This is a genomic window from Plantactinospora sp. CNZ320 (assembly GCF_002846275.1).
In genome coordinates this window covers 7,415,410-7,525,667 of sequence record NZ_PJMP01000001.1, presented here as the reverse complement: position 1 = coordinate 7,525,667, position 110,258 = coordinate 7,415,410, and the positions used below count along the sequence as shown (strand labels likewise).

Sequence of the window (110,258 nt, the reverse complement as noted above, 5' to 3'; positions counted from 1 at the left end):
CGAGATTTGGGACCTGCCGGCTCGGAGCTTCCGTCGGCTAACGACCGGCGACATTTCCAAAATCGCCTGGTCGCCGGATCGACGGCAGGCCGCCGTCGGCCGTCTGGGGATGCCATTGGAGATCATCGAGGCGTCGGGGGATGCGCCGCAGCGCCTCGGTGGGACCGGAACACATGCCCTGACCTGGTCGCCACAGGGCGGACTGATTGCCGGCAGCTTCCAGGAACAGGTCAGTGTGTGGGATGCCGCCACGGGTAGTCTGCGCGCACGTTGGGGTCGGCCACCTCGGCGCGTACCCAAGCGGATCCAGCCATGGATGACCTTTCCGTGGGCCTACTCGCTCGCCTGGTCCGGCGATGGCCGCCGGCTGTTGGTCTGGAACCGGGACTTCTACGAGCGGACCGACCGGTCGCTGACCGTCTGGGACGCTGCAAAGGCATGCCAACTCGCGACCTTGACCGGCGGGGAGCGTAGCAGCGGTCTCCTCGCTTGGTCCCCGGACAGCCGGCTCATCGCGGCGACCATGGTCGAGCACGACATCGCCTTCTGGCGTGGCGACGACTACTCGTCGGCTGGCCGGTGGCAGACCGACAGGTCCGAGCGGATTTCCGCGCTGGCGTGGTCACGAGACTCGGAGCGGTTGGCTGCGGCATTCGGATCGCAGGTCGAGATTTGGGATGCCATTGAGCAGCGGTCCCAACTGCGGTGGATTGGCCACGACGACACGGTGCAACACTTGTGCTGGTCGCCGGACGCGCTGTACCTGGCTGGCGTCGGCCTCCACGGCGTTCTGTCCATCTGGCGCGCCCTCGACGGCCGCCCCCTCGCCGTCGTCGACTGCCCGCGCGCCAGCATCGTCGACCTCCACTGGGATACCCGACTCACCGTCACCACCACCGACGGCACGATCCTCGCTTGGGATGCCCCCGCCGGTTTCGCGACGCCCCCAGCCGCCGCTGACGCGGCGCGGACGTTGAGCGCCGAGGATCGCGAGCGCTACGGCCTCAACGGCCTCAGACGATCACAAACGGAGCGGGTTGTGGCGGACGAAGTGCGGCCGTAGCCGATACTCAACTGGCTCGACCGGTTCATAGCCTCGGGACGGCGAGCGGGATTCGACATCGGCAACGACGACGCCGAGATGCGCGCGGACAAAATGCTGCTCGCCACGACGATCGCCGCCCACGAGCAGATCGTCGGATAAGTTTGTAAGCACCTACTTTTTCGATGCAACTTCGATACCCACGCCACGGGCTGACCCTCGTGCAGGCCCAGAACCCCAGCGGGAAGGTGGCCTGTCCGGGCTGCGCGGCCTTGTCGGCCGCACGGGTACCACCAACGAACTCTCGCGAACGTTCCGTTGACGCCCCACCCCTGGTCATCCGGGTACACATGCGCCGCCTTCTACAACCAACTGCCGCGGGGCTCCGTCCCACCGGGCCACGACGACAACCCCCACCCGGATCCGGCGCAAATCACGTGCTCCCAGTCTGCTCCCAAAGTAAGGAGCACAAGCAAAACGGCCCGTTACCGATGATCCGGTGACGAGCCGTTTGACCTGCGCATATAGCTGGTGGGCGATACTGGGTTTGAACCAGTGACCTCTTCCGTGTCAAGGAACTTCGGGCACTTGTCGTGGGCTGCGGAGATCGGCGGCTCGCCGGTCAGACCTGCGAGAACAGCGGACAGTAAGGGTCACTAAGGGACAGCAAGAGTCAAGATCATAACTCATGAGGAACTCACAAGATCACAACCCGCGTGCGCGCTTCAACGCCGCCCTCGCCGCGTCGAACCGGGTCTCCCCCGAGTGCGTGTACCGCATCGCCGACCGGACGTCCCTGTGCCCCATCAACGCCATCCGGTCGTGCTGCGCCACCCCCGCGTCCGCGAGCCGAGTGCCGTAGGTGTGCCGACAGTCGTGCGGCGTCGGCAGCGGCTCGTTGATCAGCGGCTCCCACTCCCCCGTCGGCCTCCCCGCGTCGTCGACGACCGGCACCCGCAGCGCCACCTTCCACACCCGCCGCAGCCACGTCGGATACAGCAGCGCCCCACCCAGCGGCGCCGTGTAGATCAACCCGCCGGGTTTCGTCGCCAGCACCACCGGCTTCAACCGGGCAAGGTACCCGTCACCGATCGGCGCCGACCGGAACGCCGCATCATGACGGGTTCGGGCGCCCTTCGGATAGTCCCGGACCGTGCCGTCTCGCTCCATCACCGGGCCGATCTCGATCAGCCCATGCCGCAGATCGACCGCTTCCCGCTTCACGGCGGCAACCTCTTCCCACCGGGCGCCGGTTTCGAGCATCGCTTCGACGAACAACCGCGCATCTCGCCGGCCGGGGAACAGCTCGTCGAGCCGATCCAGAATCGTCGTTTCCTCGTGCGGCAGGATCACCCGGTCGTCGTGCTTCGGCGGCATCGGTGGACGTACCCGCCGGGACGGGTTGGCGCGGATCCATCCCGCGTCGACGGCGAGCTCGAGCGCCGCCTTGACGACGTTCAGGGCGGCGATGATCGTCCAGCCCCCAACCTCATCCTCTTCGAGTTCGTTGACCCACGTCTGCACGTCCGGCTTCAGGATCGCCCCGACCGGGACTCTTCCCCATCGAGGTTCGACCCAGACCCGCCAGTGTGACTGGTCGCGTTTCCGGGTGGCTTTCTCGATCCGACGGCTCGGCTCGAACTGCTCCCAGGCCTGACCCAGGGTTCGCTTCGCCAGCTTCGGGTCCAGAAACTCGCCTCGGCGCACGTTCGCTTCGAGGTCGCCGGCCCACTTCTCGACGATGCCCCGGATCGGATCCGACCAGGTGCGCCGGCCGGCGGGGGTGTAGACGGTGCCGGCCCAGACTCCGGACGGCAGTTGCCGGATCCAGGCCATCACGCGTCCTGTTCGAGCAGAAGCTTGATCGTCTCCATTCGCCGCTGCTTGTTCGTCTCTCGTAGCTCTTCGATCCGGCGCTCGTCTTCCTGGCGGAACTCCTCCAGCCGCGCCAGCATCCGGGCCTTCATCGCCGGGGTGGCCGCCGACGCGAGGATGAGCTCTCGTTCCTCGTCGTGCTCGCCGGCCTTGGGTCGGCCGATGAGGTTCCCGGCGGCGAGCAGCGCCGTCTCGAGGTCGACGTCGAGCGCGTCGGCGATCGCCCGGACGCTCTGCAACGTGAGCCCGCCGTCGCCCTTCATCCACCGGAAGATCGTTGAGCGGTGGATGTGTGCTTCGCGGGCGAGTCGGGCAACGGACCATCCGGGGCGTGCGGTCATCTGGGTCAGGAAGGTCGCCCAGGTTCCGCGTCCGGCGTCGCTCACATGCACACGGTACGTGCCCTGTGACGTGCGACGATAGGCGACGGTGCGATGCATCTTTGCGTCGCTCACGGGTCGCTGTCGGCGGTCGGTGCGGCGCTTCTGGCGGCGTCCATCGATCGTCATCATGCGTTGCATACCTGCGACGGTAGGTAGTCCGTAGGCACCACGTCACTCATCCGTTCGGCCAGAAACCGACGCATCCACCCGACGCCCTTGCGTCGCAATAATCCGACGCCTACTGTTGCTCGCATGACAGCGACGCAAAAATCCGACGCAGCGACGGACGGAACCGACGTTCGCCTCCGAGTCGCCGTCTTCGACGCCCTGATGTCCGCCCGTGGCTACGGCAGCGTGGTCGACCAGGCGAAGGCACTCGACGTCCACCGGTCGACGCTCTTCCGGATGCGGGCCGGCGAGACGGCACCGAACCTCGAACTCGCCATGCGGATGGCAGCACTCGCCGGAACCACCATCGAGGTCATCTTCGAGCGGGCCAGTGGGGCCGCGTGATGCCCGACCGACTGCTCCACCCCGCCGAAGCCGGCCGGCGCATGGGCTGCTCCGAGAAGACCATCCGCCGCCTCGTCTACGCCCGCAAGCTCCCGGCCCGCCCACGCGGCACTGGCACGAAGCGCCCCGGCATCGGGATCCCGGAGTCGGCGCTCGACACGTACATCGCCAGCAACCGGTGAGCAAGCCCGTGCCGAAGCCGGCCCACCCACCGGGCCAGCCGAACCGGCCACCCGTCCGCCCCGCCGGACCCCTAACCCCTCCCCCGCCGCCCGGGCCGAAGACAACGGAGGCAGCGACATGACCGGACAGACCCCCACCCAGCCGTCCGCCAAGGTGCGTGCCCTCGCCGACGACATGCGCGACGTCGACAACAAGTTCGCGTACGCGATCGGCTACATCCGGGCCGGCGTCGACAGCGAGTACGTGTCGGACGCGGAGTTCCGGGACGCCGTCCGGACCGTGCTGGCCGCGCTCGACCTGGCGCGGGACGGTGCGTGATGCCGCGCATCCACGGCCAGATCAGCTCGCGGCTGACCGCCGAGTTCGGACCGGCCTCGGACGGCTGGGCTCCGCCCCGCGACGCCGCTCTCCGCACGAACCCGCCCTCGGCAGTGGTCGGCTACCGCATCGGCCCGAAGCGGCGCAGCGGACGGCGCCGGTTCTGGCTCAACTTCGCCACGTCGCTGCTCAACATCTGCGGCCCGACGTGGGCGCTGATGCTGCTGCTCGGTGTCACGCAGGCAGCCGAACTCGGGTACCTGCGATGAGCGCCGCCGACGTCGAGATGTGGTCTGCCCTGACCGGCGTCGCCGTGCTGGTGCTCGGGGTGGTGGCCGTCGGGGTTCTGCACTGGCGGGCCGGACGGAAGCGGGCGCCGGCCCTGCCGATCCAGCCGAAGCGGAACGGCTTCTGCGCCGACTGCTGCACCCCGCCCGGCATGCCCCACGAACTGTCCTGCCCTGAGGTGTCTGCGGAGTTGGCGCTGGCCTACATCGAGGCGGTGCAGCGGTGAGCAGCTTCGAGACGGCCGTCGGCTCTGACCTTGGGCCGGCGGATGCGACAGGCCAGGGATCGGCTTGGGTCCCCGGCGCTGACGCAGCCGGGTCCGCGTCCAGACCAGAGACGGACGCGGACCCGGTAACCCCCACCAACGAAACGGGAAGTGCTTCGGTGAGTGAGATTGCGTGCGCGGATCTGACTGTCGATCAAGCGCGCGAATCGGTAAGCCGGGCCAAGCGGAGTCTGGCTGCGGCCGGCGATGAGATCGTTCGACAGATCAGTGGTCGGGCGTGGCTCGCACTCGGATACGAGTCGTGGGACGAGATGCGGGAAGCTGAGTACAGCGGCGCTGCCGTCATCGTTCCGCGTGCCGACCGTCCCCAACTGACCGCACGGCTGGCCAGTGAAGGGCTGAGCCAGAAGCAGATTGGCCAGACGCTCGGCGTATCGCAGCAGACCGTCTCCAATGATCTGGCTGACGCTACCAAAATTGGTAGCGTCCCTGTTCCGCAGACGCGGACGGACAGCCTCGGCCGAGAGCAGCCACGCGCGCAGTCCCGCCCCAAGTCCGGAGGGAGTGCCGCACAGTCAACGGCACTCCCGGCTCGACAAGCCGAAGGCGACGCGGTCGTTGCCGGTATCGACCGCCGGTCGCGGCCCGTTCCTTCGTCCGCTGACCCTGACGCTGACGACCGGCGAGACGCCGAACTCGAGGCCCTGATCGCCGACTCGGACGTGCGGTTTCGCAAGAACTTCTTCGCCGCAATGTCCCGAGCAGATGACGTGTGGCAATTCGACGCTGAGCGGATCGCCGAGGTGTACGCCGCGACGTACGACGGCGAGCTTCGCCCCTGGCTAGAGCAGATGTCTCGCTGGTGCGAGCAGGTATCGACGGCGTGCCGCCGACAGCGGTCCGGATTGCGATTGGTTTCAGGGGGCGGGAAATGAGCGAGAGCACCTACCGGCAGATGGTCTACGAGTTGGCGTCAAACGGCCACACGAACAACCGGCCGAAGAGCGATATCCGTGAGGAGATCGTGCATCTGGTCCAGACTGCCGAGGCTGACGGCGAACCGTGGGCCGGCGACGTGCTGGCCCGGTGGCACCGCGAGGGCGCTGAGCGGGATTACGAGAAGGCTCACGGTCAGCTCAACACGACGACGTACATCACCCGCGACGGGCGCCGGAAGCGGAAGACGACTTCGTACTCCCTGCCCACCCGTTCCGCCGAGTCCGGCGAGGTGGCCTTCGAACAACGGTCGTTCTGGGACTACGAGCGTGCCCCGTTCACCGACAAGCACGTCGAGCTGCTGGCGCAGCGTGGACGAATCGACGAGGCCGTCGCCGCGTTCGCGCTGATTCTCGCCGCGTGGGACCGCAACCCGACCGCTAAGACGGCGCGGGAGGCGTGGGAGATGGACGGCCACGACATCGGAGAGATCGATCTCGGCGAGGAAGACGGCCGCGCCGCGTAAGCCATCGGGTTCCGGCAGGGGCGAGGGGGTCAGCCGGAACCCATCCCCGGGGGTCGTCCCGTCTGGCGGGGCGGGACGACCCCCACCCCGAAACGACAGAACCGGCCCAGGTGATTCGAGCACCCGGGCCGGCCAGACCAACGAAGGAAATGGAGTCCCTCATGGTCACCACGACACTATCCGAAGCCCGGTGGCGGATCGAAGAGCGCGCCCGTAACGGGGCGGTGCTGGCGTCCGCGTCGCACGACGACCGGGATCGGGCGTTGGAGTCGTACGAGGCGTGGCGCCGCTACCTCGCCGCCCGGGCCGCCGCGTACGGGAACCGGCCGCCGACGGAACCGTTCGGGTCGATCCGCCTGGTGCTGATCGACCGGGAGACGCACGTCATCGGGACCCGGGTCACGGACGGGCCGGCGCTGTGAACGCCATCCCGTCGACGGTGCAGGTGAAGTCCTGCTGCGGGCTGATCATCAACGAGCCCTGCGACTGCGGCACCAGCCAGATCTACGTGTACGTGATCTGTGCCGGTGAGAAGGACGAGGGCGCCGACCCGGTCGCGGTCATCTCGACCCTGCCCCGTGCGCTCGCGTGGGTCATCGAGCAGTACGAGGTGACGCCCCGGCAGCAGCGTCCGGGCGTGTGGATGGCGCCGCTCGCCGACCCGGACGAGGTGTGGATCTACCGGATGGCGGTCCGCTGATGTCCCTCGCCGACATGCTCCGCCACGCCCCGGCCGCCGCAGTGCTGGCCGAGATCTGGCGTCGAGTCTCCCCACCCCAAGACCCGTGGTTCTGGACCGCCAACACCACCCTGCTGCCCGTGATCGTCCCCGGAAGGACGCACCGATGACCGCGAGGACCGAATACCGAAAGCTCACCCAAGCCGAGCTGTACGCCGAAGCGACGCAGCGGTTCGGGAACGATCCGCTGAAGTTCGCCTTCCGCTGCCCGCGCTGCGGCGACGTGGCCACCATCCAAGAGTTTGTCGACGCCGGCGACGGCGCACGGGCCGGCCAGGAGTGCATCGGCCGTGTGCTCGGCGGACTGACGCGCCGCACCGACGGAACCAAGGGCGGCAAGAAGCGGGGCGAGCGCGGCTGTGACTGGGCTGCGTACGGACTGTTCCGTGGGCCGTGGGAGATCGTGCTGCCGGCAGAGGGTGACAAGCCGGAGCGGTCCGCGTGGGGCTTTCCGCTGGCCGAGGTGTCGTCGTGAGCCTGACTACTGACGTCATCGACCTACTCGACGCCCTCGGAGACACCGCCGACCAGGTCGCCGCCGAACTGGAACGGCTCGGCATCAAGGGTGTGAAGGAAGACGGCTGCGCCTGCCCGATCTTCAACTACCTCGCCAGCAAGGGCGTTCCGGTGGCTGACGTCGGCGACGAGAAGATCACGTTCTTCGACGGGACGGCGATCGACACCCCGCCGCAGATCACCGAGTTCATTTACGGCTTCGACCAGGGCGAGTTCCCGACGCTGGAAGAGCCGGCGGAGGTGGAGTCGTGATCGCTCGTCTGGTGGAGACCGCCCCGATCTGGGGGTCGACGATCGCCCCCGCCGCCGTCCTGCTGGCGCTCGGGATCCTGCTGCAACCCGGGTCCGTGCATCCGCCGCGGCATCGGCACGGCGTCCGGTGCACGCGGATTGTGCGCCGGCTCGAAGCCGAGCGCGCCCGTTACCGCCGGCCCACCGGCTTCCAGTCGCCGCTGTTCACCGTTCCCCGAGAGGCCACCCGATGACCGTCCGTGGAGTTCTTGCCCCGGTCTACGCGATCGAGTGCGACGCAGACGGGTGCGTTGCGGAGCTGCGCGAGCAGAGCTGGTTGGGCGAGTGGCACATCGGCCAGATCGCCGAGCGTGCCGGCTGGCAGACCCGCCCGGCCCGTGGCAAGGGCTCGCGCTCGGCGCCGGACCTGTGCCCCGAGCATCGCACCGTTCCCCGAGAGGCCGTGACCCGATGAGCAAATTCGACCTGGATGCGATCAAGCAGCGGTGGGCGTGGGTTCAGGACAACGCCGACCAGTGCCAGCGCGACCCGGGACAGGTGTCGCTGTCCGGCTACATGGCCGCGTCGATCGAGTCGAGCCGGGACGTACCGGCGCTGATCGCCGAGGTGGAACGGCTCCGCGCCGAACTGGATGACCGAGACGCAGAAGCCATCGACGCCGCCGACGAAGCCGACGAGTTCGCTGCGGAGGGGTTCCAGGCCGTGCTGTCCGGCATCGCACCCGCATACCACGTCACCCGGGGCACCGGCCCGAGTGCCCTGGAAGCGAACTGCCCGTGCCCGAAGGAGCCGTGCGGCGCCGTCGACACGGCCCGGGCGCATCCGGACTGCGACCAGCATCCGGCCCGGCACTCGAAGACGATGCGGAACATCCACCGCGCCGACCGTTGCCCCGGGGGTGCGTGATGGGTGTCGGTGAAGCCGTCTTCTACGCGTCGCTGCTGCTCTTCGTCGTCGCCGGTCTGACCGTCGGTGTCGCGGCGCTGGTGAAGGTGTGGCGGTCCCGGCCCCGGGACCTGTCCGACACCATCGCCGATCGGCTCGCCGCAGCGCGGGAGGTGAACGGCGCGCCCGTCGTCGGGGTGCCGCTGCACGTGTGGAACCTCGACGGCCGGCACGCCACCTCGGGTGACAGCTGGCCGGAGCATGACGAAGACGCCGACGAAGACGGCTGCTGGTGCCGGGGCTGCTTCGAGGTCGAGCTGGAGCTGATGCAGGACGTCGAGATCCGGGCCCTGTTCGACGGTCTGGTGGACACGCCGGAGCTGCGGGACCTGGCCGACCGGGCCCGGAGGTACATCCGGTGAGCGGCGTCCTGCGTTGGGAAGACCCGCCGGAGCGGCACGGCAACGCCAGGCCGAAGGAGTCGAAGTTCCAGGTCCTGGCCGACGCGCTGCGCGGCCGGCCGGGTGAGTGGGCGGTGGTCGCGGAGAACAAGACTCCGGGATCGGCCGGCAGCCTGGCGTACCGGATCCGGCAGGGCGTCGGGCCGTTCGCCCCGGAGCGGCACTTCCAGGCCAAGGTGGTCGGTCCGGCCGGCGGCTCGTCATCGAAGGTGTACGCCCGCTACGTCGGGGAGCGTGCGCAGTGATCTCCGGTCGTCGTGCTGCTCTCGCTGCCGCCGCTCCGGTGCTGGTGCCGCCCGCTGTGGTGGCGCTGGCCCGCGCCGGCCGGCTCCCCGGCGCGCTGGTGCTGGCCGGACTGTTCGCCGCGTACGTCGCGGTGGAGGTGGTGTCGTGGCTGCGGCGGGAGCGTGCCCGCCGCGCCACCGTCCGGGCGTTGCTCCGGTCGCGGGGTCGGGTCCTCGCTGATGTGACCGAATCCCGTGAGGGGTGGGTCGCGTGATCGGCCGTCTGCTCCGCCGCTTCGCCGACCCGATCGTCCGCCGCCAACTCGTACGGGCCATCGCCGCGAGGGATGCCGCCCGGGCCGAAGCCCGCCGGCTGGACAAGCGGCTACGAGCCGAACAGCGCGCAGTCGCCGCGCTGCGGCAGATCACCGAACGGTGGCAGTCCATCGCCCGGAACGCGCTCGAAGCACAGCAAGGAGAACCGAAGTGAGCACCGAGAAGCCGACGATCTACGCCGCGCTGTCGTCCGTGATGGCCGCGGTCCAGTCGGTGCGGAAGGCCGACCGGAACACCGAACAGAACTACGTCTTCCGTGGCATCGACGCCGTCGTCAACGCCGTCGGGCCGGAGCTGCGGAATCACGGGGTTCTTGTCATCCCGGAGTTGCTCGACGTCGGCTATCGGGATGTCTTGACCTCCCGCGGGAAGCCGTCGCGGGAGTGCACGGTCCGGGTCAGGTACCGGTTCTACGGCCCGGCGGGGGACTTCATCGACTGCGTGTCTCCTGGTGAGGCGATGGACTTCGGTGACAAGGGCACGGCGAAGGCGATGAGCGTCGCGTTCCGGGTGGCTCTGCTCCAGGCCTTGTGCATTCCGACCGACGAGCCGGACGCGGACTCGCACACGTACGAGCGTGCCCGGGACGACGAGTGGAAGGCCGCGGCACCGCCGACGGAAGCGCAGACGGCGGCGTATGACGCGCTGCTGGCCGAGCTCGTCGCGGTGACGGAGCGGGCCGGTATCGGGGCGGTGGGGAAGAAGTGCAAGGCCGCGGTCACCGCCGGGGATATCACTCAGGCGCAGTACGACGCGCTCGACCAGCGTGCCGGTGACCGGATCGCGGACCTTCGGCGGGCCGAGCAAGAGCAGCCGGCCGAAGCCGCACCGGTGGAAGCGGGCCAGGGATGAGCGTGCTGTCGATGCCGGTGCTTCCGGACTGTGACGCCTGCGGCTGGCCCGTCGTGGCGCAGGTCGACGGCGACGGCGCCCGCGAAGTGTGCGAGGGCTGCGCCCTGGAGTGGCGTCCGTTCCCGATCTTCGACGGGATCCGCCGCGCCATCGCCGCGGTGCGGATCCTCGGTGCGGATGTGCAGCCGGTCCTGTGCCGGGCGTGTACCGAGGGGCGGCACGTCAGGTGTTGGCGGGTGCGGTGCACCTGCGACCACCCGGAGGTGCCGGGTGCTGCGTAGGAACCTCACTCCGAGCCGTAAGAAGGCCATCAAGCGGACGATGCTCGCCCGGCGGTGGAATGCCACCGGCCCGTCCTCGGAGGTCGTTGACGCGGTGTACGAGCGGGCCGGCTGGTCCTGCGAAGTGTGCACCGAGGGAGTCGGGGACCGGCGGGGGATCGACCACCACATCCACCACCGGCGGCCGCGCGGCGCCGGTGGCAGCAAACGGCCGGACACGAACCTGCCCAGCAACCTGCTGCTGCTGTGCCCGCCCTGCCATGCGCAGATCGAGTCGCATCGGGCGATCGCGCAGTCGATGGGCTGGCTTGTCGTCCAGTCCGCCGACCCGGCGACTGTGGCTGTGCTGGTGCAGCGGGACCGGTGGGTGTACCTGACCGTCGATGGCCGGTACGCCGACGAACCGCCGGCAGGTGCGTGATGGGCGAGATCGAGAAGGGCTGCCAGAAGGTCGCCTACGCGTCCCGGAAGACCGCCCGCCGAGCCATCCGCAGCAAGCACCCCGGCGAGCAGCTCCGCGCCTACCGCTGCCACCGGTGCGGCTGGTTCCACGGCGGGCACAACCCGCCAGCAGTCAAGCAAGGACTGATGACCGCCGTCGAGTACTACGCCCGCTGGTTCCAGCCCACTACCCGAGAGGAAACCCACCATGGCTGACGAGATGCCCGACCCGCCGACCGGGGAGTGTGCGCACTGCGCGAAGCCGGCAACGAAGTGGTGGCGGCTACTCGGTGGCGACGGACCGGCCGGGTTCGGTTACCGGCCCGTCTGCGACGACCACTACGAAGCCGAGCGCGAAGACCGCAACGACGCGATCCGCCAGGCGTTGGCGGTGATGCGCAATGCCCGCTGACCTGTCCCCGGTAGAGACCCTACGAGCAGCCGCCGAGAAGCTGCGGACGCTGGCCGGGAACGCAACCCCGGGCGAGTGGTACCCGGACTGGGACTCCGGCGTCTACGCGATGCCGGACACGTCGGCGAAGTACGTGATCTCTGGTGGCAGCGTGACGTACGACAACACGCAGTGGATCGCGTTGGTGCATCCGGGGATAGCTGGACCCCTCGCTGGCTGGCTGGAGCGAGAAGCGTTCATCGCCGAGTCCGTCGGCACCGAGATGGCCGAGTCTCCCGATGGGTACCTGTCGTGGCCGCTGGCGGTCGCCCGGGTACTGCTGGGGGTGCCCGATGGGCGTTGAGAAGCCGAAGCGCGGCGAGTGCTCTGTGTGCGGCGAGTTCCGCAACCTGACCAAGGCGGGCGTACTCCGGCACCACGCCGGGGACCGCTGGTACGCCGGCCAACGGCAGTACCGGTGCGATGGTGCCGGGCTGCCGCCGAAGGAGTCGACCGATGGCCGTTGAGGAGACCACCGACGACAGCAGCCGCTACCGGTGCGACAACTGCCAGCGGGCCGCCGACTACTGGCCGAGCCCGTACCCGGGCGTGTCGATCGAGGAGACGGTACGGGCCGCCGGGTGGCGGATCGGCCGCCCGTACGGGAGTCCGGCGTGTTACTGCCCGGAGTGCGTCGACGTGGACCGGGGCTACTGGTCCCGGCGGGCGCTTGCCCAGGCGGCTCAGGCGGGGCTGTCGTGAGCCGGCAAGATCCCGGAGCCGCTGAAGGTCGGGGCGTGTACCCGCCGATCCGGCGCTGCGTGTGCGGTGAGACGGAGACGGTACACACCCTCACCGACGGCCGGCGGGGTGGCTGCCCGCAGTCGGGTTGCCGGCGGTTCGAGCCGGTCCCGGACCCGGCCCCGTCCCGCTGCCCGACCTGCGGAGCCGGCTGGTCCGCGATCGAAGCAGCCCGGAGAACGCCATGACCGATCCGATCCTCGCCGAACTGCGGCTCATCCGGCTCGCATCCGGCCGCCGGTCGGTCGACGTCGCCCGGGCTGCGGGCATCGACCCGGCGTCCCTGTCGTACTGGGAGTGCGGCCGGAAGAGTCCGCACCTGTCGAAGCTCCGGCACGTGCTCGATGAGTTGGGGTTGGACCTGGCGATCGTCGAGAAGGAGCAGCCGTGACCGGGTGGTCGTTCCGATGCGTGTGGCCCGTCAACGACGACGAACTCGGCTACAAGACCGCGGTCCGGATCGCGGAAGCGGAGCTTGAGGAACGGGCGGCCGAGGTTGGGGCGAAGATCGTCGGTCCGGCCGATTTCCGGATGGTCGAGCACGACGACCCCGACGAGTGGCCGCACACCCCACTCACGTTGGTTGCGGTCGCGGACGCGGTGCCGTTGCGGCCGACCCGGGAGCAGATGCCGCAGGTCATTTCCTTCTACGCCGATCAGGGGCTCAGCGATCGGCAGATCGGCCGGGAGTTGGGGATCCCTCGGGATTCGGTGATCTACGTGCGTCGGAAGCACGGGATTGCGGCTGGGGTGCCGTCGACGCATCAGCGGGACGTGGCATGACTCCGCAGCGTCCTCGCTGGCGGTGCACCGTACCCGGCTGTCCGGCGAACCGGTGGCAGGTGTTGCGGACGTGGGTTGGGGATCCGCTCGACGCCGCCGTGCAAGTCCTACAACGGCACAACCAGCAAGAGCACAAGGAGTCGAAGTGAGCCGGCTACTCGCTGTAGATCTTCGCCACGTACTCGCGGGTGTACCCGGTGCGGCGTGCGGCTTCGCTCTTCGACATGCCGCCGTTGATGGCGTCGACGATGGCGGCGTGCAGCTCGGTGCGGCGCTTGGCCAACTGTTGCTCGGCGCGACGGAACGCCCGCGTCGCTTCTTCGAGGGTGTCGGCCACGTCGCCGAGTGTGACACGCGGCAGGGGGTGAAGCAATAGCGCGAACCGGGTTCGCGACGGCGTGTCGCATTGCGGATGAGAAGTCATTCCGCGAACATAGTTCACAGCACAGACGTACGAATGGAGCCCCAACCCGTGCCACGTATTCGATCCATCAAGCCGGAGTTCTGGAAGAGCGAGGCGATCGCCGCGCACCCGTTCCGGACCCGGCTGACGTTCATCGGGCTCTGGACGTACGTCGACGACAACGGGGTCGGGATCGACAACCCGAAGCTGATCGCGGCCGAGCTGTTCGCGTTGGAGGATGACCCTCGCGAGGCTCTCGCGAACGTTCGCGAGGATCTCGCGAGGCTTTCCGAAGCCGGCCGAATCGTTCGCTACACCGTCGACGGGAAGTCGTTCCTGGCCATCGTCAACTGGCGCGAGCATCAGAAGATCGACAAGCCGGGCAAGCCCCGCTATCCGCAGCCCGATGACCCGCGAGCTGTGCCGACACCTGCCGTGAACAGGGATTCTCCACCGGTTCTCGAAGTCGTCGCGGAACCCTCGCGAGAGTCTCGCGAGACCGTCGCGAGATCCCCGCGCCTGGAACAGGGGATCAGGGATCAGGGAACAGGGGATCAGGGAGTTCCGCCTACGGCGGGCGCGCTGACGCTCGCCGCGCCCGACACGACCCAAGCTCTCATCGGCGAATGGATCGAGCACTGCCCGAACCGGCCACCCGGGAACGTCATCGGCCAAGTCTCGAAGCTGATCAAGAACATGCTCGGCGAAGGGATCGCCGCCCCGCACGTCCGGCGCGGACTCGCCGAGTGGGCGCGCAAGGGCTTGCACCCGTCGACCCTTCCGTCCGTCGTCAACGAGGTCATGAACGCCGGAGCCGGATCACAGGCCCGGAAGCCGTCGACGGCCGATCAGCGGTTCGGCGACGCGATGCAACTCGCCGCCCGGTTCGCTCAGGAGGAAGCGTCATGAACCTGTCCCAAGTCGCCACCATCCTTGCGCTCGCCGCCACCCGCGACCGTCGCACCGTCGGAGAGACCGACGTACGCGCCTGGCATCAGGACATCGGGGATCTCGACTTCGAAGACGCCCGTGACGCGGTCAGCGCGCACTTCCGGGAGTCGACGGAGTACCTGATGCCGGTCCACGTCCGCCGGCTCGCCGCCGACATACGACGTGAGCGGCACCGGATCGAGCGGGAACTCGAACAGCGCCGCGAGTTGGAGGCGTACGCCGCGACAGCCGGCCCGCTCACCGACCGGTCTGCGGACATCCGCGCACTCGTCGGCCAGGTCCGCGACGTCCTCCCGGAGGGCGACCGGGAGGCGTTGAAGCCCCGCATGGTGGCGTGGGAGCGGGAACACCGGGCGTTCACGCGGCAGGAGACCGCCGAACCGAACCCGGACTACGACCCGTCGATGCGCCCGGTGCCGGAGTGGAACCGCAGCAAGAACCCGCCGGCCGGCGAGTGGTGGGAAGACGAAGCAGCTCGGGAGCGGCACGCGAAGCAGCTGCTGGCCGAGGCCGGCCGGCTCGCGGGACGGGATCCGTCGTGATCGAGATCGTGGAGCCGCCGAACATCACCGGCTGCGCCCCCTGCGGCTCCCCACTCATCTGGCTGTACTCGGCCCGGCGTGGGGTGTGGGTCGCGTTCGTTGACGCACCGGACGCGGGACCGCATGCGATCCGGCCGCACCCGTGCCGGCACGCGCAGGATCCGGCGACGTGGCGGGAGCTTCGCTCCGGTGATCCGCCGTCGGCCGCGTATCTCGAAGCCCGGAAAGCCCTGAAGAGCATCACCGAGAAGGAGTGAGCACCTTGACCACCGAACCAACCGAGCGGCCGGTGAGTACTTCCAACCCCCACCCCAACCCGCGCGACTTGATCGCCGAGTGCGCGGACGCGCTCTACATGTCGCCGCCGGAACGCACCGACGAGTGGGACGGCGTCGCAGCCGTCGTCGCTCCGGTCGTCCTGCGGTGGGCCGCCGACGAGATGAAGGCGTACCCGCTTGGGGTGGCGATGTTCGGCCGGCTGCGAGAGATGGCCGACGCCATCGAGCGGAACGGGACTGGAAAGGGCTTCCCTTCGTCCGTGGGCGCGTCTGTGGTGTCCGCCGAGGGTTCCGGACACCCCCAACCCGTCACGACGCCCTACGACGGTCCGACGTACACGGTCGGCGGTCCCGGGTGGGTGCAGCCGGCCGGCTGGGTGTCGGCGGAGGAGATGGAGCGGATGGAAGGTGCGGACGATGTCTGACCAGACCCCGAGCGCCGGTTGGCCGCACGCTGGCCCGGACGAGTTCACCCCGTACCTCGCCGAGCAGTTGAAGAACCCCGAGGTGCGCGCCGCATACGAGGCTGAGAGAGCCGAGCAGACCCCGATCCCCGCCGAAGTCCGAGAGGTCGCGGACCGGATCGAGCACTCGTACCCCGTCAACGACTGGGCGGCACACGGATTCGTCGAAGGGCTGGCTGCTGGTCGTACCGCATCGGGATGTTGCCAGGACGCCGTCGATTCAGACGGGCACACCCATGCCGAGACCTGCGTCTACCTACTCGGCTTGCGAACAGGGCGGGTCGAGGGTCGTACCGCAGCAGCCGCAGACATCCGGGCGTACGCCGACGATCAGGAGCGGGCGGCGAAGGAGCGACCATCGGCCGGCGAGGTCCGTCGACAGGTCGGCGCCGTGGTGAATGCGTACCGGACGGCTGCTCGTGTTGCAGAGAACGGAGCAGACCGACCGTCGGTCCAGAGAACTGCCCAGGTGGCGATCGACTGCGGCGGTTGCGGAGACACCATCTGGCCGACGGAGACCGTGTACGAGGTCGGCGACGGCCGGGTGCGCTGCGTGATCTGTCAGGTCAAGGCCCCGAGCCGGGCGGGAGCCGACCAGTGACCGCCCCGACTCCCGAACCTGTAACCAATGCTGATGAGTTCGCCCCGGACCCCGCCGACGTTGAACTCGTCGCCGACGCGCTCGCCCGCACTCACTGCTGGGACGGTATCTGCGAGGTGGCCGACGCGGCTCCGGCCACCGCCGAGTCCTTCCGCCACGACGCCAGAGCCATCGCCGCAGCGTTGACCGAGGCGGGTCGACTGCTTCCCTCAGGCACCCGACCGTCCGTGTTGCCGATGCACTACCTGGATGACGTCGTGGATGTGCAGGTTCGTGCGACCGCGTACGAGTACGGCGCGGGGCAGCCCGGCGTTGGTGTGCAGCTGACGCTGGACGATGGCCGAATCACTCTGGCCGCGCGGCTGCCGGTTTTTCCGGCGAGGGATCTGGCAGTAGCCGTCCTGGCGGCGGTTGGCCCGTGGGTGCCCGTCCCCACCACCCCGCCGGTTCCTTCTTCTCCTGAGGAGACACCCCATGCATGATCCTTCGTTCCTGCTCTTCGACGTCCGCCCGATCCGGCTCGACGTGTGGCACGACGAGCCTGACGGCCACGACGCGTTCGAGGTCTGCGGCCACGCCCCGCACGGCACCCGCCGGATCATGTGGGCGCTCCGGCACCGCCGGCACCTGCACTACCGCTGGTGGCCGTACCTGAACGTCCGACGCTGGATCGTCGACCGGTGCGACGGCTGCGGCCAGCGGTTTCGCTGGAAGGAAGCCCGCCACTCCTACCAGTCCACCAATCGGGTGTGGCACGACGCGTGCATGAGCCTGCGGCACGTCCGGTCGCAGCTCGACGACATCACCGCGTACGTCCGGGCCGAGGCCGACTCCAACGCCCGCTGGCGGGTCGAGCACCGGCTGAAGAACCTGGACAAGGCCGGGGATCCGTCGTGAGTACGCGGGTTCGTCCGGTGGTCTCGCTGCCGGGCCGCCGGGCGAACACGGCGGATCCGAACAACCGCGTCTCGACGTGTAAGCGGTGCCGGCTCGGGATCTTCAAGTCCCAGCCGTATCGGTGGCAGACGGGCCGGATGACCGGCCTGGTCCACGACAACTGCGAAGGAGACACCCGGTGAAGCACGTGATCGAGACGATCGAGGGTTGGGTGCCGTCGACGTTTTCGAAGACGGCGATGCGGTGGATGCCGCCGGAGCTGGCCGAGGCGGCGCGGGTTCGGGTGGGTGAGGAGTTGCTGGCGGCCGCGGTCGAGGCGGGCGAGGTCGCTCCGGAGCCGACCCGGTGAGCCGCCGGATCGTCCCGAAGCCGGACATAGCCCGGATCGTGGCCGAGGTCTTCGACGCGCAGACTCCCACGCCGACCAAGCCCGCAGTGACCCTCCCGGCCCGACTCCGTGCGTGCGTCGGCCGCACCGGCGGCATGCAGTGCTGGGCTCCGGTGCACGTCCAGCTGGAGAGCATCCCGCTCTGCGCGGAACACCTGCGGCTGATTGAGGAAGCAATCACCGCGCTCAAGGGTCCGATCGCGGATCCCGCCGAGGGATTCCACGTCGTGGCTCAGGCTGTCGTCTACTACATCGGCGACCGGGAGTCGCGCGAGGTGAAGATCGGCACCACGACTCGACTTCGGCACCGCTTTATGACCTTCGCCAGCTTCCGCCGACAGGTCGTCTTGCTGGCGACAGAGCCAGGATCTCGCACGCTGGAGCGAAAACGGCACCGTCAGTTTCGGACGCTGCGGGTGCACGGCGAGTGGTTCCGCAAGGCGCCCGTACTGATGGAGCACATCGGCCGCGTTCGACTGGAGCACGGGATTCTCCTCACCGGCGACGGACAGTTGCCGCCGTGGGCCGTCGCTCCCATCCGGGGTTCGGGCCCGAACACCGGCGATGTCTCACCGCAAGCCGGGGCAACCCGGGACGAAAGGATGCCCGTATGAACCGCGGATCAGTGCTGTGTGTGGTGTGCCCCGTCTACCGCCCCGCCGGCCGGCCCCGACTCCCCGACTTCGCCCCGGTCTGCACCCCGTGCCGGGACCGGGTCCAGTCGGAGCTGACCGAGATCCCGGACGCGTACGCGCTCATCCCCGCCAGCTTGGAGCCAGGCACCGGTACCGGGGTGAAGGTGTCCGGCACCCGCACGGCGCCGATCCCGGTCCGGCTCGACGCACTCAACCTGCTTGTCGGCGCGCCCGGGCACGTCGCGGACCCGCACGGCGACCAGCACGGCCCGATCCCACCAGTCGTCGTACTCGACCAGTGGGTGGCGGACTGGATCTCCACCCGCGACCAGGCCGAACACCGACCCGTGCCGACGATCTCGACCCTGACAGGCTGGCTGCTGGCCCGACTCGACTGGGCATTCGACCACCATCCGGCCGTCGACGACTTCGCCCGCGAGATCCGCGACACCCTCCGTGCGATCCGGGGCGTGACCGAGTCGAACCGTTCGGGTGAGTACATCGGTAGGTGTCCAGCGAAGCTGCGCGACGAGTCGCGCTGTCAAACGGGGTTGTACGCAGACCCGTACCTGGACTTGATCACCTGCCCTCGCTGCTCGACTGGCTGGCCGCGCCGTAGCTGGCTTGCTCTCGCCGCCGCACAGGATGATGTACGAGACGGCGAAGGAGCAGCAGCGTGAAGGCTCGGGAAGCGTGGTGCGTCGGCTGCCCTCGGCGGATCTACCGTCGCCGTTGGCTCTGGCGGGACCGGTACGGCGACGTCACGTGCGCGTACCGGTGGGCCGGACTGTGGCTGCACAAGCCCAGCCGCGAAGAGCGCAAGGACGTGGCGCCGTGAAGCGCACCACCTTCACCACCACCGAAGCCGCCTTCCTGGCCGGCGTCGACGCGCGCTCGTTCGTCCGCTGGGCTCGGGAGCGTGGGATCGAACCGGTCCGTCGGATGCGGATCGGCCGCTCCACCGTCACCCTGTGGGCGCGGGCGGATCTACTCGCGGCGAGTCAACTTGACGTTGACGCGTGTGCGTGCTGAACTGACCATCATCGCCGCACTGTCTGATCGTCGGCGTTCCCAAGCATCCCGCCCCGGACCTTCACGGCCGGGGCGTTCTGCTACCCGGAGGTGCGCATGCTCCGGTCCTACGTCTGCCCCAACGCCGGCACCCGAGACGACGGCGACGTCCCGATCCGGATGCGGGTCGGAGACAACGACGAGTGCGAGATCGGCACGATCACCGAACCTGCCGGGCTACCCGCTCTGCTGCGCGCTGCTGCCGAGTACTTCGAGAGCGAAGCCGCACAGGACTGATGCCCACCCGAACCTCCCGCGTCTGCCCCGGCTGCCGACAGTCGATCCCACCCGGCCGCTGCCCCACCTGCGATCAAAGCTGGGTACGTAAGCCGCAATCGTGGGCGGGGGGTAGCACCCGGCGTTGGCGCCGGCTCCGGCAGGCCAAGCTCGATCACAACATCGAGCACAACGACGGCTTGTGTGAACGGTCCTGCGGCCGACTCGCCGTCGAGGTTCACCACGAGGGCGGCATGCCCACCCCCGCCGACCGGTACCGGTGGGACATCTTGCGCGCACTCTGCTCGCCGTGCCACGCAGAAGCGACTCAAGCCGAGTCCCAAGCGGCACGCAGCGGGTAGGGGAGTCGAAATCGCTAGGAATCGGACATAGGGACACCGCGCCGGTGGTGAAGCGCGTGGCGTCTCACAATCGATCAATGGGGGGTGACTGTGCGTGGCTGCTAACGCGGGTCGTACCCCTGCCGCTCCGGCTCTCCGGCTGGTGACCGGCCGTTCCCCGGGGACGGATTCGGGCGGCCGGCCGGTCAAGACCCCGCCGGCGTTCAAGCGGCTTCCGCCGTCTCCGCCGACCTGGTTGGGCGAGCTGGCCCGGGCCGAATGGGATCGCGTCGTTCCGGAGCTGTCCCGGCTTGATCTCGTCAAGGAGGTCGACGCTGCGGCGCTCGCGTCGTACTGCGAGATGTACGAGACGTTCGTGAAGGCCACCGAGGATGTCCACGAGCGCGGACTGGTGGTCGAGAACAAGTCGGTGAAGAAGGACGGGACCGAGTCGACCTGGTACACCGCCAACCCCGCCGTCGCGGTGCAGCGGAATGCGCAGGCCGCGATCCGGGCGTGGTGTTCGGAGTTCGGGCTGACTCCGGCGGCGGAGAACAAGGTCGCGAAGGGGTCGAGCGATGACGGGGACGACTCGAACCCGTACGCGTAAGCCCGCCGGGCCGACGCTTCCCCCGAAGGCGGATCTCGACCGGCTCAAGCTCAGCCCTGAGGTGGCGTGGTATCTGCTGTCGCGGGGGATCCCGCTGCCGGACTGTCCGCCGAGGTGGAAGACGCCGGAGCCGCGGGCGTTGAAGGGCGCCCGGTTCGATCCGGAGCGGGTCGACCGGGTCATCGGGGCGATGCGGCACCTGAAGCACACGAAGGGTTCGCAGTTCGCCGGGCGGCCGCTGGTGCCGGATCCGTGGCAGGTCGCGTACGTGATCGCCCCGGTGTTCGGGTGGGTGCGGGAGTCGTCGGGGCATTGGGCGCGGATCATCTCGAACCTGTACGTCGACATTCCTCGACGGAACGGGAAGACGACCCTTGCCGGCGGGTTGGCGATGTACCTGACCTGCGCGGACGGGGAAGACGGCGCTGAGGTGTACGCGCTCGCCGCAGGCAAGGATCAGGCGCGGAAGACGTTCGACCCGGTGAAGGCGATCGCGGAGAAGTCCCCGGCGGTGGGCCCGAACGTGAAGTGTCTCGCGGACAAGATCGTGCACAAGCGGTCCGGTTCGTTCTTCCAGGTCGTGTCGTCGGTTGCGGACTTGATGCACGGCGCGAACGTGCACGGGGCGGTCATCGACGAGCTGCACGTACACAAGAAGCCGGACCTGGTGGAGACGGTGGAGACGGGCACCGGGTCGCGGCTGCAACCACTGGTTGCCATCATCACCACCGCCGACGACGGCCGGATGGACACCATCTACGCCCGGAAGCGGAAGTACGTCGAGCAGCTCGCCCGGAAGGTCATCAAGGACTCGTCGACGTACGGCGTCGTCTGGTGCGCCGAGAAGGACGACGACCGGTTTGCAGAGTCGACGTGGCGGAAAGCGAACCCGGGCTACGGGATCTCGCCGACGAAGGAGTACATCGAGCGGGCTTCCCGCCGGGCGCAGAACAGCCCGGCCGAGCTGGCGTCGTTCGAACGGCTGCATCTCGGGATCCGAACGAAGCAGGCCGAGAAGTACATCGAAATGCCGGTGTGGGACCGGCCGAAGAACGCCACCGTGATCGACCCGGCCGCGTTCCACGGCAAGCCGGCGTACGGCGGGCTCGACCTGGCCGCCACCTCCGACCTGCTGGCGATGGCGTGGACGTTCCCCGCCGATGACGGCTCGTACGACACGATCTGGCGGTACTGGACGCCGGAGGACAACATCCGCCGGCTCGACGAACGCACCGCGGGCATGGCAACCGTCTGGGTGCGGCAGGGCTGGCTACAGACCACCCCTGGTGACGTCGCCGACTACGACTTCGTCCGGGCGGACATCAACACCGACCGGGAACGGTTCGACGTGCGGGAGATCGCGTACGACCCGTGGAACTCGACCCAGCTGGTGAACAACCTGACCGACGACGGCGCGACGATGACGCAGATGCGGCAGGGCTACGTGTCGATGTCCCCGCCGACGAAGGAAATCCTGCGGCTGCTGCGTTCGGGGATGTACCGGCATGGCGGTAACCCCATCACCCGCTGGTGTGTCGACAACCTGGCCGTGTCGATGGATCCGGCCGGGAACCTGAAGCCGGACAAGTCGAAAGCCGGCGACAAGATCGACGGGTTCGTGGCTGCCGTGATGGCCCTGGATCGGGCGATCAACCGTCCCAAGGTCCGTGTGTCCGCGTACGAGTCCGGCGCCGGCCTGATGGTCGTCTGAGGCGTGGAGGTGCCAGTGCTCACCGTGCGCCGCAGGAAGGTCGTTGTGAACCTGATCGACGGGCGGGCGATCGTCGGCGACCGGCACTGGTCGTGGCCGTGGCAGGTCGTCGTCTCGGCTGCCCACCTGGCCCGCCCGGGTGGGGACTCGGTGCCGATCGACGGCAAAGCGATCGTCCCCCGGCACCGGATCGACTTCGTACAGGTGGTGGGCTGAGTGGCGTTCATCGTCAGCAACGGCTCGCTACAGGCGTTGGAGCCGAACCGGCAGTTGGTGTCGTCGTGGCCCGGCTACGCCGCCACGATCTCCCGCTACCACACCCTGACGTACGGGGAGATCTACCGAGCGCAGCCGGCGGTCCGGACTGTCGTCGAGTTCCTGGCCCGCAACCTTGCCCAGCTCGGGTTGCACTCGTACCGGCGGATCTCCGACACCGACCGGGAACGGCTCACCGACCACCCGCTGTCGCGTCTGCTCGGCGCACCGAACCCGACCACGACCACGTTCCGGCTCATCCGGGCGCTCGTCTCCGACAAGGCCGTGTACGACGACGCGTACTGGGTGAAGCTCCGCGCCGCGTCCGGTGAGCCGATCGGGTTGCGGCGTATCGCCCCGTGGCGGGTCGAAGCACTCGGCCCGGACTGGACCGACCCGGAGACGTACCGGATCCACGGCTCCCGTGGGCATCTGGACGTCGATCGGACGTCGGTGGTGCACTTCCGTGGCTACAACCCGACCGACTCACGGCACGGCTCTTCGCCGATCGAAGCCCTCCGCCAAACCCTGGCGGAGGAGTACGCGGCGGCGCAGTGGCGGGAGCAGATGTGGTCCAACGGTGCCCGTGTCTCCGGCTACCTGCAACGTCCGGTCGACGCCCCGCCGTGGTCCGATCCGGCGAAGAAGGGCTTCAAAGCCGACTGGCAGGCGCAGTACACCGGCGACGGGCCGCAGGCCGGTGGGACGCCGATCCTCGAAGACGGCATGACGTTCGTCCCCGCCAGCATCAACCCGAAGGAAGCGCAGTACGTCGAGTCGCGGAAGCTGACCCGGGAAGAAGCGGCGTCGGCGTACCACATCGCCCCGCCGCTGGTCGGGATCCTGGATCACGCCACTTTCTCCAACATCAAAGAGCAGCACAAAGCCCTGTACCAGGACACGCTTGGGCCGTGGTGTGCCGAGATCGAACAGGAGATCGGGCTTCAGCTCATCCCCGACCTGCCCGACTCCGGCCGGGTGTACGTCGAGTTCAACATGCGGGAGAAGCTGCAAGGCTCGTTCGAGGAACAGGCCCAGCAGTTGCAGGCCGCCGTCGGGGCGCCGTACATGACCCGCAACGAGGCCCGGGCCACCCAGAACCTTCCGAGCATCGACGGCGGCGACGAACTGATTGTGCCGCTGAACGTCCTCGAGGGCGGGCTGGCGTCACCGCAGGACACCGCCCCGAAGGCGTTGCCCCGACGGGTGAAGGCGTACCGGGCCCGGGTGAAGGGTCGCGCCCCGGCGATGCTGGACGCGTCCGGCGAGCAGACGATGAAGTCGTTCTTCGCTCGACAGTCCGCCGCCGTGGCGAGCCGGCTCGGCGCCGGCAAGGCCCGCGGTAAGGCCTCGCTCGGGGAAGCGTGGGACGCCGACCGCTGGGATCGGGAGCTCGCCGACGACCTCCTGGCGCTGGCGCTGTCGGCCGCGAAGGCGGTAGCGCAGGCGATCCTCGCCGCGCTTGGCTTCGACCCGGAACGGTACGACGAGCCGCGGACGCTGGCGTTCCAGCGCGCCGTCGCCGAACGTGCCGCGCGCAGCATCAACGAGGTCACCCGCACCCAGCTGGAGACGGCGCTGGACTCCGACGACCCCGGCCCCGCCGTGGCGAAGGTGTTCGAACGAGCGCAGTCCCAGCGGGCCGGAGAGATCGCCCGCACCTCCGTTACTGCCGCCAGCGGGTTCGGGACACAGGAAGCGGTGAAGCAGACCGGCCGCCGGGCGACGAAGACATGGCTCGTCACGAGCAACAACCCGCGACCGACGCACCTGGTCATGAACGGCCAGACGGTCGACATCGAAGCCCGATTCAGCAACGGCGCGGAATGGCCCGCTGACGCCGCCCTACCCGTCGATGAGGTTGCCGGGTGCCAGTGCGAACTGGAGATCAGCGTGGAGGACGACGATGAGGACTAAGGCATTCCGGGCCCACGTCAAGGCGGACGGCCAGGATGGGCTCGCGGACGGCCAGTTCGACGCCGTTGTCTCGGTGTTCGGCAACGTGGATCACGGCGGTGACGTCGTGCTTCCCGGCGCGTTCTCTCGCACGCTCAACGAGTGGAAGTCCAGCGGCGACCCCATCCCGGTCATCTGGTCGCACCAGATCGGCGACCCGGAGTCCCACGTCGGGTACGTGCTCGACGCCGCCGAGCTGCTTCCCGGCGACGAGCGGCTTCCTGACAAGCTCAAGAACAACGGCGGGCTGTGGGTCCGAGGGCAACTCGACCTCGACGCGCCCCGCGCCGCGACGGTTCACCGGCTCCTCAAGGGGCGCCGCGTGAAGCAGTTCTCGTTCAGCTACGACATCCGCGACGGCGCGCTCGGTGAGCGCGACGGGCGCGACGTGTACGAGCTTCGCGACCTCGACCTGTTCGAGGTTGGCCCCACCCTGATTGGGATGAACGCCGCGACCGAACTGGTCGGAGCGAAGTCCGCGCACCACTGCCGTACCTGCACCTGCGGGGACGGTTCCGACAGTAAGCAGGCCAAGCCAGCACCGGCCAACGGAGACGAGGAGCAACCGGGCGACGGTCCGGAAGCCAAGTCCACCGCGCCCTTCCTGAGCCCCGCCGATGTCCTGCTGTCGCTCCAGGTCGACGCACTCGCGTACGACCTCGACATCTGACACCGGAGGAAACACCTCATGAGTACCGCAACCCTGGAACGGCTCCGCAAGGAGCTGACCGACGCGCTCACCCCGGCCCGGGACCTGGCCGCGAAGGCGGAAGCCGAAGGCCGGGACCTGACCGGCGAGGAGCGTGGCCAGATCGAGGCCGCAGTGAAGGCCGCGACCGCCGTCAAGGCCCGGATGGACGCCGCCAAGGCGGACTCCGACCTGACCAAGCAGCTCGGCGAACTCGGCGACGGCATCGGGCTCCTGCCCGAAGCGGCGAAGGGCCGCGACGACGTTGGCTCCGACGGCGCCGCACTGTGGACGCCGCGCAAGGGCGAGACGATCGGTGCCGCGTTCGCGAAGTCCCGCCAGCTCGGGGAACTGCTGAAGCGGTACCCGAACGGGCGGATCCCGGAGCGGGCCGTCATCTCGTCGGAGCCGTTCGCCGCGAAGGCGCTCGTCACCGGATCCAGCGACACCTCCGCCGGGGCGTTCGTCGAGAACGACTACCGCGGTCTTCAGGTCGGGCTGGACGTGTTCCAGCGTCCGCTGACGATCCGGTCGCTGGTCACGAACGGCACCACCAGTTCGGACACCGTCGAGTACGTGCGGGTCACCGGCATCACGAACAACGCGTCGCCGGTAGCCGAGTCGACCACGACCGCGGACCCGGGCTCGATGAACGCGGCGAACGGCGTCAAGCCGGAGTCGGCGCTGGCGCTCCAGAAGGTCACCGAGACGGTCAAGACGATCGCGCACTGGCTCCCGGCGACGACCCGGGCCCTGTCCGACGCCGGGCAGATCCGGACCCTGATCGACACCTTCCTCCGCTACGGCCTGGAGGAGGAACTGGAAGACCAGATGATCAACGGGTCGGGTTCGGGTGAGAACTTCACCGGCATCGGCACCGTCTCCGGTACCCAGTCGCAGGCGTGGGACACGAACGTCCTCACCACGACCCGGAAGGCCCGGACCCTGGTCCGGACCGTCGGCCGGTCGATCCCGACCGCGTACGTGATGAACCCCGCCGACTGGGAGACCATCGACCTGTTGCAGGACAACGAGAACCGCTACTACTTCGGCGGTCCGATGCGGCTCGGCCAGCCGACCCTGTGGGGTCTGCCGGTCATCGAGTCCGAGGCGGTCGCCGCCGGCACCGCGTACGTCGGCGACTGGCGCAAGGCCGTCCTGTGGGACCGGGAGCAGGCCAGCATCACCGTGTCGAACTCGCACGCCAACTTCTTCATCCGGAACATGGTGGCGATCCTCGCCGAGATGCGGGCCGCGTTCGGTGTGATCCAGCCGTCCGCGTTCGTCGAGATCGACATGTCGGCGAGCTGATCGACATGGCTTACCTGAACCCCGCCGCCGGTGCCCGCAGGTCCGACTACGCCGAGGTCGCCGTGACTGCCGTGGCCACTGCGAACGCGGACGCGACCTACGGGCAGCCCGAAGCCGATCTGATCAACGAGTTGAAGACCAAGCTCAACGCCGTCCTGGTCGAGCTGCGCAAGGCCGGGATCCTTCTCCCGTGACCCGGTCGGACGGCTGCCCGCTGTGCGGCGCCAACCACGCCACCTGCGGGCAGCCGTCCGAGTCCCAACCCGTCGACATCTTGAAGGAGCGGACAGTGGGCACCTACACCCAGAAGTACCGGGTGACCGTGAACGGGCACCCGACGACGATGAAGCTGTCGGCGGAGGACGCGGAGAACTACCCGGACGCCGAACTCCTCGACGACGCCGAGCCGGCGGCCAGGCCGGCGGCGAAGCAGCGTCGGGCGCCGAACAAGGCGCGTACTGCCGAGAACAAGTCGGCGGAGTAGTCCGATGGCGCTGGTGACCCCGGAGCAGTTCGCGACCTGGTACCAGCGCCCGATGTCCGCTGCCCAGACTGCCGCAGCGGCGATGCTGCTCGACGCCGTCTCCGGCGAGGTGCAGGACTACTGCGGCTGGCACATCGCACCCGTCGTCACCGAAGAGGTCACCGTCGACGGCTCCGGCGGGCATGTGCAACTCCTGCCGACACTGAAGCTGCTCGACCTGATCGCGGTGACCGAGTCCGGTACCGCGCTGGACGTCGCGGACGTGCAGTGGTCGGAGGGCGGTTGGATGCGCCGGTCCGGGCGGTGGACGTGCGACCTGCGCGGGGTCGTCGCCGAAATCGAGCACGGTTACACGGACACGCCGCCGGCACTCGTGGCGCTGATCTGCGGTGCGGTCGCCCGGGGACTGTCAAACCCGACTGGTGTGGTGCAGGAACGGGCCGGCGGCGAGTCCGTCACCTACTCGCACGTCGACCGCGGCACCCGCTCGGTGCTCGCCGACGCCGAACTGCGGATCCTCGACCGCAAGTACCGGATTCCACTACCGGCATGATCAGCTTCCACACGGACACCGTGACGGTGCTGCGGGCGCCGATCGTGCAGGACGACTACAACAACGACGTCCCCGACTGGGCCAACGCCGTACCGACCGAGGTGACCGGTTGTCGTGTGCAGCCCGAACGCGGCTCCGAGTACACCATCGACCGCGACGCCGTGGTGACCCGCTGGCGGCTGTTCGGGCCCGACGGGATGGACATCCAAGACTCCGACCGGATCGTGCACCAGGGCGTCACCTACGACATTGAGGGCTCAGTCGAACGGTGGCCGTCCCCGACCGGCGCCCTCGCGCACATCGAAGCCCGACTGATGCGCGTGGAGGGCTGACATGTCGATGCGGATCCGGTTCAAGCACTCCCGCGAGGGCATCCGCGAGATCCTGACCCGCGCCGAAACACAGGAGACCCTGCACGCCAAAGGGCTCGCGGTGGCGGACGCGATCAAGTCGGCGGGTATCCGGGTCGAAGGCGACCCCGGCGAGATCCCGCTACCGGTGGAGGTTCGCACCACCGGGCGCGGCATCCGCGCCCGGACCGTTGTCGTGCTCGACCACCCGTCCGGGCTGGCCGTGGAAGCGAAACACAAGCTGCTTGCGACCAACATCGACGCAGCACGGAACGTGCCGTGATCGAACTGCCGCCGGACGCCGAAGACGTCGTGGTCACCTACCTCACCTCGGCGCTCGCCGGCCGCAGCGAACCGCACGCGGCCGGCGTCGTCGTGTCGACGAAGCTGCGGCCGAAGACATCCCCCACCCGGCACGTCCGGATCCGGCGGGTCGGCGGGGTGCCGTACTCCCGGGTCCAGGACTCGGCGCGGATCGACGCGCAGGTCTGGTACGGCACCGGCGCCGTCGGTGACGAGAAGAACCGCAACGATCTAGCGCTGCTCATCTGGGCACTGCTGAAGGACATCCGCGGCCGCGTCGTTGTCACCGACACCGCCGCCGTGACCTGCTACCGGGTGCTGGACTTCGCCGGCCCGCACGCCGAACCGGACCCGGCCGACGACACCAAGACGATCACCGCTCTGACCGTTGAGATCGGCATGCGCATCCGCGCGGCCTGACCACCTGGAGTACGCCATGCCGCGTGTAGCTGTGCCCATCACGAACATCGTCCGCACCGGTACCGGTGTCGCCCCGGCGGCGGAGACGAACGGGGACGCCGTCAACCATCACACGGTCGCGAACGACGGTCAGACGTTCCTGCTGGTGCGTAACGCCAACGGGTCCGCGACCGCCCGCACCCTGACCGTGCGACTGGCCGGCGGCCGGGACGGGCAGAGCATCACCCCGCGCACCTACTCGATCCCGGCGGCGGCGAGCCGGTACATCGGCCCGTTTCCGCCGTCGGACTACGGCAGCAGCATGCAGGTCGACGTGGAGCACGCCGACCTGAAGCTGTCCGCGTACCGCATCTCCTGACGCCCGCACTCTGCCACCCGGCGACCGCCGGGCCATCACCATGCCCAAGGAGGCTGACCCATGGCGGTCGACATCGACCTGATCAGGGCGTACGAGGACGGCGCGGTCTACACCCACGCCCCGGGCGCCACCGTCACCCCGCCGACCGACGCGTCCACGCCGCTCGACGTCGACTTCTTCGAGGTCGGCGCAGTCGGCCCGGACGGGCTCACCGAAGCGACGTCGCAGAGCATCAACAACTACTACATCTGGCAGCGTGGCGCCCTCGGCCGGCAGACCCGGACCGAGAGCGTGAAGACGTTCACGTTCGCGGCGGCGGAGACGTCGCTGGCGAACCTCGGCCTTCAGTACGCCGGCAGCACCGTGACCTCCACCAGCGAGGGCGCGGCCGTCCAGGAGAAGCCGCCGACCGGCGACCGGCGGGCGTGGGTCCTTCACGGCATCGACGGCAACCGGGAACAGCGGGTCTACCTCCCGATCGCCGAGATCGGGGAGCGTGGTGACGTCGTCTGGTCCGGAGCCGGCCCGACCGTCTACGAGTGGACGCTGAACGCGTACGTCGACTCCAACGGGGTGTGGGCGTACCGGTACTACATCGACGACGACATGGCGACGCCGTAGTCAGCTGACCGGATAGAACGCTGCTCCGAGGATCAGCCAGAAGACGCCGAGGATCATCGGCACCACGAACAGGTAGCCGATGATCAGACCGGTGATCGCCCAGCCGTGGCCGCCCCGCACTCCGGTGCGGGTTTCGCGGGTTGCCAGGTGGCCGAGTACGACGGCGGCGATCGGCGGTAGTACGAGGAAGCAGCCGCCGAGGGCGCTGAGGATCCCCATCACTCCGGATGCGACTGCCAGCCCCGAGGTGGGCGGCGACGCGAAGATCACAGGCCGGTACGGGTCCGGGTGCATTCGGTCATCGTGGCAGCGCACTGCAACCCGTTCATCGTCCGACTGGGCCAGATGGTCCACCTGATCGCACCGGTGGGCCGCACGCGGGCGCGTGCCCACCGGTGCTCAAGCCCGCAAATGCCCGCAAGGAGAGTCATGTCCGAGCTGTTCGACTTCGACGCCGCTGTCGCAGAAGCGGCCCGCGAGCCGTTCCGGTTCACCGCGTACGGCCGGGAATGGCAGCTGGCGCACATCTTCGAGATGGACATGCGCACTGCGTCAGCCGCCGAACAAGGCCAGCATCAGGCCGTCTTCGACCTGTTCCGGGACGGGTTCGGCGACCAGTGGAAGGAATGGCAGCAGAACCCGCAGCCAATGATCGGAATGATCAAACTGCTGTCGGCGTGGATGGAGCACGGCGGCGTGAACCCGGGGGAACTACTGGCCTCGTCCGGCTCGTCGACGAGCACGGCGGGGCCGTCGACGCGTCGCTCCGCCGCTACTACGGGTTCTCGCTCCGAGCGGCGCTCTCAGGCGAAGTCGGCGCCCGGGAACTCCTGAACTACATCCGACACCTTCCGCCAAATTCGCCGCTCGGGATCGCGATCAACGGCGAAGCAGCCCGGTGGGGTATCGCCGAGCACCTGGCCGCGACGCAGATCGACGTGTTGGCGGCGGCGAACTGGCAGCGCGGCGGCGGCAAGGGCGCGAAGCCGAAGCCGCTGAAGCGACCCGATCCGCGCGCCGAGAAGCGCCGCCGGGAGTACGTCGCCCGACTGACTCGACTGGGCCTGATGAAGACCGGGGGGTGAGCCGTGGCGAACACCGAGGTCGGCACCGCGTGGGTCACGATCATCCCCTCGGCGAAGGGCTTCGCGAAGGAACTTCAGAAGGCGATCGCCAAGGAGTTCCGGGGCTCCAACCTGGATCGGATGATCTCCGACGCGCTCGCTGGTGCGCGGGTGACGATCCCGGCCCGGGCTGAACTCGACACGTCGGATGTCCCCGACCAGCTCCGCGGCCGCGAGCCGGAGCTACCGGTCCGGCTTGACCCGCTGATGGCGGCGTTCGAGGACGAACTTCGGCGGGAGTTGGTGGCGAACCAGGTCACCGTCGAAGTGCCGGTCGGCGCCGACACCAGTTCGCTGCGGAACGAGATCACCACCGCGATTGCGGCAGTGGAATCGTCGGAGTCGGCGGACATCGACACCGAACCAGCCGGCGAAGCCGGGTATGAGCATGGCCTGCGGGGGATGGTCGCCCGGGTTGCCCGCCGGGTACGGGCCACCATTCACGCCGACGTCGAGGTGAACAAGCCATCGCTCGACCGGCTCCACACCACCATTGACGCGGAGGTCGGTCGGCGAGCCGGCGGGAAGATCGGCGACGACGCCGGCAAAGGGTTTCTGAAGGCGTTCGCCGACTCGATCAAGTCGGCTACCGGCGTTTCCCCGTGGATCTGGGCGGCCGGTCTTGCGATCGGTACCGCGATCCTGCCCGCGATCACCGCGGCGATCACCGGCGGTCTGCTCGGCGGCGCCGGTATCGGGCTGATCGGGATCGGTGCGCTGATCCTGCGCGAACAGCCGGACGTTGCCGCTGCGGCGGAGCGGTTGGCGTTCACCGTCCGGACGCAGCTTCGGGGTGTCGCGACGCCGCTGATCGAACCGCTCGTCAAGGCGATGGACACGATCCGCTTCGCTGTCGTGGAGTGGGGCCCGCAGTTCAAGCAGATGTTCGAGTTGATCGCCCCGGCGATTCAGCCGCTGACGGAAGGGCTCATCGGCTTCGTCTCGAACATGCTGCCGGGCATTGTCGAGCTGATCCGGGAGGCGACGCCGTTCCTGATCCGGCTCGCCGATGACCTGCCCAAGCTGGGCGAGTACATCGGCGGATTCTTCCGCCTGATCGACGGCGGCGGCCCGGAAGCGTCGATGTTCTTCACCGACCTGATCAACTTCGTGGGGCTGCTGCTACTCGGGCTCGGTGTCCTGATCCGCGTCTTCACCGAGCTGTACCCGGTCTTCCGGACTGTGGTGATGCTGTCGCCGATCGGGGCGTTCATCGCGCTGACGATGGCGATCTGGCGTACCCGGGACGCGGTGGGTGGGCTGGCGTCGCAGGGCGCGGCCGCGTTCCGCCGCTTCTCCGAGATCGTCGCGGCGGTGTTCCGCTCGATGCGGAACGAGCCCGAGGCGTGGGTTCGGTGGGTGATGGACATCCCGCGCCGGATCCTCCGCGCCCTCGGCGGGCTCGGCGACCTGCTACGCGGCGCCGGCCGGGCACTGATCAACGGGCTCGTCTCCGGGATCCGGGCGGCGATCCCGAACCTGCAAGGTGTCCTCGGCTGGGTGACGAACATGATCCCGTCGTGGAAGGGCCCGGAGGATCGTGACCGGGTGCTGCTGGAGCCGGCCGGGCAGCAGATCATGGGCGGGCTCATCCGCGGCATCCACGGCGAGCGCCGCGCCCTTGAGGCGGAGCTGGGCTCGGTGACGTCGCTGATCGCCGGTACGCCGCTGACCACCCCGCCGGCCGGGTTTGGTACACCGGCCGCGGCGGTGCAGCCGGCGGTACCGACGCTGCGGTTCGCCGGCGATGCCCCCGGCAGCTTCATGGCGTGGGTGAAGGAGAACATCCGCACCGACTACGGCGGGAACCCTGACGAGGCGTTCGCGACGGTGAGCCGCTGATGTGGCCAGACGACAACACCGACCTGCCCGTCGAGGCGTGGGCCGCGTTCGGCGCCAACCCGGACGGCGACCAGGGCGACTGGACGTGGACCGACCTGACCGGCCGGCTGCTGACGAACCCGATCCCGCTGCGGAAGGGGTCGGCGTCCGGCGACGGACTCGTGTCCCCGTCGAGCGCCACCATCCATTTGCTCAACGACGACGGGGCGTTGACGCCACTGCGGTCGCAGTCCCAGTACTGGCCGCACGTCGTCCTGGGTACCCCGATCTGGCTCACCCTCCGCCGGCTCGACGACGCTTTCGGGCGCGCCGTGTCGAACGGGTGGGGCGTCGCCGACTCGGGCCAGTCGTGGACGACAGCGGGGGGAACCTCGGCCAACTACAGCGTGTCGGCCGGACAGGCCCGGATCGCGAACCCGACCGTCAATGCGCTCCGGCAGGTGACGGCACCGGTGTATCTGCTCGACACCCATCACCTCATCGACACCGCCACCTCCGCCGTCGCTACCGGCGCGGCGGCGGTGACTGGGGTGATGGCCCGATACAACGGCTTCGACTACTACTGGTGCCGGACCGAGTTCAACTCCGGCTCGACCACCGTCATGGCGAAGATCTCCCGCGTAGTCGGTGGCGTACACACCGACCTCGGCGACGTCATCGTCCCCGGACTGTCGTACGCGGCGGGCGTACCGCTGCGCACCCGGGTCGCTGTCATCGGGCACCGCATCAGCATGAAGGTGTGGACCGCGTCCGGGTCGGAGCCGGCCGGATGGCAGCTCGACGTCACCGACCCGGACCCGCTCACCGAACCCGGCGGAGTCGGGGTACAGACGTGGCTGGTGCCCGGCAACACGAACGCCGGTGGGCTCACCATCGCCTTCGACAACTATCGGGTGTCGGCGAACCTGTTCAACGGCTTCGCCGACCAGTGGCAGCCGCAGTTCATCCCCTCCACCGACGGCATGGCCAGCATCGTCCGGCTCACCGCGTCCGGGATTCTGCGCCGCCTCAGCCAGGGATCAACGCCCCGGTCCCCGCTGACCCGCTACCTCGCCAACAGCGGCCCGGTCTTCTACCACCCGCTGGAGGACGGCGCCGACTCGACGGTTGCCGCGTCCGGGATCCCCGGCGGTGCGGCGATGACCGTCCGCAACGGGACGATGGATTTCGACTCCGACGCTCCGCCCGGCGCGTCGGGATCCGCACGCCCGCTGCCGACGGCGGCGAACATGATGGTCGGCCTCATCGACGGCGCCAGCAGCAACGGCTTCCAGGTCGGCGTGTGGACCAAGGGCGAGGTCATCGACGACACCGCCGGCTCCGCCTACTACATCCCGTGGGAGGTCCGGACCAGTACGGGCGGGATCTTCCGGATGGCGATGCAGTGGGAAGAAGACCGCGCCATCGGCGTCTCCTACTTCTCCAGCGAGTCGCAGACGTCGCCGACGTTCACGGTCTGGCTCGACGACGCGGTGACCCCACACACCAACCCGGGCATCACCGGCGAGTGGATCCACGTGCACTTCATGGCCCGCCCGGCCGGCGGGCAGCTCGACGTGTTCCTGTGGGTCAACGGCAGGCTCGTCGACTCGGCGATCTGGGTCGGCGTGAACCTCGGCGCCCCGATCCGGGTCAACGCCATCGGCGCGTTCGCCGGAGTCATCGGCCAGGTGTCCCTGAACGTCCGCAACATCTGGCTGTCCCAGCTGGTGTTACACGACTTCGCCACCAGCCAGGTCACCCAGTACAACCAGGGGTTGGGCTTTCCTGGCGAAACCGCATCCGACCGGATCGAGCGGGTGTGCGCCGAGCGCGGCATCCCCGTCTACATCCGGGCCGGCGACTCCGAACCCCTCGGGGTGCAGCCAACCGGCAGCGACCTCGACGTACTCCGCGACGCCGAACAGGCGGACATGGGGATCCTGTACGAGCACGGGTGGGGACTCGCATACCGGCCCCGCTCCGCCCGCTACAACCAGGTCCCGGCGTTGACGGTCGATCTCGAAACGTACATGCACTCGCAGGAGATTCGGCCGGAGTCGGTTCTTGCTCCGACGTACGACGACCAGGGCACCCGCAACGACGTCACCGTGTCCCGGGCCGACGGATCGTCGGCCCGGGTGATAGACCACGACCACGCCGACCGGCACGGCACCTACGACGACTCCGTGACTCTCGGCCTCGCCGCCGACGCGCAAGCCGCGCACCACGCCGGCTGGCGGGTGCACCTCGGCACGTGGGAAGAGATGCGGTACCCGGGGATCCCCGTCGACCTCGCCGGCCAGCCGGAACTGATCGAGCCGTGGCTGAACCTCATCCCCGGCGACCGGGTGATGCAGACAAACGTCCCGGCACCGCATCCGCCGGAGGATGTGGACCAGATCGCCGGGGGGATCTCGCAAACCCTGAACCGTCTCGGCACCTGGTCGGGGTCGATCGTCGGCACCCCGGCCCGGCCGTGGGACGTGGGTGTCGTCGAAGACTCGACGTACGGCCGCGCTGACACCGACGGCTCCCGCTGGGTCGGCCCGGTCGCCGCCGGCACCGACACGTCCGCGCTGGTGCTGGTGACGGCCGGCCCGCCGTGGATCACAACCGCCAGCCACGCCAGTCAGTTCCCGTTCAACATCCGCTCCGGCGGCGTCGTACTGACCGTGACCGGGATCGCCACCCTCGCCCGCGACACCTACACACGCAGCGTTGCCGCCGGCAGTTGGGGCAACGCCACCACCGGGCAGACGTGGGCGCTCAACTCCGGCGCCGCCGGGAACTGGTCGGTGACCGGCTCGGTGGGGCGAATCGCGACCGCGACCATCAACCAGCTGGAGTTGCGCACGATCGACGTCGGCAGCACCGATGCCGATCCCCGGTTCGAGGTTGTGCTGCCGGTGGTGCCCACCGGTGCCGGGTTCTCGTTCTGGGCGATCACCCGGTTCACCGACACGAACAACTACTACTACGCCACCCTGTCGATCACCTCCAGCGCGGCGGCCGAACTGCGGCTACTCAAGCGCGTCGCCGGCACCGCGACCCAGCTCGGCAGCACGGTGACGCTCGGCCAGACCCACGCGGCCGGTAACCGGTGGCTGGTGCAGTGCTCGGCGATCGGGTCGACGATCCGGGCCCGGGCGTGGCGATCCGACCAGCCGGCCGAACGGGGCTGGCACCTCACCGCGACCGACACGTCTCTGACCTCGGGTACCCGGGTCGGGGTCGGTACCCGCCGCGAGACCGGGAACACCAACGGCAGCACGAACGTGGACGTCGACAACTTCGAGGTGCCGGGCATCCAGACCTTCACGGTCGACGCCGCGCCGGTGAACGGCGTCGCCAGGACGATCCCGGCCGGCACCGCCCTGTCCCTCGCCACCCCGTGGCGACTGGCCCTGTGAGGTAGGTATGGCAATCCTGGCGGGCGAGATCGTGTCGGCGGGCCGGCTCGGGCTGCTGCAGCCGACGCCGTATTACGCGATCGGCACCGGCAGCGTGGCCGCATCGCAGACCAACGCGGACGTGCCCAGCGCGGTGGTGACGCCGACGACTGTCGGCGCGAACGCCGTCTACGTGGCGACGTGCACGTGGGACTTCTCCCGCTCCGGGGCGAGCACGGCGCTGACGGTAGGCCGGCTGTCGGTCGACGGGGTGGCGCAGAACCCGCTGTCCACGTACGCAGCCGAGGTGACGTCGGACCGGTCGACGATCACCCAGACCTATCAGGGCACGCTCGCGTCGGCCGGCGCGCACACCCTCAAGCTCATCGTCACCACGCAGGCGAACCAGACGGTTCAGGGCGTGAACAGCTCGATCCAGGTCACGATCTACGAGGTGGTGTGACGGTGACCTACGCACCCGAGAACCTGAAGCAACTCCGCCGGCTGCTGCTCGATCACCTTGACATCCACGAGAACTCGCGCGCGTACCCGACCGACCTGGACCCCGATGAGGTCGGGATCGTCGGTGACCCGGCTCACCGGGGTGGTTATCACTGCGGCCGGGATCGGGTCGATGACGACGACTACTCGGTGCGGGAGTCGAGCCGGGACCGGAACGGGCTGACCGAGGCCGCGTCGGCGTTGGACATCGGCGACTGGTCGACCACAGTACGGGGCAAGCGGCACGACCTGCGCAGCATGTCGATCTGGCTGGTCGCGCAGTGCCGGGCGGGTACGGCCGACAGCCGGGACATCCGCGAGGTCATCTACAGCCCGGACGGGTCGACGGTGCGCCGCTGGGACCGGCTCGGCCGGCGGTCGTCCGGCGACAGCTCGCACCGCTGGCACACCCACATCTCGTACCACCGGGACGCCACGCGGGCCGGCCGCGACCTGACGCCGCTCTTCGTGCGGTACCTGACCAGCATCGGACTGATCGACACCGAGGGAGACGATATGACCCCGTCAGAGGCGTACGTGCAGCACGTCATGAACTACCGGGTAGAGGCGCTGCGGGCCGGCCGGCGGGAGTACACGGTGCCGGCGTTCCCGGCCGCCGGCAAGCCCGCAACGACGGAGACGAACGCGCTGGCGGTGGCGCTGAGCCAGATCCAGCAGCGGCTCGACGCGCTGGCCGCGACCCCGCCCGGCACGGTAGCCGTCACCGACGAGCAGCTCGAGCGGGTGCTGCGCAAGGTAATCGGCTCCGTCGACGGCGTCACCCCGGCGGGCGGCTGATGCCGGAGATCCCCCCGGCGCTCATCGGCACAGGCGGACCCGTAGGGATCCTGCTCTTCGTCGTGCTGCTCATCATCACGAGCCGGCTGATACCGCGACCCACCCACGAAGACCGGATCCGCGACAAGGACGCACAGATCACATACCTCCAGCAAACCTTGCAGGTGCGAGACGAAGAGCTGAAGGTGCGCGGGCAGCAGGTCGAGAAGCTTCTGACACAGTCGGATCTGACGGTGCAACTGTTGCAGTCGTTGGCCAGGGAGGCGGGGGCCCGTGGGGATCTGGCGTCGTAGAGGTACCTCCTCCCCGGAGACCGCCGAGGCGCGGAGACGGCTGGAGCGGGCACGGAAGCAGTTGGCGAGAGCCCGCGCCGATGACGTACCCGTGGATCAGGTCGCCCGGTCGTTGCAGGAGCTCGGGAACCGTAACCACTTCGGCCCCATGATCACCGAAGCGTTGAGGGGTTCGAAATGAGAGACGCCACCACCATCCTGGCCGGGATCGGCGCGGCTGGCTGCTGGTACTTCGTCGCCGTCTTCTGGTGGCTGACCCGCGGCGACTGGTGGCACAACCGCAGCGGCCGCCACCTTATGCAGTTCACCGCCAACCTGGGCCTGCTGCTCACGTTGATCGTCGTCGCCCGGATCTGGCCCGACTACACCGGCAGGGCAGTGGTCACGCTGGTGGCGTTCGCCGCTCTGGTGGCGCAGATCTGGCATCGGGTGTTCCTGATGCACTGGGCGCAGCGCACGCGTGTTCCGGATCGAACTCGGTCCGTCCGCAGGTAGAGCACTTCCACCGCCGGCCCATCACCCGGCAGCGTGGGCAGGCTCCCCAGTTCGGCATCCACCGGCCGCAGCACCGGTCCGGGGTCTCTTCCACCCACTCTTGCCGGCCGCCGCGGTCTGTCCAGTAGCCGCGCACCACGCCGGCCACCCTACGCCGGCCCCGGGGCCCCGGGGTCGGTCCCCAAGACTCCTGAGGAGGGGTCACCCATGTTCCAGAAGTACGGCAAGTCCCTGGTAGCCGTCATCGGCGCCGCGCTCACCGTCGCGTACGGCGCCCTGTCCGGCGACCAGCGCATCGAGCCCGACGAGGCCGTGCAGATCGCGATCGCCGGAGCGACCGCCGTCGGCGTCTACCTCGTCCCGCTCGCCCCGCAGTACCGGTGGGGTAAGACCGCCGTCGCCGCTGTCCTCGCCGTGCTCCAGGTCCTCGCGACGGTGATCCTGGGCGGGCTGGACTCGGCGGAGTGGATCGCGCTCGCGATCGCCGCCGCGACGGTCCTCGGCGTCGGCACCGCCCCGGCGGTGTCGGACAACGGCATCGGCAGCAAGAACCCGCAGGTACGTAGCGCGTGACCCGGGCACCAGGTCCGGCAGAGCAGCGGACCGGGCTGGATCCGGCCGCCGTCGACATGCTGGCGGATCAACTACACCTTCTGCTCTGCCGTCGGGAAGGCCAATCCGAGCCGCGTCACCGCGACTTTGATCAGAGCCGCGCTCGGTTTCTGCTGCTCCAACTCCGGGATCGTGGCTGGCGGCTCACCGTGTAGCCGGTACCAGCACGGCCAGAGTGCCGCGCAGGCCCGGCAGCGTCGGGGATCCTGGTCGCTGCGGCCGTGCCGCTCAGCGATCACCGTCCAGTCCACCAGCACGTAGTACCCACGGCGGCCCGGTCCGTCCCCTCGCGGGGATTGGCCGGGCCGCTTTCGCGTCACTGCGCCGGGTCGTACCCGAGGTCCTCGACGATCTCCTCGTACTCCTTGAGCATCGCCTGTGCCTCCGGGCTGTCGAGGTTGGCCTGGGCGTAGGCGGTGGCGATGGCGCGGGCCCGGCGGGTCATCTGGCCGGTGGTCTTGGTCTGCATCTCGGTTCCCCTCTCGCTCTCCCTCACATCAATAACGATACCCTAGGGTCCCATATAATGCAAGACCCTAGGGTATCGAGTTCAGGAGGTCCGGGCGTTGTGCTCCTTGATCGCCTTCCGCACCGCCGGTTCCCCGGTGCCGAGCAGCTCGGCCACCCGCACTGCGCCACCCCGCTCCCGCGTTGCCTCGTAGATCGCCTCCGCCCGCACCCGGCCGGCCATAGCCCGCATCCCCGCGTCAACCAGCAGCCCGGCCACCCGGGCCCGGTGCACCGGGGACTCGATCGCCCGCAGCGCCGCCTCTAGATCCCCCACCGTCGCCGGCAACTCCCCGAAGAGCCGCCGCTCGATCTGCTCGTACCGGTCCTCGACGGCCGACCATGCGGCGGCGAAGATCGCGCCGACCTCCTCCGCGTCGGGCATCTCGACGTCGACCGGGTGCAGGAACTCGGACAGGGCCGGCTGCCAGGTCGCATCCTCGGGCAGCCGCTTGTCGACCTCGGCCCGCAGTTCGGCGAGCAACGCCTCGACCAGCTTGTCCTGCTGGTCGGCGGTGTATCCGCCATCGCGGATGTAGGCGCGGATGCCATCGGTCTGGGCGTCGACGCCGTACTCGGCGCCGTACGTCGTCGTGGTGGTCGTCATGTCTCAGTCCTCGTCATCGAAGTCGGGCCCGTCGTCGCAGCAGCCGTGCAGGCAGGGCAGGGCATCGCCTCCGACGCTGTGGGCGAACCGGTCACCCTCGGGGGTGCGGTGCGCCTCGGGGGCGTGGTAGATGGTGATCTCGCTGGCGGCCTGGCGGTAGAGCGCGCTGGCGTAGCCGTTGCCCTGGTGCTCGGCGGGGGTCTCGACCTGCATAATCTCGCCGGTCTCGATCGCGACCCACAGTTCGGAGACAGTTTCGCCATTGATCACCAGGGACCACCGGTGGGCCGGCTCGTCCTGGTTGGCGTACCGGGTGATGTCTCGGATGATCTGGCGCGTCTCCGTCATGTCCAAAACGATACCCTAGGGTCCTGCGCTGCGCAAGACCCTAGGGTATCGCTCTCTGCGTGTCGGTGCCTTCCGAACCGGCCTGCCCCACCTGCCGTAGCCGTGGCCGGCGGCCGGAGGGTGGCCGCGCCGACACCAGCAGCCTGCCCGCTCCGGTTGCCGCCAGTCGACGGCAGGCTGCCGCACTGTGGATAAGTCCGCGTCCTGTGGACGGACGCCTGATCAAGCCTCCGGTGTGGTAGGCGGCCCGCCCATGCCGGTGAGCCGCCGCAGATCATCCGCTGTCGGCGTCGCTGACGGGCGCAGGATCAGCACGCTGTCCGGCACCGCGTCCTCACCCACCACGGCCAGCCACGTCCCCGCCAGCTCGGCCCGGCCGCACGACGGCAGCCCACACGGCCGGCACCCGTCCACAGTCCGGGGCCAGTGCGCCGTCAGCACCTGCCGGGCCACCGTGGTCACGATCCGCCGCCGGTCCGGGTCCGGGCCGACGAGCCGGTCGGTGATGACGACCCACAGAGACCATTCGGCGGTTGGGCACCAGTTGCCCCTGCAGCCGCCGCAGTGCCGTCCCTCGGCGTGGGTGGTGATGGTGGCCCACGCCCAGTCCACGGCGAGTCCGGGCGGCCCTTCCGGCACGCTCACCGCGTCGGTCCCGGCACTCGGCGCCAGCGGCGTCCGTCCCAACGGTAGTCGCGGACCTTGCTCGCCTGGCGCCAGATCCAGCCTCGGGTACGCCACATCAGCACGGGTCACCTCCAGTACGCCACGGCGCTCCGGAGCACAGGTCACGGAGCGCCGCTCATGTGGGCGAATCGGGAACCGGTCCGGGGCAACCGGGGGACGGGACCCCGGACCGGCCGGGCGCCGGGGCAGGTACGGGCTCCCGACCGGCGACCCGACTTCAGGGTGCGCCGGCCATTACCGTGAGTGAATGTGCGGGGCGTCCGACGTTCACTGACGGACCGGGAAACCGGTACGGCGCGTACCGGTCAGCAGCCGACCAGCGCCGCCAGCTCCGCCAACTCCGCGCCCATCGCGCGTCGGCGTGCCGCCGCCAGGTCGGCCACAATGTCCCGCGCGTATCGCTGGTGCCGCAGCCACGCCGGCGCCTGCCGGCTCAGCCGCGTCAACACCTGGGTGGCGTCCGCGTACTGCCCGGTCTGCACGTGCGCCCAGGCCACGTCCAGCTGATGCCGCCGCTGGCTGGTCGGCACCGTCGCGGTCACCGGCATCCGTTCCGACAGCCGCAGTACCGCCGCCGGGTCGCCGGTCACCGCCGCCGCCTCGACGCGCGCCATCTCGGCCCGCGCGGAGCGGAACCCGCCGACGATCGCCAGCCGGCCGGGGATCGGCCGGTCGCCGAGCCGGGCGCCGGCAGCCGCCGCTGAGTCCAGCATCTCGGTGGCGTCATCCGGCCGCTGGTCCCGGGCGGCAGCCGCGGCCCCGAACAACAGCAGCCACCCCCAGACGGCGAGTTCCTCCGGCCGCGCCCGGGACATCCGGGGCTCGATCCGGTCGGCCGTCGACACGGCGAGCTGCTCGGCCTCGGCCAGCCTGCCTTGCCGCAGCAGCAGCCAGCTGGAGCCCTTGACGGTGAGCGCCCCGAGGATCGGATCGCCGGCCGCCTCGGCGGCGTCGAGCGCGCTGCTGATGGCGGTGTACGCGAGGTCGCCGGCCCGCAGCTGGATCAGCAGTTCTCCGGTGAGGTAGCAGACGTCCGCCAGCGCGGCGTGCGCCTGCGGCCGGGCGCTCGCGGATGAGGTCTCGACGGCGAGCCGGCCAGCGGACACCAGCTGGGGCAGGATGCCGAGCACCGTGGCGTAGTCGCCTCGGTGGTACGCCTGGTCGGCGGTCCGGAGCCGGGTGCGGATCGTCGACAGGGTCGGCGGCGGCCCGTCAGGGAGCCGGACTGTGCCGCCGGGCCCGCGTGCCGGGGTGAGCGCCTGGCGGATGTCGATCAGGCTGAGCGGCAGGTGGTCCGGCTCCCGGCGGGCCGCAGCGCTGGTCGCGTCGCCGAGTAGATCGGTGGTGCGTACGCCGAGCGCCCTGGCCAGCCGGCCGATGGTGGGCAGTCTGCTGCTGGTGCGGCTGTTCGTCTCCAGCTTGCGGATCGTCTCGACGCTCAGGCCGGCGCGCTCGGCGAGCTGCTCTTGGGTGAGCCGCTGCCGGCGGCGGTGTCGGGCGATGTTGTCGCCAAGTGTCGGTTCCATCGGGCCTCCCAGGTAGGGCTGGGGTGGTGGCGGCCCGGGCCCTACCCCGGGCCACCACTTCGGACGGTACACCGGGCAGGCTCGGAAACGCGGAAACGGCGGCTCCCCGCGCTCCCGGGGGTCCGCCGTCCTGGCCCTGATCACAGGCCGTGTAATCGAACTAACTACCGATCGGGGGGGGGGGCATCGATGAGAATTTTGAAGCCCCAGCGATCCCCAGCCTTTCCCGCCCTCCACCACCTCCGAATGGATCAGCCGCGCGGGAGCTGCATGTCGTCCATTCCCGGGAACGGCCGGTGCGCCAAACCTTCTACCCAGGCAATGGCGCAGCAGTCGCCGGGCTTGCGCATGGCGAGGATCTCCCGGTGCCGGGCGACCTGCCGGCGGTCGATCCACACCGTGGCGCCGACGACGGCGGCGGAGACCATGACGACCAGGACGAGCCCGCGCATCTGCGGCGAGACGAACGACTGCGCGGCGAGCATGTCAGCGACCAGCAGGACCAGGGCGGACACGCCGCAGGCAGCGACGGCCGGAATCGTGCTGGGCTGACGGTGGAACGGCTCGGTCGTCGGGGCTTCGTGGTATTCGGCGAAAGGGGTGTGCAGCACCTTTGCTCCTTTGGCGGGGAGGGCCGGCTACCTCGTTGTAACCGTGCTGTCCCGCCACGGTAATCACGGCATTGGTGGATGCGCCTCAGATCTTCAGTCCGCTCTTCACGCGCCAGACCGACCCGGGCTCGCGTGGAAGTTCTAGGCGGTTATCGTCCCCTGCCTATCCGGTTGACCCATGACACTTGGACAGGTTGGCCGATCCCCGAATAGGGGTCATCTTCAAGGTCATAACTCACCGGCAACTCATGAGATCAACAAAGCCCGCTATCAAGATCTGATAGCGGGCTTTTGACCTGCTTATATACCTGGTGGGCGATACTGGGTTTGAACCAGTGACCTCTTCCGTGTCAAGGAAGCGCGCTCCCACTGCGCCAATCGCCCTCGCTTGTAGCCGAGGTGGAGACGGGATTTGAACCCGTGTACACGGCTTTGCAGGCCGTTGCCTCGCCTCTCGGCCACTCCACCGAGGTAGCCCCCGACATGTGGCGGCATCTCCGAGCGGACGACGGGACTCGAACCCGCGACCCTCACCTTGGCAAGGTGATGCGCTACCAACTGCGCTACGTCCGCTTGTCATCCGGTGTTTCCTGGTGACGGATGAGAACTTTAGCCGAGGCCGCGAACAGATGCCAACTCGGGGGTCCGGTCGGCGGGTCAGTGCCCGCCAGCTGTACGTACCCGCCATCGCCCTCCGCTGCTCGCCCCGTCCTGCTCACTCAGTGCGCTCCGGCGTCCCACCTCACACCCCTAAACCATCCTAGGAACCTGGGAGGTAGGGAGTGGTGGGGTGGGAGCCGGTGGGGGACGGCTTGGGGTGAACGGGTTACTTTGCGGCTTTCAGGTCGTCGAGGGCCTTGGCGGCGCCGCGGTGCAGGGGCACCGGGTCCGTCTTGCGGGCGGTCTCCAGGCTGATCTCCTTGGCCGCTGCGTTGGCCTGTTCGAGCTGCGGTTTCCGGTCGAAGAGCGCCTTGGTCAGTACGCAGACCAGGTTGGCGTCGAGATCGTCCTTCACCAGCAGGAAGTTGGGTACCACGATCGTCTTGACGTCCGCCGGAGTGCCATAGGTGGCGGCCGGGATGGAGCTCTCCTCGTACACCTGGTTGATTTTCTTCATCTCGGACAGCAGCGGGGTGATGTCGAGGAAGCTGACCTGGCCCTTGGCGGTCGTCAGCAGGTCGGTGATGCCCGGTGTCGGCAGGCCTCCCGACCAGAACAGCGCGTCGATGGAGCCCTCCTTCATCCCGTCGACGGTCTTGCCCAGGTCCAGCCGCTGCGCCTGTACGTCCTTCGCCGGATCGAGCCCGGCGGCCTGGAGCAGCCGGTTCGCGATGACCTCGGTACCCGACTTCGGTGAGCCGGTGGAGACCCGCTTGCCCCGCATGTCGGCCACCGAGTTGATCCCGGCACCGTTACGGACGATCACCTGGGTGAAGTTCGTGTGGATCCGGGCCAGTGCCTGCACCGGCTGCCGCTGCCCCTCGAAGCTGCCGGTGCCCTGCACCGCGTCGGCGGCGGTGTCGGCCAGCGAGAACGCCACCGCGTAGGTACCGGCGACGAGCTGCTGGATGTTCTGCACCGAGGCCCCGGTCTCGGCCGCGGTGGCCTTGACCTTGCTGCCCGGTGCGTTGGAGACCTGCTCGGCGTAGGCGTTGCCGAGCGCGAAGTAGACGCCTGTCGCGTTGCCGGTGGCGATCCCGATCCGGGTCTCCGTACCCACCTCACAGGTGACCTCGCCGCCCGCGTCGGTACTGGCGGTGTCCTGCCGGCCGCCACAGCCGACCAGACCGGTCAGGCCCAGACCGGCGGCGGTGACCACCGCCAGGATTCTCGTGCTACGTCTCATCTCGCATCCTCTCCCACGCCCGTCCGCGTATCGGGGTCGGGCGAGTCCGGCGTACTTCCCGGTGTGCCATCCGGCATCGGCGCTGGTGTCGATCGCGACTGCGAAGTCGAGGGCGATTGCGAGGGCGAGGGCGGGGTGGGCCGCTGCGGGTCATTCCCGTCCGGCACGGCCGCCACGTCTCCAGCAACGCCATCCCGAGGACTCGGCACGGTCGGGTCCGGTCCCTCGATCACCACACCCGCCCGGGAGGTACGGCGACGTCGGGCGAGCGCCGTCAGCACGGCGACGACCACCAGTCCGCCGCCGATCGCGATCGACACCGGGTGCAGGTAGAGCAAAAGCAGGCCGGCGACGGCGCTCAGGGTCCGTTCGACCACGCCGGCCGGCCCGACGCCGAGCAGCCAGCCACCGGTCGCCACGGCGAGCGCGGCCACCCCGAGACAGCCGACCAGCCCCGCCCAGAGCACCTCGACCGGGGAGCCCCGGCCGAGCAGGTACTCCCCCGGCCCGGTCAGCACGAAGGCGATCGGGGCGAGGAACGCCGGCAGGGCGTACTTCAGCGCCTGCCACATGGTCGGGACGGTCCGGCCGCCGGTGATCGCCGCCGCGCCCACCGCCGCCAGCGCGGTCGGCGGGGTGACCTCGGAGAGTACCGAGTAGTAGAAGACGAACATCGCGGCCGCCGGAGCCGGTACGCCGAGCGCGAGCAGCGCCGGCCCGATGATCACCCAGCCGATGATGAACGACGCGGTGACCGGTACGGCCAGGCCGAGCAGCGAGAGTGCCACCGCCGCGAAGACCACGGTCAGCGCCAGTACTGCGGTCGGGTTGTCGGTAAGCGCCTCGGCGCCCCGGACCAGCAGCGAAGCGAACTGCGCGCCGAGTCCGGTCTTGGTGGTGGTGGCGGTGATGATGCCGGCCGCGCCACAGACGGCGGCGACCGGAAGCACCCCGCGGACCCCGGCGGAGAGCGCGGTGAAGAGCCGTCTCGGGGTCAGCCAGCTGCGCCGGTCGAGGAAGCTGAGCAGCACCGCCAGCCCGGTGGCGTAGACGACCGCACGGGTGGCGCTCATCCCGAGCGCCAGCAGGACGACGATGACGACGAGCGACGAGAAGTGGTAGCCGAACCGGCCCAGCAGCCGCCACACGGAGGCCGCGGCGATCTCGACCGGGCGTACCTTGAACCGCCGGGCGTCGATCTCGACGGCGAGCAGGATGCCGAGGTAGTAGAGCAGGGTCGGGATCACCGCCCAGCCGAGTACGGTCAGGTAGGAGACCTCGAGGTACTCGGCGACGATGAAGGCCGCCGCGCCCAGCGTCGGCGGTGAGAGGATCGCCCCGACCCCGGCCGCCGCCAGCATGCCCCCGGCGTGCTCGGCCGGGTAGCCGGCGCGGCGCAGGATCGGCCAGGTGACCGCGCCGACGCTGACCGCCGTCGCGGTGCCGGAGCCGGAGACGGTGCCGAGCAGGAAGCCGGAGGCGACGGCGGTGCGGCCGGCGGCGCTGCGGGAGCGCCGGAACGCCGCCACCGACAGGTCGACGAAGAATCGTCCGGCGCCGGAGAGGTCGAGTACCGCACCGTAGATCGTGAACAGCACGATGTAGGTGGCGGCGACGTCGAGTGGGGTGCCGTAGAAGCCACTGCCGGAGTTGTAGAGCGCGTCGACGATCTGTCCGAAGTCGAGCCCGGCGTGCGCGATCGCCCAGCTCTGCGGCAGCAGCCCGCCGTAGTAGCCGTAGCCGAGGAAGAGCAGGCAGACCACCGGCAGGATCCAGCCGGTGGTGCGCCGGCACGCCTCGACCAGGAGTACCAGCAGCAGCGCACCCATCAGCACGTCGACCGGGGCCAGCAGCCCCTGCCGGTCGAGGAAGGCGTCGTAACCGCCGCCGGCGTCGCCGATCGCGAGCGGCAGCACCGGGTAGAGGCAGACGACCAGGGCCAACCCGGCCAGCAGCCAGTCCGGCACCGTCGGCAGGTCACGGCGCGCCCCGCCGGGAGCATCCTCGGGTACCCGCCGCCGCGCGCCCGCCGGCAGCCGCTCCGCCAGCCCGTTCCGCAGTCGGCTCGCCAGCCCGTTCGGCAGTCGCTCCGCCAGCCGGTTCGGCAGTCGCAGGCCCGAGCGGTATCCGAGGAAGACCAGTGGCAGTACGCCGGCCAGGAAGACGATCAGATAGAACTGGCTGCCCTGGGGCAGTGGCCGGAACACCTGCCAGAGCACCAGCAGCGCGACGACGAAGGCGACCACCGCCACCCCGACCTCGACCGGGCCGGTGAGTTGCCGGGCCGGCCGCTCCTCGTCGTCGTAGTTCACCACAGCGGTGGCGACGTCCGGGGCGGCGAGGGCGGAGGTTTCCTCCCGCCCGACCCGGGCGGACGGAGGGATCCTGGCCACACCGTCTGGCATGTGCGGACACTACTACGGGGTACCGATGGTTGCCGATCTTTGCCGGCCCGGTGGTCGCTTTGCCGGGCCGGGCGGTTGACCGGTTGCGACGGCCGGTCGACACGCCCGCCGGAACACCGCTCGGCGGCGTGCGGCGGAGCCGGTGTTGGCCCGGTGGCGAGGGCGGGAGCTGCGGCTTCTGATGCGCTAGTGGACAGTCTGACCCGCTAGTAACTTATCCGACGTGTTGATAGCTTATTGTCTCCGCCGGAATGGGCTAACGTAACCGCGTGACGAGACGTGCGGCAGAGGTGCGCCTGGATGCGCTACTACGCACCGCCTGCGACGTGATCGCGACGCGGGGCCTGGCGAACACGCGTACCGCCGACGTGGCCCAGGCCGCCGGGGTGAGCCAGGCGCTGGTCTTCTACCACTTTGCCACCAAGGAGCGACTTGTCGCGCAGGCGTTCGCGTACGCCGCCGAGCAGGATCTGTCCCGACTCGACGCGGTACTCCGCTCGCCGGCCACCCCGCTGGTCAAGTTGAAGAAACTGCTCCGTCTCTACGCTCCGCCGGGCCGGTCCCGCTCCTGGGCGATGTGGATCGACGGCTGGTCGGAGTCCCTGCGCACGCCGGAGCTGGAGAAGGTGTCGCGCCGGCTGGACCTGCGCCGGCGGGAGGGGCTCGGTGAGGTGATCGCGGCCGGGGTCGCGGACGGGGTCTTCAGCTGCGACGATCCGGCCGGGGCCGCATGGCGGATCAACGGCCTGATCGACGGGCTCGCCGTGCAGTTGGCGGTGCACGACCGGGTGATCCCACGCCGCCAGCTCACCGAGTGGGTGCGGCTCTCGGTCGCCCGCGAGCTGGGGCTACACCCAGACCAACTCGACTGACCACAACAGGCCCGCCGGCTCGGGCACAACAGGTTTGCCGGCTCGCGGCGACTTCCCCGGCGGTCGGTGCTCTGCCCGGGGCAGAATCGGGTCGTGGATCTAGTGATGACGTACCAGCGCACGGTGGCCAACTTCGCTGACCTGGTCGCTCAGGTCGATGCCGACCGCTGGGCGGCTCCGACGCCCTGCACCGACTGGGACGTGCGGACCCTGGCGAACCATGTCGTCTGGGAGGAGCGCTGGTCGGTGCCGCTCTTCGCCGGAGCGTCGCTGGCCGAGATCGGGGACCGGTTCGCCGGTGACCTGCTGGGCGCCGATGCTGCCGCCTCGGCCCGGGACGCGGCCGAGCAGGCGTGCCGCGCCGTCGCCGAGCCGGGCGTACTGGACCGGGTGGTGGATTTGTCGGCCGGCCCCACACCAGGTGGGGAGTACCTGCACCAACTGCTCGCCGAGCACCTGGTGCACGGTTGGGACCTGGCGGTCGCGATCGGCGTCGAGCCCCGGCTCGATCCGGACGGCGTACGGGAGTGTGCCCGCTGGTTCACCGAACGTACCTCGATGTACCGGGACAGCGGGCTGGCCGCGCCGGAGGTACCGGTGTCGCCGGAGGCGAGTGAGCAGGATCGGCTGATCGCGGGGTTCGGCCGGGATCCGGGTTGGCGTCCGTACTGAGTACTGCCAATTTCAGCGCCTGAATCGATTCATCAACTGCCTGTCATCCGCCCTGACGGTGCCGCCCCGGCCCGGTCGGCATGTCCTCCATTGACAGGCCCCGCCCGGCGGCGGTACCTTCGGGCGGTTTGTTGAATGGTTTCATCACCGCCCGCCACCGGGGCGCGTGCACACACCCCGGCGAGGGTGTGGCCGCCAGAAGCCGATGGGAAAGCTGAGCATGACAACTGGGACCCTGCGTAGGCCGCCGCCCCGGCCCGCCACACCGGGCGGTACCGCCGCCGGAGCCCGGCCCCGATACCGACGCCACCGACCCGGGATCGCGTACCTCTTCCTCTCCCCCTGGGTCGTCGGGGCGCTGCTGCTGACCGTCGGCCCGATGCTCGCGTCGCTCTACCTCTCGTTCACCGACTACGACCTTTTCACCTCTCCGGAGTGGGTCGGGCTGGAGAACTACCAGCGGCTCTTCGCCGACGACGCGCGGTTCCTCGCCTCGGCCAAGGTCACCGCGATGTACGTGCTGGTCTCCGTACCCCTGAAACTGGCCGCCGCCCTCGCGGTGGCCCTGCTGCTCAACCGCAACCGGCGCGGGCAGGGTTTCTACCGGTCGGCCTTCTACGCGCCCTCGCTGCTCGGCACGGGCGTGGCGATCGCGTTGGTCTGGCGGGCGATGTTCACCGACGCCGGGGTGGTCGACTCGGTCACCGGCAACTTCGGCTGGGACACCGGCGGTTGGATCAACGAGCCGGACTACGCCATCTACGTGCTGATCATCCTGGCCGTCTGGCAGTTCGGCGCGCCGATGGTGATCTTCCTGGCCGGTCTGAAGCAGATTCCGACCGAGCTCTACGACGCCGCCGCGGTGGACGGCTCCGGCACCTGGCGCACGTTCCGGTCGGTGACGCTGCCGATGCTCTCCCCGATCATCCTGTTCAACCTGGTGCTGGAGACGATCCACGCGTTCCAGGCGTTCACCCCCGCGTTCATCGTCAGTGGTGGCCGGGGCGGGCCGAGCAACTCGACCCTGTTCTACACGCTCTATCTCTACGAGCGCGGGTTCTCGCAGTTCCGGATGGGCTACGCCTCGGCGATGGCCTGGATTCTGCTGCTCGTCATCGCGATCATCACGGCGCTGTTCTTCGGCACCTCGCGCCGCTGGGTGTTCTACTCCGGGGAGGACCGGTGAGCACGCTCTCCGACGGCCTGTCGACCCGCACTCCGGCTACCCGCACTCCGGGGACTCGCCGGCCGGGCGCGACCGGGGCCCGGCTGCGTACGGTCGGCTGGCACGTGCTGATCATCGGCGTACTGGCTCTGCTGCTGTATCCGGTGCTGTGGCTGCTGGCCACCTCGATCAAGCCGACCGACGAGATCCTCTCCAGCCTGAGCCTGCTGCCGACCCGACTGGCGCCGGAGAACTACTCGGCCGCGCTGGACGGGATCGCCGGGATCAGCATCTGGCAGTTCTTCACCAACTCGGTGATCGTGGCGGTCGGTGCGGTGATCGGCAACCTGATCTCCTGCGCACTGGCCGCGTACGCCTTCGCACGGCTGCGCTTCCGGCTGCGCGGGCCACTCTTCGCGTTCACCCTGCTGACCATCATGCTGCCGTACCACGTGGTGCTGATCCCGCAGTACACGATCTTCCAGAAGCTGGACCTGGTCGGCACCTTCGTACCGCTGATCCTGCCCAAGCTGCTCGCCACGGACGCGTTCTTCGTCTTCCTGATGGTGCAGTTCATCCGGGGCCTGCCCCGGGAGTTGGACGACGCCGCCGAGATCGACGGCTGCGGCCCGGTGCTCACCTTCCGGTACGTGATCCTGCCGCTGCTCAAGCCGGCCCTGGTCACCACCGCGATCTTCACCTTCATCTGGACCTGGAACGACTTCTTCAGCCAGCTCGTCTACCTCAACGACCCGGACACCTACACGCTGCCGCTGGCGCTGCGGCTCTTCATCGACCAGACCAGTGAGTCGGCCTACGGCCCGATGTTCGCGATGTCGGTGCTGAGCATCGTCCCGGTGATGCTCTTCTTCCTGGCCTTCCAGCGCTATCTGGTGGAGGGAATCGCCACCTCCGGCCTGAAGGGCTGACCGTCCGGGAATCGCAGTCGCAGCGGAATCGCGGTCACAGTCGGGATCGGAGTCGGGATCGAGGATCGGAGTCGGGATCGTTCGGGGCGCTGGGGCCGGTCAGGGTGTCAGGACCGGGGCCAGCGCCCCGACCTCGTCGCGGGTCAGTTCGCCGTCCGCCACCACGATCCGGTGCCGGCGCCGCACCGAGCCGCCGGCCGGCACGGGCAGGGTCCGCTCGAAGGCGAGCGCGACGCAGACCCCGGGATAGATTCCGGTCCGCACGAACCAGTGGTCGCCGTCGGCCAGACCGGCGAAGACCAGCGTGTACGGCCGACCGTCGTCGGCCGCGCCGACAATCGCCAGCCACGGTTCGGTACTGCCGTTGACCCGCTCCTCCCCTTCGGCGCCCGCCGTGAACGCCCGGTTGGGGCCGGGGGCGACCCGCCAGAAGAAGCCGCCGTAACCGGCGCCGTCCGGACGCCCGTTGGTGGCCGGGCTGCCGAGCACGATCTCCCGGTCAGCCGGTGCGGTCAGGGTGTAGCCGAAGTCGAGCAGCCAGGCGTCGGTCCGGCCGGCGAGGTCGATGGCGGCGACCCGCCGCTCCTCGGTCAGCAGGGTCGCGCCGGCCGGGTCGAGCCAGCGCAACCGCTCGGCGAACCCACCGTCGCCGGGACCGGCAACGGGGGCGGGCGGGTCGGGCAGCCAGCCGTCGTGCACGATCCGGCCGTGGTCGTCGAGCCAGGTGTAGCCGGCGTCCCGGACGTAGGTCCGGCCGCCCCAGAGGTTGGTACCCGAGACGTCCTGCATGGCGACCGACACCCCGAGGTGCCAGCGGTGGTCCTCGGGCAGCGTGTCGGTCACCACGACTCCGCCGAGGGTACGCACTGGATGCAGGTACGGCCGGCGCCCCCAGCGGAGGTCGACGTGCGGGTCGTCGAGGACGTACCGCGCCACGGTCTCGCCGCGCACCCGCAGCCGTACGCCGTGCAGGTCCTCGCCCATGTTCGCCGTCCTCTCGCCGTCGCTTCCGGGGTGTGTCGATCGGCGACACTGGAAAGCGCTTCCCACAACGGGACAGGGTAGCGAGGGCGGCGCTGCCGGAAAACCGCCGGCGGGCCCGTACGACGGGCCGGAACCCGGCGTCATGGGCGAACCGCCACGCGAACCCTTGACGCGGACCCCCGGCGTCGTGGGCGGACCGGAACGCGACTGGGCGGCGGATCAGCTCAGGCCCGGCCCCCGGCGAGGTGCACCCGGTGCGGTGCGCCGGGAGGCTACTGTCGATCTCATGCGGTAGCCGGGCCGCCGCGTGCGGTGCGGGCGGGCGCACGGTGGTGCGCGACCGGATAACCTTGACACGTTTCAGCCCGACCGTGGTCCGGGCTGCGGGAGGAGACGGTGGTGCCGGGACCAGCGGTGAGCATCCGCGACGTGGCCAGCCAGGCGGGCGTGTCGGTGGGCACTGTCTCCAACGTGCTCAACCGCCCCGACATCGTCGCGGCGTCGACCCGTAACCGGGTACTCGCCGCGATCAGCGAGCTGGGTTTCGTCCCCAACGACGCCGCCCGGCAGTTGCGCCGGGGCCGGGGGCGCACCCTCGGTCTGGTGGTGCTGGACGTGGCCAACCCGTTCTTCACCGACGTCGCCAAGGGCGTCGAGGACGCCACCGGCGCCGCCGGCATGGCGGTGATCTTCTGTAACAGCGACGGTGATCCGGCCAAGGAGAGCAGGTATCTGGACCTGCTGGAGGAGCAGCGGGTCCAGGGGGTACTGATCACCCCGGTCGACGACGCCAACGAGCGGCTGGTCCGGCTCCGGGAGCGGGGCGTACTCGTGGTCCTGCTGGACCGACGCTCCACCCGGCCGGACGTCTGCTCGGTTGCCGTCGACGACCGGCTCGGTGGGGAGCTGGCGATGCGGCACCTGGTGGAGGCGGGGCACCGGCGGATCGCCTTCGTCGGCGGCCCGTGGCGGTTGGCGCAGGTGCGGGACCGCTACCACGGCGCCGTGCACGCGCTGCGCGAGGCCGGACTCGCCGAGGAGACGCTGCGCCGGTTCGAGACGCCGAGCCCGACAGTGGCGGCCGGCCGGGACGCCGCCTCGCGGATCCTCGGGCTGCCCCGCTCCGCCCGGGCCACCGCGGTCTTCTGTGCCAACGACCTGCTCGCACTCGGCGTACTCCAGGAACTGACCCGACAGCAGGTGCGGGTGCCGGAGGACATCGCGCTGGTCGGCTACGACGACATCGACTTCGCCGCCGCGGCTGCGGTGCCGCTCTCCTCGGTACGCCAGCCACGGCAGCGGCTTGGCCAGACCGCGGCACAGTTGATGCTGGACGAGGCGAACGACCCGGAGAACCACCAGCACAAGCAGGTGATCTTCGAACCGGAGCTGGTGGTCCGGGAGTCCAGCCAGTACGCCCGTACCCCGGGCTGACCCTACGGATCGCCCCGGTTTCTTGACAGTTGCGTGACGGCGCTCGTATGTTGAGTGCGGTTTGTTGAAACGGTTCATTTGTTGGGAGGCCCGCCGATGCGGCGAGTGTGCTTCGTCCTGCGGGTCCGGCCCGACCGGCTGGCCGAATACCGGCAACGCCACGCGGCCGTCTGGCCCGAGATGCTCCGGGCGCTGCACGCGGCCGGCTGGCACGACTACTCCCTCTTCCTGCACGACGACGGGCTGCTGGTCGGGCACTTCCGCACCGAGGACCTGGCCGCCTCGCTCGCCGCGATGGAGGCCACCGACGTCAACGCCCGGTGGCAGGCCGAGATGGCCCCCTTCTTCGTCGGGCTCGACGGCCGCCGCCCCGACGAGGGTTTCGTCGTCCTCGACGAGATCTTCAACCTGGACGCCCAACTCACCGCGCTCGACGACACCGCACTCGGCGAGACCGCACTCGACGACACCGCGCCCACCGACACCGGACCGGAAGTCACCGGACCGGACGACAGCCGGCCCGACGACACCGCGCCCGCGGACACCGCGCCCACCGACACCGGACCCGACGACACCCGCGCTGGACAACACCACGCTCGACACCACGGAGGCCTGCAATGACCGAGACCGACGTCCGGGCCGCGCTGCGCGCGCAACGGATCGAGGTGCCCTCCTGGGCGTACGGCAACTCGGGCACCCGGTTCAAGGTGTTCAGCCAGCCCGGCGTGCCACGCAACCCGGAGGAGAAGATCGCCGACGCGGCACAGGTGCACGCGTTCACCGGAGTCGCCCCGGTGGTCTCGCTGCACATCCCCTGGGACCGGGTCGACGACTTCGGCAAGCTCGCCTCCTACGCGGCCGAGCGCGGGGTGCGGATCGGCACCATCAACACCAACGTCTTCCAGGACGACGACTACCGGCTGGGCAGTGTCACCAATCCCGACCCCCGGATCCGGCGCAAGGCCCTCGGCCACCTGCTGGAGTGCGTCGACATCATGGACGTCACCGGCTCGCGGGACCTGAAGCTGTGGTTCTCCGACGGCACCAACTATCCCGGCCAGGACGACATCCGGGCCCGGCAGGACCGGCTGGCCGAGGCGCTCGCCGCCACCTACGAGCGGCTCGGGCCCCAGCAGCGGATGCTGCTGGAGTACAAGCTCTTCGAGCCGGCCTTCTATCTGACCGACGTACCCGACTGGGGCACCGCGTACGCGCACTGCCTCAAGCTCGGTGAGCGGGCCCAGGTGGTGATCGACACCGGCCACCACGCGCCCGGCACCAACATCGAGTTCATCGTCGCCTTCCTGCTCCGGGAGGGGAAGCTCGGCGCCTTCGACTTCAACTCCCGGTTCTACGCCGACGACGACCTGATGGTCGGTGCCGCCGACCCGTTCCAGCTGTTCCGGATCATGCACGAGATCGTCCGGGCCGACGCGCTGCGGGCCGACTCCGGCGTCAACTTCATGCTCGACCAGTGCCACAACATCGAGCCGAAGATCCCGGCACAGATCCGTTCGGTGATGAACGTCCAGGAGGCGACCGCCAAGGCGCTGCTTGTCGACGCCGAGGCGCTGGCCGCCGCACAGGCCGCCGGGGACGTGCTCGGCGCCAACGGGGTGCTGATGGACGCCTACAACACCGACGTACGGCCGTTGCTGGCGAGCGTACGCGAGGAGATGGGTCTCGATCCGGACCCGATGGCCGCGTACGCCCGCTCGGGTTACGCGCAGCGGATCGCCGCCGAGCGGGTCGGCGGGCAGCAGGCTGGCTGGGGGGCGTGAAGATGGGTACCGCACCGACCAATCCGGAGGTCGCCGCGCTGCTGGGCCGGGGTCACCGGCTCGGTGCCGACCGGCGCAACACCAACTACGGCGGCGGCAACACCTCGGCCAAGGCGACCGGGGCGGACCCGGTCACCGGCGGTCCCGTCGAACTGCTCTGGGTAAAGGGCTCCGGCGGGGACATCGGCACCCTGACCGAGGCGGGGCTGGCCGTACTCCGGCTGGACCGGCTGCGCTCCCTGGTCGACGTCTATCCCGGGGTGCACCGCGAGGACGAGATGGTCGCCGCCTTCGACTACTGCCTGCACGGCCGGGGCGGCGCGGCACCGTCGATCGACACCGCTATGCACGGCCTGGTCGACGCCGCGCACGTCGACCACCTGCACCCGGACGCCGGGATCGCGCTGGCCACCGCCGCCGACGGTCCCGAACTGACCCGCCGCTGCTTCGGCGACCGGGTGCTCTGGGTGCCGTGGCGCCGGCCCGGCTTCCAGCTCGGCCTGGACATCGCCGCGATCGCCCGGGACAACCCGCAGGCGATCGGCGTGATCCTCGGCGGGCACGGGATCACCGCCTGGGGCGCCACCAGCGACGAGTGCGAGGCCCGGTCGCTGGAGATCATCGAAACCGCCACCCGGTTCCTGGCCGAACACGGCCGGGCGGAGCCGTTCGGCGCGGTGCTGCCCGGGTACGAGGCACTGCCGGCCGAGCAGCGACGGGAGCGGGCCGCCGCGCTCGCCCCGACGCTGCGCGGGCTGGCCAGCACCGACAGTCGGCAGCAGGGGCAGTTCCAGGTCGGACACTTCACCGACGACGAGGCGGTGCTGGACTTCCTCTCCCGCGCCGAGCACCCGAGGCTGGCCGCGCTCGGCACCTCCTGCCCGGACCACTTCCTGCGGACCAAGGTCCGGCCGCTGGTACTGGACCTGCCGCCGGACGCGCCGCTGCCGGACGTACTGGCCCGGCTGCGGGAGCTCCACGAGGAGTACCGGAAGGACTACCGGGCCTACTACGAGCGGTACGCCGAGCCGGACTCGCCGCCGATCCGGGGCGCCGACCCGGCGATCGTGCTGGTGCCCGGGGTCGGGATGTTCAGCTTCGGCCGGGACAAGCAGACCGCCCGGGTGGCCGCCGAGTACTACCTCAACGCGATAAACGTGATGCGCGGTGCCGAGGCGGTCTCCAGGTACGCCCCGATCGACGAGGCGGAGAAGTTCCGGATCGAGTACTGGCAGCTCGAAGAGGCGAAGCTGCGCCGGATGCCGAAGCCGAAGGCACTGGCCGGCCGGATCGCGCTGGTCACCGGCGGCGGCTCCGGGATCGGCGCGGCGATCGCCCGGCGGCTGGCCGCCGAGGGTGCCTGTGTGGTGGTGGCCGACCGCAACCTGGAGGGCGCGGCGTCGGTGGCGGCGGAGATCGGCGGTGCCGACCGGGCGGTCGCGGTGTCGGTTGACGTCACCGAGGCGGCCGGGATCGAGGCGGCCTTCGCCGAGGCCGCGCTCGCCTTCGGCGGGGTCGACCTGGTGGTCAACAACGCCGGGCTCTCCATCTCGAAGCCCTTGCTGGAGACGACCGAGGCGGACTGGGACATCCAGCACGACGTGATGGCGAAGGGTTCCTTCCTGGTCTCCCGGGCCGCCGCCCGGCTCATGCTCGACCAGGGGCTCGGCGGGGACATCGTCTACGTCTCCAGCAAGAACTCGGTCTTCGCCGGGCCGAACAACATCGCCTACAGCGCGGCAAAGGCGGATCAGGCCCACCAGGTACGCCTGCTCGCCGCCGAGCTGGGCGAGCACGGCATCCGGGTCAACGGGGTCAACCCGGACGGCGTGGTACGCGGCTCGGGCATCTTCGCCAGCGGCTGGGGCGCCCAGCGCGCCGCCGTGTACGGGGTACCGGAGGAGGAACTGGGCGCCTACTACGCCCGGCGTACCCTGCTGAAGCGGGAGGTACTGCCGGAGCACGTCGCGAACGCGGTCTTCGCGCTCACCGGCGGCGAGCTGTCCCAGACCACCGGACTGCACGTACCTGTCGACTCCGGCGTGGCCGCGGCGTTCCTCCGATGAGTACGGCGTTCCCGCGACGACCGGCTCGACTGCGCACGGCGTTCCTGCGACGACCGGCTCGACCGAGCACGGCGTTCCCGCGATGACCGGCTCGACTGCCGTCGCCGCCGTCGACCTCGGCGCGGCCAGTGGCCGGGTGATGCTCGCCGAGGTCGCCGCCGACGGGGTGACGCTGACCGAGGTGCACCGGTTCGACAACGGGCCGGTGCGGCTCCTCGACACCCTGCACTGGGACGTGCCCCGGCTCTACGCCGAGATGCTTACCGGGCTGCGGGCGGCGCTGCACCGCCGGCCCGACCTGGCCAGCATCGGCATTGACTCCTGGGCGGTGGACTACGGGCTGCTGGACGCCACCGGCGCGCTGGTCGGCAACCCGGTGCACTACCGGGACCGGCGTACCGACGGGGTGCCGGAGAAGGTGGTGGCGACGCTCGGTGCCGACCACCTCTACCGGACCACCGGGCTGCAACTGTTGCCGTTCAACACGCTGTTCCAGCTCACCGCCGAACTCGGCACCCCGGCCCTGGACCGGGCGCAGACGATGCTGCTCATCCCGGACCTGCTCGGCTACTGGCTGACCGGGGTCGCCGGGAGCGAGGTGACCAACGCCTCGACGACGCAGCTGTTGGACGTGCGTACCCGGGAATGGTCGACCGACCTGATCGCCCGGGCCGGGTTGCCGGCCCGGCTCTTCGGCCCGCTGCGCCAGCCCGGTGACCGGGTCGGCGAGCTGCGGCCGGAGGTACGCGAGGCGATCGGGACCGACCGGCCGGTACCGGTGACCGCGGTCGGCTCGCACGACACCGCGTCGGCGGTGGCGGCGGTACCCGCCGAGCACGACCGGTTCGGCTACATCTCCTGCGGTACCTGGTCGCTTGTCGGTGTCGAACTGCCGACGCCGGTGCTGACCGAGGCGAGCCGGGCGGCCAACTTCACGAACGAGGCCGGGGTGGACGGGACGGTCCGCTACCTGCGCAACGTGATGGGGCTCTGGCTGCTCCAGGAGTGCTTGCGGGTGTGGCGGTCCCAGGGGCTCGCCGACGACCTCACCGAACTGCTCGCCGCCGCCGCCCAGGCGCCCTCGCTGGCCGCCGTGGTGGACCCGGACGACCCGATCTTCCTGCCCCCGGGTGACATGCCGGCCCGGATCGCCCAGGCGTGCGAACGGCGCGGCGAGCCGGTACCACAGGGCCCGGCGGCGCTGACCCGGTGCATCCTGGACAGTCTCGCCCTCGCCCACCGGGTCGCGCTGCGCCAGGCGCGGCAGCTCTCCGGCCGGGACGTGGAGGTGGTGCACGTGGTCGGTGGCGGTGCCCGCAACGAGCTGCTCTGCCAGCTCACCGCCGACGCCTGCGGACTGCCCGTGGTGGCGGGGCCGGTGGAGGCGACCGCGCTGGGCAACGCGCTCGTGCAGGCCCGCGCGCTCGGCGTACTCGACGGCGGGCTGGCGGAGCTGCGGGCGCTGCTGCGGCGTACCGGATCGACCCGGACCTACCGGCCGCGAGCCGGCGGCGAGGCCGCCTGGCGGGCGGCGGCGGAGCGGGCCGGCCTGGCCGACGGGTAGCCACCGCCCACTCCCCCGGCCAGGCGGTCTCCGGCGGGCTGCGCCGGACTGCCGGCACCACTGGCGACTGTCAGCACCGCTCGCCGCCGTCGGCACCGCTCACCACCGTCAGCGCCGCTCGCCGCTGTCGACGGCACTCGTGAATGCTGCTCGTGAATGCCGCTCGTGAGCGGCAAAACACGCCTATAAAAGTCTTTATCTGTTAAGAAGGGGCTAACTGGACAGACGGCGGCCGGACCGGAGGTTGGCAGATGGCGACGCAGGCGCGGCCACGGTCCCGGACGGAAGTCGCCGAGCGACCCGGTCACCGGGCGGACCTCACCGGCCTGCGCGCCCTCGCGGTCGGGTCGCTGCTGCTCGGCACCGTCGGGGTCAGCGCCGTCCCGGGCGGCTTCGTCGGCGTCGACATCCTCCTGGTCGTCTCCGGCTTCCTGGTCACCGCTGCCCTGCTCGACACCTGGCGGCGTACCGGAAGGATCGACCTTGCCGGATTTCTCGCCCAGCGGGTCCGGCGGGCGCTGCCGGCCGGCGCGCTGGTGCTCGCCGCGTCGCTGCCGCTGGCCCTGGCTCTGCTGCCCCGGGACCGCTGGTCGGCGACCGGCTGGGACCTGCTCGCCGGCGCCGGGCAACTGCTGAACTGGCGGCTCGCGGCAGAGCACGCCCAGGCGATCGTCCCGGACGCCGGTGCCAGCCTGCTCGCCCACCTCTGGCTGGTCGGGGTCACCGCGCAGTTCCTGCTGTTCTGGTCGCTGCTGGTGGCCGGTGTGGCGGCCTGGACCGCACGCCGGAGACGCTGGCCCGGCATCCGCCCGCTGCTGCTCGCCGCCAGCCTGCTCGGGCTCGGCTCGTTCGCCTGGTCGGTCTGGTACACCGCCGCCGAACCGGGGTCGGCGTTCCTCGTCAGCACGACCCGAGCGTGGGAGCCGGGCCTCGGCGCCGCACTCGCGCTGCTCGGGACGACCCGGCTGGCCGAGCTGCCCCGACGCCTTGGCACCCTGTTCGGCTGGGCCGGAGCGGCGGCCGTCGCGGTCGCCGTACTCGCCCTGCGACCGGATTCGGGCTTTCCCGGGCTACCGGCCCTGCTGCCCGCGCTGGGCACGGCCGCGATCATCGCCGGCGGCATGATCGGCCAGCCAGCCGGCGTCACGGGTACGGGCAGCACGACTGCTGCCGGCAGCACGACGGCCGGCGGTGCCACGGGACCCGGTGGAGCGGGTATCGCCGGGGCGGGACCCGGTGGGGTGAACCGGGTACTCGGTGTGCGGCCGTTGCGGGCGCTGGGCCGGATCAGCTATCCGCTCTACCTCTGGCACTGGCCACTGCTGGTCGCCGCGCACACCCGGTTCGGCGACCTCGGGCCGGCGGTCGACCTCGGCGTGCTCGGCGGGGGCGTCCTGCTCGCCGCCCTCACCCACCGGTATGTCGAGCTTCCCGCCCGGACCGGCGCTCTGGACGCCTGGTCACCGGGCCAGGTACTCCGGGTCGGCGCGATGCTCCCCGCCGCCGGAGTACTCGCCGGGCTGCTCTTCCAGCTCGCCGCCTGGCCACCCGAGCAGCCGGCCCCGCCACCGGCCGCCACACCGGTGTCGGTGCTGCCCAGCCCGCCCGCACCAGCGGCGCCGGGTGCCGTCGCGCTGGGCCGGTCACCCCGGACCAGCCGGGCCGGCGTTCCGGTCGACCGGGTCCGGTCGATCAGCCCGGTCCCCGCCGACGCCCGCGACGACCTGCCCGACGTCTACCGGCACAACTGCTTCTCCCCGGTCTCCAGCAGCCTCGCCCGGTCCTGCCTGTACGGCGACCGGGACGCCGCGTTCACCGTCGCGCTGGCCGGCGACAGCCACGCCGCGAGCTGGGTACCCGCGCTCCAGGCGGTCGCGGTGGCGAAGGGCTGGCGGCTGGTCACGTACCTCAAGCCGAACTGCCCGTTCCTGCGACTGGAGTTGATGACCGGGGAGCCGCCACATCGGGAGGCCTGCGCCGAGTGGTACCGCAACGTCCGGGCCGCCCTCACCGGCCCCGAGCGGCCCGGACTGCTGCTGACCACGAGTTCCCGGTACCAGCCGATGGCCGGCGGCCGGGGCCTGAACGGCAGGCCGGCGCACGACGCTCTGGTGGCCGGCATGCGGCGGACCTGGTCGGACCTGGTCTCGGCCCGGGTGCCCACCGTGGTGCTCCGGGGCACCCCGATCCTTCCCGGCGACAGCGCGAAGTGCGTCTCGGCGAACCCGCGCCGGCTGACCCGGTGCGCGGCGGACCGGGAGGTCGCGTTGGCGAGCGGAGCCGGAGCGGCGCAGCTCGCGGCGCTGGACGACCTGCCGCAGGTCGGCCTGATCGACCTGACCGCGGCGATCTGCCCCGGGCGACGCTGCGCTCCGGTCATCGGCGGAGTGCTCGTCTACCGGGACAACCAGCACCTCACCGCCACCTACGCCGCCACGCTCGCACCTCGGCTGCGCAGCGCGCTCGACCGGATCCTCGCGCCACCCGCCTCCTGACCCGGCGGTCATCCGCCCGGCCGATTCCGGTGCCGCAGACCCGGTCCCGATGGTGCTCGACGACTCCATACCGCTGATCCGTCGGCTCGCCAGCTCCAGGACCTGGCCGGGGAACTGGTAGGGGTGCCTGCCGATTTTCATCGACCGGCACCCCTACTGTTTTCGGACAACAATGCTAGTAGTCGAGTGTCGTGTTTGTCGTCAGCTGATTTTGCTGCTCGCCCAGGCCCAGTTGCCCGGAATCGAGTTCCACCAGGGATCTGGTGCGGTGAATTGGCTTCCGGTGGAGCGGAGCACGAACAGTTTGCTGGTCGCGTCGCCGTAGTCGTACATGATGGCGATGTCGGAAATCGTGTCGCCGGTGTTGTAGTTACCGACGGTGATCTTGCTGTTCGACCAGGCCCAGTTGCTGGGGTTGAACGTGAACCAGGGTTCGGGTGCGCTGAATGCGTCGCCGAGGGAGCGGAGTACGAACAGTTTGCTGGTCGCGCCGCCGTAGTCGTACATGATGCCGATGTCGGTCAGTTTGTTGTCGTCGGCGGCGAAGTCGCCGGCGACGAGTTTGCTGTTCGACCAGGCCCAGTTGCCGGGGTTGAACGTGAACCAGGATTCGGGTGGCGTGAACTTGTTGCCGAGGGAGCGGAGCACGAACAGTTTGCTGGTCGCGCCGCCGTAGTCGTACATGATGCCGATGTCGGCCAGTTTCTTGTCGTCGGCGGCGAAGTCACCGACGACGAGTTTGCTGTTCGACCAGGCCCAGTTGCCGGGGTTGAACGTGTGCCAGGGTTCGGGCGTGGTGAACTTGTTGCCGAGGGAGCGGAGCACGAACAATTTCGTGTTCGCGTTGCCGTAGTCGTACAGGATGGCGACATCATCCATGGAGTCGTCGTTGAAGTTGCCGACGGCGAGCTTGCTGCTCGACCAGGCCCAGTTGCCCGCGCCGGACTCCCACCACGCTATGGGGCCGGCAAAAGTTTTCTCGAGGGCGAGGAACACGAACAGTTTGGTGTTCGCGTTGCCAAAGTCGTACAGGATGCCGACGTCGGCCTGCTTGTCGTCGTTGAAGTTGCCGACGACGAGTTTGCTGCTCGACCAGGCCCAGTTGCCGGGCTCGGACCCCCACCAGCGTACGGGTGGGTCGTAGCCCGACCCGTTGGCCCGAAACACCATCAACGCGCTGGTCGACCGACCGTAGTCGTACAGGACCACCAGGTCGGTCAGACCATCACCCGTCACATCGGCCCGCACCCGCGCAGGATCGTCCTCGTCCACTCCGGGTCCATTCAGCCACTCCTCGACAGTTTCGCCTCGAAGAACGCTGAGCAGGGCCTTCTTGTTATTGAGACTCGTGACCTTGTTCCGGTCCTCGCTCAGGTGAATATGCCACAAGTGGGACTTGTCTTTATCCCCTGGCGTAGCCGGGTGGTCGTCCCGGAAGTCGTAGCCTTCCTCCACGTTGTCGTTGTCGATCTGCCCGAAGAACTCCTTCCACCCGTTCAGTCGAGGATCTCCCGGATCCCTGCCAGAGGCGAGGAGTCGATTGGAGTACCTGATTATGTTGCTGTAGTCCGGGTTCGACGTTGATTGAGCCTCGGGAAAGGTCCAGTCGTACGCCGCGGCCTTGTCGGACGGGCCACCCTTGTCTTCCTCGTCCCGGACGGAGTAGTTGTCCGGGCTGTTTCCCGCCCGGGTGTTGTGGTATCCGGGCTTGTTGTCGTACATTCCCCCGTTCCTCGATCCGGGTTGCAGCTTCAGGAGTTCCCCCATCAGCCACGTGGACTCCTCGGTCACGAGGGCCGCAAACGGCTCGACGTCACCAGTGGGATCCGTCGGAGCCGCCGTGGCGGCACCGCCAAAAAGCGCGCCGGAAGCGGCGACCGTAACCACGGTAAGAGCTGACAGGGTCAGCAGCCGTGCGGTTACGGACAGGCGCGTCAACAGGTACATCTAGCTCCTCTCTGGCAACGACCGGCATCCGGTAGGCACCGAGAAGGCACCGTTCCGGAACGCCGGTCGTCACTCGCTTGGATAAAACAATCTCGGCCAGGTGGTCGGACCAACCTCGTCGAGCGCGCACTGAGCCAGGTCAGGTCGACCAGTGGACCAACATTCGAAGGTCTCATTCCTTCACCTCGATCCGCCTCAATACTTGGTGCGCCAGTCATAGGCACGGTGGAGTCGAAGGATGGATGGACGGCCCTCACCTGCCACCGTGTGTCGACCTTCGATTGGCGCGCCACAGCGAGGAAAGTTACTGAAGCGATCGATATGAGGTAGATATCTTTCCGATAGGTGTTTCGATACGCCTACCTGGCATGGACTGGCCCGAGTCGTCGCCGGGGAGGCTCGGCGGTCGGGTAGCAGGGCCGTCGTACCCCGGCAGGCCGCGGCCAGCGTGTTCAGCGGGACACTGGAGCGGAGGCTGTTCCGGGCGGCTGCGCCAGGAGGCTGGTCTCTCTACATCGCGACGGGCGACTACGAGCCACGCGGGGACGGCTTCGCCGTGATCACCGCGCTCGCCGACACGCTGCCGGAGAAGCAGGACGCGGTGCTCGGCGGTTCGTCGACGTACTGGCGGAGCTGCGGGTGGGACGGATCAACGAGCCGAGGTGACCGCCGTGGTACGCGTCGAGCCCACCCTCCACCGCAACGCCACCCAGGTACGCGTCAACCACCTGGTGCCACCGCAGGCCCGGATCCCGCTGCCGGCCCAGGACGCGGACGAGACTCCCGGCCCGTGCCACGGCGCCGCAGGCTGACCCGCCGGCACCTGCGAGTCGGGGTGTTCGGCTTGGCCGCCCTCGGCATGCGACCCTGCCCCTGACCTTGTCGATCGGGATCGTCATCGGCGAGGTGGACAGCAGCAGCCCGTTGGTCACGATCGGCGGATGGCTGGTCGCCGGCCGCGTCGGCTGGGGTCTGTGAAAGACCTGGCGCGAGCAGGAGTAGGAACCTCTCGGCGCGGTGACAGGTGGGAACGGGACCGGCCACCGGCCGAACTGCAGGGGTCCCGGGGGATCAGGCCGGCCGGCTGTGGGGGCATCCGGGCCGCCCCTCCCCGAAGGGGCAGGCGGGATGAACTGGGCGGACCCGCCGGCCCGGCCCCCGCCCCGGGCCGAATCCGGACCGACGGTCCCGGCGGGCGGTGGGCCGAACCCCTATGTCCCTAACCCGGATCGCGTTCTCGGACCCGACCGGTGAGGGCGAGAACCGGGGATCGTCCCTGAGGTCCGGTACGTTGGCAACGCCGTATGGTCGGCGCCAGGTCTGGGCGCCGCCGACCTCGGTGGCACCAACCTGCTCACCGACGGCGTCCGCTGAGCCCCGGTGCGGGAGAAATCGGGGCGCCTAGCGGGAGACGCAGAACTCGTTGCCCTCCGGATCGGCCAGGGTGACCCAGCTGAAGGGGCCCTGCCGTCCCTCGTGCAGGAACTTCGCGCCCCGCGCCACAAGCGCCTCGACCACCGGCGCCAGGTCCTCGGCACCGGTACGGACGTCGAGGTGCATCCGGTTCTTCACCGTCTTCGGCTCCGAAACGAGCTGGAACAGCACCCGGGGCGCCCGCTGCACCCCCTCGGGGTGTCGGATCGCCGCCCCCGCCTTCCAGACCAGTACCCCACGGTGGATCCGGGTGTCGTCCTCGGTGGCGTGCCCCTGCTCGACCATCTGGCGGATGAACGCCTCATCGGAGGGCTCCGCCTGCCAGCCCAGCGTCTCGGCCCACCAGTCGGCGAGCACGTGCGGGTCGGTGCTGTCCTGGGTCACCTGGAACTCGTACGCCACCGCGGTCACCTCCGAGCCCGGTAGAGGTCACGGAGCAGACTGATCTCGGCGCCGTGGTGGATGGTCTCCCGGTTGATGTGCAGCACCAGGGTGGCGAGCGGGAACTCCGCGTACGGGCCCTCGGCCGGGCCGCACGGCCGGGCCAGTCCCGCCGCGTCGAGCCCGCGCACCCCGTCCCGCCAGGTGGCGTACGCCGTGTCGAGCTGGTCCAGTGCCCGGGCGGCGGTGCCGGCGTAGTCGAAACTGTCGTAGTCGACGGGCGGACCGCCGAAGTGTGCCGCGTTACGGGTCCCGAAGACTCCGACGATGAGGTGCGCCAGCCGCCACGCGATCGTGGTGACCGGTGGCGGCGTCGGCTCCGGCATCGCGTACTCGATGACGTGGCTACCGGCGCCGTGCCCCAGGCCGGGGTCGACCTCGTCGCGGAGGCGTACGCCCCAGGTGCCGTCGACCGGCTCCCAGTGGTACTCGTCGTCGGTGAGCCCGTCGAGCCGGGGTCGCAACTGGTACTGCCAGTGCCACTGCAACTGTTCGACCAGTTGTCCGGTCCAGTCGACGTCGGTGTCGTTGTGCGTCTTCATCTCTGGCACGCTAGCCCCAATTGCGGACAGGATCGTTCCTGGTTTGCTGACAGACTCGGGAAATGCTCGACACCTCGGCACGGCTGCTGCGCCTGCTCGCCATCCTGCAGACCCGGCCGGAGTGGACCGGTCCGGAACTGGCGGAGCGGCTGGGCGTGACGGTGCGTACCCTGCGCCGGGACATGGCTCGACTCCGCGACCTCGGCTATCCGGTCCGGGCCACCCCGGGGGTCGCCGGTGGCTACCGGCTCGGCGCCGGGTCGACGCTGCCGCCGCTGCTGCTCGACGACGAGGAGGCGGTGGCGGTCGTGCTGAGCCTGCGTACCGCGGCCAGCCAGAGCGTGACCGGCATCGCCGAGACCTCGCTGCGCGCCCTGACCAAACTGGAGCGGATCCTGCCGCCCCGGCTCCGCCAGCGGGCCGCCGCGCTGCGGTTGACCACCGTCCCGCTGACCGGCGGCGCGCCCACAGTCGACCCTGACCTGTTGACCGTGATCGCGCAGGCGTGCCAGAACCTGCACCGGCTCACCTTCGACTACCGCGACCGCGACGGGGTGACCAGCATCCGCCGGGTGGAGCCGTACCGGCTGGTGCACACCGGCCGGCGGTGGTATCTGGTGGCCCGGGACACCGACCGGGACGCCTGGCGTACGTTCCGGGCCGACCGGGTCGGTGAACTCCACTCGACGGGTCCCCGGTTCACCCCGCACGATCCGCCCGATCCGGCGGCCTTCGTCGCGGACTCGGTCGGTGCGGCACCGTACCGGTACCGTGCCCGGATACTCGTGCACGCGCCGGCCACCGAGGTCGCCGAACGGATCCCGCCGACCGCCGGGCTGGTGGAGGCGGTCGACCGGCACAGTTGCCTACTGCGCACCGGAGCGGACTCGCTCGGCCTGCTGGCGCTGCACCTGGCCCTGCTCGGCCCCGAGTTCACCGTGCTCGAACCCGCCGAACTGGCCGACGAACTCGGCCGCCTGGCCGGGCGGCTGGACCGGGCGCGGGACAGGTCCCGGTCGGCGCGGCCCGAGTAGCACCCCGGGGTGCCCCGATCCACCCGGGACGATCGAGTGAACTGGGCGGACCCGTCGCCCTGGACCGTTTCGCCGGCTCTGCGACCCGGACGCGGTCGGGGTGGTCGGCCGAGCCAGCCCCTATTCCCCTAACCCTGGGCGGGGTCTCGGACCCGACCGGTGGGGGCGAGAACCGGGGCTCGTCCCCGATGTCCGGTACGTCGGCAACGCCGTACGGTCGGCGCCAGGTCTGGAACGACATGTCCAGATCATCCCGCCCAACCTCCTGAGGAGATCGTCACCGTGGAATCGGCACCGACCGTGCAGACCCCCGCTCCGGCTCCGGCCCCCGCTCCGGCGCCCGCCCCCGAGGCGACTCCCGCCGTGGAGACCACCCAGACCCTGCACGAGTTCGTGGTCAACCTGCTCACCGACGTGGACCTGCGGACGGCGTACGAGCTGGACCCGACCGGCACGCTGGAGAGCGTCGGGCTCTGCGACGTGGTTCCGGGCGACGTCGCGGACGTCGTTCCGCTGGTCGTCGACACCGTACCGCTGCAGGGCCTGACCGACCTCGGCGCGGTGGAGAGCCTGGGTCTCGGCTCGCTCAGCCTCAGCCCCACCAGCGTCGTCGGCCAGGTGCAGACGGTCGCCAACCAGTTCACCGCCGGGGTCTACAGCACCGACGTCGACGCCGACCTGGCCGGCCTGGGCTCCGTCAGCGTGGACCCGAACGGCCTGGAGGTCGGTGTCGGCTCCGCCCTGCCGGTGCTGGGTCTGGACAGCGGCCTCAACGTGGACCTCTCCGGCGTGCACGACCTGGCCGACACCCTCGACTCGGCGGTGCTGGGCGCCACGGGTGGGGTCGACACCGTCGACGGCGTGCTCGGCACCGCCGACTTCGCCGCGACCACCGTGACCTCGACCGTCACCGGCACCACCGGCCTGGTCGGCTCCGGCGACCTGGGCAGCGTGACGGACCTGACCAACCTCACCGACCTGGGGAACGTGGCCGACCTCGGCACCATCACCGACCTGGGCACCATCACCGACCTGGGCAACGTCACCGACCTCGGCAACGTCACCGACCTGGGCAACGTGGCTGACCTGGACGGCACCCTGGATGGCGTCACCGGCACGGTCGGCGGGGTGACCGACACCGTCGACGGGACGCTCGGCACCGTCGGCCTGGACGGGGTCACCGACACCGTCGGCGGGGTGACCGACCTGACCGGGACCGTCGGGGTCACCGGTGCCGTGGACGGCACCCTGGGCAGCGTGACCGGGCTGGTCGGCGGCGCCGCCGACCTCGGTGGCACCACCGACCTGCTCACCGACGGCGTGCTCTGAGCCATATCCGCACGAAAGGCGGCGGTGCCCGGACCAGAAAGCGGCTGGTCCGGGCACCGCCTTCGGCATTTCTACCCCACGCCCCGCATCAACCGGTCGGCACGTCGGGGGTAGCGAGCGGCGGGACGTCGGAGAAGCGGTGCGCCGAGACGTCAGGTAGCCGCGTCGAGTTAGCGGGGCGACGGACGAAGTGAGGGCGCCGCTTACATCGGATGTCTGTGGAGCCATCTTGACAGGCGTCGCAGTACCGCAATAGCGTCGGATCCTAATTGATTCGTTTCAACTACGACCAGACGTCGGCACACGGGACGTCCTGCCGTACCGGTTGGACCCGCTGCGCCTGGACATCGTGGACAGACATCCGATGCTCCTGGTCGGGAGGAGACGACGTGATCGCACGCAGGGACTTCCACCGGATCAGCGCGGCGACCGCAATCGGTACCGGAATCGGCACCGGGATCGGCGCGGGCACCAGCGGCGCGGCCTTCGGTGCCGCCCCAGGCGGGGCGCAGCCGAAGTGCGAGGTCGTCGAGACCGACACCGAGATCGTCGTCGACAACGGCCCGGTCCAAATCACCGTCAGCAAGACCAGCGCCAGCCGGCTGACCTCGCTGCGACTGTACGGCCAGGAGTTGCTCGGCGCGGGCGGACGCGGCAACTACGACATGAACAACGCGCGGGAGGGCGATCCGCTGCCGCTGCCACCGGCGCAGAACACCTACGAGATCCGGCGCGGGGACGACTTCGTCGACATCGCCTTCCGGTACAGCCCGACGAACGGCGGTCCGTTCTGGCTGGAGCGCCACCACATCGTCCGGGCCGGTGAGCCCGGCTTCCACCTGGCCACCGTCTTCCAGCACCCGCCGGAGCTGCACGGGTTCCGCTCCGACCAGCACCGGTACGTCTGCTATCTGGACCCCGCGCTCTTCACGCACGCCAGCGTCGAGGACGACCCGATCGGGCAACCGTGGCGGGCCGAGGCGGCTCGGATGCCCACCCCGGCCGAACTGGCCGCCGCGCCGGTGGTGATGGACGCCACGCACGACCTCGCCGGTCTCGGCTCGGCCTACCCCCGGCGCTACTACACCAAGTACGACTGGGCCACCTACCTCAAGGACCACGTGGTGCACGGCCTCCACGGCAACGGGTACGGCATCTGGGCCGTCACGCCGAACCGGGAGGCGTTCTGCGGTGGACCGGTCCGGCAGGACCTGACCCTGCACCAGACCACCAGCCGGCCGGTGTTGCTGGTCGAGCCACAGGCGACGCACTACGGCTCACCACCGGTACGGGTGGCCGCCGGCCAGGCGTGGGAGAAGACGTACGGGCCGTACTTCGTCTACCTGAGCCGGGGCGACGACCCGGCCCGGATGCGTGCCGAGGCGCTGGGCTACGCCCACCTCGACGCGCACCGGAAGTTCTACGACCGGGTGGCGCTGCCGGGCTGGACACCGAGCGCGCAGCGGTGCACCGTGCACGGCCGGATCCGGCTCGACGGCCAGCCGCACCTGCGCGGCGCGGTGGCGGTGCTCTCGGACAACCGGCTCGACTTCCAGCGGACCGCGCTCGGCTACGCGTACTGGACCGGGGTGAACCCGGGCGGCGTGTTCCGGCTGCCCGACGTACGGCCGGGAACGTACCGGCTCACCGTCTACCGGCCCGGCACCTGGGGCGAGTACGTCCGCGACGACGTGACGGTGCCGGCGGGCGGCCGGATCGACCTCGGGGAGCTGCACTGGGAGCCGCCCCGCAACGGCCGGACGGTCCTCCAACTCGGCAACCCCGACCGCACCTCGGCGGAGTTCCGCCGTGGCGACGAGTTCCGGCAGTGGGGCACGGCGCGGTTCTTCAAGGCCGACTTCCCGGCCGGGGTGGTCTACACCGTCGGGCGCAGTGGTGACGAGGACTGGAACTACCTCCAGTTCCAGCGGGTCGACGGTGAACCGGTGCCGCCGTGGCGGATCCGGTTCGACCTCGACCGCGCGGTGCGCCCCGGCGCGACCGCCACGCTGACCGTCGCGCTCGCCGCCTGGGCGATGGACACCGCCCGGGACGTACCGCCGGTGCCGAGCAACCTGACCATCGGCGTCAACGACCTGCGGCTGGTCTGGACGTTCGCGCCGGACGACGCCCGGGGCGCCACCTATCGCAGCGCCTGCGGCGGTCGGCACTACCGGCGGGAGTTCCGGTTCGACGCGGGCGCGCTGCGCCGGACCGGCAACGAGATCACCTTCACGATCAACGAGGGGACTCCGCCGGAGCTGGGCAACGAGGCGGCGTACGACGCGATCCGGCTGGAGATCGACTGACGTGCGTCCGGAGCGGGAGACCCCGGCCTGGTACCGGGACGCCAAGTTCGGCATCATGATCCACTGGGGGTTGTACTCCATCCCGGCCTGGGCGCCCCTGGACGACGAGGTGGTACGGCTACTCGGCGCCGGCCGGACCTCCCCCAACCGTTCCACTCCGGACGGTTCAGGATCGGGCTCGGGCGGTGCCGACTGCGGTGCGGCGGTCGGGGCGGTGCACCTGTCCGATCCACTGGCCCGGCACTCCTACGCGGAGTGGTACCAGAACACCCACCTGCTGGACGGCCCGACCCGGGCCCACCACCGGCGGGTGTACGGTGACCGGCCGTACGCCGACTTCCGCACCGAGTTCGTCGCGGCGGTCCGGGACTGGGATCCGGCGCCCTGGGCCGAGCTCTGCGCGGCGGCCGGCGCCCGGTACGTCGTACCGACCAGCAAGCACCACGACGGTTACCTGCTCTGGCCCTCCGCACACCCCAACCCACACCTGCCGCACTGGCAGACCGGGCGGGACGTGGTCGGTGAACTGGGCACGGCGGTGCGCGACCGGGGGCTGCGCTACGGCCTCTACTACTCCGGCGGCCTGGACTGGACCTTCGGCAACCTGCCGATCCGCCGGATGGCCGACGTGGCGACGAGCGTCCCCGACTCCCCCGGCTACGCCCGGTACGTGGACGCGCACTGGCGCGAGCTGATCGACAGGTACCGGCCGAGCGTGCTCTGGAACGACATCGGTTATCCGTCGGCCGGCGATGCCGACAGGCTGGTCTCGGATTACTACGCGGCGGTACCGGACGGGGTGGTCAACGACCGGTTCTCCCGCGACGGTGCCGACGTGCGCACCCCGGAGTACGGCATCCGGTCGGAGATCGACCCGGCGCCCTGGGAGACGGTACGGGCGCTCGGGCTCTCGTTCGGCTGGAACCGGCAGGAGACGGCGGAGCACCTGCTCTCCGCCACCGAACTGGTGCACCTGCTCGTCGACGTGGTGAGCAGGAACGGGAACCTGCTGCTCGGGATCACTCCCGACGACCGGGGCGTCGTACCGGACGCGCAGCGTACGGTGCTGCACGAGGTGGGACGGTGGCTGGCCGAGTACGGCGAGGCGATCTACGGCACCCGGCCCTGGCCCGTGCCGGCGGCGGTCACCAGCAGCGGCGTACCGGTCCGGTTCACCCGACGCGACGACGTCGGCTATCTCGTAGTGCTCGGCGACCCGGGGCCCGAGTTCGGCGTACCCGGACTGTCGTTGCCGCCCGGAGCCCGACTCCGGGTGGTCGGCCAGGCGGCGGCGGAGTCCCCGGTCCGCACCGGCCCGGACGGCCCGGTGCTGGCGGTCGGCCCGCTGTCGCCGGCCCCGGCACACGTCTTCGCGGTGCGGCCCGCTCCCTGACCCGGGCGGGCGGTGCTGAGCGCGCCGCCGGCGGGACGGCCGGAAACGCACCGGTGCCCCCGTCCCGGGCGGGACGGGGGCACCGGTGGAACTGTCGCGGGCGTCAGCCGAGTTGGCTCTTGGCCTCGTCGATGACCCGCTTGGCACCCTCGGCGACCGGGATCCGGCCGAAGATGACCTCGTCGTAGATCCGCTGGAACTCGGCCTTCACCGCGCCGCCGCCCTTGGGCTGCGGCGGCGGGGTCGGCAGCAGCTTGTCGACGACCGACTTCTCGAACTCGTAGACCAGCTTGTCGTTCGGGGCCAGGCTCGGGGCGATCGCGTCCCGCACCTTGGCGTTGGCCGGCATACCCCGGGAGACCGCCAGCACCTTGCCGGCCTCGACGTCGTTGATCAGGAAGTCGACGAGCATCGCCGCCTCCTTCGGGTGCTCACTGCGCTGGGCGACGCTGTAGGCCATCGACATCGCCGCGATCATCCCCCGCTTCGAGGTGTCGCTCGGCATCGGCGCGATCGCCAGCGGCGCGCCGTACGCGCTGACCATGCCGGTGAAGCCGGAGTCGTAGTTGACCTCGCCGGTGACACCCTTCTTGATCAGCGAGGAGTTCGTGATCGAGCCGTCGAGCTGGGTGGTCAGCGCCGGGGGCGCCAGCGCGCCGACCGAGCGCATCTGACCGGTCATCGTCCAGAACTCGGTCAGCTCCGCCTCGGTGAAGCCGAGCTTGCCGTCGTCGGTGTAGATGGCCTTGTCCCGCTGGCGCAGCCAGATGTCGAACCAGTCGATGGCGAAACCGAAGTCGCCGAAGCCGGCCACCTTGCCGCCGCTGGACTGGCTCAGCTTCTGCCCGGCGGCCTGCATGTCGGCCCAGGTCCACTCGGGGCTCGGGGCGGCCACACCGGCCTTCTGCCAGAGCGCCGGGTCGTAGACGACCCCCTGGGTGTTCTGGGCGATCGGGATCGCGTACGTCGCGTCGCCGACCTTGCCGGCCGGCAGCAGCGTCTTGGTGATGTCGTCGACCTTGAGGGTGCCGTCCTCGATGTACTCGGTGAGGTCGCGCAGCGCGTTCCGGTCGGCGTACTCCCGCAGGTAGGCACGGTCCATCTGCACCACGTCCGGCGCGTCGCCACCGGCGATCTGGGTGGAGAGTTTCTGGAAGTACGCGTCGAAGGCCCCGAACGAGGTGTTCACCTTGATGTTCGGGTACTTCTTCTCGAACAGGTCGATGGCCTGCTCGGTCACCTTGGCTCGGTCTTCGTTGCCCCACCAGGTGAAGTCGAGGGTAACCGGGCCGTCCGAGGCGTCGTCACCACCACCACAGGCGGCCAGTGGCAGGACGAGCAGGACCGCCGCGGCGAGGGTTGCGGCCCTCGCGGCTCGGCGGACCCGGCGGGTGTGCACCATGGACATTCTCCTTCCCAAGGGCGACCGGCGGTGGTGGTGCGGTGAGCCGGGAGCAGGAAACCGCTTGCCTGAGCGGGCGCAGGGATGCCTGGGCGGACAGCGGTGAATCCTCCCTCTCGACGTGGGCCGGGTCGCGGGGGCGGTAGTTGCGGCGGCAGGTTGTGCGGTACGGCAATGAAACGATCCAACAGAACCGGACGCTAGGTGTGACGCGGGCCGCTTGTCAAGAGACGCCACCGCGCCCAAGACCGGTGGGACCTGCGAGAACGCCGGAAAACGGACCCGTCGCGCCGAACCGTTATACGAACGGGACCTAGCCCGGTCCGATCGGGGCCAGGATCGGACGGAGTCGCGCCGGGTGGACCGATCACCAGTCGGGGTAGTGCTCGGCTGCGCCGGTGCGTCGGCGTACCGCCTCCGGATGGCCGCGTCGGGCGGCGGGCGGGTGGCCCCGGCGAGCCGGCCCCGGAAGCGGCGCCGCCTCGGCGAACCGGTCTCGGGAACGCAGCCGGAGCAGCAGGCCGGCACCGAGGAAGAGCAGCACGGCGCCGACCACGAAGCCGAGCCCGGTCAGCCCGGTACCGCCCCGCCCCGCGGTGGCGTTTGTCGCACCGCCGCCCGCACCGCCCTCGTCCGCCCCGGCGGCTCCGTCCGGCCCTTCGGCGAGTACCGGAGAGTCGTCCTCGACCGACTCGGTCGGCTCCGGCTCGACCGACTCGGTCGGGCTCGGCGCCGCCTCGGTCGGAGTGGCCCGGCTCCGCTCCGGTGTGGTGGGTGCCGGCGCACGACGTCGCGGCGGCCCGCCCCGCTCGCTTCCCACCTCGCGGGTGGCACTGGCCCGGTCGAGCAGCCGGGACTGGGCGTCGAACGCCTCGACGGTGAGTTCGATCCGCCCGTCGGTGACCCCCTGGTCGACGGCGAGCCGGTACTGGGCGGTGACCGTCCGGTTCCGGCACAGCGTGCCCGGGTCCAGGTCCCGGTCGGTGATCCGGGCGCCACCGCCCTCGCCCCGGACCTCGGTCGGGACCACGCCGGGCTGCTCGATCCGGTCGATCCCGATCTGGTCGAGCCGCAGCCCGTCCGCCCGCAGCACAAGTGACCAGCGGACCTTGCGGCATCCGCCGTCCAGGGTGGTGGAGACGACCGCCGTGATCGTCTCGGCACCGGCTCCGGCGACGAACTGGCCGGGCAGCCGGGTCAGCGCGGTGTCGAAGCCGGGAGCCGCGCCGGCTGGAGCGGCCGGCAGCATCGTCCAGCCCACCGTCGCACAGACCAGCGTGGACCCGAACCGGGTCGCGAGCCGCCACACCGTAACCACCACCCAATCGCCGGGGTCGGGACGTCGACCGCGTAGTCCACGCCGATCGCGTACGGATCGACGCTATGGCCGCCGATGGGCGGGCGGAAGACTGGCGTATCAGCACCATTCAGCAATGAAGGGGGCGATTTTGACGCGCAGTGCTGAACCGGTTACCACGTCCTCGCGACACGCCCGGGTACGGGGCACCGGGGGTGGCCGAAACATCCGGCGGGCTGACCGGCAGAATCGGCGGTTGTGTCCGAGAGCCCGGCGGAGTTCGTCCGAACCTACGCCCAACTGAGCCCGGTGTCGGCGGTACCGGAGATCCGGCTGCACCAGGCGGCCGAGCCGATCGGCCTCTGGGAGCTGACCGAGGGCGAGTTCCGCAGCGAGCAGCCGCCACCGTTCTGGGCCTTCGCCTGGGCCGGCGGCCAGGCGCTGGCCCGCTATCTGCTCGACCATCCGGAGACGGTCGCCGGCCGGCGGGTACTCGACCTGGCGTCCGGTTCCGGGCTGGTGGCGGTCGCCGCCGCCCGGGCCGGTGCCGCCCGGGTCCGGGCCGTCGACATCGACCCGATGGCGTTGGCCGCCGTCGAGGTGAACGCCGAGGCCAACGGGGTGGTGGTGGCCGGCGAACTCGGCGACGTACTTGACGGCGACGCCGGTGACGCCCAGGTGGTACTGGCCGGCGACGTCTTCTACAGCCAGGCGATGGCGAACCGGGTGCTGCGGTTCCTGATCCGGGCGGCCCGGTCCGGCGCCCGGGTGCTGGTCGGGGACCCGGAACGGGCGTACCTGCCCCGGGGGCGGTTCCAGCCGCTGGCCGGCTACGACATCCCGGTCACGGTCGCCCTGGAGAGCGTCACGGTCAAGCACAGCCGGGTCTGGGAACTGACGAAGGTCACCCCGGCGACCGGCGACAGCCGTCCCGTCGGCCGTACTGGCTAGCGTGGGCGGGTGCTGTTCCGTAGTTGGCAACCGGTCGAGCGGTCGTGGCCGGACGTGGTCGCCGTACCCGACCATGCCGGGGTCGAGCACCTGGTGGTGACCCGGCACGCGCTGGTCCGTCGGGTGCTCGCCGATCCCGAGACGTTCCGCCCGGACAACGCGCTGGACGCGATGACCCCGATCCCGGTCGGTGCGCTGCGGATCCTCGCCCGGCACGGCTTCCGGCTGCCCCCGACCCTGGCCAACAACGGCGGTCCGAGTCATCCACAGATCCGGGGCATCGTGGCCGAGGCGCTGCATCCGGACCGGGTCGCGGCCCAGCGGCCTTGGCTGACCGCCGTCGTGCGGGAGCGGGTCGGCCGGCTCGGCGCCGCGCTCGACGCCGGTGACGCGATCGACCTGTACGCGGACCTCGCCGCGGACCTGCCACTGCTGGTACTGGCCCGGCTGGTCGAGCTGCCCCAGGCGCCGGCCGAGGTGGTCAAGGAGTTCGCCCGGGCGGCTCTGGAACTGTTCTGGGCACCTGTCGACCCGGCGCGACAGCGGGTACTGGCCGAGGTGGTGGGCCGGTTCCACGCCGTACTGCGGGAGTTCGCCGCCACCGGCGCCGGGTTGGCCGGTGCGCTGCGGGCGGCCGGGCATCCGCCGGACGTCGTCGTCGGGGCGCTGTTCTTCCTGCTGGTCGCCGGGCAGGAGACCACCTCGCAGTTCCTCACCCTGCTGCTGCACCGGCTCACCGGCACCCCGGAGGTGGTCGCCGGGGTGCGGGCCGGCACGGTGCGGGTGGAGGACGTGGTCGAGGAGGGGCTGCGGCTGGAGCCGCCGATCGTCACCTGGCGCCGGGTGGCCGCCCGGGACACCGAGTTGGCCGGTACCCGGGTACCGGAGGGGGCCAGCCTGGTGCTCTGGCTGGCTCGCGCCGGCCGCGACCCGGCGGTGGTCGCCGAGCCGGAGGAGTTCGTCCCCGGGCAGCGTGGCTCCCGCCGGCACCTGGCGTTCGGGGCCGGGGCACACCGCTGCGTCGGCGCCCAGCTCTCCCGGCTGGAGGCGGCGGTGGTGGTGGCCGAGACGGCGCCGCTGCTCGCCGACGTGACGGTGCTGCGGGCGCCCTGGTATCCGGACAACCTGTCCTTCCGGATGCCGGACGCGCTGGTGGTCGCGCGCCGCTGAGCTGCGGCGATTTCCCGAGGGTTAGTGGGCCGAGGTGGTGGACCGGGGGTGAGCCGCGCCATCGAACGAACAAACGATCTTGTGAATCGAACACGAGAGATGTTCTAATCGAACGCATGTCTGCGCAGGAACGGCACCAGGCGATCATCGACATGCTGCTCACCTCCGGCCGGGTGACGGTCGCCGAGTTGACCGGTCGGGCCGGCGTCTCGGAGATGACCATCCGCCGCGACCTGGAGCTGCTCGAACGGGAGGGCCTGCTCCAACGGGTGCACGGCGGCGCGGTCAGCACCGTCTCGGGCAGCTACGAGCCGCCGTTCGCGGTACGGGTCCGGCAGCACGCCGACGTCAAGGCCCGGATCGGTGCCGCCGCCGCCGATCTGGTCGGCGCCAACGAGACGGTGGTGGTCGACGCCGGTACGACCGCACTTGCCGCCGCCCAGGCACTGCGCGGACGCCGGCAACTCACGGTGTGCGCGCTGAGCGTGCCGGCCAGTACCGCCCTCGCCGACGAACCCGGGATCCGGCTCATCGCCGCCGGTGGCGACATCCGGGCCGGGGAGCACTGCTTCGTCGGCCCGCTCGCCGAGCGGATCTTCGAGGAGTTGCGGTTCGACACCTTCGTACTCTCCGTCGGCGGCGCCGACCCGGGTACCGGACTGACCGACTTCAACCTCGACGACGTACGCGTCAAACGGGCCGCCATCGGCGCCTCCCGCCGCCGGGTGGTGGTGGCCGACTCGACCAAGCTCGGCCGGGCCACCTTCGCCCGGATCGGGCCGGTGCAGCTCGCCGACGTCCTCGTCACAGACGACCGGGCCGACCCGGAACAGGTGGCGGCGCTGCGCGACGCGGGGCTGACGGTGGTGCTGGCATGAGCACGGCGACCCGACGGCCCGGCCCCGCCCGGCTGCCCCGGCTGGCGGTGCTCGGCGCGGTCACCGCCTTCGCGATGATCGGCCTCCAGCAGGCGCTCTACGGCCCCGCCATCCCGCAGTTGCGCGAGGCGCACGGGATCACCGCCGCCGGGGCGGCGATCGCGCTCAGCGTGCACTTCGCCGGGGCGATCATCGGGGTACTCGCGATGCCGCTGGCCCGCCGTCTCGGGGTACCGGACGGGCGTTTCCTGGCCTGCTCGCTGGTCGCCTTCGCGGTGGGTACCCTGGCCTTCCCGCTCGCCCCGCAGTGGCCGTACGCCCTGCTCGCCGCCTTCGTCGCGGGGGTCGGATTCGGCGGGCTGGACGGCGGCGTCAACCAGGTCTTCACCGAGGTGTACGCCGTGGGCGGCCACGGCATGCTCAACCTGCTGCACGGCTGCTTCGGTGCCGGGGCGGTCGTCGGGCCGATCGCCGTCGGTCTGCTGCCCGGCTACGGCTGGTCCTTCGCCGGCTGTGCCCTGCTCGCCCTCCTCGCTCTGCCCGGCCTGCGCGCCCTCTCCGGTTCGCCACGCCCCGCCCGCCGGGCCCAGACCGCAGACGGCAGCGCCGAGCCGACCCCGGGCACGGCCGTCGGCGGCGGTACCCGGCGCCGGGCGTTCCCGGTCGGCACCGCGCTGTCGCTGGGATTCCTGCTCTTCTTCGTGCTGCACGTCGGGCTGGAGACCGGGGCGGCCGGCTGGGAGACCACCCACCTGATCGCGACCGGCTGGTCGGCATCGTCGGCCGCCACCGCCACCGCCGGATTCTGGCTGGCCTTCACCGCCGCGCGCTTCGCCGTGGTGCCGCTCTGCCGCCGCTACCCGGCCCGAGTGATCGTCTTCGCCTGCACCGGGCTCACCGTGCTGGCCGCGGCGGCCACCCTGGTCGACCCGCTGGCACCGGTCGGGTACGCGCTGCTCGGTGCGGCGGTCGGACCGCTCTTCCCCACCGGGCTGGCCTGGCTGGCCGAGTACCGCCCCGGGCTGACCCCGACCGTCGTCGCGGTGTCGATGGCCGGCGGCATCGCCCTGCCCCCGGCGATCGGGGTGGCGGTCGGCCTGGCCGGCCCGACGGCGATCGCCTGGGCGATGGTGCTGATGGCGCTCGCCGGGCTCGGCACCGTGCTCGGCCTGGCCCGGCTCCGCCCGGCCCGGTCAGGCCCGGTCGCGCCGGCCGTCGATGTCGATGCCGCGCAGGTATAGCAGGACGATCAGCGCGCCGCCGACCACCAGGCAGATGTCGGCGACGTTGCCGACGAAGAAGCCGGCGTAGTCGATGAAGTCGACCACGTGGCCCCGGGCGAAGCCGGGCTCCCGGAAGAGCCGGTCCAGCAGGTGGGTGGTGGCACCGCCCAGCACCAGGCCGAGGGCGAGTGCCCAGGCCCGGTTGCGGACCTTCCAGGCGGCCCGGGTGATCGCGGCCACCGCGACGGCCGCGACGATGGTGAAGATCCAGGTGACGCCGGTGCCGATCGAGAACGCCGCGCCGGGGTTGTAGAGCAGTCGCAGGCTGAGCAGGTCGCCGAGGACCGGTACAACCCCGCCGTCGGAGAGCGCGGCCACCGCCAGGTATTTCGTGACCTGGTCCACCAGCACGATCACGACCGCCAGGGTGAGCACCCAGGGGTACCACCGGACGGAGCCGGTGACCCGGTCCGTCTCTTCCGACATCGAGGAATCCGCCTCGACCTGCTGCATGACAGAGGACCTCCAGCACCGACGGCTGCCCGAACGGCACCCAGCCTACGTCGCCCGGCCGGGATGCCAGCCCCGAGCTTCCGCCGGTACGGGCTCAGCCGGTCAGCCCCGCCTCGTACGCGATGATCGCCGCCTGCACCCGGTTGCGTACCCCGAGCCGGTTGAAGATGCTGCTCAGGTAGCTCTTCACCGTCCCCTCGACCAGGAACAGCCGCTGGCCGATCTCGGCGTTGGAGAGCCCGGCACCGACCAGGGCCAGTACCTCGCGTTCCCGCACGGTGAGCCCCTCGATCCGCTCCCGGGCGGCCGGAGCCCGGGCCAGCAGCCCGCCGCCCAACTCGATCACCCGGCGCGCCACCTCCGGCGACAGGTACGCCGCACCGTCCGCCACCGCCCGCACCCCGGCGATCAGCTCCCGGGGATCGCCGGACTTGAGCAGGAAACCGCTCATCCCCTCGCCGAGGGCGCGGGCGATGTAGTCGTCCTCGCCGAACGTGGTCAGCATGACCACCGCGGTCCCGGGTACCAGCCGGCGGATCTCCGCCCCGGCGGCGAGCCCGTCGAGCCGGGGCATCCGGATGTCCAGCAGCGCCACCCTGGGCCGGTGGGCCCGGACCAGCTCGACGGCGTCGCGCCCGTCGACGGCCTCGGCGACCACCTCGATCTCCGGGTCGGCGGCGAGAATCGCCCGGACACCGGCCCTGATCATCGCCTCGTCGTCGGCCAGCAGGACGGAGATCACTCGTACTCCTCGGGTTCGGTTACCGGGCCGGCGCGGGCGGATCGGCCCGGTGCCGGCGGGACGGGCGGGACGGGCGGGACGGACGGGACGGGTCAACCGCCGAGGCGGTCCTTGACCACCAGGCGCCCGTGCAGGAAACAGACCTGGTAGACCGCCTGGCCGAACGGGAAGGAGCCGTCGGAGTAGAACTCGCAGGTCGCGCCGTCGGGCACCGGCCGGTCGGCGGCACCGGCCGGCGCGACGACCTGGCGGTCCGGCAGCAGGCCGCGCAGCTCGGTGCGGTCCTGCCCCATCCGGAGCTGCTCGTAGCGGTCGGAGTCAAGCACCGCCCCGAAGGTGGCGATCGGATAGTAGGCGAGCACCAGCAGGGCGCCGATCGCGACCGGCACGGTCACCGCGGCCAGCAGGCTGCGCCGGACCCGCCGCCGGGCGGATCGCAGCCGGTGCGCGGTGGCCACCACGGGGTCGCCGGACGGTACGGCGACGTCCGCCACCGGCCGCCGATTCGGGTACCCCGGCTCGGGCGGTCCCGCCGGGTGCCCGAGCTCGACCGGCCCGGCCCGTCCCCCCTCCGCCGCGGGTACGGCCGGCAGCTCGGCGTACACCTCGAAGCCGTCGCCGGCCGGGCCGGCCCGCAGGATGCCACCGGCCAGGCGTACCCGCTCACGGAGCCCGACCAGGCCGGACCCGGCGCCCCGGATCCCCGGCAGCGGTCCCGCCGGTGGCCTGTCGTTGCCGACCCGCACAGTGGTCCGGTCGGCGCCCCGGCGCACCGCCACCGTCACGGCCGCCCCGGGCGCGTGCCGGGTCGCGTTGGTCAGCGCCTCCTGCACCACCGAGCAGACCGCCCGCTCCACCATCGGCGGCCCGGCGGCACCCGGCCCGGTCGCCGGAGGCTCCCCCTCGACCACCAGGCGTACCGCCATCCCGGCGGCCCGGGCCCGGGCCACGATGTCGTCGACCAGCTCCCCCGGCGGCCGGGTCGGCGCCGGCTCGGCGTCGTCCCGGAGCACCCCGATGACCTGGCGGAGCCGGTCGGTGGCGAGCGCCACGCTGGCCCGCAGCTCACCGGCGGCCCGCCGGTGCCGCTCGTCCAGGTCCGCCGCCACCTCCAGGGCACCCGCCCGCAGCGCGATCAGGCTCAGGTCGTGCCCGAGCGAGTCGTGCATGTCCTGGGCGATCCGGGCCCGCTCCCGCATCCGGACCCGCTCGGCGGCACCGCGCTGTTCCCGCTCCAGCAGGTCGGCCTGCTCCCAGCCGGCCAGCACCAGGGCCCGGTGCTGCCGGTGGTAGCGGCCCACCAGCCACGGAAAGACGCCGCCGACCAGCAGCGTGCCGGCGAGCAGGAACCAGACCTCGGCCTCGGTGCCGAGCAGTCCGAGGTTGAGCACCGTGCCGCCGAGCCCGATCCCGGCGAAGACGACAGCGGCCGGGCCGGTGTGGCGCTCGCGCAGCCCGACGAGATAGCTCAGCACCGGGATGCCGAAGAGGAAGTTGCCGTCCCAGGCGGTCGGCAGCACCACCAGCAGGAGGCCGAGCAGCGGCACCGACCGGCTGGCCAGCACCGCGAGCCCGGTCACCAGCAGCGATCCGGCCAACCTGCCGAAAAACCACGACGGGTACGGCGGGGTGGTCAGCGGCATCACGATCGGCGCCGAGATCACGAGCCAGAGCACCAGGTCGAGGAGGCGGTCACGCCGTCGCGGCGGTACCGCCCCGGCGGATCGCGGCGGTCCGACCGGTGCGACGCGCCAGCCGGCCGGTGGCAGCAGGCGGCGCCACCGCCGTACGTCGCCGAGCTGGTCCATCACCCGGCCAGGCTACAAGCCGCCCCACCAGCCGGTTACCACCGAAAGTCAGTAACCGGCCAGGCCCCGCTCGAACCTCCGGCGCCCCTGCCCGGACCACCCGACTCGGCAGCCCTGCCCGAACCTCCCGAGTCGACGACCCCGCTCGGATCACCCAGGTCGGCGGCGTCCGGTCAGCTGACGTCCTCGGCCCAGGCCCGCCAGTCGTCGAGTACGCCGTACAGGGCCGGGGTGAGCCAGCCCGGTGCGGAGCGCCGGAAGACGCCGGGCTCCAGCGTGCCCGCCCCGTCCGGCAGCGCACCGACCATGTTGGGTACCAGCTCGCGCAGGTTCGCCCAGTGCACCAGCTCCGGTTCGGCCGGCCAGGCGCCGAGCACCACGCCACAGGGCACCGCGCGCCGGTCCAGCGCCTCCAGGGTGAGCGCGGTGTGGTTGAGCGTGCCGAGCCCGGCCCGGGTGACCACCACCGCCGGGGCGCCGATCGAGACCGCCAGGTCGGCGAGCGTCCACGCCTCACCGGACGGGCGCAGACCCATCGGCACCAGCAGCCCGCCCGCCCCCTCGACGAGTACCAGGTCGTGCTTCTCCGCGTCGGCCCTGATCTCGTCGGCGACCGCGTACAGCTCCAGCGGCTCGGCCTGGGCGACCCGGGCCGCCGCGAGTGGCGCCAGTGGATCGGGGTAGCTGACCAGGGTGCGCGCGGTCATCGGTGCCGCCAGCCGGTTGACGGTGTCGACGTCGGGTTCCGCCCCGGTCGCCGTACCGGTCTGGCCGGGTTTGATGACCGCGACCCGCAGCCCGGCGGCCTGGGCCGCGGCGGTGATCGCCGCGGTCACCACCGTCTTGCCCACGTCGGTGTCGGTGCCGGTCACCAGGATCGGCCCGCGCCACGCCACGGCGCTCACTTCGTCTCACCGGTCGCGGTCACGGGGCACACTCCACGATCACTTCCAGGGCCCGGTCGAAGTCGGCCCGCTCGATCCCGACGTTCATGGTGAGCCGCAGCCGGGAGCGGTTGTCCGGGGTCGACGGCGGCCGGAAGCAGCCGACCGCGACGCCCCGGTCCCGGCAGTCGGCCGCCCAGGCCACCGCCGTCTCCGGGCCGGGTGCGGTCACCGAGACCACCCCGGCGGCCGGGGCGGAGACCTCCAGCCCGGCCGCGCCGAGCCGGCGGGCCACCGTGCCGGCCCGGTCGGCCAGCTCGGCCCGGAGCGCGTCGCCGGAGCGGGCCAGCCCGGCGGCGGCGAGGACCCCGGCGACCACCGCCGGCGGCGGAGCGGTGTCGTAGATGAAGGTGCGGCCGGTGTCGATCAGGTGCCGGATCAACTCCGCCGGGCCGGCGACCACCCCGCCGGCGCCACCGAGCGACTTGGAGAGGGTGGCGGTCACCACCACGTCCGGCTCGCCGGCCAGTCCGGCGCCGGCCACCGCGCCCGCCCCGGCCGGACCGAGTACGCCGAGCGCGTGCGCGTCGTCGACCAGCAGCAGTGCGCCGTACCGGCGGGTCACCGCGTGCAGCTCGGCGAGCGGGGCGAGGTCGCCGTCGACCGAGAAGACCGACTCGGTGACCAGCACCGCCGGCCGACCCGGCGCCCCGGCCAGGGCCGCCTCGACGGCGTCGACGTCGAGGTGTGGGACGACCCGGGTCTCCGCACCGGAGAGCTTGCAGCCGTCGATGAGCGAGGCGTGGTTGTGCGCGTCGGAGAGCAGCAGGGTGCGGGGCTGGACCAGGGCGCGGATCGCGCCGAGATTGGCGAGGTAGCCGGAGGAGTAGACCAGTGCCCGCCCGGTGCCGAGCCAGTCGGCGAGGGTGGACTCCAGCGCGTGGTGTGCCTCGGTGGAGCCGCGTACCAGTCGGGAGCCGGTGGCGCCGAGGCCGTACCCGGCCAGCGCCTCGGTCGCGGCGGCGACCACCGCCGGGTGCCGGGCCAGGCCGAGATAGTCGTTGCCGGCGAGGTCGACCACCTCCTCGGTGGCGCTCCTCGGCCGCAGCCGCCGGGTGAGCCCGGCCTTGCCGCGCAGCCGCGCCCGCCGGTCCAGCACCTCCAGCCAGCTCGGCACCGCCACCCCCATTTGGTTTGCGTCCGCCTCCGGGCGCTGTCGGAAACCCGATCGCCGCACGTCCCGCGGCTCCGGCCCGCCCGGCGTCGGCTCGCACCGGACCCCGGCCCGGGGCTGCGGCGTCGCCCGCGTGACGGCCCCGACCGGCGAAAATACCACCCGCCGCAGCCGGTGGCCGCCCGCCGGGCCGACCGGGCCGGCGGCGGCGCGTCAGCGGCTCCGGGTGGCCGCGCCGGGTGGGCCCACATCGACGGACGGTCCGCTTGTAGGGTACGACCCATGCCAGAAATCCTCGACCGGGCCCGTAACCAGGTGCTCGACGGTGGTGTCGGTCTCGACGAGGCCGGCGTGCTCGCCGTGCTGCGGCTGCCCGACGAGCACCTGTCGGCGGCGCTCCAGCTCGCCCACGAGGTGCGGATGCGCTGGTGCGGCCCGGAGGTCGAGGTCGAGGGGATCGTCTCGCTGAAGACCGGCGGCTGCCCGGAGGACTGCCACTTCTGCTCGCAGTCCGGGCTCTTCGCCTCGCCGGTCCGGTCGGTCTGGCTGGACATACCGTCGCTGGTCGAGGCGGCGAAGCAGACCGCTGCCACCGGGGCGACCGAGTTCTGCATCGTCGCGGCCGTCCGGGGCCCGGACGAGCGGTTGATGAAGCAGATGCGCGACGGCGTCGCCGCGATCCGCGCCGAGGTGGACATCCAGGTCGCCGCCTCGCTCGGGATGCTGACCCAGGCCCAGGTCGACGAGCTGGTCGAGATGGGTGTGCACCGCTACAACCACAACCTGGAGACCTGCCGCTCCTTCTTCCCCAACGTGGTGAGCACGCACTCCTGGGAGGAGCGCTGGGAGACGCTGCGGATGGTCCGCGCCTCGGGCATGGAGGTCTGCTGCGGCGGCATCCTGGGGCTCGGCGAGACCGTCGAGCAGCGGGCCGAGTTCGCCGCACAGCTCGCCGAGCTGGACCCGCACGAGGTGCCGCTGAACTTCCTCAACCCCCGGCCGGGCACCCCGCTGGGCGACCAGCCGGTGGTCGCACCGCGCGACGCGCTGCGGGCCATCGCCGCGTTCCGGCTGGCCATGCCGCGCACCATCCTCCGGTACGCGGGCGGCCGCGAGATCACCCTCGGCGACCTCGGCACCCGGGACGGCCTGCTGGGCGGGATCAACGCGGTGATCGTCGGGAACTACCTGACCACGCTCGGCCGGCCGGCCGGCGACGATCTGGCGCTGCTCGACGAGCTGAAGATGCCGGTCAAGGCGCTCTCGGCGACCCTGTGACGATGCCGATCGGGGCGGCCAACTGGTGCGACAGGTGCGGCGAGGCCGCCGACACCGGCAGCCATGCCGCCTGCCGGGCCGCCCGCGAGCTGGAGCCGCCGCGCTACTGCACCGCCTGCCGGCGCAGGATGAAGGTGCAGGTGCTCCCCTCCGGCTGGGCGGCGGTCTGCGTCGAGCACGGCGAGACCGCCTCCACCCGCTGACTCCCCGGACCAACCGCCCGCGTCGGTACGCTCTCGTGCCGCCCCTGCCGGTTCCGTCGGCGTGCAGGGGCACAAAGGCCCTGTCTCGACGGGCGTCGGCGGGCGTATCGTCGTCGTGTGCCGCAAAGAAGCCCGAGCCGCCCCCGGCTGGTCGCCGTACTGGCCGGCGTCTCGGTGGTCGGCTCGGTCGCGATGGCGGCCGGCGTCTCGGGCAGCCTCCTCTGGGACGATGGCTCCTTCGCCACCATGTGCGTCGTCACACTGCTGGTGGCTGCCGTCGGCGGGCTCGTCGCCGTGCCTCTGCTGACCCGGCACGCCCCGCGCGCCGGCAGCCGTTCGTCGACGGACTGACAACCAACCACGGACCGACAACCAGCTTCCGAAGGCGTCCGCCCAGGTCGGTTCCGCGCCCGGCGTCGGCCCCGCCCGATCTGCTCGGTCAGGGTGCTCGTCCGTCGGTGGGTGTGCCGCCGGCCCGCCGCCGGATCAGCCAGCCCAGCGTCGCGCCGGCTCCGGCGCTGCCGCTGGCGAGCAGGGCGAGCTGCATGATCTGGTCGGCGGAGAGGCCGGCCCATTTGGACATCCCGATGACCACGACGACCGGCAGCAGGGCCGCGACGGTGTAGACGACGGCTATCGCGGCCTGGTGCCAGCGCAGTCGGGTGTAGAGCCGGTTGGTCGTCTCGTCCTCGGTCGCCCGGCGCAGGTGGTGGTCCCGCAGTTCGAGTTCGTTCTTCGGCGGCCTGCCGTCGTACGGATTCGGCCGCCCACGCCCGACGGCGCTCCGGCCGCGCCGTTCCCGATCGTTGCTGTTGGTCGCCGGAGCGCTCACTGTGCCTCCTCCCGGGGGATCGGAGGTTGTTCTGTGGGGGAGCAACACGTTAAGGCTACGACGAGCAACGCTGTTGCACAACGTAACGGCGTAGGTCACCTCGCGTGTCCTTTCGCCACTTACCACAGCCTACGGTCACCCGTCCGGGGAGAGCTAGTAAAAACCACCCAGATAGTTGCTCCCTGATGGAGCAAGGGACCGTTACAGTGGAGGAACTCGTCCGGAGGAGGTGTCGGTGGCATGACCAGGCCGGAACTGACGAAGATCATCGCCGCCCGGATCCGTCGGCTGCGCGACGAGCGCCGATGGTCCGCCCGACGGCTCGCCGAGCAGTGTGCCGAGTTGGGCATGCCCTCGCTGACCCGGAGCACGATAGCCAAGATCGAGGCAGGTCTGCGGGGCATCGACGTCGAGGAACTGCACGTGCTGGCCATGGCGCTCGGGGTCACCTTCGACCAGCTCACCGCCGACACCTCGATCACCGTGCTCCACCTGTCCCAGCTGCGGATCGCGCCCGGACAGGCGTTCGGCTCCCCGGCCCGGCCGGGCTTCCACGAGCAGGTCCTCCAGGCGCTGTGTGCCGATCTCGACCTGTTGACCCGGGAGCTGTCCGGAGCCCGTCCCGACCTGGTCGTGGTCAGCGGTGACCTCGCCGTCACCGGCCGACCCCGGGAGTTCGACATGGTCAGGTCCTTCCTGGAAGGACTCGTCGACCACCTCGGCGTCGGTTTCGGCCGGATCGCGATCGTGCCGGGCGAGCACGACGTCAACGAGGCGGCAGCCCGGGCTTACCTGGCGCAGTGCGAGGCCGACGACGTCCCGCCGGTGAAGCCGTACTGGCACAACTGGCGGCACTTCGCCACCCTCTTCGACGCCTGGCCGGAAGACCGGCACCAGGTGGTCCGGATGCAGAAGGAACATCCGTGGAGCCTCTTCGAGCTACCCGACCTCCGGGTGGCGGTCGCCGGCCTCAACTCCACGATCGACGCCGAGCCTGCCGGCTCCGGCGGCGGCCCCGGGCCCGGGCCCGGGCGCATCGGCGCGGAGCAGGCGCAGCACCTGGCGGAGTCCCTGGCCACCTACGAGGAGCGGGGCTGGCTGCGGATCGGCGTACTGCACCACGATCCACACGGCCGTGCCGCGCTCGGGCACGACCGGCTCGCCGACGCCGACCTGCTCGACGAGCATCTCGGCCAACGACTGAACCTGCTGCTGCACGGTAACGGCGACGAGAAGGCGGCGGCCGGCGGCCGGTTGCGGTCCGGACTGCGTACCTTCGGGCTCGGCGCGGCGCCCGGGCCGGAGGCGGCCGGCCGCTACCAGTTGCTGCGGCTGACCGAGGACGGTCTGGTCCGGCTCGGCCGCCGCTTCGACCGCGAAGAGGGCCGCTGGCTGGCCGACCAGGGTGACACCGAGCCGGCCCGCTGGTCGGAGCCGGTGGCGGTGACCTGGCACGCCGCCGACAACACCTTCCCGGTCTCGTCGGCGCACCGGGTCGTGGCCCGGCTCGGGGACGGCTGGGCACGGGCCGACTCGGACTGGGAGGAACTCGACTCCCGGCGCCTGCTGCTGGACCGGATCGCCGACGTCTGCCTCGCCCGGCACCCCGGCGCGGTGGTGCACCGGATCAGGGGACCCTTCCCGTACCTGCGGGTCACCTACGCGGACGCCGGACGCGCCCGGCAACTGCGGATCGGCGCCTGCGTTCGTGCCGTCACCGAACACGACGTGGACACCTTCCTGGAGCAGGTGCACGGCGCCGACCCCGACGTCGAGTCGGAACTCGTCTACCAGGGGACGGAGCCGGCCAGGGCACTGCGCGACTACGCCCGACGCCGCAAGGTACGGCTGCGCAGCTTCCTCCAGTTCCAGGGGCTGCTCGACCTCACCGGCTACCTGCGGGCGCAGGCCGAGACACTGCTGGCCGACCCCCGCTACCCCCCCGACGGGTACGTCCCACAGCGGTTCGTCGACAAGACCCACTCCGACGGGCGCCGTGGTGACGCCGACGAGGAGACCCGCGAGGACGTGGTCGGAGAACTGCTGGAGCTGGTCGGCGGCGACGAGGGCCGGTTCATCCTGCTGCTCGGCGACTTCGGGCGCGGCAAGACCTTCGCACTGCGGGAGCTGAGCCGGCGGATCAGCACCGAGCTGCCGCACGTACTGCCGATCCTCATCGACCTGCGGGCGTCGGACAAGGCGAACACGCTGGAGGGGCACGTCGCCGCACACCTGGCGAACCACGGGCACGACAAGATCGACCTGCCGGCCTTCCGGTACATGCTGGACCACGGCCGGATCGTGCTGATCTTCGACGGCTTCGACGAGCTGGTGGCCCGGGCCACCTACGCCCGGGCCGCCGACCACCTGAGTACGCTGCTCACCGCCGCCCACGGCCAGGCGAAGATCATCGTGGCCAGCCGGACCCAGCACTTCGCCGCGCACTCCCAGGTCGCCACCGCGATGGAGGCGCAGATCGGCAGCCTTCCGCAGCGGCGCGTCCTGAGCCTGTCGCACCTCTCCGTCGAGCAGATCCGCACCCTGCTGATCCAGCGGTTCGGCGGGCAGGTCGAGGAGGTCGAGCGGCGACTGGAACTGCTGGCCAGCATCCCCGGGTTGATGCCGCTGGCCACCAACCCCCGGATGCTCGGCTTCATCGCCGACCTGCCGACCGACCGGCTGCGCGCGGTCTCGGCGGCGAGCGGCACGATCAGCCCGGCCCGGCTCTACGAGGAGATCATCGGCGCCTGGCTCGGTTACGAGGGCGACCGGACCCAGGACATCCGAGGGGTACCCGTCGGCCTGGCCGCCACCGACCTGTTCGAGGCGGTGACCGCGCTGGCGCTGCGACTGTGGGAGCGCGGCGAGGCGCTGATCCGGATCGAGGAGATCGAGGACCTGGCCGGCACGCTCACCGACCTCGCCGGCCGGCACCTGTCGGCGGAGCAGATCACCCACGCCATCGGCGCCGGCAGCCTGCTCATCCGCACCGACGACGGGGTCTTCAGCTTCATCCACGACTCCGTCACGGAGTGGCTGGTCGCCCGGCACCTCGCCGACGACCTGGCCGCCGGTCACACCCACGGCGACCGACTGCACGCACACCCGCTCTCCCAGCTCACCATCGACTTCCTGTGTGACCTGGCCGAGCCGTCGCTCTGCCGGGACTGGGCGGACAGCGTGCTCAACGACGCCGACGCCACCCCGGCCGCCAGGACCAACGCCGGCCGGATCATCGCCCGGTTCAGCGCGTCACCCGGGCTCAACCTGCGCTCCGCGCTGCTCAGCGGGCTGCACCTGACCGAACGGTCGTGGCCGGAGGCGGACCTGACCGACGCCGACCTGACCGGTGCCCGGCTGGCGGAGATGGTGCTGACCGGTGCCACCCTGCGCGGGGCCCGGCTGGCCGGGGTGGCGATCGAGAACAGCGACCTGTCCGGGGCCGACCTGACCGACGCGAACCTGGCCGGTGCGCGGATCGTGGGCAGCAACCTCGCCGGCGCCGACCTGACCGGGGCCGACCTGACCGACGCGCGGATCCTCACCACCGACCTGACCGGCACGACGCTGGCCGGCATCCGGTGGCGGCGCGCGGCGGTCGTCTCCGCGAAGGCCGAACCGGCCGCACTCGACCGGCTGCGCCAGGCGGGCGCGGTGGTACTGCCCGGCAGCCAGTTGACCACCGCGGTCCGGCCCGCCGCGCTGGGCGTACTCTTCGGCTTCGAGGAGGGCCGGCTGCCGCGTCCGGTCGGGTACGACGCCGAGGGCGCGTTGCTGGCGATCGGCTGCGAGGACGGCTCGGTACTGATCTGCGACGCCCGGGACAACCGGCCGTTGCGCACGTTGACCGGGCACGAGCGGCGCACCTACGGGGTCAACTTCAGCCCCACCGAGCCGCTGCTGGCCACCGGCGCCCAGGACGGTGTGGTACGTCTCTGGGACGCGACCACCGGCGAATGCCGGCACGTGCTCGCCCCGCACCGCGAGTGGGTGTGGCCGTTCCTGTTCAACAGCACCGGCGACCTGTTGGCGACCGGCGACGCCGACGGCGTGGTCCGGGTCTGGGACGTCCGGACCGGGCGGCTGCGCTGGGAACTGCCCGGCCACCGGGCACCGGTCTGGACCGGGACGTTCAACCCCGACGGCTCGATGCTGGCCACCGGTGACGACGGGGCCGTCGTACGGCTCTGGGACCTGCGTACCGGCCAGCTGCACAAGCGCGTCGAATCCGAGGAGAAGCTGACGTACTGGATGCGGCACGACCCGGCCGGCACCTGCCTGGCCGGTGGCGCCGAGGACGGGATGCTGCGGCTGTGGGATCCGAAGACGGGCCGGCTGCTGCACCGGCTGACCGGGCACCAGGCCGCGATCTACACCTTCGACTTCCACCCGTCCGGCCGGCGCATCGTCAGCGCCGACGTCTCCGGATCCGTCCGGCGCTGGGACCTGCCACCGGACGGCGGGCCGCCGGTCGGCCGGGAACTGGGCCGGCACACCGGAGCCGTCTACCGGGTCTCGTTCAGTCGGCGCGGCACGATGTTCGCCACCGGCGACAGCGACGGCTGGGTGAAACTCTGGGACGACGAGACCTGCGAGGTGCGCCACGAGTTGGACCGGCACTACGCCTCGGTCTGGCCGATCACGTTCCGCCCGGACGGTGAACGGCTGGTCAGCAGCAGCAACGACTTCACCACAAAGGTGTGGAGCACCCGCACCGGCGAATCCGCGGCCGTGCTGCGCGGGCACGGCCGGCAGATGCGGGCGGTCGCCTTCAACCAGGACGGGACGCTCCTCGCCACCAGCAGCAACGACGGGCTGGTCCGGCTCTGGGACCCGGTCACCGGGGAGTGCCGGCGGGTGCTGTCATCCAACCGGATGGACCGGCTCACCTCAGTGGTCTTCGGTGCCGAACCGAACCTGCTGGCCACCGCAAGCAACGACGGGCGGGTGTACCTCTGGGACGCCGTGACCGGGGTGGAGGGCCGGCAGCTGGAGATGGCCAGCGAGGCGGTCTGGGCCATGGTGTTCAGCCCGGACGGGGAGCACATCGCGACCGCCAACGACGACGATTCGGTGCAACTGCTGATCCGCACCACCGGGCGCACCGTCGGTTGGCTGCGCGGTTTCCGGGGCCGGGTACGGGCGCTGGCGTACTCCCCGGACGGCGGCACCCTGGCCAGCGGCTCGGACGACGAACTGGTCCGCCTGCACGACCTGGCGACCGACCGGGTGCGGGTACTGCCGCAGGCGCACAGTGGACGCATCTTCTCCCTGGCGTACCGCCCCGACGGGCGGATGCTCGCCTCGGCGAGTGTCGACGGCACCGTGGTGCTGTGGGATCCGCAGGCGCAGACCAGGTTGCAGGTGCTCCAGCCGGGACGGGGCAAGCTGTGGACGACGGCCTTCCATCCCGGCGGGCGGCTCCTCGCCACCGCCGGGGACAAGGAGGTGGTTGACATCTGGGACGTGCAGACCGGCCAGCGGGTGCAGGAGTTGACCGGGCACACCCGGCGGATCTGGTCGGTGTCGTTCAGCCCGAACGGCGACCTGATGGCCAGCGGCAGCACCGACGGTACGGTCCGGCTGTGGCAGCTTGCGCCGGACGGTACGGCCACACACCGCTGCACGCTGCTGGGCCTGCCGGACCAGAGCTGGGCGGCGTTCACCCCGAACGGGCGGCACAAGTCGGAGGGCGAGGTCTCGGCCGACTTCTGGCACGTGGCGGGGGTGTGCCGGTTCGACATCGGTGAACTCGACCCGTACCTGGCCGACGTGGGGCGGGTGCCCGCCGGGGCGCCGCTGCACGACTAGCGCCGGCGGACCTGCGGAAACGATACCGGGACACCCTGCCCCGATCGAACATGAACAATATTTGCATTTTTTGAGGAAGTGACTGCGATGAACTACGCGACGCTGGAGCGGGCGATCCGGACCGAGCCACCCGAACGGGTCGCCGAGCTGGTCCGGACCATCTGGCTGGATCCGATCGCCGACGGCGAGTCGACGCTGTACGCGGTACGCCACCCGCTGGGCTTCGCCTGCCTGCCGGTGCTGCGCGACGGCGCGTACGGGATCTGTGTGCACCTGTTCGGCGAGCGCCGCACGCCGGTACGGCTCTCCGTCTCGCCGTTCCACTGCCACAGTTGGGACCTGCTCAGTCACGTCCTCTACGGAGCCGTCGGCAACCAGCACGTGACGGTGTCGCCCGGCAGCACGTACCGGGTGTTCGACACCCGCAGCACGTCGACCGGGGACCGGCTGGTCCCCACGGCGCGTACCGTGGACGCCGTGGCCGGTGCACCGGACTACTGGACGGCCGGCAACGCGTACGAGTTGGCCGCCGGGCTGTTCCACGCGTCGACGGTCGCCGGTGGGGCACCCGCCGCCACCGTCGTACTCGGCAGGCACCACCCGGACCGGCCGGACCTGACCCTCGGCGGCCTGGACACACCCGCGCACCGACTGACCCGGCGGCTGCACAGCCGTACCGAGACGATCTCGCTGGCCCGGACCGCGCTCGACCGGTTGGCGGTGGACGCGGTGGCGGACCGGCTGGTGTCCTCCGGCCGACCATGACCGGCGGTGGTCCCGCCGCCGCGCGGGAGGCGAACAGCCGCTGCTACGGCGACGGCCGGTCGACCCGGGACTACCTCGACGACCCCTACCACGCGGTACGCCGCCAGCTCGTCGGCGAGGCGCTGATCGACGCCGTCCACCAGCTCGACGCGGCCGGGGCCGTCGACGCGCACGGAGCCGGTCGCGGAGGTGGCGGGGGCGGCCCGGCCGGGGCCGTCGACGCGTATGGCGGCCCGGCCGGGACCTCCGGGGTCGGCATCCTGCTGGAACTGGGCTGCGGCGCGCAGAGCGTCTTCGACGGGCTGCCCGAGCTGCGTCGGCCGACAGTGGTGGCGGACCTGTCCTGGTCGGCCCTGGCGGAGCTGAAGGACGGCCGGCACCACCCGATCCGGCTGGACGTCAGTCAGCCGCTGCCACTGGCCGACCGCTCGGCGGCCGGGGTGGTCGCCGCCGAGCTGATCGAGCACCTGTACCACCCGGGGCAGTTGCTGGCCGAGATCGCCCGGGTGCTCCGGCCCGGCGGCGCGCTGGTGCTGAGTACCCCGAACCTGGCGACCCTGCAGGATCGGATCCGGTTCCTCTTCGGCCGCTCCCCCCGGCAGATCGATCCGATGCACCACTACCTGCACCTGCACATCCGCCCGTTCACCGCGCAGTTGCTGCGCCGGATGCTGCGGACCGCCGGCTTCGTCGACGTCTCGATCAGGTCGAACTACGTCGGCGTCTGCGTCGGGCGGGGCCGCTGGCTCCAGTCCCGGCTGCTGGCCCGGCTCTTCCCGAGTCTCGGCGGCTCGCTGATCGCCACCGCCCGGCGCCCGGCCGCGGACGATCTCTGACCGCCTCCGGCAGGGAAACGGGCACTTCCCGGCGACCGACAACCGGTCCCCGGCACAATGCGGCCGGCGGCCGTGCACCATCCGCGCAGCAGACATCGACGTCGATCCGGAATGGCGTTCACCTGACGGCCGGCGGCCGGGCAGACTTGGCCGTATGACCGCCCACTTCGGACGCCCCCCCGGTGCGGCTCACTTTCTGATCAGTTATTCACCGGCGGACGAGCGGTGGGCGACCTGGATCGCGTGGGAGTTGGAACTCGCGGGCTACCGGACGATCCTCCAGGCGTGGGATTTCGTGCCCGGAACGAACTTCATCGACTTCATGGACCGGGCGATCCGGGAGTCCGCCGCCGTCATCGCGGTGCTTTCGAACAACTATCTCCACTCCCGCTACGGCCGGCTGGAATGGCAGGCGGCGTTCCGGAGCTCGCCGGACGACCCGCAGCGGCGGCTGATCACCGTCCGGATCGAGGACTTCGACCCGGACGGCCTGCTGGCCACCATCACCTACGTCGACCTGGTCGGCGCCGCCGACGAGCGGGACGCCCGGCACCGGCTGCTGCGCCGGGTCGGCGAGGCGGTACGCGGGCGGGCCAAACCCTCGGTCGGGCCGGGGTTTCCGCCGACTCCCGGCGCCCGCCCGAAGCCCCCGACCGGTACGCCCGACCCGTCGACCGGGCTACCACCGCCGCAGGTCGCCGCGCACCATCCCCGGCTGCGGGTACGCCATCCGCCGCACTACCCACCGGACCGGCCGGCCACCCGGACCAGGAACGCCGAGGTGACGGTGCTGCACCTGCCCGGCCCCCGGTTCGCCCGTCAGCCCGCCGGGGAACCCGTCCCGCACCAGCAGGCCAAGGAACTGCTCGAAGCGCTAAGCGTCGGCCTCGACCGGCTGGTCGCCACCGGCGGGACCCGGCCGGACGCGCTGCTGATCAGCGGCGACCTGACCGCAGCCGGCGGCATCCGCGAGTTCGACGAGGTGTTGACCTTCCTGACCCGACTGCGCGGCATCCTCGACCTGGACCCGCACCGCATCGCGGTGGTACCCGGCCCGAGAGACGTCAACCTGGCGGCCTGCCGGGCGTACTTCGCCAGTTGCGAGGCGGACGAGGTGCTGCCGCAGCCGCCGTACTGGGACAAGTGGCGGCACTATTTCCGGTTCTTCGCGGAACTGTACGACGGGGTGGCCGGGCCGGCATTCGATCGGCATCAGCCGTGGAGCGTGTTCGAGATGCCGGACCTCAATCTGGTGGTCGCCGGAATCAATTCGACAATGGCGTTGAGCCATCGGCCGGCCGACCACCACGGGATGGTCGGGGACGCGCAACTGCACTGGCTCACCCGGCGACTCGACCAGTACCGGTCGGCCGGCTGGCTGACCGCCGGGCTGATCGGCCATCCCGTCGCGGCAGCCGCCCCCGGTGCAGTTCGGGACGCCGGGTACGTCACGGCGCTGCTGGCGCCCCGACTGCACCTGCTCGTGACACCGCCGGTCCCGGCCGGGCGGGACCCGGCCCGGGTCGGCGCCGGCACGACCCTGATCCGGCTGGCCGTGGCCACGGCCGGCGAATCCGGGCTGATCGACAACGCCCGACCGGCGGTGGTCGAATCGACGCCACTGCCGATCCGCTGAGTAGCGTCAGCGGCCGCACCGTCGGCCTTCGGGCGGGCCGCGAGCCGCCCGGCGGGAGCGTCAGGTCCGCTGGGCGAGCAGCAGTAGGTCGGTGACGACGAATCCGGGCAGCGACAGTGCCTCGGCGTGCCCGGGACCGGCCAGCACGAAGGTGCCGCCGATCTCGTCCGGCCGCCAGCCGTGCGCGAGGGCGTGGTCGATCACCGCCCGTACGTGCGCCGACGCCGGGTACGCCCCATCGACGACCGCCGGGTCGCCCCAGGCCGAGCGGGGTGCCGTGGAGAGAAGGTCAACCTGGAGCACCTGGCTGTTCTTGCCGGCGCCCCAGACCCGTACCCGGATGCACCGGCTCAGCCCCTGATCGGCCCGGACCTCGCCGATCCGGGCCGTCCAGGTGAACTGCCGGTCGTGGGCGTAGAGCCGCCGCAGTCTGTTCCGCACGGGATTCTCACCCTTTCCTGATTTCGTGCCATCGCGGCGCGGCTTCCACCCCACCGGCGCTCCGGTCCGCTTGACTGCCGAGGGTACGACGTCCCCGGCGCCGGGGTGCGACGTTTCCGGTGCCGGGTGCGACGTTCCCGGTGCCGGCCACTGTGCACCGGAGCCGGCCGGGGCCGGCGGGTCTGCGAAGCTGCGGGGCAGACCCGCCGGTGCCGACCGGCCCCGGACCGGAGACGAACGGGCCGGCGCGGGTCAGCGCTGGGCGGCCCAGAGCAGGGCCCGGCCCAACTGCGAGTGCAGGCCCTTGGGGTGCAGCCGGAACGTCGGGTCCGTACCGAAGAGCACCACGCCGTTGCCGGCGGGGCTCACCGCCCGGACGATGCTGGCCTGCCCGGCCGCCGCGGCCTGCCCGTTGGTGCCGGCCGCGTTCGGCGCCCACCAGCCGGCGAGCAGCGGGTCGGCGGCGTACGACTGCTCCACAGTGACCCCGGCACCCAGCTCGGTGAACCAGACCGGCTGGCTGATGAACGCGTGCGGGATCGCACCCGCCGTCACCGGCCCGCCCCGGTTGACGATGTTCGCCACCCCGCTGGCCAGGCTCGCCCCGGCGGTGGCGGTGACGCCCAGCAGTCCGGTGGCGTTGCCGAAGCCCGCCCCGGCGGTACCCAGCCCGACCACCCCGCCGCCCCGGGCCAGGAACGCGTCCAGCGCGGCCCGGTTCTCCGGGGTCAGGGTCGCCAGGCTGACGGTGCTCGCCACCAGCAGCACGTCGACGTCGGCGGTCAGCGTCGTGGCCAGCGTGGTCGCGGTGAGCGCGCGGGCCTCGAAGCCGGTGTCGAGCAGGGTGTCCCGCTCCTCGACGGTGCCGAGGTAGCCGACGACCACCTCGTCCAGCAGGGTGCCCTGCCAGCGGGCCGGAGCGCGGGTGAAGGTGACGGCGTGTTCGCGGACCTCGGCCCGGGCCAGCCTGCGGTTGACCGGGGTGCCGGGGACCACCACCGAACCGTCGGCCAGCCGGTAGACCTTGACGCCGCTGTCGAGCAGGGAATTGACCGCGAGCAGGTCGGCACCGTCCTGGATGTCCAGTCGCAGGTCGCCGTTGCCGGCCGGCAGGTCGCCGTCGGCGGTGCCGTCGTAGGTCCGCACGAGGCGTACGTCGGGGAGCCGCTTCCACAGGGTGTCGACGGTGGCGCCCCAGGTCAGCCCCTGGCTCCAGGCGGCCGGGCCGGCGTAGAGGTCGTCCACCCGTCCGGTCAGGTCGATTCCGGGTTCGAGCAGCGAGTTGACCAGTCCGCGCTTGGGCTGGTGCATGTCGATCACGTAGGAGCCGGCCAGGTAGGACTTCCCGTCCACCCGGAAGTCCTGCCTGGCCTGCCAGACCCGGCCGCCGCTGCCGACCAGCAGGTCGACCAGGCGGGCCGCGGCGGGCTCGGAGTGCTGGCCGGGACCGGTCGGGATCACGTACGCCCGGGGGAAGGTGGTGCGGTAGTCGTCCTCCGGACCCCAGCCCGGCACGTACCCGTCCGGAATGTCGCGCAGCGGCTCACCGGCCCAGCCGCGCCGGTAGACCTCGGCCTGGTCGTGGATAACCTGGTCGCGATGTTCCTGGATGTACCGCAGCGAGGTCTTGATCGCCACCTCGTGCACGTCGGTGTTGATCCCGGAGCGGCGTACCCGCTCCTCCGGGGTGAGATTGCCGCGCGGGTTGAGCGGCGCCTCGATGGTGTACGGGATGCTGCTCTGCAACATCGCGAACGACGGTACGTAGATCGGCGGGAAGTCGTCCCAGACACCGGGCTCGTCGTCCCGGAACGGGATCCGGGCACGCTGCGTCTCCGGGTGACCGAGGGCACGCAGGTCCTCCTCGATCGCCAGCGCGTTCGGCAGCCCGTGCTTGATGTAGAGGTCGTACTCGTTGTTGACGTTGTGCGGCGGGGTGCTCGGGTGCAGCAGCGTCGGGTTGACGTACCCGTGCAGGTCGAGCGTGATGATCGGCTTGGTGTCGACGATCAGCTCGCGGATCAGGTTGGTCTCCGGCTGCGCCACGATGGTCAGGTCGCGGTTGAGGTCGTAGCCGGCGGCGTTCTGCCGGGTGCCGGCGATCCGACCGTCCGGGTTGGAGGTGATGTTGAAGACCAGCCGGTTGCGCCGAAGCAGCGTGACGACCGCCGGGTCGGTGCTGGTCGCGTACTCCTCGATCACCCGCAGCGCGGCGTCGGTGCCCTCCCACTCGTTGCCGTGGATGTTGGCGTTGACGAAGAGCGGGGTCTTGTAGTCGCGGAGCAGCCGGCGGTCGGTGCGGGCCCGGACCGGCTCCTCCTCGATGAGGCGCTTCCACTCCTCCTGCTGGCGTGCCTCGGCGCGGCTCTCCGGCGCGGTGACGGTGACCGCGTAGAGGTCGTGCCCGCCGGAGGACTTCCCGGCCACCCGGGCGGAGACCCGGTCGCTGGCCTTCTGCAACGCGTTCAGCTTCGGCGCGATCTCGTCGTACGGCGTGACGCCGATCGGGATCGACGCGTCGTTCGGGTTGTCCGGCCAGACCGGCAGCACGTTCTGCCGGGGGTAGCCCTTGATGTCGGAGAGGTTGCCGGGCCGGGCCGGTACGTCCGGCAGCGCGGAGGCGGCCGCCGGGCCGGTCCAGACCAGTGTGCCGAGCAGCGCGGCGGCGAGCGCCGCGGCGGCGGGTCGGGGATGCGAACGTCTGAGCATGAAGGAGACTTCTCCTATCGGAATAGCGGGGTTGCCGCACAGACGGACGCGCCACGCAGGGCCGGAGACCTACGGGTCGGGAAACGCCGCCGGCATGGCGGGAACGGACTGGAGCCCGGCGTCAGAGGGACGGTCGACAGGCGGCGCTGGCGACGCGCAGGAGGTCGATGTGACCCCGCTTGGTCAGAAAGGCGCTTCGCACAAAGTAGATCTTGATAGAGCGCCGACGTTCTGTCAACCGTCCATCAACTGGCTGCGACGGCCGGCGGCCGATCACTCAGTCCCCGGCCGGCCCGGCCGGGGTAGCCCGGTCCACCGTGCCGAGACCGTGCACCTCGGGAATCCCCGCACCGGAGAACGCGGGTCACCGTCACGGCTACCGATCAGTTGCCGTTTCACCCCACTAAATCACCACTAAGGCGGACGAACACTCCCGGAAAGAGCGCTCTCAGGAAGGAACCTTTACAATTTGATATTGACGCCGCCTTATGTTCACCGGAAGGATCGGGCGTGGCGCGCACCCCGACTTCGTTCTGGAGGCACGACATGCGTCCACACTGGCGATCCCGAACACCACTGATAACCCTGCTCACCGGGCTACTGGTCGTCTCCCTGCTCCCCGCTGGCGGTGCGGCGGCGGCGCCGGAGACCACCGCCACCGGATCCTCGGCCGGGCACGGCGGCAAGCCCGACTACCGCAACCCCAGGCTGCCGATCGACCGACGGGTCGCCGACCTGCTCCGCCGGATGACCCTGGAAGAGAAGGTCGGCCAGATGGCCCAGGCCGAGCGGTTGGCGGTGGACGCCGACCCGACGCTCGTCGCCCAGTGGGGGCTCGGTTCGCTGCTCTCCGGCGGCGGTTCCGTCCCCACCCCGAACACCCCGGAAGCCTGGGTGTCGATGATCAACAACTTCCAGCGGCAGGCGCTGAGCACCCGGCTGGGCATCCCGATCATCTACGGCGTCGACGCGGTGCACGGACACTCCAACGTCTACGGCGCCACCGTCTTCCCGCACAACATCGGCCTCGGCGCGACCCGCAACCCGGAACTCGTCCGGCAGATCGGCAAGGCGACCGGCGAGGAGGTGAAGGCCACCGGCATCCCGTGGAACTTCGCCCCCTGCCTCTGTGTCTCCCGGGACGAGCGCTGGGGCCGGGCGTACGAGGCGTTCAGCGAGGAACCGAAGCTGGTCGGTGAGATGAGCAGTTACGTCGACGGGCTGCGCGACGCAGGCGTACTCGCCACCATCAAGCACTACGCCGGAGACGGCGACACCGAGTACGACCAGGCCGCCGCCGACGCCAACGAGAGCCTCCCGCCCGGCTCCCAGCGGTACGTCATCGACCAGGGCGTCACCGTCACCACCCGGGCCGACTTCGCCCGTACCAACCTGGCACCGTTCTGGACGGCGCTGCGCCGGTACGACGTGGACAGCGTGATGCCCTCCTTCTCCAGCGTGGACTGGATCGAGGACGGCGTCGGCAACCCGGTCAAGATGCACGCGCACAAGGAGCTGCTCACCGACGTGCTCAAGGGGGCGCAGCGGTTCAAGGGCTTCGTCGTCTCGGACTGGGAGGGCATCCACCAGATCCCCGACCCGGACGAGCCGACAGTGGCCGGGCTGACCGCGTACAAGGTGCGGACCTCGGTCAACGCCGGCATCGACATGTTCATGGTGCCGAACAACGCCAAGCAGTTCATCGACCTGCTGCTCGCCGAGGTACGGGCCGGCCGGGTCAGCCAGGCCCGGATCGACGACGCGGTACGCCGCATCCTGCGCGCCAAGTTCGAGATCGGCCTCTTCGAGCGCCCGTACGCCTCCAGCGACGACGTCGACGAGGTCGGCAGCCGCGAGCACCGGGCACTGGCCCGACAGGCGGTGGCCGAGTCGCAGGTGCTGTTGAAGAACAGCAACCGGGCGCTGCCGCTGCGTAAGGACGCCAAGATCTACGTCGCCGGGCGGAATGCCGACGACATCGGCAACCAGGCCGGTGGCTGGACCATCACCTGGCAGGGCGCCTCCGGTGACATCATCCCGGGCACCACCATCCTGGAGGGGATCCGCGAGGTGGCGCCGCGCGCGAAGGTCACCTACAGCGCGGACGGCTCCGCCCCGACCGCCGGTTCGGACGTCGCCGTCGTGGTGGTCGGCGAGACGCCGTACACCGAGGGTTTCGGTGACGTCGGCGGGCCGGAGTGCGGCTGGTGCACCACGCCGCAGCAGGAGGAGAAGTCGCTCTCCCTCCAGCCCGGTGACAAGGCGGTCGTCGACAAGGTCTGCGGGGCGATCGACACCTGCGTGGTGCTCATCGTCTCGGGCCGGCCGCAGGTGGTCACCGACCAGCTCGGTCAGATGGACGCGCTCGTCGCCTCCTGGTTGCCCGGCAGCGAGGGGGCCGGGGTCGCCGACGTGCTCTTCGGCAGGCGCCCGTTCACCGGCAAGCTCTCGGTGAGCTGGCCGCGCAGCGAGGCGCAGGTGCCGATCAACATCGGCGACCGGAACTACCGCCCGCTCTTCCCGTACGGGTACGGCCTGCGTACCCGCTGACCGGTCCGACGAGTCCCCGCCGCCGGTTCCCCTCACCGGGCACCGGCGGCGGGGCCGCCCGGAGCCGAGACAGCACCGCGCGCACGCATCCGAGGCCACCTGCTTGAATGACCTGCCATGGATTCCTGGTTGGTTCTCCTCGTCGCTGTCCCGCTCCTCGTGCTGCTGATGACGGAGCTGTCGTCGGCGGGGCGGCGCCAGCGGGAGACCGCCGCCCGACTCCGCCGGGTCGAGGCCAAACTCGACCTGGTCGTGGCACACCTCGGCCTCACCCTGCCCGAGCCGGCGCTGCCGGAGGTGGTGGCGCACCTCGAACGGGGGCAGAGGATCGCCGCTGTCAAGGCGTACCGGGAGGCGACCGGCGAGGGGTTGCGGGAGGCCAAGGAGGCGGTGGACCGACTCGCCGCCGAGCGCGGACTCTGACCGGCTCCGGGCCGTCGCCGTCCGGGGCGGCAGCGGGTACGGATCCCGTCCGACCGCCCCGGTAGGGTCCGGGCCGTGACGAACATCGACTGGTCCGGGGTACGCGACCGGGTGGCCGCACTCTCCGCCACGCCCGAGGCCAAAGTCTTCGGCGCCAACGGCCACCACTGGCTGCTCGAACCGCCCCTGCGGCCCGCCGAGTTGGCGGAGGTCGAGGAACAGCTCGGCGTACGGCTGCCGGACGACTACCGCGGTTTCCTGCTGGAGGTGAGCCGGGGCGGTGCCGGCCCGTTCTACGGGCTGTTCCCGCTGCGCCGGGTGGACGGCCGCTGGCACTGGGAGGGTGACGGCGGCAACCTCACCGAGATCGACACTCTCACCGAGCCGTTTCCGCACACCGCTGCGGTCAACCCGGCCGCCGACCTGCCGGAGCCACCGGACGAGGAGGACTTCGACAGCGTCGAGGAGTTCAACGCGGCCGAGGACGCCTACTGGGAGCACCACGACCGGGTGGCGTACGACCCGAAGCACACCGTCGGCGCCGTCTACCTGTGCCACCTCGGCTGCGCGTACCGGCACATGCTCGTGGTCAGCGGCCCGGAGCGCGGCTGGATGTGGGCCGACGACACTGCCGACGACGGCGGCTTCAGTCCGCTGGCCGGGCCGCAGGGCGAGCGGATCGGCTTCGCCCGGTGGTATCTCGACTGGCTCGACGAGGCGACCGCCAAGGCCGCCGAACCGCTGCACGGATAGCCGCCCACCGGGCCGAGCCAGCCGCACCCACGGACCGGGACAGCAGTGCCCCGGACCGAGCCACCGCATCCACGAACCGGACAGCCGTGCAACCGGACCGGGGCGGTCGTCCGCCGGACCGGGGCCGTCGGGCAGCCTGCTGGTTACCGCCCGACGGCCCCGGCGGGGACCGGCCGTGGGACGGATCAGCCGGTCGCGCAGGCCACGCCGTTGAGCGTGAACGACGTTGGCCGGGGGTTGCTGCCGGTGTGTGTGCCGTTGAATCCGAAACTGGTCGAGGCGCCCGGTGCGAGCGTGCCGTTGTAGCCGAGGTTGGTGGCGGTGACCGCCGTACCGGACTGGGTCACCGTCGCTGACCAGGCCTGGGTGATCCGTTGCCCGGCGGTGAGGGCGAAGGCGAGCGTCCAGCCGTTCACAGTGGCCGTCCCGGTGTTGGTGATCGTGACGGTGCCGCTGAACCCGGTGTTCCAGTCGTTGCCGGTCCAGCCGATCCGGCAGCCGCCGGCCGGTGCGCTCGGGGTGGTCACCGAGACCGGCGGTGACGGCGCCGAGACGTTGCCGGCCGCGTCGACGGCGACCACGTAGAACTGGTACGTGCTGCCGGCCGTCAGCCCGCTGACCGCGAACGTGGGCGTGGTCGGCGAGCCGAGCAGGGCATCTGTGGCGCCGGCCTCCCGGTAGACCCGGTAGCCGGTGACGCCCACGTCGTCGGTCGGGGCGGTCCAGCTCAGGGTGGCGCCGGTCGCCGTCACCGCCGAGGCGGTCGGGGTGCCGGGCGTACCCGGTGGGGTGGTGTCGCCGGTCCCGGCCGGACTGGTGGTCACCGAGACCGGCGCGGAGGCCGTCGAGCGGTTGCCGGCGGCATCCCTGGCCACCACGTAGAACTGGTACGCCGTCTCGGCGACCAGCCCGGTCACCGCGAAGGTCGGGGTGGCCGCCGAGCCGAGCAGGACGTCGGTGGCGCCGTTCTCCCGGTAGACGTCGTAGCCGGCGACCCCGACGTTGTCGGTCGAGGCGGCCCAGCTCAGGGTGGCGCCGGTGGCGGTCACCGCGCTGGCGGTCGGGGTGCCCGGGGTGCTCGGCGCGGTGGTGTCCGGTGTGGACGGTGCCGGTTCGGCGCCCCAGATCAGCGAGCCGCCCTCGTAGAGCGCCACCTTCGGGTTCGGCCCGGCGGTGGCCTGGTACGACGGGTCGTTGCTCGGATCCCAGGTGCCCCCCTCGGGTACGCCGATCTTGAACTGCACCTCCATCCGGTGCGCCGACTGGCCGGCCGGGGCGATCGTGTGACCGGAACAGTCGACCTCGACGTACCAGATGTCGCCGGAGAGTTGCCGGGCGGCGGTCGGTGCCGGGCAGCCCTGGGTGTAGCCACTCGTCACCTGGATCGCGCTGCTTCCCTCGGGCCGGAAGTAGTACCGGAACGAGGAGTCGGTGAGCGCCCGGGCCGGGAAGGCGGACTTGTTGTAGACGATCGCCTTGATCCCGGTGGCCCTCGGCTCGGCCTGCATCACGGTGGTCTCCACGGTGATCTCGTCGATGTCCGGCCGCTCGGTCGGCGGGAAGCCGGCCAGCGGCGTGCCGCCGTACTCGGAGACGAGCCGGGCCAGCGCGGAGGTGAGTCCGGCGTTGTAGTCGGTGGCGACCTCGTTCATCACGTAGTCGCTCCGGCTGTCGGTGTAGGCGTCGTTGGGCGAGGACGGGCCGCCGACCAGGGCACCGTAGAGGGTGTGCCGGGTCGCCTCCGGCACCTGCATGCTGTCCCACCAGGAGCCGTGCGCGGTGCGGTGGTGCGGGTTGCGCGGCGGGTTGGCCCCGAAGCCGATCATGTAGCTGGAGTTGCGCGGGTTGTCGCCGAGGGCGTAGTCGATCTGCCGGACCGCGAAGTCGTGGTAGCGGGCCTTCCGGGTCGCGTCGGTGGTCTTGTCGCTATAGACGAGGGCCGCGAACGCGGTGTTGGCGGCGTACCGCAGCGCGCCCCAGGTGTCGAGCACCGCCATCCCGCCCGGTGAGGTACGCACCTTCTCGCCGTTCACCCCGACGGTCCAGTAGTCGAGCCAGCGGTTGGCGTCGTCCACGTACTTCTGCTTGCCGGTCAGGTTGGCCAGCAGCACGTACGCGCCGAACTGCTTGTTGTCCCAGGCCACCGTCCACTTGTACATCCGGGTGCTGGACTGCTGCTCGGTGCCGAGCCGGTCGTACTCGGTCTCCGCCTTGGTCAGGTAGCTGGCGTCCCCGGTGGCCCGGTAGAGCCAGATCGCGCCCCAGACGAGTTCGTCCTGGTATCCGCTCCACGACCGGTAGAAGCTCGTGGCGTCGGTGATGCACTCGTGGTAGGCCCGGCGCACGGTGTCGGCGAAGGTGTAGAGCTGGCGGGCGTGCGTGACCAGCCGGTCCGCGTAGGCCGGGTCGGTGGGTCGGAACACCATCGAGGAGGCGGCCATCGCCGCCGCCGTCTCGCCGGCCAGGTCCGAGCCGCCACAACTGGCATCGATCTTGTACGCCGGCCGCGCCATCGGCATCACCTCGGCCGGTCCCCACCACTTGTGGTCGTCGTCGCCCTTGCCGATCTGTCCGTAGAGGACATTCGCCGACGGGTGCGCCCGGATGAAGTAGTCGTTCACGAAGCGCAGGTTGTTGAGCAGGTGCGGGAGTTGGCCGGCGGCCTGGTAGCCGCTGCGGTACTCGACGGCGCCCCAGGCCAGCATGGTGGTGCTGAACGCCATCGGGAAGCCGAACTTGACGTGGTCACCGGCGTCGTACCAGCCGCCGGTGAGGTCCAGTCCGACGCCGGAGCCGTCGGTCAGCGCCGAGTCGCCGCGCCAGGAGACCCGGTTCCACTCGGGCAGCGGGCCGGACTGCTGTGCCTCGTAGAAGAAGAGCGACTTCTGGAGTGCCTCGGCGTAGTTGAAGGCCGGGGCGGCGGCCAGCGCCGGTCCGGCCCCGCTCGTCGTGCCGTCGGGCTGGATGGCGGCGGCCGGGGCGGCCCCGGCCAGCACCAGCGCGGCGGCGGCGGCCAGCGCCGTGGCGCCGGCGGCCACCGCCCGGAGGTACCAGCGGCCCGGCCGCTGGCCGCGGTCGGGCCGCTGCCGGCCGTCTGGTCGCTGCCGACCGTCGAGGCGTTGCCGGGCGCCTGGCTTGGGTCGGGGACCGGGCCGGGGACGTTGCCCGTTCGGCCGGGCCGGGGCGATGCGGTCGCGCACTAGAATTGCTCCTGTCCGTGGAGCCGCGCGCGGCGACGCGTAGCGGAGGACACGAGGGGCGGATGTGGGCGCATCCGCCCCTCTCCCTGCGCGGTGCACGACGCGGGTGCTGGGCTGGGAAAACCGTGCTGCGGTGGTGCCGGGGCGAGGGGGTTGGAGCTCGGTCCATCGGAGCCCCGGGAGCGCTCCCATGGATAGCCAACAATGTAACCGCGCCATTGCCGGTTTGTGAAGGACCCAAACCGGCGACACCTGCCGTCGGTACGTCAAGCATCGGGTCACCGGGAAGTCCAGAGGAAAGCCCTTTCCTGTCGATTGACGATACTCACACCATCCAACGGCCTCGATGAGATTCGAGCGTTCTGGCAGCTCAGCGCGCTGAGTCGCGACTCAACCGGCCGGAGATCGGGGCCACCTGGCGGAACCGGTGTCCTGGGATACGAGCGTACGGTTGCCGCCGCCGCTCGCCCCGGGAGAAGGTACGGCCAGATTAGGGAGACAAAACCCCAGATCAGCGGTGCCATCGACGCCGCCGCGCGCTGATCGTTCCGGCCCCTGGCGAGTCGCTCGGGCTTCGGCGAGGCTCCGGCCTTCGGCGAGGACAGCGACGGGTCAGCCGGCCGACAACTCCGAGGAGACAGCGATGGCACTGCGCCTTGCCGACGGCACCGACTGGTCGGGGACCCTGACCCGGGCGGTGCGGGCGACCCCCGAAGCGTTCACTCTCGACACCGACCCGTCCGGCGGCACCGTCACCCTGCGCAACCTGATCGAGGGTGCCTGGCAACCACTCGGTACGCCGAGCCCGGTGCGTACCCCGGTGGACAACACCGTACTGGTGAACCTCGCCCGGCTGGACGCGGAGTCGGCCCGGGCCGCCGTCGCGTTCGCCGCCGACGAGCACCGCGACTGGGCCGGCACCCCACTGGCCGACCGCAAGGCCCGGGTCGTCGAGGCACTCGAGGCGCTGACCGAGCACCGGGACCTGCTGGCCCTGCTGCTGGTCTGGGAGATCGGCAAGCCGTGGCGGCTCGCCTGCGCCGATGTGGACCGGGCGCTCGACGGCGTGCGGTGGTACGTCGAGGAGATCGACCGGATGCTCGCCGACGGCCGGGAGCCGCTGGCCGGCCCGGTCAGCAACATCGCGAGCTGGAACTACCCGATGAGTGTGCTGGTGCACGCCGAACTGGTGCAGCTGCTCGCCGGCAACGCGGTGATCGCCAAGACGCCGTCCCAGGGCGGAGCGGTCTGCCTCACCGTGGCGCACGCGCTGATGCGCCGGGCCGGGCTGCCCGCCACCCTGCTCAGCGGCGGCGGCGAGGAACTCTCCGAGGTACTCGTCCGGGCACCCGAGATCGGCGCGGTGGCCTTCGTCGGCGGCCGCTCCAACGGTGGCAAGGTCGCCGCAGCGCTGCTCGACACCGACAAGCGGCACATGATCGAGCAGGAGGGGCTGAACGCCTGGGGCATCTGGGACTTCTCCGGCTGGGAAGCCCTCGCCAAGCACCTGAAGAAGGGCTTCGAGTACGGCAAGCAGCGCTGTACGGCGTACCCGCGTTTCGTGGTGCAGCGGGACCTGGTCGACCAGTTCCTCGACATGTACCTGCCGGTGGTCCGCTCCGTCCGGTTCGGCCACCCGCTGGCCGTCGACGGGACCTGGGCCGAGGGCGATCCGCTGCCCGACCTCGACTTCGGCCCGCTGATCAGCGCCGCCAAGGCCGACGAGTTGCGCCGCAAGGTGGACGAGGCGGTACGCGGCGGTGCCGTGCCGCTGTACCGGGGCAGGCTCGACGGCGCGCCGTTCCTGTCCGGGCAGGACACCTCGGCGTACGTGGCCCCGTCGGTGCTGCTGGCTCCGCCCGGCCGGTCCCGGCTGATGCACACCGAGCCGTTCGGCCCGGTCGACACCATCGTGGTGGTGGACACCCCGGACGAGTTGCTGGCCGCGATGAACGCCAGCAACGGCGCCCTGGTGGCGAGCCTCGCCTGCGACGACGAGGAGACGGCGGCGAAGCTCGCGGTCGACCTCCAGGCGTTCAAGGTCGGCATCAACAAGCCCCGGTCCCGGGGTGACCGGGACGAGCCGTTCGGCGGCCGGGGCGCCTCCTGGAAGGGCGCCTTCGTCGGCGGGGACCTGCTGGTGCAGGCGGTCACCGTCAACTCCTCCGCCCAGCGGCTGTACGGCAACTTCCCGGACTACACCAGCTACCCGGCCACCTGAGAGCGGGCTGTCGGACCCCGACGGAAGAGGGGTCCCTCCGGCCGTCCTACCGGAGGGACCCCTCTTCCGTGCCCCAGACAGGCGGTTCCGCCGGTCCGGTCCTGCACCAGGACCGGACCGCCGGGTCTGGTCCGTGCCGCTACGCCTCGGTAGCGGCCGGAGTCTCGGTAGCGGCCGGAGTCTCGGTAGCGGCCGGAGTCTCGGTGGCGGCCGGCACCGGTACGGCCGGCCGGTCGTGCAGCGGCACCGTGACGGTCAGCAGGTCGCCGTCACGGTCGACGGAGTCCGGCCGGCGCAGCCGGTCCAGCAGGCGCAGCATCGCCACGTTCCCGGCCGAGGTGTGCGCGAGCAGCGCGGCGCAGCCGGCCCGGGTGCCGTACCCGACCAGGCGGCGCAACAGGGCGCCGCCGAGGCCACGGCGCTGCCAGTCCTCCTCGACCAGCAGGGCGAGTTCGCCGAGCACCCCCTCGGTGGCGAGGTTCGCCATCGCCACCACCCGTTCGGGGCTGCCGTCCACGCCACCGGTCAACGCCAGCAGGGTGACCCCGCGCGCCGGGGCGAGCAGTCGGCGCAACCGCTGCGGTGCCACCCCGCCCCGCCCCGGATAGCGCCGGTGCAGGCTCCGCGCCGAGCAGCGCCGGTGCATCTCGAGTACCGCAGGCAGGTCGTCGCCGACAGCGGGCCGTACGGCCACCTCGGCGCCGTCCGGCAGCACCAGGGTCACCCGGTCGACGGCCTGCCGGGCCACCGCACCGGCCAGGTCCACCAGCGCCTGCGCGCGGGCGTACTCGGCCGGGGTGAAGCTCGGCGCTTTCCGCAGCACCTCGAAGGAGCCGCCGTACGGGTCGGGCAGCAACATCGTCTCGGCCGCGTGCCCGGGACCAGCCGGGCCGGACGCCACCGGCCGCCAGGTGACCGAGTCGGCGCTGAGCAGGCTGCGCAGCGACTCGCCGAGCGCGTCCGGGTCGCGGACCAGCCGGCTGGCCAGGCCGAGCGCCCGGGTCGGCTGGTCGGCCAGCCCTCGCGCCTCGCTGCGGGCCACCCAGCAGTTCCGGCCACGCCCGCGCTCCACCGCCGCCACCAGGTCCTCCGCGGTCAACCCGGGCGGCGCGTCCACCAGGAAGTCGTCGACCGCTCCCGCCTCGGTGGTGTGCACCTGCACGGCGAGGATGTTCACCCCGCGCAGCGCGAGGCTCGCGGTGAGTACGGAGAGGAATCCCGGCCGATCGACAACGGTCGCCCTGATCCGCCACAGTGTCATCTGTTCCCCCTTCCCGGTCCCAGCCTGCCCGCCCGCTGTTACCCGCCGGTTGCTCAGCCGTGACCAGTCATCACCGCCGGTGGCCCGGTCTCCGCCGGTGGGGCGCTGACCAGGTCGAGCCGGTCGTCGAGGATCGTCGCCGCGGCCCGCACCAGTTGGGCGATCCGGTCGACCTCGGTGACGTGGAAACCGGCCGCCGACAGCCCGTCGCCGTCCACCCGGGCCAGCATCAGCACCAGGCCCGCCCGGCCGAACGGGGCGACCGCGTAGTGGGTGCCCACCGGCCCGTTCATGGCGCGGGCCCGCAGCGGGGTCACCTCGGGCAGCTCCAGCGGTGCCGGTGCCCGCCAGCTCGCGTACGCCACCGCGGGCGAGCCGCCGCCCCGGGCCGTCCCCGCACCAGCACCGGTACGCGCGGCCCAGTCCGCCGGTACCACGGCCGCCGCCGCCCAGTCCGCGGCGAGCAGCCCGGGTACCGCGTCGACAAGGGTGGCCAGCCCGTCGGCCGGGTTCGCGGCGATCTGGGCGAGCAGCTCGGCATCCTGCCCACCGCCGTTCGGCGCGCCGATCGCCCGCCACATGCCGTTGACCCGTACCCCCGGGATGGCGCCGAGCCCGGCGCAGAGCCGGTCGACCCGGGACGCACCGGGCCAGACCACGGTGAAGTCGTCCACCGCCCGGCCGCCAAGCCGCTCCAACACCACCACCTGCACGATGTCGGCACCGGCGACGCCCAGCGTACGAGCGACCTGACCGAGCGTTCCGGGTCGATCCGGCAGGGTCACCCGAACCCTCAGCAACATGTCCGTCCCCTCCGTCGGCGGACCGGCGCGCGTTCCGCCGGCGAGCTGTCAACCAGGCTGCCCGATGACCATTTCGCCCCTGTTGCCGTGGCATGTCCCGGCAGCAAAACCGCGGCACGTTCCCGTCGGCAGAACCGTCGGCGTTCAGACGGCCCCGGGCTTGACTGGACAGCCCAGATGCCATCAACTGTCCGGATGACCGATCCGCCGGCCGACGCCGTCCGGCCGGAGCCACCCGCCGGGTCGCCGTCCGGGCTGCACCTGGACCGCCTGGCCCGGCATCTCGCGGCACACCGGCCCGACCTGCTGGCCGGACCGCTCCGGGCGGAACTCGTCCTCGGCGGCCGGTCGAACCTCACCTATCTGGTCCGGGCCGGCGAGCACGAGTTCGTACTCCGCCGGCCCCCGCTCGGGCACGTGCTGGCCACCGCGCACGACATGGCCCGGGAGTACCGGGTGATCTCGGCGCTCGCCCCGACCGGGGTACCGGTGCCGGCGGCCCTGCTGCTCTGCCCCGACGAGGCGGTGCTCGGTGCGCCGTTCTACCTGATGCAGCGGGTGCCGGGAATGGTCTACCGCAGCCGGGCCCAGACCGACCCGCTCACGCCGGCCCAGCGCCGCGAGCTGGCGCTGGTGATGATGGACGTGCTGGCGACGCTGCACACCGTCGATCCGGCTGCCGTCGGGCTGGCCGACTTCGGCCGGCCGGAGGGGTTCCTGGCCCGGCAGGTACGCCGCTGGGGCGGGCAGCTCGACAGGTCCCGCAGCCGGCCGTTGCCCGGCATCGACGAGTTGCACCGGCGGCTGGCCGCGACCGCGCCGGACGGCTTGAACGCCGGCCGGATCGTGCACGGTGACTACCGCCTCGACA

129 protein-coding genes, 3 tRNA genes and 2 pseudogenes (2 of these 134 only partly in view) are annotated in these 110,258 nt (G+C 70.9%); 100 read left to right on the top strand and 34 right to left on the bottom strand.

Annotated features, from left to right (window positions below; all coding sequences use genetic code 11):
• Positions 1 to 1,063: the 3' portion of a WD40 repeat domain-containing protein gene (locus CLT71_RS33810; protein ID WP_101370675.1), read on the top strand. It extends 1,130 nt beyond the left edge of the window; the window shows 1,063 of its 2,193 coding nt (coding positions 1,131-2,193); the start codon falls outside the window, past its left edge; the stop codon is at positions 1,061 to 1,063.
• A gap of 197 nt (positions 1,064 to 1,260) precedes the next feature.
• Positions 1,261 to 1,455, top strand: a pseudogene (locus CLT71_RS38405) (ISL3 family transposase); the annotation flags it as partial.
• A 292-nt stretch (positions 1,456 to 1,747) separates the two neighbouring features.
• On the opposite strand, the gene CLT71_RS33805 reads toward CLT71_RS38405, so the two are convergent.
• Together CLT71_RS33805 and CLT71_RS33800 are read right to left on the bottom strand one after the other, a co-directional pair.
• Entirely contained in the window at positions 1,748 to 2,878 is a 1,131-nt protein-coding gene (locus CLT71_RS33805) for a tyrosine-type recombinase/integrase (protein ID WP_101370674.1), read from the bottom strand.
• Positions 2,878 to 3,438, bottom strand: a complete 561-nt coding sequence (locus tag CLT71_RS33800; RefSeq protein WP_101370673.1) for a helix-turn-helix domain-containing protein — start codon at positions 3,436 to 3,438, stop codon at positions 2,878 to 2,880. Before CLT71_RS33800 ends, CLT71_RS33805 begins: the two co-directional genes overlap by 1 nt.
• A gap of 114 nt (positions 3,439 to 3,552) precedes the next feature.
• Between CLT71_RS33800 and CLT71_RS33795 the strand changes: the two genes are divergently transcribed.
• From CLT71_RS33795 to CLT71_RS33665, 29 genes are all read left to right on the top strand, one after another.
• Entirely contained in the window at positions 3,553 to 3,813 is a 261-nt protein-coding gene (locus CLT71_RS33795) for a helix-turn-helix domain-containing protein (protein ID WP_143743721.1), read from the top strand.
• Complete coding sequence (locus CLT71_RS33790; protein WP_101370671.1) at positions 3,813 to 3,995, top strand: helix-turn-helix domain-containing protein; 183 nt, start codon at positions 3,813 to 3,815, stop codon at positions 3,993 to 3,995. Before CLT71_RS33795 ends, CLT71_RS33790 begins: the two co-directional genes overlap by 1 nt.
• Positions 3,996 to 4,113: 118 nt before the next feature.
• A complete protein-coding gene (locus CLT71_RS33785) occupies positions 4,114 to 4,314 on the top strand; it encodes a hypothetical protein (protein ID WP_101370670.1) in 201 nt (66 codons plus the stop codon).
• Entirely contained in the window at positions 4,314 to 4,583 is a 270-nt protein-coding gene (locus tag CLT71_RS33780) for a hypothetical protein (RefSeq protein ID WP_143743720.1), read from the top strand. Before CLT71_RS33785 ends, CLT71_RS33780 begins: the two co-directional genes overlap by 1 nt.
• The gene (locus tag CLT71_RS33775; RefSeq protein ID WP_101370668.1) at positions 4,580 to 4,828 is read left to right on the top strand and encodes a hypothetical protein; all 249 of its coding nucleotides are present in this window, start codon (positions 4,580 to 4,582) and stop codon (positions 4,826 to 4,828) included. Before CLT71_RS33780 ends, CLT71_RS33775 begins: the two co-directional genes overlap by 4 nt.
• Before the next feature lie 158 nt (positions 4,829 to 4,986).
• A complete protein-coding gene (locus CLT71_RS33770; RefSeq protein ID WP_101370667.1) occupies positions 4,987 to 5,763 on the top strand; it encodes a helix-turn-helix domain-containing protein in 777 nt (258 codons plus the stop codon).
• Positions 5,760 to 6,290 carry a hypothetical protein gene (locus CLT71_RS33765; protein WP_101370666.1) on the top strand — a complete coding sequence of 177 codons (531 nt, stop codon included), beginning with the start codon at positions 5,760 to 5,762 and terminating at the stop codon, positions 6,288 to 6,290. Before CLT71_RS33770 ends, CLT71_RS33765 begins: the two co-directional genes overlap by 4 nt.
• A gap of 161 nt (positions 6,291 to 6,451) precedes the next feature.
• On the top strand, positions 6,452 to 6,712 hold the full coding sequence (locus tag CLT71_RS33760) for a hypothetical protein (RefSeq protein ID WP_143743719.1): 261 nt from the start codon (positions 6,452 to 6,454) through the stop codon (positions 6,710 to 6,712).
• On the top strand, positions 6,709 to 6,990 hold the full coding sequence (locus tag CLT71_RS33755) for a hypothetical protein (RefSeq protein ID WP_101370664.1): 282 nt from the start codon (positions 6,709 to 6,711) through the stop codon (positions 6,988 to 6,990). The genes CLT71_RS33760 and CLT71_RS33755 overlap by 4 nt, the downstream gene beginning before the upstream one ends.
• A complete protein-coding gene (locus tag CLT71_RS37240; protein ID WP_158242360.1) occupies positions 6,990 to 7,139 on the top strand; it encodes a hypothetical protein in 150 nt (49 codons plus the stop codon). The genes CLT71_RS33755 and CLT71_RS37240 overlap by 1 nt, the downstream gene beginning before the upstream one ends.
• Entirely contained in the window at positions 7,136 to 7,504 is a 369-nt protein-coding gene (locus tag CLT71_RS33750) for a VVA0879 family protein (protein ID WP_101370663.1), read from the top strand. The genes CLT71_RS37240 and CLT71_RS33750 overlap by 4 nt, the downstream gene beginning before the upstream one ends.
• On the top strand, positions 7,501 to 7,797 hold the full coding sequence (locus CLT71_RS33745; RefSeq protein WP_101370662.1) for a hypothetical protein: 297 nt from the start codon (positions 7,501 to 7,503) through the stop codon (positions 7,795 to 7,797). The genes CLT71_RS33750 and CLT71_RS33745 overlap by 4 nt, the downstream gene beginning before the upstream one ends.
• Positions 7,794 to 8,030 (top strand): hypothetical protein, encoded by a 237-nt coding sequence (locus tag CLT71_RS33740; RefSeq protein ID WP_101370661.1) that lies wholly within the window; start codon positions 7,794 to 7,796, stop codon positions 8,028 to 8,030. The genes CLT71_RS33745 and CLT71_RS33740 overlap by 4 nt, the downstream gene beginning before the upstream one ends.
• On the top strand, positions 8,027 to 8,251 hold the full coding sequence (locus CLT71_RS33735; protein ID WP_101370660.1) for a hypothetical protein: 225 nt from the start codon (positions 8,027 to 8,029) through the stop codon (positions 8,249 to 8,251). Before CLT71_RS33740 ends, CLT71_RS33735 begins: the two co-directional genes overlap by 4 nt.
• A complete protein-coding gene (locus tag CLT71_RS37635; protein WP_199187804.1) occupies positions 8,248 to 8,703 on the top strand; it encodes a hypothetical protein in 456 nt (151 codons plus the stop codon). The genes CLT71_RS33735 and CLT71_RS37635 overlap by 4 nt, the downstream gene beginning before the upstream one ends.
• Positions 8,703 to 9,104 (top strand): hypothetical protein, encoded by a 402-nt coding sequence (locus tag CLT71_RS33725; RefSeq protein ID WP_101370659.1) that lies wholly within the window; start codon positions 8,703 to 8,705, stop codon positions 9,102 to 9,104. Before CLT71_RS37635 ends, CLT71_RS33725 begins: the two co-directional genes overlap by 1 nt.
• Positions 9,101 to 9,388 (top strand): hypothetical protein, encoded by a 288-nt coding sequence (locus CLT71_RS33720; protein ID WP_101370658.1) that lies wholly within the window; start codon positions 9,101 to 9,103, stop codon positions 9,386 to 9,388. The genes CLT71_RS33725 and CLT71_RS33720 overlap by 4 nt, the downstream gene beginning before the upstream one ends.
• On the top strand, positions 9,385 to 9,642 hold the full coding sequence (locus CLT71_RS33715; protein WP_143743718.1) for a hypothetical protein: 258 nt from the start codon (positions 9,385 to 9,387) through the stop codon (positions 9,640 to 9,642). Before CLT71_RS33720 ends, CLT71_RS33715 begins: the two co-directional genes overlap by 4 nt.
• Complete coding sequence (locus tag CLT71_RS33710; protein ID WP_101370656.1) at positions 9,639 to 9,857, top strand: hypothetical protein; 219 nt, start codon at positions 9,639 to 9,641, stop codon at positions 9,855 to 9,857. The genes CLT71_RS33715 and CLT71_RS33710 overlap by 4 nt, the downstream gene beginning before the upstream one ends.
• Complete coding sequence (locus tag CLT71_RS33705; protein ID WP_158242359.1) at positions 9,803 to 10,555, top strand: ERF family protein; 753 nt, start codon at positions 9,803 to 9,805, stop codon at positions 10,553 to 10,555. Before CLT71_RS33710 ends, CLT71_RS33705 begins: the two co-directional genes overlap by 55 nt.
• An 11-nt stretch (positions 10,556 to 10,566) precedes the next feature.
• Positions 10,567 to 10,836: a hypothetical protein gene (locus tag CLT71_RS33700; protein ID WP_143743717.1), complete on the top strand. Its 270-nt coding sequence runs from the start codon at positions 10,567 to 10,569 to the stop codon at positions 10,834 to 10,836.
• Positions 10,826 to 11,257, top strand: a complete 432-nt coding sequence (locus tag CLT71_RS33695) for an HNH endonuclease signature motif containing protein (protein WP_199187803.1) — start codon at positions 10,826 to 10,828, stop codon at positions 11,255 to 11,257. Before CLT71_RS33700 ends, CLT71_RS33695 begins: the two co-directional genes overlap by 11 nt.
• Positions 11,257 to 11,493, top strand: a complete 237-nt coding sequence (locus tag CLT71_RS33690; protein WP_101370652.1) for a hypothetical protein — start codon at positions 11,257 to 11,259, stop codon at positions 11,491 to 11,493. Before CLT71_RS33695 ends, CLT71_RS33690 begins: the two co-directional genes overlap by 1 nt.
• Positions 11,486 to 11,689, top strand: a complete 204-nt coding sequence (locus CLT71_RS33685; RefSeq protein WP_101370651.1) for a hypothetical protein — start codon at positions 11,486 to 11,488, stop codon at positions 11,687 to 11,689. The genes CLT71_RS33690 and CLT71_RS33685 overlap by 8 nt, the downstream gene beginning before the upstream one ends.
• The gene (locus tag CLT71_RS33680) at positions 11,679 to 12,032 is read left to right on the top strand and encodes a hypothetical protein (RefSeq protein WP_101370650.1); all 354 of its coding nucleotides are present in this window, start codon (positions 11,679 to 11,681) and stop codon (positions 12,030 to 12,032) included. The genes CLT71_RS33685 and CLT71_RS33680 overlap by 11 nt, the downstream gene beginning before the upstream one ends.
• Complete coding sequence (locus tag CLT71_RS37235; RefSeq protein WP_158242358.1) at positions 12,022 to 12,195, top strand: hypothetical protein; 174 nt, start codon at positions 12,022 to 12,024, stop codon at positions 12,193 to 12,195. Before CLT71_RS33680 ends, CLT71_RS37235 begins: the two co-directional genes overlap by 11 nt.
• Positions 12,185 to 12,430 carry a hypothetical protein gene (locus CLT71_RS33675; RefSeq protein WP_101370649.1) on the top strand — a complete coding sequence of 82 codons (246 nt, stop codon included), beginning with the start codon at positions 12,185 to 12,187 and terminating at the stop codon, positions 12,428 to 12,430. The genes CLT71_RS37235 and CLT71_RS33675 overlap by 11 nt, the downstream gene beginning before the upstream one ends.
• Before the next feature lie 223 nt (positions 12,431 to 12,653).
• Entirely contained in the window at positions 12,654 to 12,860 is a 207-nt protein-coding gene (locus CLT71_RS33670; RefSeq protein WP_101370648.1) for a helix-turn-helix domain-containing protein, read from the top strand.
• Complete coding sequence (locus tag CLT71_RS33665) at positions 12,857 to 13,252, top strand: hypothetical protein (protein WP_143743716.1); 396 nt, start codon at positions 12,857 to 12,859, stop codon at positions 13,250 to 13,252. Before CLT71_RS33670 ends, CLT71_RS33665 begins: the two co-directional genes overlap by 4 nt.
• Before the next feature lie 154 nt (positions 13,253 to 13,406).
• Here CLT71_RS33665 and CLT71_RS33660 read toward each other — a convergent pair whose 3' ends face one another.
• Positions 13,407 to 13,589, bottom strand: coding sequence for a hypothetical protein (locus CLT71_RS33660; protein ID WP_143743715.1), 183 nt, complete (start codon positions 13,587 to 13,589; stop codon positions 13,407 to 13,409).
• A gap of 135 nt (positions 13,590 to 13,724) precedes the next feature.
• Between CLT71_RS33660 and CLT71_RS33655 the strand changes: the two genes are divergently transcribed.
• The 28 genes from CLT71_RS33655 to CLT71_RS33535 all read left to right on the top strand — a co-directional run bounded on the left by CLT71_RS33655 (position 13,725) and on the right by CLT71_RS33535 (position 29,659).
• A complete protein-coding gene (locus CLT71_RS33655) occupies positions 13,725 to 14,564 on the top strand; it encodes a hypothetical protein (protein WP_101372014.1) in 840 nt (279 codons plus the stop codon).
• Positions 14,561 to 15,148 (top strand): hypothetical protein, encoded by a 588-nt coding sequence (locus CLT71_RS33650; RefSeq protein WP_101370645.1) that lies wholly within the window; start codon positions 14,561 to 14,563, stop codon positions 15,146 to 15,148. Before CLT71_RS33655 ends, CLT71_RS33650 begins: the two co-directional genes overlap by 4 nt.
• Positions 15,145 to 15,405: a hypothetical protein gene (locus tag CLT71_RS33645; RefSeq protein WP_101370644.1), complete on the top strand. Its 261-nt coding sequence runs from the start codon at positions 15,145 to 15,147 to the stop codon at positions 15,403 to 15,405. Before CLT71_RS33650 ends, CLT71_RS33645 begins: the two co-directional genes overlap by 4 nt.
• Before the next feature lie 5 nt (positions 15,406 to 15,410).
• Complete coding sequence (locus CLT71_RS33640) at positions 15,411 to 15,851, top strand: hypothetical protein (protein WP_143743714.1); 441 nt, start codon at positions 15,411 to 15,413, stop codon at positions 15,849 to 15,851.
• Complete coding sequence (locus CLT71_RS33635; protein WP_101370642.1) at positions 15,844 to 16,491, top strand: hypothetical protein; 648 nt, start codon at positions 15,844 to 15,846, stop codon at positions 16,489 to 16,491. The genes CLT71_RS33640 and CLT71_RS33635 overlap by 8 nt, the downstream gene beginning before the upstream one ends.
• A complete protein-coding gene (locus tag CLT71_RS33630) occupies positions 16,488 to 16,973 on the top strand; it encodes a hypothetical protein (protein WP_101370641.1) in 486 nt (161 codons plus the stop codon). The genes CLT71_RS33635 and CLT71_RS33630 overlap by 4 nt, the downstream gene beginning before the upstream one ends.
• Positions 16,966 to 17,388, top strand: coding sequence for a hypothetical protein (locus tag CLT71_RS33625; protein WP_101370640.1), 423 nt, complete (start codon positions 16,966 to 16,968; stop codon positions 17,386 to 17,388). Before CLT71_RS33630 ends, CLT71_RS33625 begins: the two co-directional genes overlap by 8 nt.
• Positions 17,385 to 17,570, top strand: a complete 186-nt coding sequence (locus CLT71_RS36745) for a hypothetical protein (protein WP_143743713.1) — start codon at positions 17,385 to 17,387, stop codon at positions 17,568 to 17,570. Before CLT71_RS33625 ends, CLT71_RS36745 begins: the two co-directional genes overlap by 4 nt.
• Positions 17,567 to 17,737 carry a hypothetical protein gene (locus CLT71_RS37230; RefSeq protein ID WP_158242357.1) on the top strand — a complete coding sequence of 57 codons (171 nt, stop codon included), beginning with the start codon at positions 17,567 to 17,569 and terminating at the stop codon, positions 17,735 to 17,737. The genes CLT71_RS36745 and CLT71_RS37230 overlap by 4 nt, the downstream gene beginning before the upstream one ends.
• Positions 17,734 to 18,390, top strand: coding sequence for a GIY-YIG nuclease family protein (locus CLT71_RS33620; RefSeq protein ID WP_101370639.1), 657 nt, complete (start codon positions 17,734 to 17,736; stop codon positions 18,388 to 18,390). Before CLT71_RS37230 ends, CLT71_RS33620 begins: the two co-directional genes overlap by 4 nt.
• A complete protein-coding gene (locus tag CLT71_RS33615; protein WP_143743712.1) occupies positions 18,387 to 19,091 on the top strand; it encodes a hypothetical protein in 705 nt (234 codons plus the stop codon). The genes CLT71_RS33620 and CLT71_RS33615 overlap by 4 nt, the downstream gene beginning before the upstream one ends.
• Positions 19,088 to 19,249, top strand: coding sequence for a hypothetical protein (locus CLT71_RS37225; protein ID WP_158242356.1), 162 nt, complete (start codon positions 19,088 to 19,090; stop codon positions 19,247 to 19,249). The genes CLT71_RS33615 and CLT71_RS37225 overlap by 4 nt, the downstream gene beginning before the upstream one ends.
• Positions 19,246 to 19,443 carry a hypothetical protein gene (locus tag CLT71_RS33610; protein WP_101370637.1) on the top strand — a complete coding sequence of 66 codons (198 nt, stop codon included), beginning with the start codon at positions 19,246 to 19,248 and terminating at the stop codon, positions 19,441 to 19,443. Before CLT71_RS37225 ends, CLT71_RS33610 begins: the two co-directional genes overlap by 4 nt.
• A gap of 96 nt (positions 19,444 to 19,539) precedes the next feature.
• On the top strand, positions 19,540 to 19,719 hold the full coding sequence (locus CLT71_RS33605) for a hypothetical protein (RefSeq protein ID WP_101370636.1): 180 nt from the start codon (positions 19,540 to 19,542) through the stop codon (positions 19,717 to 19,719).
• 435 nt (positions 19,720 to 20,154) lie between these two features.
• Positions 20,155 to 20,649 carry a phage terminase small subunit P27 family gene (locus CLT71_RS33600; protein ID WP_101370635.1) on the top strand — a complete coding sequence of 165 codons (495 nt, stop codon included), beginning with the start codon at positions 20,155 to 20,157 and terminating at the stop codon, positions 20,647 to 20,649.
• A complete protein-coding gene (locus CLT71_RS33595; protein ID WP_101370634.1) occupies positions 20,618 to 22,360 on the top strand; it encodes a terminase TerL endonuclease subunit in 1,743 nt (580 codons plus the stop codon). The genes CLT71_RS33600 and CLT71_RS33595 overlap by 32 nt, the downstream gene beginning before the upstream one ends.
• A gap of 45 nt (positions 22,361 to 22,405) precedes the next feature.
• Complete coding sequence (locus CLT71_RS37220) at positions 22,406 to 22,576, top strand: hypothetical protein (protein WP_486483595.1); 171 nt, start codon at positions 22,406 to 22,408, stop codon at positions 22,574 to 22,576.
• Positions 22,577 to 24,532 (top strand): phage portal protein, encoded by a 1,956-nt coding sequence (locus tag CLT71_RS33585; RefSeq protein WP_101370632.1) that lies wholly within the window; start codon positions 22,577 to 22,579, stop codon positions 24,530 to 24,532.
• Entirely contained in the window at positions 24,471 to 25,241 is a 771-nt protein-coding gene (locus tag CLT71_RS33580; RefSeq protein ID WP_101370631.1) for an HK97 family phage prohead protease, read from the top strand. Before CLT71_RS33585 ends, CLT71_RS33580 begins: the two co-directional genes overlap by 62 nt.
• 18 nt (positions 25,242 to 25,259) lie before the next feature.
• The gene (locus CLT71_RS33575; protein WP_101370630.1) at positions 25,260 to 26,570 is read left to right on the top strand and encodes a phage major capsid protein; all 1,311 of its coding nucleotides are present in this window, start codon (positions 25,260 to 25,262) and stop codon (positions 26,568 to 26,570) included.
• A 5-nt stretch (positions 26,571 to 26,575) separates the two neighbouring features.
• Positions 26,576 to 26,764, top strand: a complete 189-nt coding sequence (locus tag CLT71_RS33570; RefSeq protein ID WP_101370629.1) for a hypothetical protein — start codon at positions 26,576 to 26,578, stop codon at positions 26,762 to 26,764.
• Complete coding sequence (locus CLT71_RS33565; protein WP_101370628.1) at positions 26,761 to 27,054, top strand: hypothetical protein; 294 nt, start codon at positions 26,761 to 26,763, stop codon at positions 27,052 to 27,054. The genes CLT71_RS33570 and CLT71_RS33565 overlap by 4 nt, the downstream gene beginning before the upstream one ends.
• 4 nt (positions 27,055 to 27,058) lie before the next feature.
• Positions 27,059 to 27,607 carry a hypothetical protein gene (locus CLT71_RS33560; RefSeq protein WP_101370627.1) on the top strand — a complete coding sequence of 183 codons (549 nt, stop codon included), beginning with the start codon at positions 27,059 to 27,061 and terminating at the stop codon, positions 27,605 to 27,607.
• Positions 27,604 to 27,939: a phage head completion protein gene (locus CLT71_RS33555; RefSeq protein WP_101370626.1), complete on the top strand. Its 336-nt coding sequence runs from the start codon at positions 27,604 to 27,606 to the stop codon at positions 27,937 to 27,939. The genes CLT71_RS33560 and CLT71_RS33555 overlap by 4 nt, the downstream gene beginning before the upstream one ends.
• A gap of 1 nt (position 27,940) precedes the next feature.
• The gene (locus CLT71_RS33550) at positions 27,941 to 28,240 is read left to right on the top strand and encodes a hypothetical protein (RefSeq protein ID WP_101370625.1); all 300 of its coding nucleotides are present in this window, start codon (positions 27,941 to 27,943) and stop codon (positions 28,238 to 28,240) included.
• A complete protein-coding gene (locus tag CLT71_RS33545; protein WP_101370624.1) occupies positions 28,237 to 28,680 on the top strand; it encodes a hypothetical protein in 444 nt (147 codons plus the stop codon). The genes CLT71_RS33550 and CLT71_RS33545 overlap by 4 nt, the downstream gene beginning before the upstream one ends.
• Positions 28,681 to 28,696: 16 nt before the next feature.
• The gene (locus CLT71_RS33540) at positions 28,697 to 29,038 is read left to right on the top strand and encodes a carbohydrate-binding protein (RefSeq protein WP_143743711.1); all 342 of its coding nucleotides are present in this window, start codon (positions 28,697 to 28,699) and stop codon (positions 29,036 to 29,038) included.
• 60 nt (positions 29,039 to 29,098) lie between these two features.
• Positions 29,099 to 29,659: a phage tail tube protein gene (locus tag CLT71_RS33535; RefSeq protein ID WP_101370622.1), complete on the top strand. Its 561-nt coding sequence runs from the start codon at positions 29,099 to 29,101 to the stop codon at positions 29,657 to 29,659.
• Here the strand turns inward: CLT71_RS33535 and CLT71_RS33530 are convergent, their stop codons facing one another.
• Positions 29,660 to 29,953, bottom strand: a complete 294-nt coding sequence (locus CLT71_RS33530; protein WP_101370621.1) for a DUF4190 domain-containing protein — start codon at positions 29,951 to 29,953, stop codon at positions 29,660 to 29,662.
• Positions 29,954 to 30,088: 135 nt separating this feature from the next.
• Between CLT71_RS33530 and CLT71_RS33525 the strand changes: the two genes are divergently transcribed.
• From CLT71_RS33525 to CLT71_RS33490, 10 genes are all read left to right on the top strand, one after another.
• Entirely contained in the window at positions 30,089 to 30,493 is a 405-nt protein-coding gene (locus tag CLT71_RS33525; protein ID WP_143743710.1) for a hypothetical protein, read from the top strand.
• Positions 30,494 to 30,597: 104 nt separating this feature from the next.
• On the top strand, positions 30,598 to 30,744 hold the full coding sequence (locus tag CLT71_RS37215; RefSeq protein ID WP_158242354.1) for a hypothetical protein: 147 nt from the start codon (positions 30,598 to 30,600) through the stop codon (positions 30,742 to 30,744).
• 3 nt (positions 30,745 to 30,747) lie between these two features.
• Entirely contained in the window at positions 30,748 to 32,625 is a 1,878-nt protein-coding gene (locus CLT71_RS33520) for a hypothetical protein (RefSeq protein WP_101370619.1), read from the top strand.
• A complete protein-coding gene (locus CLT71_RS33515) occupies positions 32,625 to 36,017 on the top strand; it encodes a hypothetical protein (protein WP_101370618.1) in 3,393 nt (1,130 codons plus the stop codon). The genes CLT71_RS33520 and CLT71_RS33515 overlap by 1 nt, the downstream gene beginning before the upstream one ends.
• Positions 36,018 to 36,024: 7 nt before the next feature.
• Complete coding sequence (locus tag CLT71_RS33510; protein WP_101370617.1) at positions 36,025 to 36,459, top strand: hypothetical protein; 435 nt, start codon at positions 36,025 to 36,027, stop codon at positions 36,457 to 36,459.
• Between the two features lie 2 nt (positions 36,460 to 36,461).
• Complete coding sequence (locus tag CLT71_RS33505) at positions 36,462 to 37,295, top strand: hypothetical protein (protein WP_143743709.1); 834 nt, start codon at positions 36,462 to 36,464, stop codon at positions 37,293 to 37,295.
• Positions 37,295 to 37,588, top strand: a complete 294-nt coding sequence (locus CLT71_RS33500; protein ID WP_101370615.1) for a hypothetical protein — start codon at positions 37,295 to 37,297, stop codon at positions 37,586 to 37,588. Before CLT71_RS33505 ends, CLT71_RS33500 begins: the two co-directional genes overlap by 1 nt.
• Positions 37,569 to 37,769 carry a DUF7620 family protein gene (locus CLT71_RS38400; protein ID WP_486483594.1) on the top strand — a complete coding sequence of 67 codons (201 nt, stop codon included), beginning with the start codon at positions 37,569 to 37,571 and terminating at the stop codon, positions 37,767 to 37,769. The genes CLT71_RS33500 and CLT71_RS38400 overlap by 20 nt, the downstream gene beginning before the upstream one ends.
• Complete coding sequence (locus tag CLT71_RS33495) at positions 37,766 to 38,083, top strand: putative phage holin (RefSeq protein WP_101370614.1); 318 nt, start codon at positions 37,766 to 37,768, stop codon at positions 38,081 to 38,083. The genes CLT71_RS38400 and CLT71_RS33495 overlap by 4 nt, the downstream gene beginning before the upstream one ends.
• A gap of 207 nt (positions 38,084 to 38,290) precedes the next feature.
• Entirely contained in the window at positions 38,291 to 38,656 is a 366-nt protein-coding gene (locus tag CLT71_RS33490) for a hypothetical protein (protein WP_101370613.1), read from the top strand.
• Between the two features lie 71 nt (positions 38,657 to 38,727).
• Here CLT71_RS33490 and CLT71_RS33485 read toward each other — a convergent pair whose 3' ends face one another.
• The 12 genes from CLT71_RS33485 to CLT71_RS33440 all read right to left on the bottom strand — a co-directional run bounded on the left by CLT71_RS33485 (position 38,728) and on the right by CLT71_RS33440 (position 47,232).
• Positions 38,728 to 38,946 (bottom strand): hypothetical protein, encoded by a 219-nt coding sequence (locus CLT71_RS33485; protein ID WP_143743708.1) that lies wholly within the window; start codon positions 38,944 to 38,946, stop codon positions 38,728 to 38,730.
• 65 nt (positions 38,947 to 39,011) lie between these two features.
• Positions 39,012 to 39,164, bottom strand: a complete 153-nt coding sequence (locus CLT71_RS37210) for a hypothetical protein (RefSeq protein WP_158242353.1) — start codon at positions 39,162 to 39,164, stop codon at positions 39,012 to 39,014.
• Positions 39,165 to 39,245: 81 nt separating this feature from the next.
• Positions 39,246 to 39,809: a hypothetical protein gene (locus tag CLT71_RS36740; RefSeq protein WP_143743707.1), complete on the bottom strand. Its 564-nt coding sequence runs from the start codon at positions 39,807 to 39,809 to the stop codon at positions 39,246 to 39,248.
• 3 nt (positions 39,810 to 39,812) lie between these two features.
• Positions 39,813 to 40,157 (bottom strand): hypothetical protein, encoded by a 345-nt coding sequence (locus tag CLT71_RS33480; RefSeq protein WP_101370611.1) that lies wholly within the window; start codon positions 40,155 to 40,157, stop codon positions 39,813 to 39,815.
• Positions 40,158 to 40,379: 222 nt separating this feature from the next.
• Positions 40,380 to 40,802 (bottom strand): hypothetical protein, encoded by a 423-nt coding sequence (locus tag CLT71_RS33475; RefSeq protein ID WP_143743706.1) that lies wholly within the window; start codon positions 40,800 to 40,802, stop codon positions 40,380 to 40,382.
• A 347-nt stretch (positions 40,803 to 41,149) separates the two neighbouring features.
• Positions 41,150 to 42,370 carry a helix-turn-helix domain-containing protein gene (locus tag CLT71_RS33470; RefSeq protein WP_101370609.1) on the bottom strand — a complete coding sequence of 407 codons (1,221 nt, stop codon included), beginning with the start codon at positions 42,368 to 42,370 and terminating at the stop codon, positions 41,150 to 41,152.
• Positions 42,371 to 42,621: 251 nt separating this feature from the next.
• Complete coding sequence (locus tag CLT71_RS33465) at positions 42,622 to 42,981, bottom strand: hypothetical protein (protein WP_101370608.1); 360 nt, start codon at positions 42,979 to 42,981, stop codon at positions 42,622 to 42,624.
• A gap of 309 nt (positions 42,982 to 43,290) precedes the next feature.
• Positions 43,291 to 43,365 (bottom strand) — tRNA-Val (locus tag CLT71_RS33460).
• A gap of 13 nt (positions 43,366 to 43,378) precedes the next feature.
• A tRNA-Cys gene (locus CLT71_RS33455) sits at positions 43,379 to 43,449 on the bottom strand.
• Positions 43,450 to 43,481: 32 nt separating this feature from the next.
• Positions 43,482 to 43,554: transfer RNA gene (locus tag CLT71_RS33450), tRNA-Gly, on the bottom strand.
• Between the two features lie 253 nt (positions 43,555 to 43,807).
• Positions 43,808 to 44,827, bottom strand: coding sequence for a TAXI family TRAP transporter solute-binding subunit (locus CLT71_RS33445; protein WP_101370607.1), 1,020 nt, complete (start codon positions 44,825 to 44,827; stop codon positions 43,808 to 43,810).
• Positions 44,824 to 47,232, bottom strand: coding sequence for a TRAP transporter permease (locus tag CLT71_RS33440; RefSeq protein WP_486483593.1), 2,409 nt, complete (start codon positions 47,230 to 47,232; stop codon positions 44,824 to 44,826). The genes CLT71_RS33445 and CLT71_RS33440 overlap by 4 nt, the downstream gene beginning before the upstream one ends.
• 269 nt (positions 47,233 to 47,501) lie before the next feature.
• Between CLT71_RS33440 and CLT71_RS33435 the strand changes: the two genes are divergently transcribed.
• From CLT71_RS33435 to CLT71_RS33420, 4 genes are all read left to right on the top strand, one after another.
• On the top strand, positions 47,502 to 48,104 hold the full coding sequence (locus tag CLT71_RS33435; RefSeq protein ID WP_101370606.1) for a TetR/AcrR family transcriptional regulator: 603 nt from the start codon (positions 47,502 to 47,504) through the stop codon (positions 48,102 to 48,104).
• 93 nt (positions 48,105 to 48,197) lie between these two features.
• Positions 48,198 to 48,776 (top strand): TIGR03086 family metal-binding protein, encoded by a 579-nt coding sequence (locus tag CLT71_RS33430; RefSeq protein WP_101370605.1) that lies wholly within the window; start codon positions 48,198 to 48,200, stop codon positions 48,774 to 48,776.
• Positions 48,777 to 48,996: 220 nt separating this feature from the next.
• A complete protein-coding gene (locus tag CLT71_RS33425; protein ID WP_101370604.1) occupies positions 48,997 to 49,962 on the top strand; it encodes a carbohydrate ABC transporter permease in 966 nt (321 codons plus the stop codon).
• Complete coding sequence (locus tag CLT71_RS33420; protein WP_486483592.1) at positions 49,959 to 50,870, top strand: carbohydrate ABC transporter permease; 912 nt, start codon at positions 49,959 to 49,961, stop codon at positions 50,868 to 50,870. Before CLT71_RS33425 ends, CLT71_RS33420 begins: the two co-directional genes overlap by 4 nt.
• Positions 50,871 to 50,969: 99 nt before the next feature.
• Here CLT71_RS33420 and CLT71_RS33415 read toward each other — a convergent pair whose 3' ends face one another.
• A complete protein-coding gene (locus tag CLT71_RS33415) occupies positions 50,970 to 51,854 on the bottom strand; it encodes a DUF6807 domain-containing protein (RefSeq protein WP_486483591.1) in 885 nt (294 codons plus the stop codon).
• Positions 51,855 to 52,253: 399 nt separating this feature from the next.
• Between CLT71_RS33415 and CLT71_RS33410 the strand changes: the two genes are divergently transcribed.
• The 6 genes from CLT71_RS33410 (at position 52,254) to CLT71_RS33385 (ending at position 61,194) form a co-directional block, all read left to right on the top strand.
• Entirely contained in the window at positions 52,254 to 53,288 is a 1,035-nt protein-coding gene (locus CLT71_RS33410; RefSeq protein ID WP_486483590.1) for a LacI family DNA-binding transcriptional regulator, read from the top strand.
• Positions 53,289 to 53,384: 96 nt separating this feature from the next.
• Complete coding sequence (locus tag CLT71_RS38395) at positions 53,385 to 53,909, top strand: L-rhamnose mutarotase (RefSeq protein ID WP_101370602.1); 525 nt, start codon at positions 53,385 to 53,387, stop codon at positions 53,907 to 53,909.
• Positions 53,906 to 55,069 (top strand): L-rhamnose isomerase, encoded by a 1,164-nt coding sequence (gene rhaI / locus CLT71_RS33400; RefSeq protein WP_101370601.1) that lies wholly within the window; start codon positions 53,906 to 53,908, stop codon positions 55,067 to 55,069. The genes CLT71_RS38395 and rhaI overlap by 4 nt, the downstream gene beginning before the upstream one ends.
• Positions 55,070 to 55,071: 2 nt before the next feature.
• Positions 55,072 to 57,135, top strand: a complete 2,064-nt coding sequence (locus CLT71_RS33395; RefSeq protein WP_101370600.1) for a bifunctional aldolase/short-chain dehydrogenase — start codon at positions 55,072 to 55,074, stop codon at positions 57,133 to 57,135.
• Positions 57,136 to 57,217: 82 nt separating this feature from the next.
• A complete protein-coding gene (locus CLT71_RS33390) occupies positions 57,218 to 58,699 on the top strand; it encodes a rhamnulokinase (RefSeq protein ID WP_101370599.1) in 1,482 nt (493 codons plus the stop codon).
• Positions 58,700 to 58,950: 251 nt separating this feature from the next.
• A complete protein-coding gene (locus CLT71_RS33385) occupies positions 58,951 to 61,194 on the top strand; it encodes an SGNH hydrolase domain-containing protein (protein ID WP_101370598.1) in 2,244 nt (747 codons plus the stop codon).
• A 1,287-nt stretch (positions 61,195 to 62,481) separates the two neighbouring features.
• Here CLT71_RS33385 and CLT71_RS33380 read toward each other — a convergent pair.
• Positions 62,482 to 63,141, bottom strand: a pseudogene (locus CLT71_RS33380) (hypothetical protein); the annotation flags it as partial.
• A gap of 662 nt (positions 63,142 to 63,803) precedes the next feature.
• Between CLT71_RS33380 and CLT71_RS37205 the strand changes: the two are divergent.
• Positions 63,804 to 63,953, top strand: coding sequence for a hypothetical protein (locus CLT71_RS37205; protein ID WP_158242352.1), 150 nt, complete (start codon positions 63,804 to 63,806; stop codon positions 63,951 to 63,953).
• Between the two features lie 589 nt (positions 63,954 to 64,542).
• On the opposite strand, the gene CLT71_RS33375 is transcribed toward CLT71_RS37205, so the two are convergent.
• Positions 64,543 to 64,977: a VOC family protein gene (locus tag CLT71_RS33375; protein ID WP_101372011.1), complete on the bottom strand. Its 435-nt coding sequence runs from the start codon at positions 64,975 to 64,977 to the stop codon at positions 64,543 to 64,545.
• 5 nt (positions 64,978 to 64,982) lie between these two features.
• Complete coding sequence (locus CLT71_RS33370) at positions 64,983 to 65,558, bottom strand: DinB family protein (RefSeq protein WP_101370597.1); 576 nt, start codon at positions 65,556 to 65,558, stop codon at positions 64,983 to 64,985.
• Between the two features lie 62 nt (positions 65,559 to 65,620).
• Here CLT71_RS33370 and CLT71_RS33365 point away from each other — a divergent pair, with 62 nt between their 5' ends.
• From CLT71_RS33365 to CLT71_RS33350, 4 genes are all read left to right on the top strand, one after another.
• Entirely contained in the window at positions 65,621 to 66,592 is a 972-nt protein-coding gene (locus CLT71_RS33365) for a helix-turn-helix transcriptional regulator (protein WP_101370596.1), read from the top strand.
• Between the two features lie 282 nt (positions 66,593 to 66,874).
• Entirely contained in the window at positions 66,875 to 67,921 is a 1,047-nt protein-coding gene (locus CLT71_RS33360; protein ID WP_143743705.1) for an IniB N-terminal domain-containing protein, read from the top strand.
• A gap of 389 nt (positions 67,922 to 68,310) precedes the next feature.
• Positions 68,311 to 70,230 (top strand): polysaccharide lyase family protein, encoded by a 1,920-nt coding sequence (locus tag CLT71_RS33355; protein WP_101370594.1) that lies wholly within the window; start codon positions 68,311 to 68,313, stop codon positions 70,228 to 70,230.
• Position 70,231: 1 nt separating this feature from the next.
• Positions 70,232 to 71,623 (top strand): alpha-L-fucosidase, encoded by a 1,392-nt coding sequence (locus CLT71_RS33350; RefSeq protein WP_101370593.1) that lies wholly within the window; start codon positions 70,232 to 70,234, stop codon positions 71,621 to 71,623.
• Between the two features lie 103 nt (positions 71,624 to 71,726).
• On the opposite strand, the gene CLT71_RS33345 is transcribed toward CLT71_RS33350, so the two are convergent.
• Entirely contained in the window at positions 71,727 to 73,025 is a 1,299-nt protein-coding gene (locus CLT71_RS33345) for an extracellular solute-binding protein (RefSeq protein WP_158242351.1), read from the bottom strand.
• A 367-nt stretch (positions 73,026 to 73,392) separates the two neighbouring features.
• Complete coding sequence (locus CLT71_RS33340; protein ID WP_101370591.1) at positions 73,393 to 74,334, bottom strand: hypothetical protein; 942 nt, start codon at positions 74,332 to 74,334, stop codon at positions 73,393 to 73,395.
• A gap of 246 nt (positions 74,335 to 74,580) precedes the next feature.
• Here CLT71_RS33340 and CLT71_RS33335 point away from each other — a divergent pair, with 246 nt between their 5' ends.
• From CLT71_RS33335 to CLT71_RS33320, 4 genes are all read left to right on the top strand, one after another.
• Positions 74,581 to 75,273, top strand: coding sequence for a 50S ribosomal protein L11 methyltransferase (locus CLT71_RS33335; RefSeq protein ID WP_101370590.1), 693 nt, complete (start codon positions 74,581 to 74,583; stop codon positions 75,271 to 75,273).
• A gap of 9 nt (positions 75,274 to 75,282) precedes the next feature.
• Positions 75,283 to 76,443 carry a cytochrome P450 gene (locus tag CLT71_RS33330; protein ID WP_101370589.1) on the top strand — a complete coding sequence of 387 codons (1,161 nt, stop codon included), beginning with the start codon at positions 75,283 to 75,285 and terminating at the stop codon, positions 76,441 to 76,443.
• Between the two features lie 116 nt (positions 76,444 to 76,559).
• Positions 76,560 to 77,321 (top strand): DeoR/GlpR family DNA-binding transcription regulator, encoded by a 762-nt coding sequence (locus CLT71_RS33325; protein WP_101370588.1) that lies wholly within the window; start codon positions 76,560 to 76,562, stop codon positions 77,319 to 77,321.
• Positions 77,318 to 78,562, top strand: coding sequence for an MFS transporter (locus CLT71_RS33320; RefSeq protein ID WP_101370587.1), 1,245 nt, complete (start codon positions 77,318 to 77,320; stop codon positions 78,560 to 78,562). The genes CLT71_RS33325 and CLT71_RS33320 overlap by 4 nt, the downstream gene beginning before the upstream one ends.
• On the opposite strand, the gene lspA is transcribed toward CLT71_RS33320, so the two are convergent.
• The 5 genes from lspA to CLT71_RS33295 form a co-directional block, all read right to left on the bottom strand.
• On the bottom strand, positions 78,515 to 79,030 hold the full coding sequence (gene lspA, locus CLT71_RS33315) for a signal peptidase II (protein WP_101372010.1): 516 nt from the start codon (positions 79,028 to 79,030) through the stop codon (positions 78,515 to 78,517). The two genes, CLT71_RS33320 and lspA, sit on opposite strands and share 48 nt — an antisense overlap.
• Positions 79,031 to 79,151: 121 nt before the next feature.
• Positions 79,152 to 79,766, bottom strand: coding sequence for a response regulator (locus CLT71_RS33310; protein WP_486483747.1), 615 nt, complete (start codon positions 79,764 to 79,766; stop codon positions 79,152 to 79,154).
• A gap of 125 nt (positions 79,767 to 79,891) precedes the next feature.
• A complete protein-coding gene (locus tag CLT71_RS33305) occupies positions 79,892 to 81,607 on the bottom strand; it encodes a histidine kinase (RefSeq protein ID WP_101370585.1) in 1,716 nt (571 codons plus the stop codon).
• Positions 81,608 to 81,780: 173 nt separating this feature from the next.
• Positions 81,781 to 82,485 (bottom strand): dethiobiotin synthase, encoded by a 705-nt coding sequence (bioD, locus tag CLT71_RS33300; RefSeq protein WP_101372009.1) that lies wholly within the window; start codon positions 82,483 to 82,485, stop codon positions 81,781 to 81,783.
• Between the two features lie 46 nt (positions 82,486 to 82,531).
• Positions 82,532 to 83,680 (bottom strand): 8-amino-7-oxononanoate synthase, encoded by a 1,149-nt coding sequence (locus CLT71_RS33295; protein WP_486483589.1) that lies wholly within the window; start codon positions 83,678 to 83,680, stop codon positions 82,532 to 82,534.
• 267 nt (positions 83,681 to 83,947) lie between these two features.
• Here CLT71_RS33295 and bioB point away from each other — a divergent pair, with 267 nt between their 5' ends.
• The 3 genes from bioB (at position 83,948) to CLT71_RS33280 (ending at position 85,497) form a co-directional block, all read left to right on the top strand.
• Positions 83,948 to 84,943, top strand: a complete 996-nt coding sequence (gene bioB / locus CLT71_RS33290) for a biotin synthase BioB (protein WP_101370584.1) — start codon at positions 83,948 to 83,950, stop codon at positions 84,941 to 84,943.
• 2 nt (positions 84,944 to 84,945) lie between these two features.
• The gene (gene bsaP / locus CLT71_RS33285) at positions 84,946 to 85,146 is read left to right on the top strand and encodes a biotin synthase auxiliary protein BsaP (protein WP_101370583.1); all 201 of its coding nucleotides are present in this window, start codon (positions 84,946 to 84,948) and stop codon (positions 85,144 to 85,146) included.
• 117 nt (positions 85,147 to 85,263) lie between these two features.
• Positions 85,264 to 85,497 (top strand): hypothetical protein, encoded by a 234-nt coding sequence (locus CLT71_RS33280; protein WP_101370582.1) that lies wholly within the window; start codon positions 85,264 to 85,266, stop codon positions 85,495 to 85,497.
• 88 nt (positions 85,498 to 85,585) lie between these two features.
• Here CLT71_RS33280 and CLT71_RS33275 read toward each other — a convergent pair whose 3' ends face one another.
• Positions 85,586 to 85,978 carry a hypothetical protein gene (locus CLT71_RS33275; RefSeq protein ID WP_101370581.1) on the bottom strand — a complete coding sequence of 131 codons (393 nt, stop codon included), beginning with the start codon at positions 85,976 to 85,978 and terminating at the stop codon, positions 85,586 to 85,588.
• Positions 85,979 to 86,218: 240 nt separating this feature from the next.
• Between CLT71_RS33275 and CLT71_RS33270 the strand changes: the two genes are divergently transcribed.
• The 4 genes from CLT71_RS33270 (at position 86,219) to CLT71_RS33255 (ending at position 95,026) form a co-directional block, all read left to right on the top strand.
• A complete protein-coding gene (locus tag CLT71_RS33270; RefSeq protein ID WP_101370580.1) occupies positions 86,219 to 91,789 on the top strand; it encodes a WD40 domain-containing protein in 5,571 nt (1,856 codons plus the stop codon).
• Positions 91,790 to 91,876: 87 nt separating this feature from the next.
• Positions 91,877 to 92,554, top strand: a complete 678-nt coding sequence (locus CLT71_RS33265) for a hypothetical protein (protein WP_143743704.1) — start codon at positions 91,877 to 91,879, stop codon at positions 92,552 to 92,554.
• Positions 92,551 to 93,390, top strand: coding sequence for a class I SAM-dependent methyltransferase (locus CLT71_RS33260; protein ID WP_101370578.1), 840 nt, complete (start codon positions 92,551 to 92,553; stop codon positions 93,388 to 93,390). The genes CLT71_RS33265 and CLT71_RS33260 overlap by 4 nt, the downstream gene beginning before the upstream one ends.
• 154 nt (positions 93,391 to 93,544) lie before the next feature.
• Positions 93,545 to 95,026 (top strand): TIR domain-containing protein, encoded by a 1,482-nt coding sequence (locus CLT71_RS33255; RefSeq protein WP_101370577.1) that lies wholly within the window; start codon positions 93,545 to 93,547, stop codon positions 95,024 to 95,026.
• Between the two features lie 60 nt (positions 95,027 to 95,086).
• On the opposite strand, the gene CLT71_RS33250 is transcribed toward CLT71_RS33255, so the two are convergent.
• The 3 genes from CLT71_RS33250 to CLT71_RS38390 all read right to left on the bottom strand — a co-directional run bounded on the left by CLT71_RS33250 (position 95,087) and on the right by CLT71_RS38390 (position 98,378).
• Positions 95,087 to 95,467, bottom strand: coding sequence for an integrase (locus tag CLT71_RS33250; RefSeq protein WP_101370576.1), 381 nt, complete (start codon positions 95,465 to 95,467; stop codon positions 95,087 to 95,089).
• A gap of 252 nt (positions 95,468 to 95,719) precedes the next feature.
• Positions 95,720 to 98,176 carry a M14 family zinc carboxypeptidase gene (locus CLT71_RS33245; protein WP_101370575.1) on the bottom strand — a complete coding sequence of 819 codons (2,457 nt, stop codon included), beginning with the start codon at positions 98,174 to 98,176 and terminating at the stop codon, positions 95,720 to 95,722.
• 121 nt (positions 98,177 to 98,297) lie between these two features.
• Positions 98,298 to 98,378 (bottom strand): putative leader peptide, encoded by an 81-nt coding sequence (locus CLT71_RS38390; RefSeq protein ID WP_369938690.1) that lies wholly within the window; start codon positions 98,376 to 98,378, stop codon positions 98,298 to 98,300.
• Positions 98,379 to 98,722: 344 nt separating this feature from the next.
• Between CLT71_RS38390 and CLT71_RS33240 the strand changes: the two genes are divergently transcribed.
• From CLT71_RS33240 to CLT71_RS33230, 3 genes are all read left to right on the top strand, one after another.
• Positions 98,723 to 100,726 carry a glycoside hydrolase family 3 protein gene (locus CLT71_RS33240; protein WP_101370574.1) on the top strand — a complete coding sequence of 668 codons (2,004 nt, stop codon included), beginning with the start codon at positions 98,723 to 98,725 and terminating at the stop codon, positions 100,724 to 100,726.
• Positions 100,727 to 100,843: 117 nt separating this feature from the next.
• Positions 100,844 to 101,149: a hypothetical protein gene (locus CLT71_RS33235; protein WP_143743703.1), complete on the top strand. Its 306-nt coding sequence runs from the start codon at positions 100,844 to 100,846 to the stop codon at positions 101,147 to 101,149.
• Positions 101,150 to 101,224: 75 nt separating this feature from the next.
• Complete coding sequence (locus CLT71_RS33230; protein WP_101370572.1) at positions 101,225 to 101,902, top strand: SMI1/KNR4 family protein; 678 nt, start codon at positions 101,225 to 101,227, stop codon at positions 101,900 to 101,902.
• Between the two features lie 185 nt (positions 101,903 to 102,087).
• Here CLT71_RS33230 and CLT71_RS33225 read toward each other — a convergent pair whose 3' ends face one another.
• Entirely contained in the window at positions 102,088 to 104,940 is a 2,853-nt protein-coding gene (locus CLT71_RS33225; protein ID WP_486483746.1) for a glycoside hydrolase family 9 protein, read from the bottom strand.
• Between the two features lie 805 nt (positions 104,941 to 105,745).
• Here CLT71_RS33225 and CLT71_RS33220 point away from each other — a divergent pair.
• Positions 105,746 to 107,323, top strand: a complete 1,578-nt coding sequence (locus tag CLT71_RS33220) for an aldehyde dehydrogenase family protein (RefSeq protein ID WP_101370570.1) — start codon at positions 105,746 to 105,748, stop codon at positions 107,321 to 107,323.
• 139 nt (positions 107,324 to 107,462) lie between these two features.
• On the opposite strand, the gene CLT71_RS33215 is transcribed toward CLT71_RS33220, so the two are convergent.
• Entirely contained in the window at positions 107,463 to 108,584 is a 1,122-nt protein-coding gene (locus tag CLT71_RS33215) for a GNAT family N-acetyltransferase (RefSeq protein WP_101370569.1), read from the bottom strand.
• Positions 108,585 to 108,637: 53 nt separating this feature from the next.
• Complete coding sequence (locus CLT71_RS33210) at positions 108,638 to 109,387, bottom strand: ACT domain-containing protein (RefSeq protein WP_101370568.1); 750 nt, start codon at positions 109,385 to 109,387, stop codon at positions 108,638 to 108,640.
• Between the two features lie 195 nt (positions 109,388 to 109,582).
• Between CLT71_RS33210 and CLT71_RS33205 the strand changes: the two genes are divergently transcribed.
• Positions 109,583 to 110,258: the 5' portion of a phosphotransferase family protein gene (locus tag CLT71_RS33205; RefSeq protein ID WP_101370567.1), read on the top strand. The gene runs 434 nt beyond the window's last position; only the first 676 of its 1,110 coding nucleotides appear in the window; it begins with the start codon at positions 109,583 to 109,585; the stop codon falls past the right edge of the window.

What these genes read in the sequence shown, in the direction of transcription:
- CLT71_RS37240 (WP_158242360.1), top strand. Translation starts at nt 6,990, where the DNA reads ATGTCCCTCGCCGACATGCTCCGCCACGCCCCGGCCGCCGCAGTGCTG.
- CLT71_RS33525 (WP_143743710.1), top strand. Translation starts at nt 30,089, where the DNA reads ATGTCCGAGCTGTTCGACTTCGACGCCGCTGTCGCAGAAGCGGCCCGC.
- CLT71_RS33425 (WP_101370604.1), top strand. Translation starts at nt 48,997, where the DNA reads ATGACAACTGGGACCCTGCGTAGGCCGCCGCCCCGGCCCGCCACACCG.
- CLT71_RS33470 (WP_101370609.1), bottom strand. Translation starts at nt 42,370, where the DNA reads ATGGAACCGACACTTGGCGACAACATCGCCCGACACCGCCGCCGGCAG.
- CLT71_RS37210 (WP_158242353.1), bottom strand. Translation starts at nt 39,164, where the DNA reads ATGCAGACCAAGACCACCGGCCAGATGACCCGCCGGGCCCGCGCCATC.
- CLT71_RS33495 (WP_101370614.1), top strand. Translation starts at nt 37,766, where the DNA reads ATGAGAGACGCCACCACCATCCTGGCCGGGATCGGCGCGGCTGGCTGC.
- CLT71_RS33500 (WP_101370615.1), top strand. Translation starts at nt 37,295, where the DNA reads ATGCCGGAGATCCCCCCGGCGCTCATCGGCACAGGCGGACCCGTAGGG.
- CLT71_RS33805 (WP_101370674.1), bottom strand. Translation starts at nt 2,878, where the DNA reads ATGGCCTGGATCCGGCAACTGCCGTCCGGAGTCTGGGCCGGCACCGTC.
- CLT71_RS33560 (WP_101370627.1), top strand. Translation starts at nt 27,059, where the DNA reads ATGGCGCTGGTGACCCCGGAGCAGTTCGCGACCTGGTACCAGCGCCCG.
- CLT71_RS33390 (WP_101370599.1), top strand. Translation starts at nt 57,218, where the DNA reads ATGACCGGCTCGACTGCCGTCGCCGCCGTCGACCTCGGCGCGGCCAGT.
- CLT71_RS33395 (WP_101370600.1), top strand. Translation starts at nt 55,072, where the DNA reads ATGGGTACCGCACCGACCAATCCGGAGGTCGCCGCGCTGCTGGGCCGG.
- CLT71_RS33345 (WP_158242351.1), bottom strand. Translation starts at nt 73,025, where the DNA reads ATGGTGCACACCCGCCGGGTCCGCCGAGCCGCGAGGGCCGCAACCCTC.
- CLT71_RS33670 (WP_101370648.1), top strand. Translation starts at nt 12,654, where the DNA reads ATGACCGATCCGATCCTCGCCGAACTGCGGCTCATCCGGCTCGCATCC.
- CLT71_RS33680 (WP_101370650.1), top strand. Translation starts at nt 11,679, where the DNA reads ATGCCCGCTGACCTGTCCCCGGTAGAGACCCTACGAGCAGCCGCCGAG.
- CLT71_RS33515 (WP_101370618.1), top strand. Translation starts at nt 32,625, where the DNA reads ATGTGGCCAGACGACAACACCGACCTGCCCGTCGAGGCGTGGGCCGCG.
- CLT71_RS33240 (WP_101370574.1), top strand. Translation starts at nt 98,723, where the DNA reads ATGCGTCCACACTGGCGATCCCGAACACCACTGATAACCCTGCTCACC.
- CLT71_RS33785 (WP_101370670.1), top strand. Translation starts at nt 4,114, where the DNA reads ATGACCGGACAGACCCCCACCCAGCCGTCCGCCAAGGTGCGTGCCCTC.
- CLT71_RS33445 (WP_101370607.1), bottom strand. Translation starts at nt 44,827, where the DNA reads ATGAGACGTAGCACGAGAATCCTGGCGGTGGTCACCGCCGCCGGTCTG.
- CLT71_RS33595 (WP_101370634.1), top strand. Translation starts at nt 20,618, where the DNA reads ATGACGGGGACGACTCGAACCCGTACGCGTAAGCCCGCCGGGCCGACG.
- CLT71_RS33580 (WP_101370631.1), top strand. Translation starts at nt 24,471, where the DNA reads ATGAGGTTGCCGGGTGCCAGTGCGAACTGGAGATCAGCGTGGAGGACG.
- CLT71_RS33270 (WP_101370580.1), top strand. Translation starts at nt 86,219, where the DNA reads ATGACCAGGCCGGAACTGACGAAGATCATCGCCGCCCGGATCCGTCGG.
- CLT71_RS33370 (WP_101370597.1), bottom strand. Translation starts at nt 65,558, where the DNA reads ATGAAGACGCACAACGACACCGACGTCGACTGGACCGGACAACTGGTC.
- CLT71_RS33780 (WP_143743720.1), top strand. Translation starts at nt 4,314, where the DNA reads ATGCCGCGCATCCACGGCCAGATCAGCTCGCGGCTGACCGCCGAGTTC.
- CLT71_RS33790 (WP_101370671.1), top strand. Translation starts at nt 3,813, where the DNA reads ATGCCCGACCGACTGCTCCACCCCGCCGAAGCCGGCCGGCGCATGGGC.
- CLT71_RS33490 (WP_101370613.1), top strand. Translation starts at nt 38,291, where the DNA reads ATGTTCCAGAAGTACGGCAAGTCCCTGGTAGCCGTCATCGGCGCCGCG.
- CLT71_RS33325 (WP_101370588.1), top strand. Translation starts at nt 76,560, where the DNA reads ATGTCTGCGCAGGAACGGCACCAGGCGATCATCGACATGCTGCTCACC.
- CLT71_RS33690 (WP_101370652.1), top strand. Translation starts at nt 11,257, where the DNA reads ATGGGCGAGATCGAGAAGGGCTGCCAGAAGGTCGCCTACGCGTCCCGG.
- bioB (WP_101370584.1), top strand. Translation starts at nt 83,948, where the DNA reads ATGCCAGAAATCCTCGACCGGGCCCGTAACCAGGTGCTCGACGGTGGT.
- CLT71_RS37235 (WP_158242358.1), top strand. Translation starts at nt 12,022, where the DNA reads ATGGGCGTTGAGAAGCCGAAGCGCGGCGAGTGCTCTGTGTGCGGCGAG.
- lspA (WP_101372010.1), bottom strand. Translation starts at nt 79,030, where the DNA reads ATGTCGGAAGAGACGGACCGGGTCACCGGCTCCGTCCGGTGGTACCCC.
- CLT71_RS33215 (WP_101370569.1), bottom strand. Translation starts at nt 108,584, where the DNA reads ATGACACTGTGGCGGATCAGGGCGACCGTTGTCGATCGGCCGGGATTC.
- CLT71_RS33800 (WP_101370673.1), bottom strand. Translation starts at nt 3,438, where the DNA reads ATGCAACGCATGATGACGATCGATGGACGCCGCCAGAAGCGCCGCACC.
- CLT71_RS33650 (WP_101370645.1), top strand. Translation starts at nt 14,561, where the DNA reads ATGAACCTGTCCCAAGTCGCCACCATCCTTGCGCTCGCCGCCACCCGC.
- CLT71_RS33570 (WP_101370629.1), top strand. Translation starts at nt 26,576, where the DNA reads ATGGCTTACCTGAACCCCGCCGCCGGTGCCCGCAGGTCCGACTACGCC.
- CLT71_RS33775 (WP_101370668.1), top strand. Translation starts at nt 4,580, where the DNA reads ATGAGCGCCGCCGACGTCGAGATGTGGTCTGCCCTGACCGGCGTCGCC.
- CLT71_RS33210 (WP_101370568.1), bottom strand. Translation starts at nt 109,387, where the DNA reads ATGTTGCTGAGGGTTCGGGTGACCCTGCCGGATCGACCCGGAACGCTC.
- CLT71_RS33510 (WP_101370617.1), top strand. Translation starts at nt 36,025, where the DNA reads ATGGCAATCCTGGCGGGCGAGATCGTGTCGGCGGGCCGGCTCGGGCTG.
- CLT71_RS37635 (WP_199187804.1), top strand. Translation starts at nt 8,248, where the DNA reads ATGAGCAAATTCGACCTGGATGCGATCAAGCAGCGGTGGGCGTGGGTT.
- CLT71_RS33260 (WP_101370578.1), top strand. Translation starts at nt 92,551, where the DNA reads ATGACCGGCGGTGGTCCCGCCGCCGCGCGGGAGGCGAACAGCCGCTGC.
- CLT71_RS33365 (WP_101370596.1), top strand. Translation starts at nt 65,621, where the DNA reads ATGCTCGACACCTCGGCACGGCTGCTGCGCCTGCTCGCCATCCTGCAG.
- CLT71_RS33235 (WP_143743703.1), top strand. Translation starts at nt 100,844, where the DNA reads ATGGATTCCTGGTTGGTTCTCCTCGTCGCTGTCCCGCTCCTCGTGCTG.
- CLT71_RS33675 (WP_101370649.1), top strand. Translation starts at nt 12,185, where the DNA reads ATGGCCGTTGAGGAGACCACCGACGACAGCAGCCGCTACCGGTGCGAC.
- CLT71_RS33550 (WP_101370625.1), top strand. Translation starts at nt 27,941, where the DNA reads ATGTCGATGCGGATCCGGTTCAAGCACTCCCGCGAGGGCATCCGCGAG.
- CLT71_RS33310 (WP_486483747.1), bottom strand. Translation starts at nt 79,766, where the DNA reads ATGATCAGGGCCGGTGTCCGGGCGATTCTCGCCGCCGACCCGGAGATC.
- CLT71_RS33555 (WP_101370626.1), top strand. Translation starts at nt 27,604, where the DNA reads ATGATCAGCTTCCACACGGACACCGTGACGGTGCTGCGGGCGCCGATC.
- CLT71_RS33295 (WP_486483589.1), bottom strand. Translation starts at nt 83,680, where the DNA reads ATGGGGGTGGCGGTGCCGAGCTGGCTGGAGGTGCTGGACCGGCGGGCG.
- CLT71_RS33765 (WP_101370666.1), top strand. Translation starts at nt 5,760, where the DNA reads ATGAGCGAGAGCACCTACCGGCAGATGGTCTACGAGTTGGCGTCAAAC.
- CLT71_RS33795 (WP_143743721.1), top strand. Translation starts at nt 3,553, where the DNA reads ATGACAGCGACGCAAAAATCCGACGCAGCGACGGACGGAACCGACGTT.
- CLT71_RS33320 (WP_101370587.1), top strand. Translation starts at nt 77,318, where the DNA reads ATGAGCACGGCGACCCGACGGCCCGGCCCCGCCCGGCTGCCCCGGCTG.
- CLT71_RS33265 (WP_143743704.1), top strand. Translation starts at nt 91,877, where the DNA reads ATGAACTACGCGACGCTGGAGCGGGCGATCCGGACCGAGCCACCCGAA.
- rhaI (WP_101370601.1), top strand. Translation starts at nt 53,906, where the DNA reads ATGACCGAGACCGACGTCCGGGCCGCGCTGCGCGCGCAACGGATCGAG.
- CLT71_RS33415 (WP_486483591.1), bottom strand. Translation starts at nt 51,854, where the DNA reads ATGGGCGAGGACCTGCACGGCGTACGGCTGCGGGTGCGCGGCGAGACC.
- CLT71_RS33605 (WP_101370636.1), top strand. Translation starts at nt 19,540, where the DNA reads ATGCTCCGGTCCTACGTCTGCCCCAACGCCGGCACCCGAGACGACGGC.
- CLT71_RS33245 (WP_101370575.1), bottom strand. Translation starts at nt 98,176, where the DNA reads ATGCTCAGACGTTCGCATCCCCGACCCGCCGCCGCGGCGCTCGCCGCC.
- bsaP (WP_101370583.1), top strand. Translation starts at nt 84,946, where the DNA reads ATGCCGATCGGGGCGGCCAACTGGTGCGACAGGTGCGGCGAGGCCGCC.
- CLT71_RS33575 (WP_101370630.1), top strand. Translation starts at nt 25,260, where the DNA reads ATGAGTACCGCAACCCTGGAACGGCTCCGCAAGGAGCTGACCGACGCG.
- CLT71_RS33735 (WP_101370660.1), top strand. Translation starts at nt 8,027, where the DNA reads ATGACCGTCCGTGGAGTTCTTGCCCCGGTCTACGCGATCGAGTGCGAC.
- CLT71_RS33305 (WP_101370585.1), bottom strand. Translation starts at nt 81,607, where the DNA reads ATGGACCAGCTCGGCGACGTACGGCGGTGGCGCCGCCTGCTGCCACCG.
- CLT71_RS36740 (WP_143743707.1), bottom strand. Translation starts at nt 39,809, where the DNA reads ATGACGACCACCACGACGACGTACGGCGCCGAGTACGGCGTCGACGCC.
- CLT71_RS33540 (WP_143743711.1), top strand. Translation starts at nt 28,697, where the DNA reads ATGCCGCGTGTAGCTGTGCCCATCACGAACATCGTCCGCACCGGTACC.
- CLT71_RS33725 (WP_101370659.1), top strand. Translation starts at nt 8,703, where the DNA reads ATGGGTGTCGGTGAAGCCGTCTTCTACGCGTCGCTGCTGCTCTTCGTC.
- CLT71_RS33750 (WP_101370663.1), top strand. Translation starts at nt 7,136, where the DNA reads ATGACCGCGAGGACCGAATACCGAAAGCTCACCCAAGCCGAGCTGTAC.
- CLT71_RS33220 (WP_101370570.1), top strand. Translation starts at nt 105,746, where the DNA reads ATGGCACTGCGCCTTGCCGACGGCACCGACTGGTCGGGGACCCTGACC.
- CLT71_RS33530 (WP_101370621.1), bottom strand. Translation starts at nt 29,953, where the DNA reads ATGCACCCGGACCCGTACCGGCCTGTGATCTTCGCGTCGCCGCCCACC.
- CLT71_RS33700 (WP_143743717.1), top strand. Translation starts at nt 10,567, where the DNA reads ATGCCGGTGCTTCCGGACTGTGACGCCTGCGGCTGGCCCGTCGTGGCG.
- CLT71_RS33480 (WP_101370611.1), bottom strand. Translation starts at nt 40,157, where the DNA reads ATGACGGAGACGCGCCAGATCATCCGAGACATCACCCGGTACGCCAAC.
- CLT71_RS33255 (WP_101370577.1), top strand. Translation starts at nt 93,545, where the DNA reads ATGACCGCCCACTTCGGACGCCCCCCCGGTGCGGCTCACTTTCTGATC.
- CLT71_RS33685 (WP_101370651.1), top strand. Translation starts at nt 11,486, where the DNA reads ATGGCTGACGAGATGCCCGACCCGCCGACCGGGGAGTGTGCGCACTGC.
- CLT71_RS33625 (WP_101370640.1), top strand. Translation starts at nt 16,966, where the DNA reads ATGCATGATCCTTCGTTCCTGCTCTTCGACGTCCGCCCGATCCGGCTC.
- CLT71_RS33615 (WP_143743712.1), top strand. Translation starts at nt 18,387, where the DNA reads ATGAACCGCGGATCAGTGCTGTGTGTGGTGTGCCCCGTCTACCGCCCC.
- CLT71_RS33385 (WP_101370598.1), top strand. Translation starts at nt 58,951, where the DNA reads ATGGCGACGCAGGCGCGGCCACGGTCCCGGACGGAAGTCGCCGAGCGA.
- CLT71_RS33635 (WP_101370642.1), top strand. Translation starts at nt 15,844, where the DNA reads ATGTCTGACCAGACCCCGAGCGCCGGTTGGCCGCACGCTGGCCCGGAC.
- CLT71_RS33440 (WP_486483593.1), bottom strand. Translation starts at nt 47,232, where the DNA reads ATGCCAGACGGTGTGGCCAGGATCCCTCCGTCCGCCCGGGTCGGGCGG.
- CLT71_RS33535 (WP_101370622.1), top strand. Translation starts at nt 29,099, where the DNA reads ATGGCGGTCGACATCGACCTGATCAGGGCGTACGAGGACGGCGCGGTC.
- CLT71_RS33760 (WP_143743719.1), top strand. Translation starts at nt 6,452, where the DNA reads ATGGTCACCACGACACTATCCGAAGCCCGGTGGCGGATCGAAGAGCGC.
- CLT71_RS38395 (WP_101370602.1), top strand. Translation starts at nt 53,385, where the DNA reads ATGCGGCGAGTGTGCTTCGTCCTGCGGGTCCGGCCCGACCGGCTGGCC.